The 113,699-nt window shown below is 67.1% G+C and carries 100 protein-coding genes (2 of these 100 running past the window's edge); 48 read left to right on the top strand and 52 right to left on the bottom strand.

Annotation, left to right across the window (positions count from 1 at the left end; all coding sequences use genetic code 11):
* Together KK141_RS03280 and KK141_RS03275 are read right to left on the bottom strand one after the other, a co-directional pair.
* Positions 1-1,855 carry the 5' portion of an ankyrin repeat domain-containing protein gene (locus KK141_RS03280; RefSeq protein WP_214570938.1) on the bottom strand. 1,610 nt of this gene lie to the left of the window's left edge, so the window shows 1,855 of its 3,465 coding nt (coding positions 1-1,855); it begins with the start codon at positions 1,853-1,855; its stop codon lies beyond the left edge, outside the window.
* 69 nt (positions 1,856-1,924) lie between these two features.
* Positions 1,925-2,215 carry a YcgL domain-containing protein gene (locus KK141_RS03275; protein ID WP_214570937.1) on the bottom strand — a complete coding sequence of 97 codons (291 nt, stop codon included), beginning with the start codon at positions 2,213-2,215 and terminating at the stop codon, positions 1,925-1,927.
* Positions 2,216-2,529: 314 nt separating this feature from the next.
* On the opposite strand from KK141_RS03275, the gene KK141_RS03270 reads away from it, so the two are divergent.
* On the top strand, positions 2,530-3,969 hold the full coding sequence (locus KK141_RS03270; protein WP_214570936.1) for an outer membrane protein transport protein: 1,440 nt from the start codon (positions 2,530-2,532) through the stop codon (positions 3,967-3,969).
* A 180-nt stretch (positions 3,970-4,149) separates the two neighbouring features.
* On the opposite strand, the gene KK141_RS03265 is transcribed toward KK141_RS03270, so the two are convergent.
* The 4 genes from KK141_RS03265 to KK141_RS03250 all read right to left on the bottom strand — a co-directional run bounded on the left by KK141_RS03265 (position 4,150) and on the right by KK141_RS03250 (position 10,467).
* Positions 4,150-5,562 carry a coniferyl aldehyde dehydrogenase gene (locus tag KK141_RS03265; protein WP_214570935.1) on the bottom strand — a complete coding sequence of 471 codons (1,413 nt, stop codon included), beginning with the start codon at positions 5,560-5,562 and terminating at the stop codon, positions 4,150-4,152.
* A gap of 4 nt (positions 5,563-5,566) precedes the next feature.
* Entirely contained in the window at positions 5,567-8,014 is a 2,448-nt protein-coding gene (locus KK141_RS03260; protein ID WP_214570934.1) for a TonB-dependent receptor, read from the bottom strand.
* 67 nt (positions 8,015-8,081) lie between these two features.
* On the bottom strand, positions 8,082-9,230 hold the full coding sequence (locus tag KK141_RS03255) for an SO2930 family diheme c-type cytochrome (protein WP_214570933.1): 1,149 nt from the start codon (positions 9,228-9,230) through the stop codon (positions 8,082-8,084).
* A gap of 10 nt (positions 9,231-9,240) precedes the next feature.
* Complete coding sequence (locus KK141_RS03250) at positions 9,241-10,467, bottom strand: parallel beta-helix domain-containing protein (RefSeq protein WP_214570932.1); 1,227 nt, start codon at positions 10,465-10,467, stop codon at positions 9,241-9,243.
* 318 nt (positions 10,468-10,785) lie between these two features.
* Here KK141_RS03250 and KK141_RS03245 point away from each other — a divergent pair, with 318 nt between their 5' ends.
* The 3 genes from KK141_RS03245 to KK141_RS03235 all read left to right on the top strand — a co-directional run bounded on the left by KK141_RS03245 (position 10,786) and on the right by KK141_RS03235 (position 16,452).
* A complete protein-coding gene (locus KK141_RS03245) occupies positions 10,786-15,612 on the top strand; it encodes an RHS repeat-associated core domain-containing protein (RefSeq protein WP_214570931.1) in 4,827 nt (1,608 codons plus the stop codon).
* 17 nt (positions 15,613-15,629) lie between these two features.
* The gene (locus KK141_RS03240) at positions 15,630-15,965 is read left to right on the top strand and encodes a hypothetical protein (RefSeq protein WP_214570930.1); all 336 of its coding nucleotides are present in this window, start codon (positions 15,630-15,632) and stop codon (positions 15,963-15,965) included.
* Between the two features lie 70 nt (positions 15,966-16,035).
* Positions 16,036-16,452, top strand: a complete 417-nt coding sequence (locus tag KK141_RS03235; protein ID WP_214570929.1) for a hypothetical protein — start codon at positions 16,036-16,038, stop codon at positions 16,450-16,452.
* 295 nt (positions 16,453-16,747) lie between these two features.
* Here the strand turns inward: KK141_RS03235 and KK141_RS03230 are convergent, their stop codons facing one another.
* On the bottom strand, positions 16,748-17,770 hold the full coding sequence (locus KK141_RS03230) for a hypothetical protein (RefSeq protein ID WP_214570928.1): 1,023 nt from the start codon (positions 17,768-17,770) through the stop codon (positions 16,748-16,750).
* 211 nt (positions 17,771-17,981) lie between these two features.
* Between KK141_RS03230 and KK141_RS03225 the strand changes: the two genes are divergently transcribed.
* Positions 17,982-18,356, top strand: coding sequence for a nuclear transport factor 2 family protein (locus KK141_RS03225; protein ID WP_214570927.1), 375 nt, complete (start codon positions 17,982-17,984; stop codon positions 18,354-18,356).
* Between the two features lie 75 nt (positions 18,357-18,431).
* Here KK141_RS03225 and KK141_RS03220 read toward each other — a convergent pair whose 3' ends face one another.
* From KK141_RS03220 to KK141_RS03205, 4 genes are all read right to left on the bottom strand, one after another.
* The gene (locus KK141_RS03220; protein ID WP_214570926.1) at positions 18,432-18,731 is read right to left on the bottom strand and encodes a hypothetical protein; all 300 of its coding nucleotides are present in this window, start codon (positions 18,729-18,731) and stop codon (positions 18,432-18,434) included.
* Between the two features lie 542 nt (positions 18,732-19,273).
* Positions 19,274-19,765, bottom strand: coding sequence for a hypothetical protein (locus tag KK141_RS03215; protein ID WP_214570925.1), 492 nt, complete (start codon positions 19,763-19,765; stop codon positions 19,274-19,276).
* Between the two features lie 118 nt (positions 19,766-19,883).
* Positions 19,884-21,338 (bottom strand): pectin acetylesterase-family hydrolase, encoded by a 1,455-nt coding sequence (locus KK141_RS03210; RefSeq protein WP_214570924.1) that lies wholly within the window; start codon positions 21,336-21,338, stop codon positions 19,884-19,886.
* 205 nt (positions 21,339-21,543) lie between these two features.
* Positions 21,544-22,629: an AraC family transcriptional regulator gene (locus KK141_RS03205; protein WP_214570923.1), complete on the bottom strand. Its 1,086-nt coding sequence runs from the start codon at positions 22,627-22,629 to the stop codon at positions 21,544-21,546.
* A 170-nt stretch (positions 22,630-22,799) separates the two neighbouring features.
* On the opposite strand from KK141_RS03205, the gene KK141_RS03200 reads away from it, so the two are divergent.
* Both KK141_RS03200 and KK141_RS03195 read left to right on the top strand, forming a co-directional pair.
* Positions 22,800-23,645, top strand: a complete 846-nt coding sequence (locus tag KK141_RS03200) for a phosphatase PAP2 family protein (RefSeq protein WP_214570922.1) — start codon at positions 22,800-22,802, stop codon at positions 23,643-23,645.
* A gap of 66 nt (positions 23,646-23,711) precedes the next feature.
* Entirely contained in the window at positions 23,712-25,088 is a 1,377-nt protein-coding gene (locus KK141_RS03195) for a hypothetical protein (protein ID WP_214570921.1), read from the top strand.
* A gap of 29 nt (positions 25,089-25,117) precedes the next feature.
* Here KK141_RS03195 and putA read toward each other — a convergent pair whose 3' ends face one another.
* Positions 25,118-28,273 carry a bifunctional proline dehydrogenase/L-glutamate gamma-semialdehyde dehydrogenase PutA gene (putA, locus tag KK141_RS03190; protein WP_214570920.1) on the bottom strand — a complete coding sequence of 1,052 codons (3,156 nt, stop codon included), beginning with the start codon at positions 28,271-28,273 and terminating at the stop codon, positions 25,118-25,120.
* A 354-nt stretch (positions 28,274-28,627) separates the two neighbouring features.
* Between putA and KK141_RS03185 the strand changes: the two genes are divergently transcribed.
* The 5 genes from KK141_RS03185 (at position 28,628) to KK141_RS03170 (ending at position 32,912) form a co-directional block, all read left to right on the top strand.
* Entirely contained in the window at positions 28,628-29,113 is a 486-nt protein-coding gene (locus tag KK141_RS03185; protein ID WP_250901499.1) for a DUF2244 domain-containing protein, read from the top strand.
* A gap of 20 nt (positions 29,114-29,133) precedes the next feature.
* Complete coding sequence (coxB, locus tag KK141_RS03180; RefSeq protein ID WP_214570919.1) at positions 29,134-30,078, top strand: cytochrome c oxidase subunit II; 945 nt, start codon at positions 29,134-29,136, stop codon at positions 30,076-30,078.
* Between the two features lie 54 nt (positions 30,079-30,132).
* Positions 30,133-31,749, top strand: coding sequence for a cytochrome c oxidase subunit I (gene ctaD, locus KK141_RS03175; RefSeq protein ID WP_214570918.1), 1,617 nt, complete (start codon positions 30,133-30,135; stop codon positions 31,747-31,749).
* A gap of 67 nt (positions 31,750-31,816) precedes the next feature.
* Positions 31,817-31,951 carry a hypothetical protein gene (locus KK141_RS23055; RefSeq protein ID WP_279589675.1) on the top strand — a complete coding sequence of 45 codons (135 nt, stop codon included), beginning with the start codon at positions 31,817-31,819 and terminating at the stop codon, positions 31,949-31,951.
* Positions 31,952-32,024: 73 nt separating this feature from the next.
* Positions 32,025-32,912, top strand: a complete 888-nt coding sequence (locus KK141_RS03170; protein ID WP_214570917.1) for a cytochrome c oxidase subunit 3 — start codon at positions 32,025-32,027, stop codon at positions 32,910-32,912.
* Positions 32,913-33,067: 155 nt separating this feature from the next.
* On the opposite strand, the gene KK141_RS03165 is transcribed toward KK141_RS03170, so the two are convergent.
* Complete coding sequence (locus KK141_RS03165; RefSeq protein ID WP_167253814.1) at positions 33,068-33,283, bottom strand: twin transmembrane helix small protein; 216 nt, start codon at positions 33,281-33,283, stop codon at positions 33,068-33,070.
* A gap of 59 nt (positions 33,284-33,342) precedes the next feature.
* Here KK141_RS03165 and KK141_RS03160 point away from each other — a divergent pair, with 59 nt between their 5' ends.
* The 11 genes from KK141_RS03160 (at position 33,343) to KK141_RS03110 (ending at position 50,968) form a co-directional block, all read left to right on the top strand.
* Positions 33,343-34,083, top strand: coding sequence for an SURF1 family protein (locus tag KK141_RS03160; RefSeq protein ID WP_214570916.1), 741 nt, complete (start codon positions 33,343-33,345; stop codon positions 34,081-34,083).
* The gene (locus KK141_RS03155; RefSeq protein WP_214570915.1) at positions 34,080-34,682 is read left to right on the top strand and encodes a hypothetical protein; all 603 of its coding nucleotides are present in this window, start codon (positions 34,080-34,082) and stop codon (positions 34,680-34,682) included. The genes KK141_RS03160 and KK141_RS03155 overlap by 4 nt, the downstream gene beginning before the upstream one ends.
* On the top strand, positions 34,682-35,842 hold the full coding sequence (locus KK141_RS03150) for a COX15/CtaA family protein (RefSeq protein WP_214570914.1): 1,161 nt from the start codon (positions 34,682-34,684) through the stop codon (positions 35,840-35,842). The genes KK141_RS03155 and KK141_RS03150 overlap by 1 nt, the downstream gene beginning before the upstream one ends.
* A 2-nt stretch (positions 35,843-35,844) precedes the next feature.
* On the top strand, positions 35,845-36,753 hold the full coding sequence (gene cyoE / locus KK141_RS03145) for a heme o synthase (protein ID WP_214570913.1): 909 nt from the start codon (positions 35,845-35,847) through the stop codon (positions 36,751-36,753).
* Positions 36,754-37,216: 463 nt separating this feature from the next.
* Positions 37,217-37,450: a hypothetical protein gene (locus KK141_RS03140; protein ID WP_214570912.1), complete on the top strand. Its 234-nt coding sequence runs from the start codon at positions 37,217-37,219 to the stop codon at positions 37,448-37,450.
* 168 nt (positions 37,451-37,618) lie between these two features.
* Positions 37,619-40,279 (top strand): magnesium-translocating P-type ATPase, encoded by a 2,661-nt coding sequence (gene mgtA, locus KK141_RS03135; RefSeq protein WP_214570911.1) that lies wholly within the window; start codon positions 37,619-37,621, stop codon positions 40,277-40,279.
* 101 nt (positions 40,280-40,380) lie between these two features.
* The gene (locus tag KK141_RS03130) at positions 40,381-42,039 is read left to right on the top strand and encodes a Na/Pi cotransporter family protein (RefSeq protein ID WP_214570910.1); all 1,659 of its coding nucleotides are present in this window, start codon (positions 40,381-40,383) and stop codon (positions 42,037-42,039) included.
* A gap of 343 nt (positions 42,040-42,382) precedes the next feature.
* Positions 42,383-43,477 carry an efflux RND transporter periplasmic adaptor subunit gene (locus KK141_RS03125; protein WP_214570909.1) on the top strand — a complete coding sequence of 365 codons (1,095 nt, stop codon included), beginning with the start codon at positions 42,383-42,385 and terminating at the stop codon, positions 43,475-43,477.
* The gene (locus KK141_RS03120) at positions 43,470-46,565 is read left to right on the top strand and encodes a CusA/CzcA family heavy metal efflux RND transporter (protein WP_214570908.1); all 3,096 of its coding nucleotides are present in this window, start codon (positions 43,470-43,472) and stop codon (positions 46,563-46,565) included. Before KK141_RS03125 ends, KK141_RS03120 begins: the two co-directional genes overlap by 8 nt.
* A gap of 2 nt (positions 46,566-46,567) precedes the next feature.
* Complete coding sequence (locus KK141_RS03115) at positions 46,568-48,022, top strand: efflux transporter outer membrane subunit (RefSeq protein WP_214570907.1); 1,455 nt, start codon at positions 46,568-46,570, stop codon at positions 48,020-48,022.
* Positions 48,023-48,217: 195 nt separating this feature from the next.
* Positions 48,218-50,968 carry an Ig-like domain-containing protein gene (locus KK141_RS03110; protein ID WP_214587335.1) on the top strand — a complete coding sequence of 917 codons (2,751 nt, stop codon included), beginning with the start codon at positions 48,218-48,220 and terminating at the stop codon, positions 50,966-50,968.
* 49 nt (positions 50,969-51,017) lie between these two features.
* Here the strand turns inward: KK141_RS03110 and KK141_RS03105 are convergent, their stop codons facing one another.
* The 9 genes from KK141_RS03105 to dnaG all read right to left on the bottom strand — a co-directional run bounded on the left by KK141_RS03105 (position 51,018) and on the right by dnaG (position 59,596).
* Positions 51,018-51,878, bottom strand: a complete 861-nt coding sequence (locus KK141_RS03105; RefSeq protein ID WP_214570905.1) for an alpha/beta fold hydrolase — start codon at positions 51,876-51,878, stop codon at positions 51,018-51,020.
* 169 nt (positions 51,879-52,047) lie between these two features.
* The gene (locus tag KK141_RS03100) at positions 52,048-52,713 is read right to left on the bottom strand and encodes a class I SAM-dependent methyltransferase (protein WP_214570904.1); all 666 of its coding nucleotides are present in this window, start codon (positions 52,711-52,713) and stop codon (positions 52,048-52,050) included.
* A gap of 120 nt (positions 52,714-52,833) precedes the next feature.
* Entirely contained in the window at positions 52,834-53,664 is an 831-nt protein-coding gene (locus tag KK141_RS03095) for an oxidoreductase (RefSeq protein ID WP_168648271.1), read from the bottom strand.
* Between the two features lie 109 nt (positions 53,665-53,773).
* Positions 53,774-54,529, bottom strand: coding sequence for an SGNH/GDSL hydrolase family protein (locus tag KK141_RS03090; RefSeq protein ID WP_345777574.1), 756 nt, complete (start codon positions 54,527-54,529; stop codon positions 53,774-53,776).
* 158 nt (positions 54,530-54,687) lie between these two features.
* Positions 54,688-55,917 (bottom strand): serine hydrolase domain-containing protein, encoded by a 1,230-nt coding sequence (locus KK141_RS03085; RefSeq protein ID WP_214570903.1) that lies wholly within the window; start codon positions 55,915-55,917, stop codon positions 54,688-54,690.
* A gap of 128 nt (positions 55,918-56,045) precedes the next feature.
* Positions 56,046-56,507: a GNAT family N-acetyltransferase gene (locus KK141_RS03080; protein ID WP_214570902.1), complete on the bottom strand. Its 462-nt coding sequence runs from the start codon at positions 56,505-56,507 to the stop codon at positions 56,046-56,048.
* Positions 56,508-56,516: 9 nt separating this feature from the next.
* On the bottom strand, positions 56,517-57,116 hold the full coding sequence (locus KK141_RS03075; protein WP_214570901.1) for a pentapeptide repeat-containing protein: 600 nt from the start codon (positions 57,114-57,116) through the stop codon (positions 56,517-56,519).
* Positions 57,117-57,120: 4 nt separating this feature from the next.
* On the bottom strand, positions 57,121-57,747 hold the full coding sequence (locus KK141_RS03070; RefSeq protein WP_214570900.1) for a DedA family protein: 627 nt from the start codon (positions 57,745-57,747) through the stop codon (positions 57,121-57,123).
* Positions 57,748-57,865: 118 nt separating this feature from the next.
* On the bottom strand, positions 57,866-59,596 hold the full coding sequence (gene dnaG / locus KK141_RS03065) for a DNA primase (RefSeq protein ID WP_214570899.1): 1,731 nt from the start codon (positions 59,594-59,596) through the stop codon (positions 57,866-57,868).
* A gap of 78 nt (positions 59,597-59,674) precedes the next feature.
* Between dnaG and KK141_RS03060 the strand changes: the two genes are divergently transcribed.
* The gene (locus KK141_RS03060) at positions 59,675-60,307 is read left to right on the top strand and encodes a GNAT family N-acetyltransferase (RefSeq protein WP_214570898.1); all 633 of its coding nucleotides are present in this window, start codon (positions 59,675-59,677) and stop codon (positions 60,305-60,307) included.
* A gap of 10 nt (positions 60,308-60,317) precedes the next feature.
* Here the strand turns inward: KK141_RS03060 and KK141_RS03055 are convergent, their stop codons facing one another.
* The gene (locus KK141_RS03055; RefSeq protein WP_214570897.1) at positions 60,318-60,488 is read right to left on the bottom strand and encodes a DUF1328 domain-containing protein; all 171 of its coding nucleotides are present in this window, start codon (positions 60,486-60,488) and stop codon (positions 60,318-60,320) included.
* 149 nt (positions 60,489-60,637) lie between these two features.
* On the opposite strand from KK141_RS03055, the gene KK141_RS03050 reads away from it, so the two are divergent.
* Positions 60,638-60,955: a hypothetical protein gene (locus KK141_RS03050; protein WP_214570896.1), complete on the top strand. Its 318-nt coding sequence runs from the start codon at positions 60,638-60,640 to the stop codon at positions 60,953-60,955.
* 77 nt (positions 60,956-61,032) lie between these two features.
* Here KK141_RS03050 and KK141_RS03045 read toward each other — a convergent pair whose 3' ends face one another.
* Together KK141_RS03045 and rpsU are read right to left on the bottom strand one after the other, a co-directional pair.
* Positions 61,033-61,476: a GatB/YqeY domain-containing protein gene (locus tag KK141_RS03045; protein ID WP_167253604.1), complete on the bottom strand. Its 444-nt coding sequence runs from the start codon at positions 61,474-61,476 to the stop codon at positions 61,033-61,035.
* A 198-nt stretch (positions 61,477-61,674) separates the two neighbouring features.
* Positions 61,675-61,890: a 30S ribosomal protein S21 gene (gene rpsU, locus KK141_RS03040; RefSeq protein WP_014404075.1), complete on the bottom strand. Its 216-nt coding sequence runs from the start codon at positions 61,888-61,890 to the stop codon at positions 61,675-61,677.
* 55 nt (positions 61,891-61,945) lie between these two features.
* Between rpsU and tsaD the strand changes: the two genes are divergently transcribed.
* The 4 genes from tsaD to KK141_RS03020 all read left to right on the top strand — a co-directional run bounded on the left by tsaD (position 61,946) and on the right by KK141_RS03020 (position 64,812).
* Entirely contained in the window at positions 61,946-62,995 is a 1,050-nt protein-coding gene (tsaD, locus tag KK141_RS03035) for a tRNA (adenosine(37)-N6)-threonylcarbamoyltransferase complex transferase subunit TsaD (RefSeq protein ID WP_214570895.1), read from the top strand.
* Between the two features lie 42 nt (positions 62,996-63,037).
* On the top strand, positions 63,038-63,397 hold the full coding sequence (folB, locus tag KK141_RS03030; RefSeq protein ID WP_214570894.1) for a dihydroneopterin aldolase: 360 nt from the start codon (positions 63,038-63,040) through the stop codon (positions 63,395-63,397).
* 8 nt (positions 63,398-63,405) lie between these two features.
* Positions 63,406-63,888 carry a 2-amino-4-hydroxy-6-hydroxymethyldihydropteridine diphosphokinase gene (folK, locus tag KK141_RS03025; RefSeq protein WP_214570893.1) on the top strand — a complete coding sequence of 161 codons (483 nt, stop codon included), beginning with the start codon at positions 63,406-63,408 and terminating at the stop codon, positions 63,886-63,888.
* A 75-nt stretch (positions 63,889-63,963) separates the two neighbouring features.
* Positions 63,964-64,812 (top strand): DUF6159 family protein, encoded by an 849-nt coding sequence (locus KK141_RS03020; RefSeq protein WP_214570892.1) that lies wholly within the window; start codon positions 63,964-63,966, stop codon positions 64,810-64,812.
* Positions 64,813-64,870: 58 nt separating this feature from the next.
* On the opposite strand, the gene KK141_RS03015 is transcribed toward KK141_RS03020, so the two are convergent.
* Both KK141_RS03015 and KK141_RS03010 read right to left on the bottom strand, forming a co-directional pair.
* Positions 64,871-65,617 (bottom strand): pteridine reductase, encoded by a 747-nt coding sequence (locus KK141_RS03015; RefSeq protein ID WP_214570891.1) that lies wholly within the window; start codon positions 65,615-65,617, stop codon positions 64,871-64,873.
* A 76-nt stretch (positions 65,618-65,693) separates the two neighbouring features.
* Positions 65,694-66,458: an EcsC family protein gene (locus tag KK141_RS03010; RefSeq protein WP_250901498.1), complete on the bottom strand. Its 765-nt coding sequence runs from the start codon at positions 66,456-66,458 to the stop codon at positions 65,694-65,696.
* A gap of 228 nt (positions 66,459-66,686) precedes the next feature.
* Between KK141_RS03010 and KK141_RS03005 the strand changes: the two genes are divergently transcribed.
* Both KK141_RS03005 and KK141_RS03000 read left to right on the top strand, forming a co-directional pair.
* Complete coding sequence (locus KK141_RS03005; RefSeq protein ID WP_214570890.1) at positions 66,687-68,843, top strand: TonB-dependent receptor; 2,157 nt, start codon at positions 66,687-66,689, stop codon at positions 68,841-68,843.
* A gap of 58 nt (positions 68,844-68,901) precedes the next feature.
* On the top strand, positions 68,902-70,104 hold the full coding sequence (locus KK141_RS03000; RefSeq protein ID WP_214570889.1) for an SAM-dependent methyltransferase: 1,203 nt from the start codon (positions 68,902-68,904) through the stop codon (positions 70,102-70,104).
* A 36-nt stretch (positions 70,105-70,140) separates the two neighbouring features.
* Here KK141_RS03000 and KK141_RS02995 read toward each other — a convergent pair whose 3' ends face one another.
* The 4 genes from KK141_RS02995 to KK141_RS02980 form a co-directional block, all read right to left on the bottom strand.
* Positions 70,141-72,144: an LTA synthase family protein gene (locus KK141_RS02995; protein ID WP_250901497.1), complete on the bottom strand. Its 2,004-nt coding sequence runs from the start codon at positions 72,142-72,144 to the stop codon at positions 70,141-70,143.
* An 80-nt stretch (positions 72,145-72,224) separates the two neighbouring features.
* Positions 72,225-73,454: a multifunctional CCA addition/repair protein gene (locus KK141_RS02990; protein WP_214570888.1), complete on the bottom strand. Its 1,230-nt coding sequence runs from the start codon at positions 73,452-73,454 to the stop codon at positions 72,225-72,227.
* A 32-nt stretch (positions 73,455-73,486) separates the two neighbouring features.
* Complete coding sequence (locus KK141_RS02985) at positions 73,487-74,422, bottom strand: complex I NDUFA9 subunit family protein (protein WP_214570887.1); 936 nt, start codon at positions 74,420-74,422, stop codon at positions 73,487-73,489.
* A gap of 10 nt (positions 74,423-74,432) precedes the next feature.
* Positions 74,433-76,541: a transglycosylase SLT domain-containing protein gene (locus tag KK141_RS02980; RefSeq protein ID WP_214570886.1), complete on the bottom strand. Its 2,109-nt coding sequence runs from the start codon at positions 76,539-76,541 to the stop codon at positions 74,433-74,435.
* Between the two features lie 223 nt (positions 76,542-76,764).
* Here KK141_RS02980 and KK141_RS02975 point away from each other — a divergent pair, with 223 nt between their 5' ends.
* Positions 76,765-78,381 carry a glycoside hydrolase family 17 gene (locus KK141_RS02975; protein ID WP_214570885.1) on the top strand — a complete coding sequence of 539 codons (1,617 nt, stop codon included), beginning with the start codon at positions 76,765-76,767 and terminating at the stop codon, positions 78,379-78,381.
* On the opposite strand, the gene KK141_RS02970 is transcribed toward KK141_RS02975, so the two are convergent.
* From KK141_RS02970 to KK141_RS02950, 5 genes are all read right to left on the bottom strand, one after another.
* Positions 78,283-78,708 (bottom strand): hypothetical protein, encoded by a 426-nt coding sequence (locus tag KK141_RS02970; protein WP_214570884.1) that lies wholly within the window; start codon positions 78,706-78,708, stop codon positions 78,283-78,285. The genes KK141_RS02975 and KK141_RS02970 overlap by 99 nt on opposite strands.
* Entirely contained in the window at positions 78,705-79,511 is an 807-nt protein-coding gene (locus KK141_RS02965) for an endonuclease/exonuclease/phosphatase family protein (RefSeq protein WP_214570883.1), read from the bottom strand. The genes KK141_RS02970 and KK141_RS02965 overlap by 4 nt, the downstream gene beginning before the upstream one ends.
* Positions 79,512-79,608: 97 nt before the next feature.
* The gene (locus KK141_RS02960; RefSeq protein WP_167253630.1) at positions 79,609-80,265 is read right to left on the bottom strand and encodes a thiol:disulfide interchange protein DsbA/DsbL; all 657 of its coding nucleotides are present in this window, start codon (positions 80,263-80,265) and stop codon (positions 79,609-79,611) included.
* Between the two features lie 112 nt (positions 80,266-80,377).
* Positions 80,378-81,283 carry a thiol:disulfide interchange protein DsbA/DsbL gene (locus KK141_RS02955; protein WP_214570882.1) on the bottom strand — a complete coding sequence of 302 codons (906 nt, stop codon included), beginning with the start codon at positions 81,281-81,283 and terminating at the stop codon, positions 80,378-80,380.
* Between the two features lie 70 nt (positions 81,284-81,353).
* Complete coding sequence (locus tag KK141_RS02950; RefSeq protein ID WP_214570881.1) at positions 81,354-82,145, bottom strand: c-type cytochrome; 792 nt, start codon at positions 82,143-82,145, stop codon at positions 81,354-81,356.
* Between the two features lie 126 nt (positions 82,146-82,271).
* On the opposite strand from KK141_RS02950, the gene yihA reads away from it, so the two are divergent.
* Positions 82,272-82,928, top strand: a complete 657-nt coding sequence (yihA, locus tag KK141_RS02945) for a ribosome biogenesis GTP-binding protein YihA/YsxC (protein ID WP_214570880.1) — start codon at positions 82,272-82,274, stop codon at positions 82,926-82,928.
* Positions 82,929-82,932: 4 nt separating this feature from the next.
* On the opposite strand, the gene KK141_RS02940 is transcribed toward yihA, so the two are convergent.
* On the bottom strand, positions 82,933-83,433 hold the full coding sequence (locus KK141_RS02940) for a GAF domain-containing protein (protein WP_214570879.1): 501 nt from the start codon (positions 83,431-83,433) through the stop codon (positions 82,933-82,935).
* A gap of 58 nt (positions 83,434-83,491) precedes the next feature.
* Here KK141_RS02940 and bioD point away from each other — a divergent pair, with 58 nt between their 5' ends.
* The 4 genes from bioD to KK141_RS02920 all read left to right on the top strand — a co-directional run bounded on the left by bioD (position 83,492) and on the right by KK141_RS02920 (position 87,386).
* Complete coding sequence (bioD, locus tag KK141_RS02935) at positions 83,492-84,172, top strand: dethiobiotin synthase (protein ID WP_214570878.1); 681 nt, start codon at positions 83,492-83,494, stop codon at positions 84,170-84,172.
* A gap of 48 nt (positions 84,173-84,220) precedes the next feature.
* Positions 84,221-84,571 (top strand): hypothetical protein, encoded by a 351-nt coding sequence (locus tag KK141_RS02930; protein WP_214570877.1) that lies wholly within the window; start codon positions 84,221-84,223, stop codon positions 84,569-84,571.
* A 102-nt stretch (positions 84,572-84,673) separates the two neighbouring features.
* Entirely contained in the window at positions 84,674-86,863 is a 2,190-nt protein-coding gene (dcp, locus tag KK141_RS02925) for a peptidyl-dipeptidase Dcp (RefSeq protein ID WP_214570876.1), read from the top strand.
* Positions 86,864-87,002: 139 nt separating this feature from the next.
* A complete protein-coding gene (locus KK141_RS02920) occupies positions 87,003-87,386 on the top strand; it encodes a hypothetical protein (protein ID WP_214570875.1) in 384 nt (127 codons plus the stop codon).
* A gap of 52 nt (positions 87,387-87,438) precedes the next feature.
* Here the strand turns inward: KK141_RS02920 and KK141_RS02915 are convergent, their stop codons facing one another.
* From KK141_RS02915 to KK141_RS02900, 4 genes are all read right to left on the bottom strand, one after another.
* Positions 87,439-88,359, bottom strand: a complete 921-nt coding sequence (locus tag KK141_RS02915) for an AraC family transcriptional regulator (protein WP_214570874.1) — start codon at positions 88,357-88,359, stop codon at positions 87,439-87,441.
* A 54-nt stretch (positions 88,360-88,413) separates the two neighbouring features.
* The gene (locus KK141_RS02910; protein WP_214570873.1) at positions 88,414-89,199 is read right to left on the bottom strand and encodes a DNA-binding domain-containing protein; all 786 of its coding nucleotides are present in this window, start codon (positions 89,197-89,199) and stop codon (positions 88,414-88,416) included.
* Positions 89,196-90,044, bottom strand: coding sequence for a DUF692 domain-containing protein (locus KK141_RS02905; protein WP_214570872.1), 849 nt, complete (start codon positions 90,042-90,044; stop codon positions 89,196-89,198). Before KK141_RS02905 ends, KK141_RS02910 begins: the two co-directional genes overlap by 4 nt.
* Positions 90,045-90,230: 186 nt before the next feature.
* Entirely contained in the window at positions 90,231-90,512 is a 282-nt protein-coding gene (locus KK141_RS02900) for a hypothetical protein (protein ID WP_214570871.1), read from the bottom strand.
* 276 nt (positions 90,513-90,788) lie between these two features.
* On the opposite strand from KK141_RS02900, the gene KK141_RS02895 reads away from it, so the two are divergent.
* On the top strand, positions 90,789-91,250 hold the full coding sequence (locus tag KK141_RS02895) for a DoxX family protein (protein ID WP_250901496.1): 462 nt from the start codon (positions 90,789-90,791) through the stop codon (positions 91,248-91,250).
* Between the two features lie 58 nt (positions 91,251-91,308).
* Here KK141_RS02895 and KK141_RS02890 read toward each other — a convergent pair whose 3' ends face one another.
* From KK141_RS02890 to KK141_RS02880, 3 genes are all read right to left on the bottom strand, one after another.
* On the bottom strand, positions 91,309-92,676 hold the full coding sequence (locus KK141_RS02890) for a glutamate--cysteine ligase (RefSeq protein ID WP_214570869.1): 1,368 nt from the start codon (positions 92,674-92,676) through the stop codon (positions 91,309-91,311).
* 218 nt (positions 92,677-92,894) lie between these two features.
* Positions 92,895-94,229: a sensor histidine kinase gene (locus KK141_RS02885; RefSeq protein WP_214587334.1), complete on the bottom strand. Its 1,335-nt coding sequence runs from the start codon at positions 94,227-94,229 to the stop codon at positions 92,895-92,897.
* A 67-nt stretch (positions 94,230-94,296) separates the two neighbouring features.
* The gene (locus tag KK141_RS02880; protein ID WP_214570867.1) at positions 94,297-94,962 is read right to left on the bottom strand and encodes a response regulator; all 666 of its coding nucleotides are present in this window, start codon (positions 94,960-94,962) and stop codon (positions 94,297-94,299) included.
* 385 nt (positions 94,963-95,347) lie between these two features.
* Between KK141_RS02880 and KK141_RS02875 the strand changes: the two genes are divergently transcribed.
* A complete protein-coding gene (locus tag KK141_RS02875; RefSeq protein ID WP_214570866.1) occupies positions 95,348-96,955 on the top strand; it encodes an FAD-binding protein in 1,608 nt (535 codons plus the stop codon).
* 71 nt (positions 96,956-97,026) lie between these two features.
* Here KK141_RS02875 and KK141_RS02870 read toward each other — a convergent pair whose 3' ends face one another.
* The 3 genes from KK141_RS02870 to KK141_RS02860 form a co-directional block, all read right to left on the bottom strand.
* Positions 97,027-98,400 carry a gluconate:H+ symporter gene (locus KK141_RS02870; RefSeq protein WP_250901495.1) on the bottom strand — a complete coding sequence of 458 codons (1,374 nt, stop codon included), beginning with the start codon at positions 98,398-98,400 and terminating at the stop codon, positions 97,027-97,029.
* Positions 98,401-98,590: 190 nt separating this feature from the next.
* A complete protein-coding gene (locus KK141_RS02865) occupies positions 98,591-98,992 on the bottom strand; it encodes a RidA family protein (protein WP_214570865.1) in 402 nt (133 codons plus the stop codon).
* A 33-nt stretch (positions 98,993-99,025) separates the two neighbouring features.
* Entirely contained in the window at positions 99,026-100,504 is a 1,479-nt protein-coding gene (locus KK141_RS02860; protein WP_214570864.1) for a D-aminoacylase, read from the bottom strand.
* A gap of 225 nt (positions 100,505-100,729) precedes the next feature.
* Between KK141_RS02860 and KK141_RS02855 the strand changes: the two genes are divergently transcribed.
* Positions 100,730-101,980, top strand: a complete 1,251-nt coding sequence (locus tag KK141_RS02855; RefSeq protein WP_214570863.1) for an amino acid deaminase — start codon at positions 100,730-100,732, stop codon at positions 101,978-101,980.
* 19 nt (positions 101,981-101,999) lie between these two features.
* Positions 102,000-102,929, top strand: coding sequence for a sugar kinase (locus KK141_RS02850; protein WP_214570862.1), 930 nt, complete (start codon positions 102,000-102,002; stop codon positions 102,927-102,929).
* 60 nt (positions 102,930-102,989) lie between these two features.
* Here the strand turns inward: KK141_RS02850 and motB are convergent, their stop codons facing one another.
* A complete protein-coding gene (gene motB, locus KK141_RS02845) occupies positions 102,990-103,982 on the bottom strand; it encodes a flagellar motor protein MotB (RefSeq protein WP_214570861.1) in 993 nt (330 codons plus the stop codon).
* On the bottom strand, positions 103,979-104,848 hold the full coding sequence (motA, locus tag KK141_RS02840) for a flagellar motor stator protein MotA (RefSeq protein ID WP_214570860.1): 870 nt from the start codon (positions 104,846-104,848) through the stop codon (positions 103,979-103,981). Before motA ends, motB begins: the two co-directional genes overlap by 4 nt.
* 715 nt (positions 104,849-105,563) lie before the next feature.
* Between motA and KK141_RS02835 the strand changes: the two genes are divergently transcribed.
* Positions 105,564-105,866, top strand: a complete 303-nt coding sequence (locus KK141_RS02835; protein WP_214570859.1) for a hypothetical protein — start codon at positions 105,564-105,566, stop codon at positions 105,864-105,866.
* A 103-nt stretch (positions 105,867-105,969) separates the two neighbouring features.
* On the opposite strand, the gene KK141_RS02830 is transcribed toward KK141_RS02835, so the two are convergent.
* On the bottom strand, positions 105,970-106,650 hold the full coding sequence (locus KK141_RS02830) for an outer membrane beta-barrel protein (protein WP_214570858.1): 681 nt from the start codon (positions 106,648-106,650) through the stop codon (positions 105,970-105,972).
* A gap of 232 nt (positions 106,651-106,882) precedes the next feature.
* Between KK141_RS02830 and KK141_RS02825 the strand changes: the two genes are divergently transcribed.
* On the top strand, positions 106,883-108,151 hold the full coding sequence (locus KK141_RS02825; protein WP_214570857.1) for an N-acetylmuramidase domain-containing protein: 1,269 nt from the start codon (positions 106,883-106,885) through the stop codon (positions 108,149-108,151).
* Positions 108,152-108,210: 59 nt separating this feature from the next.
* On the opposite strand, the gene KK141_RS02820 is transcribed toward KK141_RS02825, so the two are convergent.
* Positions 108,211-108,846 (bottom strand): YceI family protein, encoded by a 636-nt coding sequence (locus tag KK141_RS02820; RefSeq protein ID WP_214570856.1) that lies wholly within the window; start codon positions 108,844-108,846, stop codon positions 108,211-108,213.
* 218 nt (positions 108,847-109,064) lie between these two features.
* Between KK141_RS02820 and KK141_RS02815 the strand changes: the two genes are divergently transcribed.
* On the top strand, positions 109,065-110,003 hold the full coding sequence (locus tag KK141_RS02815) for a winged helix-turn-helix domain-containing protein (protein WP_345777573.1): 939 nt from the start codon (positions 109,065-109,067) through the stop codon (positions 110,001-110,003).
* Between the two features lie 12 nt (positions 110,004-110,015).
* Positions 110,016-110,192 (top strand): hypothetical protein, encoded by a 177-nt coding sequence (locus KK141_RS02810; RefSeq protein WP_214570855.1) that lies wholly within the window; start codon positions 110,016-110,018, stop codon positions 110,190-110,192.
* Positions 110,193-110,194: 2 nt separating this feature from the next.
* Here the strand turns inward: KK141_RS02810 and KK141_RS02805 are convergent, their stop codons facing one another.
* Positions 110,195-111,706 carry an MFS transporter gene (locus KK141_RS02805; protein ID WP_345777572.1) on the bottom strand — a complete coding sequence of 504 codons (1,512 nt, stop codon included), beginning with the start codon at positions 111,704-111,706 and terminating at the stop codon, positions 110,195-110,197.
* A 163-nt stretch (positions 111,707-111,869) separates the two neighbouring features.
* Here KK141_RS02805 and KK141_RS02800 point away from each other — a divergent pair, with 163 nt between their 5' ends.
* From KK141_RS02800 to KK141_RS02790, 3 genes are all read left to right on the top strand, one after another.
* Positions 111,870-112,739 (top strand): LysR family transcriptional regulator, encoded by an 870-nt coding sequence (locus KK141_RS02800; protein ID WP_214570854.1) that lies wholly within the window; start codon positions 111,870-111,872, stop codon positions 112,737-112,739.
* Positions 112,740-112,802: 63 nt separating this feature from the next.
* Positions 112,803-113,402 carry a hypothetical protein gene (locus tag KK141_RS02795; RefSeq protein ID WP_214570853.1) on the top strand — a complete coding sequence of 200 codons (600 nt, stop codon included), beginning with the start codon at positions 112,803-112,805 and terminating at the stop codon, positions 113,400-113,402.
* A 60-nt stretch (positions 113,403-113,462) separates the two neighbouring features.
* On the top strand, positions 113,463-113,699 hold the start of the coding sequence (locus KK141_RS02790) for a hypothetical protein (protein ID WP_214570852.1). Its footprint extends 246 nt past the window's final position; only the first 237 of its 483 coding nucleotides appear in the window; its start codon is at positions 113,463-113,465; its stop codon lies beyond the right edge, outside the window.

Genomic DNA, 113,699 nt, shown 5'->3' with positions numbered 1-113,699 from the left:
GCAGATGCGCCGGCGTGTCGGCGCCTTCGGCCAGCGCTTCGTCGAAACGCAGGTTGGTGGGCAGCGGCGTGTCGGGGTCGAGCAGGGCGACCAGGTCCCAGCGGCCGGCGGCGGCCGCGTGGTCCAGCGCGCTGCGGCCGTCGGCGCCCGGCGTCTTCGCTTCGGCGCCGAGTGCGAGCAGGGCGCGCACGGTTTCGGCATGCGCCTGCGGCGACTGGCAGGCGAGGGTGAGCGCGTCGCGGCCGTGCACGTCGCGCACGCGCGCATCCGGCTGCGCCTCGGCCAGCAGCTGCACGATGCCGACCTTGCCGGCGCGCGCCGCTTCCATCAGCGCGGTGCGGCCGTGGCGGTCGGCCAGGGTGACGTCGGCGCCAGCGCTGCGCAGCGCGCGGCTGATCTGTTCGTGGCCTTCGCCGGCCGCTTCCATCAGTGCGCTGCGATGGCGCGAATCCACCGCATTCACCGCGGCGCGATGCTTGAGCAGCAGGCGCACGCCTTCGGCGTCGTCCTCGGCAATGCCGGACGCCGCCACCAGGGCCGGCTCGCCATCCGGTGGCGTGGGCTTGGCGCCGTGCTCCAGCAGGAACTTCACCAGCGGCCAGTTCGCCGCGCGGCAGGCGGTGGCCAGCGCGCTGACGCGGGCGCGGTTGAGCGCGTTCACCGGCGCGCCGGCATCCAGCAGCATCGCGGCCACGATCGGCTCGCCGCTGTGCACCGCGCCGTGCAGCGCGGTGTTGCCTTCGGCGTCGGTGGCCAGCGGACTGGCGCCGTTGGCCAGCAGGGTCATCACGGCGTCAGGGCGGCCGTGCCAGCTGTCGCGCGTGGCGGCCAGCAAGGGCGTGAGGCCGCCGCTGGCGCGGTTGACGTCGGCGCCCTTGGCGATCAGCGCGCGCAGCAGGCGCGTGTCGGGCAGCAGCGCGGCGAGCATCAGCACGGGGCGCTGGTCGCGGTCGCCAGTGGGCGGCGCGGTGTTCGGATCGGCGCCGGCTTCGATCAGCGCCAGCGCGCGTTCGATATCGCCGTCGCGCGTGGCGGCCAGCAGCGCCTGCGCCTGTTCGGGCGTGCCGGCGGTGCGTTCCTGTTCGTTGAGCACCGGCGCGGGCTTCGGCGCGGGCGCCGGGGCCGGTTCGCTGCGAGCGGGTGCGGACGCGCGCGCCGGGCGGCGGCCTTCGCACAGCAGTGCGCGCAAGGTGCGGTTGGTAATGACCAGGCAGCCCAGCGGCAGCAGCACCACGCCATAGATGGCCAGCGCCGCGATGCGCAGCTCCGGCGGCAGCACGCCGTACAGGCCGGCCAGCGCGATCGCCGCGAAGGCCAGCGCCAGCAGCGCGATCACTGCCGGCAGGTAATGAGTGAAGAAGCGCTCTTCGCGCGACAGGTGCCGGCCGAACGCGATGCTGCGCGCGGTGGCGGTGAAGATCCACGAGCCATCACTCTGCGGCGGGTACGCGTCGTCCCACACATAGACCAGGCCGAACGCCGGCCACATCCGCCACAGCGCCGCCAGCGCCACCACCAGCGCGCCGGCCAGCAGCAGGGTCGCGCTCAGGCTGTGCGCCTGGTTCAGCCGCAGCATCGGCCACGCCACCAGCAGGAACACCAGCACCACATAGCCGGTGAACATCACCAGATGCGCCGCGCCGCGGCGCAGCACCGTGCGCAGGAACTGCGGCTCCGGATCGAAACCGATCGCATGGCAGACCGCGGCCATGGTCAGCGCGTTGGCGAGCAGCAGGGGGACCAGCGAGAGCGGGCTGGCGCTCAGCGCCGCGACGGCGACCGCGAGCAGGCCGGGCACGAACCAGAGCAGACCCTGCAGGAAAGGCGGCGGGCGGCGCGTTTTGGAATAGGACATGGGCGCGGAGTATAGGAATCGTCTGAATGAGAGAAGGTAATCAGGCGTTAACGCCCAAGGCGTGCGCACTCACTCGTCGTGTTCGTCCAGCGGCGTTTCCTTCAGCACCGGCTGCGGCGCCGTGACGCTGTTCGCCGGCGGCAGCTGCAGATGCCAGCCCTGGGCCTGCAGGTTCGCCAGCACCGCGGCGGCATCTTCCTTAGGCAGCTTGCGCTGGGCGTCGAGTTCGACCTCGAGCACGAAGCGCAGTTCGCCGAGCATCGGGGTGAGCGAAGCCGGCAGCACGCTGAAGTCGCCCTGGCGCGCGAGCCAGACATAGGTATCGGCCTTGCGCAGGCTGGCGTAGACGAAACAGTGCATAGGAGTGCCCCGAAAGCGGCGGCGCGTCGAGGCGACGGGCCGGTGATGACAATCCGCCATGGTCCGCGCCTTGGTCGCGATGGTCAACGCGCACGGCGACGATCTCCCGCAATACATGGCCGAACAGCCGTGATCGACACCGGAACGGCCCCCTCGGCTTACCTGAACCTTCCATTGCTGCGACCGCACTTGCAAGGCTTTCGTTAAGACGGCACAGTGCCGCCCGGGGATGTCAAACGCGCGTATGAATTTTCTTACCGGTCAGCCCCTTACTGTGTGCCCCGATCCGGACTAACGATAAGCAGGAGCTTCCGATGCCGAATTCTCTCTTCTTCAAGCGCGCGGCCCGCCCGCTCGCCTTCGCCGCCCTGAGCCTGGCCGTGGCTGGCGCCCTGGTCGCGCCGCAGCGCGCCGAAGCCAGCGCCTTCCAGCTCAAGGAAAACAGCGCCAAGTCGATGGGCCGCGCCTACGCCGGTTCGGCGACTGCCGGCGGCGACGTCTCGGTGGTGGTCAACAATCCCGCCGCGATGACCGACCTGAAGGGCACCTATTTCCAGGCCGACGTCACTGCGATCAATTTCGGCACCAAGTTCAGCGGCAGCGCCCATGACGCCCTGGGCCGCCCGATCGGCGGCGGCAACGGCGGCGACGCCGGTACCACCATGCCGGTGCCCGCGCTGTTCTTCGCCACCCAGGTGAGCGACCGCGTGCACATCGGCGCCGGCTTCTCGGTGCCGTTCGGCTTCCTCACCGAATACGACCGCAACTGGGTCGGCCGCTACAACGGCATCAAGTCGAAGTTCGAGTCGCTGGACGGCACGCTGTCCGCCTCCTTCGACGTGACGGACAACTTCGCCGTGGGCGCCAGCTTCATCGCCCAGCGCACCAGCGCCGAGCTGACCAGCGCGATCAACTTCAACGCCGTGGGCCTGGGCCTGGTGCAGCAGGCCGCGCAGGCCGGCGCCATCTCGCCGGCGCAGGCGGCGGCCCTGGGCCAGCAGGTCGGCCTGGTGGTGCCCCCGGGCAGCGACGGCCTGGCCCGCATCAAGGGTGACGACTGGGGCTACGGCTGGCAGCTGGGCGGCTACTGGAAGCTGACCCCGAACGACCGCATCGCCTTCAACTACCGCGCCAAGATCGACCACAAGCTGGAAGGCACGGGCAACTTCACCGTCCCGACCAACGTGCAGGCCCTGCTGGCCAACCCGACCGTGGCCGCGCTGCTGGCCGGCGCCGGCGGCGTGCCGTTCACCCACACCACCGGCACCGCCGACTTCACCACCCCGGCCACCGCCACCGCCAGCGTGTGGCACCAGGACGAGAAGTTCGGCATCGGCTTCGACCTGGCCTGGACCAAGTGGGACGTGTTCAAGCAGCTGCGCGTCAACTACGGCAACCCGGCGCAGCCGCCGAGCGTGGAAAATTACAGCTGGCGCAACACCTGGTACGCCGCCGTCGGTGGCGACTACTACGTCAACGACAAGCTGACCCTGCGCGCCGGCGTCTCGGTGGACACCACCCCGACCTACGCCGCCACCCGCAGCCCGCGCGTGCCGGACTCGACCCGCAAGTTCCTCTCGTTCGGCGTGGGCTACAAGGCCAGCGAGCACTTCGAGATCAATGCCGGCTACACGCACATCTTCGTCAACGAAGCGCACATGAACGGCGCCATCAGCGCGACCAACGACGTGCTGACCGGCAGCTCCGACGACTACGGCAACCTGCTGAGCCTGTCGGCGCAGTACAAGTTCTAAGTAGTGCGGTAAGCGGAAAGTAGTGCGGTAAGCGGAAAGATGAAAACCTCCCCGCGCGAGCGGGGAGGTTTTTTTATGGGCAGGAGCTTGGCGTAGGTTGGGGTGAGCCCCAGGCGAACCCCAACGTTGCGATAGCCCGCACCTCTGTTGGGGTTCGCCTTTGGCTCACCCCAACCTACGTCAGCCGCGCTTGAGCATCAGCGCCAGCATCTTCCTGAAGCGTTCGCCATACGGCGGATTGAGCAAGCCCGCACCATTGACTCGCGCCTGCCGGAACACCGACTTCATATGCGAGAACGTGCGGAAGCCCGCCTCGCCGTGATAGCCGCCGCTGCCGGAAGGGCCCACGCCGCCGAACGGCAGTTCGTGCTGGGCGATGTGGTAGAGCGTGTCGTTGATGGTCACGCCGCCGGCCGTGGTGCGCGCGAGCACGCGGTCGACCAGGGCGCCGTCTTCCTCGAACAGGTAGAGCGCCAGCGGGTGCGGATGGGCGGCGACGTAGGCGATGGCCTGGTCGATGTCGTCGTAAGGCACCAGGGGCAACAGCGGGCCGAAGATCTCCTCCTGCATCACCGTCATGCTTTCGCTGACGCCGGTGAGCAGGGCGGGCGTCATGCGCCGCCGCGATACGTCGTCGGTGTCGTCGCCCAATGATGTGATCGTGGCGCCATCGCGCTTCGCGTCATCGCGCAACGCGGCAAGGCGCTGGTACTGGCGTTCCGAAATGATGCTGGCGTACTGTTCGTTACGCACCGGCGTGGGATACAGCCGCGCCGCCACGGCACGCGCCGCAGTGACAAATTCGTCGACGCGCCCGCGCGGCAGCAACACATAATCCGGCGCAATGCAGGTCTGCCCCGCATTGAACAGCTTGCCTACCAGGATGCGTTCCACTGCATTTTCGAAGCGCGCACCCGGCCCGACGATCGCCGGCGACTTGCCACCCAGCTCCAACGTTACCGGCGTGAGATTGGCGGAAGCCGCGCGCATCACATGGCGTCCGACGGCCGTGGATCCGGTAAACAATAGATGATCGAACGGCAACGCGGAGAACGCCTGCGCGACATCCGCATCGCCCGTCACCACGCACACGTCCTCCGGCTTGAAATACCGCAGCGCCAATTGCGCGAACAGTGCCGAGAAATGCGGCGTGTACTCGCTCATCTTCACCATCACCCGGTTGCCGGCCGCCAGCGCATCCACCATCGGGCCGGCAGCGAGAAACAGCGGGTAATTCCACGGCACGATGATGCCCACCACACCCAAGGGCTGCGGCCGGATCTCGTTGCGCGCCGGCAGGAACAACAAGCCCGGCCAACTACGCTTCGGCTTCATCCAACGTTTGCCATGCGCCAGCGCGTGGCGGATCGCCGACAGGCTGGGAAACACCTCCAGCAGATCGGTCTCCTGCGCCGGCCGGCCGCCGAAATCCTGGTGGATGGCATCCGCGATATCGCCCCGGTGCTGCGTGATCAATTCGCTCAAGGCACGCAGGCGCGCGGCGCGCTCGGACCAGCCCGGCGCGGGCTCGCGTGCATGGGCTTCGCGCATGCGCTGGAGTTGAAGCTTCAGGTCGAGCGGTTCGGTGGTCATCGGTCTAGAACTTGGCGCGGAATTCCACGCCCCACATGCGCGGCGGCGTGATGCTGGCGTACGGGGTGCCGAATACGGTGGCCGTGATGTTATCCACACCGGTCACGTAGCGGTCGTTGAACAGGTTGCTCGCATACAGTGCGACGCCCCAGCGGTCGCCCGGCGCATGCCAGTCCAGGCGTGCGTCGGTGCGTTTCTGCGCTTCACCCACCTTGAAGTTGGGGCTGATCACGCATTCGCCCTGCAGGCGCGAGTCGTCGTTGCAGCGGGTCTTGCCGCGGTAAGCGTAGTTCAGATTGAACTCTAGCTGGCCGCTGGCGACGTTGTGCCACGTGTAGGCCAGGCCTGCCGTGTAGGAGAAGCGCGGCTCGCCGGTGGGCTGGCCTGTCAGCACCGCGCCGGAATCGGCCACCGCCTTGCGGTAGGTGGCATCGATATAGGCGCCGGTGAAATTCAGCCGCAGGTCGCGCACCGGTTGCCACAGCGCTTCGAACTCCAGGCCCTTGGCTTCCTGGTCGGTGCTGTTGACCAGGTAGCGCGGCACGCCGGAGCCGGCGCTGTTCGGGTCCAGGCTCAGCGACTGCTTGTTGTCGTAGCGGTAGTAGTACACCGAGCCGTTGAGCATCAGGTTGTGCTCGGGGAAGGTGGTCTTCAGGCCGGCTTCGTAGTTGATCACCTTCTCCGGCGCGAAGCGCGAACCCACCTGCACGCTGTTGTAGCCGCCGGCCTTGTAGCCCTTGGTCACCGAGGCGTAGCCCATCACGTCCGGCGCGAACTTGTAATCCAGCACCAGGCGCGGGCTGACGTTGTTCCAGGTGTTGTGGAAGCGCACCGGCACGCCCACGGCGTCGGTAAAGATCACGTTGTTGCCGAACGCCGCCAGCGCCATCTGCGCCTCCGGCGGCAGCATGGCCAGCACGCCGGCCTGGTCCAGCGCCTGCACGGTGCCGTCGAACTCCGGCGCGCTGCGCGGCATGTTGTACCAGGAGAAGGTTTTCTGGTCGCGCGTGTAGCGGATGCCGGTAGTGATGTTGAAGCGGTCGCTGACGTGCCAGATCACGTCGCCGAACGCCGCATACGCCTTGAACTTGCCGACGTTGCTGATCGCCTCGTGCCACGGATCGCCGAGCAAGGTGTAGGGCAAGCCAAAACCCGCCAGCGCATTGCTGATGTCGGTCAGCGGCGTGCCCACGCCCATGATGTTGCTGGCGAGCGTGTCGAGGCTGTCGGTAAAGATATTGGTCTGGCTGGTCTGCCGCGCCTGCTCCTGGTAGTAGCTCACGCCGCCGACCCAGTCGGCGATGCCGGTGGTGCCGGACAGCTTGAACTCCTGGTACCAGCTGTTGTTGTGCTCGATATTGGTGGTATCGAGATAGCTGACGATATGGTTGGTGCCGTCGTAGTCGCCGCGGTTGAACGTGTCGAAGCCGCGCCACGCGGTGGTGGACACCAGGCTGCCCCAGCTGAAGGAGTGGTCGAAGCTCAGCGTCACGCCGTCGAACGTGCGCGTTTCGCGGCCACCGACCGAGTCGTTGTACAGCGGTGCGTGCAGCGGATTGAGATAGGTGGTGGGGTCGGGCGGGAAGGGCGGGCGCTGGTTGGTGTCGTTGGACAGCGGCACCAGGCCGAAGGCCGGATGCGGCGGCTGGTTGAGCTTCTCGTGATCCCAGGACAGCAACATGCGCGTGTCGGGCGTGAGGTTCCAGCGGAACACTGCGCGCGTGCCCCAGTCGTTGTCCTCGCCGTAGCGCTTGCCGCTGGCGGCGTCCTTGACCCAGCCGTCGCTCTGGTTGTCGTACGCGCTGACGCGCAGCGCCATGTCCTTGTTGATCGGCAGGTTCAGCAGCGCATCGCCGTAGATCTTGCCGTAGTTGCCGACGCGCAGGCGCGCCTTGCCTTCGAAGCGGTCGGTCGGCTCGTTGGTGATGATCGAGATGGCGCCGGCCGCCGCGTTGCGGCCGAACAAGGTGCCCTGAGGGCCCTTCAACACTTCGACACGCGCGAGATCGTTGAACGCGAGCAGGGCGCCGCCGGAACGCGCGGCGTACACGCCATTGATGTACACGCCCACTGCCGGCTCCGTACCGATGCCGAAGTCGCTGGTGGCGATGCCGCGCAATTGGTAATTCGGCTGGGTCGGCTGGTTCTGCGAGATCACCAGGCCCGGCACGAACATGTCCATCTTGCTGAGATCCGTCGCCGCCAGCGTATCCACCTGCTTGGCGGTGACGATCTGCAGCGGGATCGGCACCGACTGCATTTCCTGGCTGCGGCTCTGCGCCGTCACCGTGATGTTGTCCAGCAGCTTGGCCTTGTTCGGATCGGCCTGGTCCTGCGCGGCGGGTGCGGCGTTCTGGTCGTCGGCGTGGACGATCTGCGCGCACAGCAGCAGGGCGGTGCCTCCCAGCAGTTGGCGCAGCGCGGCGGACAGCGGACGTGGACGGATGCTCATCGGCGGTTCTCCCCTCATGGACGGCGCCGCGTCCCCACGCGGTCGCCGTGCTGGTTCTTGTGTGTGTTCAGCGCACCGTGACGCAGCCCCCTTGCTGCGCCGCGATCCAGGCCTTGATCAGCGCCACGCCCTCCCGGTGCACGGTGCTGCGGCCCAGTTCCGGCATCATCTCGCCCGGGTCGGCCGAGGCCATGCGGTAGGCGATGATCGAGTCGTCCGGCTGGCCGGGCACGATGTCGAACAGGTGGTCGCCGGTGCCGCGTCCCGCGGCGACGGGCGGTTTGCAGATGCCGAGGTGGCGGTCTTCCGGCGCGCTGGCTTCCAGCGTCAGGCCGGTGGTGTTGGCCGCGCCCTTGGCGTTGTGGCAATGGCCGCAATTGATGTCGAGATAAGCGCGTGCGCGGGCATCGAGCGCGGCGTGCTCGTCCATCCAGTTGGCATTGCGCGGCGCCTGTGCGCTGGCGGGTGCACCGGTGAGATAGCCAAGCCTGGTCAAATGATCGAGCTGATTCTGCGTGCCATCCGCATAGTGGTAGTCGCGGTTGAGATGCCGTGCCTTCGGGCCGATCGGGTGGATCTTGCGCGACACCCAGTCCTGCGCATGGCAGCTTGAGCACTGGCTTTCGTCGGGCACCACGTAGTTGAAGTCTTCGCGCGACTTGTCATCCGCCACCAGGGTGAGCGGCAGCACCGCGCCGGTGCGGGCGAGGTTGGCTTCGGTCTGCGCGTCGTTCCATACATAGGGAATCGCCGCCCAGCCCTCCGCGCGGTGCACCAGGATGCGCGTTTCCACTAGGTGCACCTTGGCCAGGTCCAGCCCTTCGCCCGCGAAGTCGTGCGAGCTGTCGTAGGTGCGCGCCACGTCGCCGGCCTTGCCGTCCGCCGTCTTCGGGTAATAGAAGGTCTTGCTGATCACCGTGCCGACCGGGAAGTCGAAGGTGTCGGTGGCGTCGTACTTCGCCGCCGTGCCCTTGGGCATCCAGATCGTGCGCAGCTTGTGCGCATAGTCGGTGAACAGCGGCGTGTTGAGGTCGTACGGCGCCACGCCCTGGTTGAGCATCAGCTTGCCGCCGCGTGCTTCCACCACATGCCAGTCGCTCAGCTTCGGCGGACGGCCGTCCGCGTGAAACGCCACCGGCGCCATGCCCTGCTGGCAACCGGCAAGCACAACAGCTGCCAGCAGCGCGAAGGCGCCTTGCAGAAACCGCTTGCGCATCGCCACCGCCTCAGGACTTGGCCGCGTCGAGCACGACCGGCGGGAGCTTCGGCAAGGTGCACTCGTAGGGCTTGGTGTCGGTGCTGGGGTTCTTGTAGTCGTTCGGGCCGTCGGCATTGAGCACGCCGTTGGCGCCGGCGATGCAGATGCGGTCGTCCGCGCCGACCGGGCCATGCTTGGTGTCGGCATAGCCGTCCCACAGCACGTCCGGGAAGCGGCCGCTCATGCCGTACACGGCGCTCTTCAACACTTTCAGCTTCATGCCGTCGGGCGATTCGCCGCCGCCCTTGAAGCGGTTGCCGTAGACGAAGATGCCCTTCGGATACGGGTTGTAGTCGGCCGCCACGCCCTTGGTGTTGTAGTAGTTGGTGGAGAAGTAGCTGGAGATGATCACGTTCGCCGTGCGGTGGTCGGCGATGTCGTTGTCGAAGATCTCCACCTTGTCATTGGAGTTGACCACCACGCCGGAACCGGCCGGCACGCTCGCCACCGCCGCGCCCTTGGCGGCGAAGTTGTCGAGGTTGTTGGCATTGACCTGGTTCTTGAACACGCGCGTGGCCTTGCCGGCCTGCGACAGGTTGGGCATGTTGAAGACCAGGATGCCGCCGGTGTTGCCGGTGGCGACGTTGTCGTAGACGTCCGCATCGATCGAGTTTTCGATCTCGATGCCGGCCACGTTCTGCTCGGCGCGGTTGCGCCGCACCACGATGTTCTTCGACTGGCCCACGTAGATGCCGGCATCGGAGGCGCCGGTGACCGAGGAGTCCTCGATCAGCACGTTCTCGGTCTTCACCGGATACAGGCCGTAGGCGCCGTTGGTGGTCTTGGGGCCATCGGTCCATGCCACGCGCACGCCGCGGATGGTGATGTTCTTGCCCTGGTTGATCTTCAGCGCGTCGCCCTTGGTGTCTTCCAGCGACAGGTTCTCGATGGTGAAGTCGTTGGCATTCACCAGCAGGCCTTCGGGCCCCACCACCTGGCCCTTGAACGACAGGATCGTCTTGTCCTTGCCGGCGCCGCGGATGGTCACGCCGTCCGTGCGCAGGCTGAGGCCGCGATTGAGGTGGTAATGCCCCGCCGGAATCTCGATCACGCTGCCCGCCTTGGCATCCAGCAACTGCTGCTGGAGCTTGGCCTGGAAGGCATCGGCGCCTTCGCCCTGAGCGGTGGACTGATCGTGGCCGCTGCACGCGGCGAGGGCCGCGCCGAGCGCGACCGTGAGTAGCAACTTGCGCATGTCCGGTGAGCCTCCCCAGGAAACCGAATCGACGGGCTACTGTTGCGCAAGGCTTACGGCGGGGGGAGGGGGGAACGGCCAGGGGGTGGGGGGCAAAGCGGCCAACCTGGAGCTGCGGCCCCGGGTGATATCTGGCCTTGGCGCGATCGCCGAGGGCGAAGGCCGGAAGCTGGGATCACCACCGATCCTTCACGCGGTCTTTGCAAACCTTCGACATTCTTGAGTAGGCTTCGCGAGCGCCCTTCCCCGAGTTGCACAAGGGCGCCAGCAGCTCGACCACATGCGATTGGAACGCTTGACCGTCAAAGGAGTGATGGGGTGAATAGCCTTGCCCGCGCGCGTCTGCGCGCCATCTCGATACGCTCGGTTCGCGAGCGCCTGTACCGCCTCTTCAAGCAACCGGCCTTGGCGCTCGGTTGCATAGCCATGCTTGCCGTCTCCGCGGCGCACGCCCAGGACTACAGCGGAGGCCCCGCCGTGGCGCCGAGGCTGGCGCAGCGGCAGGCTGTTGCCAGCGCTGCCGCGACTGCGACAGTCAATGTGACCGGGTTGTGGCATGGCAACCTGCAAGCCCCCGGCGATGCAACCGCTGCGGCGTGGGAAGAGGAATTCGACCTGCGCCAGGACGACAGCGGCAATGTCACCGGCACCCGCAAGACGGTGCCGCAAAGCAATGGCGCGACCAACTGGTACATCTGGTCGGTGACGGGCACGGTCTCCGGCAACACCCTGACCTTGAACGACACGGCCGTGATCTCGCGGGGCAGCGGCACGAATACGCCTTGCCAGGACACCACCGTCGTCACTCTGACGCCCGATGGCGCGAGCTTCAGCGGTACGTGGACGGCGGCGACAGGTTGCAAGCCGGGTACCGTCAGCGCTACCCGCTTCGGTGGGGATGTGGCCAGGAATCTCGGCAGCGGCGCAGCTTGCGATGGCGGCCTGGGCTCGGCGAAGAGTGGCAGTGGAAGCGGCGGCGGAGCGAACGGCAATGCCGATGGCTCCTCCTGCGCCGAAACCATGGGGGCGGCCAAGGTTGGCGATCCGATCGATGCCGGCACGGGCAGCTACTACCTGCAGGAAGACGACTACACCGCCAGCTACTGGCTGACCTTCCGCCGCTTCTACAACAGCAGCGGCGCGGTAGCGCCAGCCAATCTCGGTTTCCGCTGGCGCCATAGCTTCGACCGCTCGCTGCGCCTGATCGGCACGCCGGTGGCGACCATCATCATGCTGCGGCCGGACGGCAAGCAGGAGACGTTCACCAAGTCGGGCAGCGCCTGGGCGACGGATCTTCCGGTCGACCAGCTGGCCGAAATCCGCGACGGCCAGGGCGTGCTTACCGGCTATTCGGTGTTTATCGGCGGCAGCCGCGAAACCGAAACCTATGACAGCACCGGCAAGCTGGTCCAGGTGCTCGGACAGGACGGCCAGGGCATCACGCTGGCGTACAGCACGACGACGTCGACGTACTACCCGCGCCTGGGCCTGTTGAAAACCGTCACGGATGCCAAGGGCAGAAAGCTGACGTTCTTCTACGACAGCTCCGCGCGCTTGAACTCCATCACTTTGCCGGACAGCAAGACGCTTAGTTACTACTACGTCGCGGCCACCAGCAATATCGCCCAGGTGACGTATCCCGATTCAAATTATCGTCTTTATGGCTTCAACGAAGCCGCCTACATCGGGCAGACCAGCCTGCCCAATGCGATGACCGGCATCCAGGACGAGAACGGCGCGCGCTACGAGACCATCACTTATGACAACGCGGGCCGGGCGACGTCGTCCACCTTCGTTGGCGGCGTGGGCCTGACCAAGATCGCTTACAACAGCGACGGCTCCTCTTCGATCACCTATCCGCTGGGCAATACGGTCAAGCTCGGTATTTCCTCGGTCGCCGGGCTGTCGCGCGTCAGCTCCATGGATGCCCCGTGCGGCCCCGATTGCGGGCAGCGCTGGAAGAGCCGCACTTACGACAGCCGTGGTTTTCCGGCGACGTATGTGGACTTCAAGGGCGTCACCACGCAGGTCACTTACGACCAGTACGGCTTGCTGCTGCAGACCGTCGAAGCGGTGGGCGCCAGCGACCAGCGCACCACGACCACGGTGTGGGACAACCAGCTCCGGCGCCCGTTGAGCCGGAGTGTTCTGGATAACCAGGGCCACGCTGTGGCGTCCACCGGCTGGGTATACAACGCGACAGGCCAGGTGCTGGCCTATTGCGAGATCGACCCGGGCGCCGCCTCTGCCGCGGGTTACACCTGCTCGAATACCGGCACGGCGCCCGAAGGCGTGCGACGTACCACCTACACCTATTGCACGGCCGTGGATGCGGTGCAGTGCCCGCTGGTCGGCCTGATGCTCAGCGCCACCGGCCCGCGTACCGATATCGCGCAGACCACGACCTATCAGTACTACCTCACCGACGGCACGCTGTGGCAGCACGGCGACCTCAAGTCGGTGACGAATGCGCTGGGCCAGGTCATTACCTTTGCCGCCTATGACAAGAACGGGCGGCCCACACGGACGGTCGATCCGAATGGGGTCATCACCGATCTGACCTACAAGCCGCGCGGGTGGTTGCTCAGCCGCACGGTGCGCGCCAATGCCAATGGCTCCGCGTCCGCGAAGGATGCCGTCACCCAGTACGGCTACAGCAATGCCGGAAACGTCACCACGGTGACCGATCCTGACAATGACACCATCACTTACGGCTATGACCCCGCGCACCGCCTGACGATGATCCGCAACGGCAATGGCGAGTATGTGAGCTTCACGCTGGATGCGGCGGGCAATCGCATCAAGGAGCAGGTGGCCAATGCCAACAACGGGGTCGTGACGCGGAGCCTCACCCGCTCGTACAACACGTTGGGGCAGCTCACGGGTGTGCAGGATGCGCTCAATCGCAGCGTCATGAGCGCGACGTATACGGACAGCTACGACGCCAACGGCAATCTGGTGCATGCGGCCGACGGCTTGAATGTCCAGCTCAAGCGCGACTATGACGCTTTGAATCGCGTGGTGGGTGCGACCGAGGATTTCAACGGCAGCGATCAGGCGACGCGCAATGCGCAGACCGTGTACCAATACGACGCACTCGGCCGGATGGCAGGCGTTGGCGATCCGGATGCGCTCAATACGCTGTACGACCATAACGCGTTTGGCGATCAGGTCGGATTGCATAGCCCGGATACGGGTAGTTCCAGCGCCATCGTCGATAAGGCGGGTAACGCCATTTCGATGACCGATGCGCGTGGCGTCCAGGTCAGCCAGACGTTCGATGCGTTGGACCGGCGCACTTCGGCGACGTACCCGCAAGCGGCTGACAATGTTGCCTGGTACTACGACGAGGCTGACAGCGTCACGGGCTGCACGGGTTCGTATCCCATTGGGCGCTTGACCCGGGTCGTGGAGGCCAACGTCACCACGATCTACTGCTACGACGTGCGCGGCAATGTGGTGCGCAAGAGTCAGACGCAGGGCACGCAGACGGACGTGGTGGCTTATACCTATACCCTCGCCGATCGGCTGGCGACGCTCACTTATCCCAGTGGCGTGGTGGTCACCTATACGCGGGATCTCGTCGGAAGGGTGCAGTCGGTGGCGCTGACGGCCGCTGGCACGACGAACACGATCGTCGACTCAGTCAGCTATATGCCGCTCGGTCCCATCACGAGTTACATGCTGGGGCAGATTGGCTTCAGCAAGCAGGTCACGCGCACCTACGATGCGAACTACGCATTGACCGATCTGGTGAGTGCGCCGCTCAACCTGCATTTCGCCAGGGACGTGATGGGTAATATCACGGCGCTTGGCGATGTGGCGGGAGCCAGTCCGGCTACGGAGACGTATCGCTATGACGCGCTGTATCGGCTGAACGCCATCAACGATGCCACCGGCACGGCGATCGAGGCCTACACCTATAACAAGACGGGTGACCGCCTGAGCAAGAGCGCCAGTGGTCTCGCTACCGGCACCTATGGGTACCAGAGCGGTACGCATTGGCTTACCAGCATCGGCAGCAGCGCACGCACCTATGACGCCAACGGCAATACCACCGGGAACTCCACCGGCGGCGATGCGTTTGGCTATGGCTATAACGGGCGCAACCGGATGACGGTGGTGCAGCGGAATGGCCAGACTGTCGCCAACTACAGTTACAACGCGATGGGGCAGCGTGTGGCCAAGGCGGCGACGGCGCCGCAGGTGGTGAGCGAGCGCTTTGCGTATGACGAAGGTAGCCAGCTGCTGAGCGAGTACGGTACGACGAATCGTGACTACATCACGATGGATGGTTTGCCGGTGGCGGTTGTCGATGGTGTTGGGGCGGCAGCCAAGACGAGTTATGTGATTTCGGATGGATTAGGCACGCCGCGGGTGGTAAGGGATGATTCTGGACTTGTGCAGTGGCAATGGCTTTATCAGGGCAATGTATTCGGTGAGAAACAGCCCACTTCGGTGAGCGGCTATGCACTCAATCTGCGCTTTCCGGGTCAATACTACGACGCAGAGTCCGGTGGCTTCTACAACATTCATCGTTTCTTCGACCCCGCGACTGCGCGCTACTTGCAAAGCGATCCTTTGGGATTGGATGCGAGCGTGAGCACGTATGCCTACGCAGAAAGTGATCCACTGAAGTTTGTGGATCCATACGGACTTTATGTTCGCGGAACCTATTCCCTTGCCACTGGATTGTTGACGTTCTTCGACACAAAGAATCCCAGGGATGTTTATTCCACTTTCGCCGGTACGGGTGGAAGATTCAGTGCGGACGGAGGCTTCAGTCCCGATGGCACTGCGATTACCGTAGGCATTTACGACATACTGGGTGCGAGAAATCCGGGGTGGTATCGGCTCGATCCGGTCGACGCGCATCGGTTCGACGATGTCGACGATGCAACCGGGCGCGGGGCTTTTCGTCTCCATCCGGGAACTCGTAGTCTCGGATGCATAACGATCAATAGGGATTCGAAGGCATACAACGATCTGTATCAGAACATTCGCGATCTGATCGATCACACGCAAACGATGACGGTAACTGATCAGTCGCAGCGGTCATTCAGAACGGGGCCGCACCCGTGGCGGTGGGGTCCCCCCGTAGGGACGCCGGTTACTTACTACGGGAAGTTGGAGGTTGTCCCATGAACTCGGAGGGTAAAGGCATGCGCTCATTCATCATTGGTGTGATGCTGTTGTCATTCGCCGTGGCGGCCGGCATTCAATCGTTATATGTGTCGGGCCAGATCTTTCACTTGGTTGCGGTGATTGATAAGGCGGGAGGAGGCATGCCGCATTTGATCAGTTTCGGGTGGGTCGGTGTGTGCCTCTACTTCATGCTGACTTTCATAATGATGGCGGTGCTCGCGTTCTTGATAAAGCGGAAGGGATGGGGTGCGGCAAAAATCCCAGCGCTGATTTTTTTTCTCTGCGTCGTCAATACCGTCGCTATGACCAGCTTACTGCTTCTGCCATATTCAGACGTCGTGTCGAGGTCATGAGTGCTGGGATTGTGAGCGCAATGGGGACGGGTGACGTCAAGTCTGCTCCATGCCCCCGAAGGACTGTCATATGAAGATGATCGCACTCCTGTTTGCTCTGTCCGTCGGGTTCTCTGCTTTCGCCCAATCGCAGAGTCCCAAGAGTTTGGACCAAATTATCTCGGGCGTAGGAGACTTGACTCTGCGCCCTGACGAAGTGATCCGACTCTCGGACGAGGGATGGAATGGTTCCGGAGAGGCGGCTCTCAGGCTTTCCTTGTACTACGGCAGTGTGAGGCTCGATTTTGACAGGGCGGAGTATTGGACGATCATCGCGGCCGAGAATGGCAATGCGGTGGCGCAGTACAACGCATGGGTTCAATTGAGTGATGATCGCAGCAGCAGCGCTGACGATAAGAAGAGGGCCGTCTTCTGGCTCCGAAAGTCAGCCGCGCAGAATGATCCTGATGCGATACGTGAGTTGAAGAAATTGAAGCCTGAAGGATGATGTCGGGCATGGGGCATCACAGGGCAGGTGACAGCGCTACGCATTGGGGAGCTCTCATTCCGCCTGGTAAAGCGAGGGCTTGGGACGTGCATCCTGACCAGCGCCATCGTATTCAGCCGAAGGCCGGTGGAGGAACGGACTGCTGGTTCCGCTTTGACTGCGAATCGGTGGGCGCGGTTGCCGATTCGGTGATATCGAAGCTGGGGGCCGCTGAAGAATGGTGGGCGGCTTGGGGCAAAGGCAGCGGGGATGGTGGCGCTAAATCTTCCGCGTCACCGCTACGCCATCAGTAACATCAGGCAGTCCCCGCGCCCGTTTCATGGGGCTGCTGCACGAGTGCTGGGTTGGTTCGAGCAGTGGCATTGCCCAGCAATAGCTGCTTGAACGCAAGATGGTTAAGCGGGAACTCAAGCACGACGTGGGCAAAGCTGAGAGTTAGCAGAAGCAAGAAGCCCGCCGCATAGTCGTAAAGATAGATTGCGATGGATGCGATCCACAGACTGATGATGGCGGCCCAGCGTGTGCTGGACATGCGATGCCAAGGAATGACCGTCGGCTTGGAGAACCAGTTGAGGTAGTGATAGGTGTATGCGAGCGCAAAGAAGCGCGTCAAACGCATGCTCCAGGGGGATGAGAATACGGCTTCGGGAGTCAGCGCGTATCCATTTATGGAGAAGGCCGTCTGATTGAGCTTTGAAAACGCTAGCTGGTAGCTCGTCATGGTCCACGAGGCTGGGGAGGTGCTCCAGGACGCTGGTGCTCCGAAGCAAATGAGAGGGCACATGATGAATAGAGCAAGGAACAGCGCACCCTCCCGGTTCGGTTGGCGACGAATGCCATTCCACACGAATACCGCAGTGAATACGAATACGTGAATGACGGTCACGAGGTATACGCCGACCAGGGCATCGAGCAGACGGCCACGAAGTAAGGCCCATGTTGCAGCAAGGACGAGGACGCCCAATAGCCGATGTACCCAGGTGCGAGCCAGCGCAAGTACGGCGGCTCCGCCAAAGACCAGAAAAAGCAGCAGTACTCGATAGGGTTCGAGCAGCGCGACGCCAGGGAGCTTGCCCAGGCCAATCGCGAACGGCAGCAGAAGGATCAAGCCACCGATCAAGAGCCAACGCGACAGCTGCTGCTGAAGGAAATACTTCCTGTCATGCAGCCAGGACATTTCCGTCAGGTAGTGAAGTGGTCCCAGTACAGCATAAGAGACCAGCAGGGTCTCAAATGGGGCAATGATGGAAAGGGCAAGCGTAACCAGTAGCAAGGCGCTATTGAGATTATGCAGTTGCGCGCCGGTGATCGCCTTCATATCCCTCTTCCTTCAGTGAATCCAGGCTCCTCGCGTGATGGTAGGAGGGGGTGAAAGGGGGCGTCAATAAAGTGCTTGCGAAGGGTGAGTTCGCCGGCACGTGCTCCTCATCGATCGCGATCTAGCCCGCGCTAGTTCGCTAGCGCCCAGTCCCATAAGCTGCGCCCTTCAGTAGTACACCAGGGCTAACATCACACAGGGGAATGCACTCATGAGCGGTGATACAGGAGCGATAGCTAAGGATTATTGCCTGCACTACTACTACCTTCTCCAATCGAACCCGCAAGCGTTGTCGACGCTCTACAGCGACAGCTCCCTGCTTAGCTTTGAGGGAGATGCATTCGAAGGAGTTGCCGGGATCGTCCAGAAACTTCAGTCCCTTCCCGCGGCGACTTATGATCTGGCCAATATCGAATCGCAGCCGAGCGTGAATGGCGGGGTCTGCATCTTTGTGGAGGGGTACATGCTGGTGAATCAGCAGCTGCTGCACTTCTTCTCCAGCTTTCTGATCATGCCGGATGCGAGTGGCGGGAATTTCCGGGTGCTCAATCAGTTCTTCAGGATTTCGTATCAATCCGGCAGGTAGGTAAGGCTGAGGGAACCCCAACATGGCGGCGGTCTGACCGGTCGCATTGTTGGGGTTCGCTTTGCTCACCCCAACCTACGCTGGCGGTTGTGTGGTTTCGTGCTGCAACTGCAACCACTGCACCCGGCCATGCGCCAGCATCGCGCAACGCGTGCCCATGTCGATAAACGTGGCGATGCCTTCCAGCATCACCGGCAAATGCTCCGTATCGACTTCGCCGCCTTCGCGCACCATCCCGGCCAGCACCCGGATGGCGTTGTATGCGTACTGCAGCCACTCCGTGGCGTCGTTCAACAAAGCGTCCGGCCCGGCGTCGGGGTCGGAGTAATAAGCGGTATGGCGGACCATCCACGGTTCGCCGAAAACGTCGTTCATAAGCAACTCCTTGCCATGCGCCGCTCCCGTTCCGAGAACGGCACGTCGCCAGAACAGCACGGCGTGCCGCGACCATACGGACTCGGGATTGACCGACAGCCCAAAGCATGGGCGCCGGGCGGCTTGATTGATGAAGTGGGTTGCGGCTTCAGTCGCTATCGCCGTTGCACGAGGCAACGCGCCGGGTTTCGCGGCTAGGATTTATTACCTGCGATAACTCTTAGGTCGCGGTTCTTCAACCGTGCCCGCGGTAGAAGCGGACGGCCCGATGAGTCGGAGGGTGTGTCGCCCTGGGGATCGGCGAGCGCGCGAATCCCGTATGATCTGAGTTAGCCATGATCAATTCCGTAGCCAATTGGTTGTGGTTAGCGGGCCATGGGTGGTGAGACACCCTTGGCCCGCGCTCTCACGACATTGCTGCCATGGTTGCCCGCGACGCGCATCGAAACCACAGCGCGGGCAACGCAAACACGCTAGCAGAGCAATTTAGGGTTGTCTGTAGGGAGAATCCGATAATTGCGCCGAGTGCGGCACATCACGCTTCACTGGCGATACGCCGCCTCACGCGCCTGCTGCAACTGCTCACGCAGATACACATCGCGGCTCATGCCCCCGGGGATCACCGGCATCGCCATCACCGCCTCCACGATGCGCCGCTCATCCTGCTTGTAGCGCTGAAACTGCGGATCGGCCGCCAGCTGCTGCAACCACGCCTGGTTCGCCTGATCCGCCTGCGCGCGGAACTGCTCGCCCAGCGCGTTGAGCGCACCGGCTTGTTCCTGCGGATCGTCCACCGTCGCCCGCACCAGGGCGATCTGCAGATTCATCGACTCGCCCGCGCTGATCGAACGATCCGCCTCGCGCTGGCGTAACTCCTCGCGCAAGGCATCCGCCTGGCGCTGGCGTGCCACCGGATCCAGCGAACGTGCGCGAGCGAAGAAGTCGTGCACGTCAGCGCCAAAACGCTCGCGCTCCCGATACTCACGCACCGCCGCACTGTCCGCCGTTGCTGCCACCGGTGGCGGCGCAGCCATCGTCGCAGCGGCACGCACCGGCGCCGCCGGATGCGGCCCCGGCCAGGCAAGCCAAAGCCCGCCCAAGCCGAGGCCACAGACAACCGCAATGGCAACCACAGGTTTCATCCGTCGCGCCTCACAACCCGTTACTGAGCAACTGATTCACCAGCACATACAGCGGATTCACCGGCTTCGCCCGATCGGCCGCATCGCTGGCCTCCGAGGCATGCAGAACGCGCCCCTGTCCATCCAGCACGTTGTTGATAAAGTCGATCAGCTCCAGATGCTGATCCTGGATATCGCCATTGCGCAGATCGACGATGGTGGTGCAGTGGCTCTCGTTGAGCGAACGGTACTGCGGGAAATAACCGCCGAAATTATTCAAGCCATCGGTGGTCTGGCGCAGGCGGTTGGTGTCGATTGCCCACAGCTGGTGAATCAGCCGCTCCTTGGTGGCCTCGTCCGGTGCATTGGCGATCTCCGGATAGAAGCGCTCATACGAATAGCTGGAGTAATTGAGGTCCTGCCAGAAATGCGTATGGCCCAGGCGGTCGTTCGGAAACTCCGCCGACAGCGCTGGATAGATGCTGCCCATATCGCTGCGATCGAACGTGGGCAGGTAATGCTGCAGCGTATTCAACGGCCCGTTCGCTGCATCCAGGCCCCAGGCCTGGCGGATCTGCGCGAACAGCGGTGCGGATGGATAATCCGCCGAGCTGCCGCCCGTCGGCGCGGAGAAGATCGGTCCTGAATCATCGAGCAGGAACGAACGCGGCGAACCCATATCCTTGCGCCGCGCCGCATAGTTCGTAAGGCTGCCGGTGCCGCCTGCGCTGCAGCCGGTGGAAAGCATCTGCCCAGGCCGCGGCAGGTTGTCCTTCAACCAGGCAAGCATCGCGCGCTCATTGCGCAGGCCGTTGTGATGCCAGATCAACGGCTCATGCTGCCCGCTCGGATCCGGATACACCGCCACGCGATCGCCCGAATAGATATCGCCGGTGCAATACGGCGCGTAGACGATATTCCACTGCTGTGTCTTCAGCGGCTGCAATTGCGGCAGCTCGCCATTGAGCAGGTTCACCAGGTCCAGCAGATTGAGCCGCCCCACGAACGGGCTGACCAGCAGCGCGCCGGGGTTGCTGATGGTCATGTAGTTATCGGGAATGCCATTGGGATTGCGCGCACCGCGAATACCCGACTGGCCGGTGCAACTGCCGTAATCCCAGCACGCGCCGCCGCCTTCCATATAGACCACGGTATTGGTGGTCTGCGCACTGCGCAGCAGGAAGAATTTATAGGGCGAACCATTGCCGCAGATCGCCCCGGTTTCCGGCGCCAGTTGAATGGTCTGCCATTGATCGTAAGCACCGGGTTTGAAGCCATCGGCAAAACCCGCGGGGTTGCTCAATAACGGGTAAGGCCCCAATCGTTGATCCGGCGTCACCGGATGATCGGCCTTCGGCGGGCTGATCAGATTGAGCAGCACCTGCAGCGGCGTGTAATCGCCCTCTTCGGCGTGCAGTACAGGCGCGGCATTGCAAAGCAGAAAGCCGCCCAGCAGGGCAGCCAAGGATGTGCGGCGTAGGGACATGTCGGCTCCTCCGAATCCAATCGGCACGAGATACGTGGGTCACGATCGCGTAATGCCCGGTGGTTCACCGGTACGGGCCATGCTCCCCTGGCCCGATCGACGGAGCAGACGCCTTGCGGCTGCACGCCACAAGCAAGATTGCGTGAAAATCGAGCAGGTCGGCTGGATTGCCCCCCGCACTTGTCCGACTTGCCCCCCGCGCAGCTCAGTCGCCGGCGTGGCGTGCGTTCTGCGGCGGCATGCCGGTCCAGCGTTTAAACGCACGCCTGAATTCGCGCGGGTCGCTGAAGCCGATTTCCGAACCGATCTCCGCCACGCTCAACTGGCCGGCGCGCAGCAGTTCCAGTGCGCGTTCGGCGCGCACGCGGTCGTGGATCTCGCGGAAGATGCGCCCGCTCTCGGCCAGCTTGCGGCGTAGCGACCGTTCGCTGAGGTTGAGCGTGCGCGCTACGTCCAGCAAACGCGGCTGCTGACGCAGGCGGCTGCGCAGCAGGCGTTCCACCGCGGCGACGATCTCCTGGTGCGGCTCGCCGCCATCGGGCGTCATCTGCTGCGCGCACAACGCGAGCGCCTGCTTCGCGGTCAGCGGATTGTGGCCGGGCAGGGTGCGCGCCAACCACGGCGTGCCGATCAGCAGGCGGCATTGCGGCGTGCCGAAGCGCACTTCGCATTCGAACAGTTCTTCGTAGGCGCGCGCATAAGCGGGGCGCGGATAGCCGAACTCCACGCGCACCGGGCGCAGTTCGGGGCCAACCAGTTCGCGCGCAATCATCAAACAGCTGGCGAACAGTTCTTCGCAGAAGAACGGCAGCAGTTCGGTGTCGCCGAAGCGCGGCCACGCCACCAGCGCCACTTCGCGCTCGCTCAGCGGCTCCAGGTTGAGTTCGAGCAGGCAGCCGCAGATCTTGTGGTGGGCGATGCCGGCGAGCATGGCGTCGCCCAGCGTGTGCGAGGTCATCATGGCCAGGCCGAGCAGGCCGAAGCCGCCGATGGTGCCTTCGCGGCCGATGCGCAGACCGGCGTCGGGCACGTCCAGCGCTTGCAGCGCGCGCCGGGCGAACAGGCTGGCCTGGCGGTAGGAGACGCGCAGTGCGGGGTCGGCGATCTGGGTGCGGCTGAGCGCCAGGCCGGCGAACCAGGGGCGGCTGTCCACGCCCAGGGCGTCGGCCATCTGCGCCAGGTAAAGCAGCTTGTTCGGCGGGAACTCGGCGGCCGTGTAGCGCGGATCGTCCGCCAGCAGCGGATGCGCCGCGGACGGCGCCAGGCCGGCCAGGGTGGCGGGACGTGCCATCGTGCCTCGTGCTCCCCACGGTTGCCGGCGTTGGCCGGCGCGAAAGGCGTTTCTATAGCACGCACGGCAGGTGTGTGTTTGCGCGATGCACAAACGGCAAGTGCGGCCCGCCTATTGAGCTGAGGCGCCAACGGCGGTGTGATGGGCGCTTGCCGCTACCGGAGCCGAGCATGCACCTGCCTCATTCTTATGCCCGCCACGCCGTCTGGCTGTTCGCCGCCGCACTCGCCGGTTGCGCCGCGCCCGCCGCGAAAACCTCGATGCCAACCGCTGCCGGCGGTTCCTCCAACACCGCGGCGGCGAAGCCTGCGAAGGGCTATCTGGCCGATCCCACCGCGCTGCATATGGCCGAGGTATTGCCGGCCGCACCGAAAGCCGGCTCCGCACGCTACGAGGCGGACCGCCAGGTATTCCGCGAGACACGCAAGCTCGAAGGCACGCCGCGCTGGGCGCTGGCCACCAGCGACGTCAACCTCGAAGTGCCCGACATGCTGCGCGACTTCAGCTGCGCGATGGGCGTGACGATGGACCCCGCGCGTCTGCCGCGCCTGGCGGCCCTGCTCAAGCGGGTCGACGAGGATGGCGTGCGCATCACCGACCCGGCCAAGAAAGCCAACCAGCGCCAGCGCCCGTTCCTGATCGACGAAGGCGCCGTCTGCCAATCCAAGGACCGCCTGCGCCGCAGCTTCGACTATCCGTCCGGCCATTCCACCTGGGGCTGGACGGTGGGCCTGATCCTCACCGAACTGGCACCGGACCGCGCCAACGACGTGCTGCTGCGCGCCCGCTCCTTCGCCGACAGCCGCGTGGTGTGCGGCGCGCATAACCTCAGTGCGATCCAGGCGGGGCAGATCAATGGCTCGGCCATCGTGGCGCGGCTGCATGCGGAGCCGGCGTTTCAGGCGGATATGGCGGCGGCGCGGGAAGAGCTGGCGGCGTTGCGTGCGGCGGGCACGCCGGTGGATGGCGGGCAGTGTGCGGCGGAACATGCTTTGATTGAGCAGGCGCCTTATTGACGAGCGCGCGCGATCCGCGTTTGAAGACACGCTGACAACCGCATCGCGCATCAGGGAGGAGGCGTCTTGGGCAAGCGCGTAGATCGCCAGGGCAAGGCGCTTTCGTCCATGCAGAAGGGCGGCCTGCGCGCGGCTCCGGACTGGGCTAGAAAGTCCGAGTTGGTCAAGCTCGGCCCTTTGAAGAGCGGGGTGAGGAAGCCGGCGGTGCTGGCGCCGCCGGTCGGCGTGAAGCCGATGGCCAAGGTATCCGCGTCACCGGCGGCAACGCGGGCAGCGGCGGCGCAAACGATCACGAAGCTGCACAGCCCGCCGGCGGCAAAGCCAACCCTCGCACCGGTAACGGCAACGGCAGCCGCAACGCCGCCGGGCGCAGTTGCAGCCGCAAAGCCGATGTTCACCCGCAAGATTCCGCGCAAGCCGACCGCCGCGCAGCCGGCGTCCTCGTCCAGTTCATCGAAGCCGGCGGCGTCGGTGGTCAAGCGCAAGCCGGACGAGCTGTCCGTGATGCTCCCGACGACCAAGAAGGCATCGACCATGGTGCCGACGGTCAATTCGAGCATGGCGGCGGCGAGCAAGAAGGCCACCAAGAAGGTTGCCAGGAAGCTGTCCCCTTGGCGGGCTGGGTCGAGGAGGCCGGCGGCCGCCGCTGACGGCGGCATCCCACCGGCGGCAAAGCTGCCGGCTACGCGGCGCAAGCTGCCCAAGCGTCCGCTCGATCCGGTGGTGGCCACCTTCGCGCCGCGCAGCACCGGTGGGCGTTATCGGGACGCCGCGGAACGCGATGAGGCCCGCGCTGGCGCCGGGACGATCGGCAAATCCGTGCACGCGTTCGAACGCCAGGCGCGCAACATGCGCAGGGCGTGGCGCAACAGTGAGAACAAGGCGTCCGTTTCCGTGGACACGCCCTATGGCCCGGTCACCCTTTCCAAGTTTCCGACGCGCGACCGCGGGCCGAAGATCAGCACGACCAAGGGGGACTATGGCAACGCCTCAGTGGGCCATAAATATTCTGAGCTGGTCGACGCCTTCGTCGGCGATACGGCCGCGGGCGGGCGCAAGGCGCGCGAGCAGGCGGTGGCGCGCGAACTGCTGGGTGCGATCAAGACCGGCAAGCGGCCGGCTGACGGAGCGATCGCCGATGGACGTCAGTCGAATGCCGCCGCCAAGTTCATGGCGATCATGACGATCTCGGAGCCGGAGCGCGTGGGCGGTTCGAGCAAGCACGGGCGTTCCGTGCTGCGCGCGGTGGAAGCCGGCGACTTGTCGTTCCACGAAGGCTTCGTGGGCGACGAGCGGCAACCGCCGCGTTTTCTGATGGCCGAAACTCCGAATACCGCGCGGCGCGCCCTGGGCAAGGGGAGCTTTACCCGAGCCCGTCCGCCGGCGGGCTTCTATCCTCGCAAGGACCCGCATTTCTCCGACAGCAGCGACGACGACACCTGACGCATCCCTGCGTCAGGCCATCGCATGTGTTACTCGCCGATCGTCAGCAGCGACGCATTGCCGCCTGCCGCCGTGGTGTTGATGGTGAGCGTGCGCTCTCCCGCAAAGCGGAACAGGTAGTGCGGGCCGCCGGCCTTGGGGCCGGTGCCGGACAGGCCTTCGCCGCCGAAGGGCTGTACGCCGACCACCGCGCCGATCTGGTTGCGGTTGACGTAGCAGTTGCCGACGCGGGCGCGGGTCTGGATGAACTCCACGGTGTCGTCGATGCGGCTGTGGATGCCGAGCGTGAGGCCGTAGCCGGTGGCGTTGATCTGGTCGACCACCTTGTCCAGCTCGCTGCCCTTCCAGCGGATCACGTGCAGCACGGGGCCGAAGATTTCGCGGGTGAGCGTGGCCAGGCCCGGGATCTCGTAGGCGCGCGGGGCGAAGAAGGTGCCGTTGGCGGTGGTGGCGGGGTCGAGTGCGACTTCGCCGATCTTCTTCGCTTCCTTGTCCATGCGTGCGGCGTGGTCGACCAGAATCTTCTTGGCGTCCTCGTCGATCACCGGGCCCACGTCGGTGGACAGCTGCGAGGGGTCGCCCACCTTCAGCTCGGCCATGGCGCCGGCCAGCATGGCGCAGACCTTGTCGGCGATGTCTTCCTGCACGTACAGCACGCGCGCGGCGGAGCAGCGCTGGCCGGCGGACTGGAAGGCGGAGGAGATGGCGTCCTTGACGATCTGCTCGGGCAGGGCGGAGGAGTCGGCGATCATCGCGTTCTGGCCGCCGGTCTCGGCGATCAGCGCGGCGATCGGCGCGTTGCGCGCGGCCAGGGCGCGGTTGATCGCCCAGGCGGTTTCGGTGGAGCCGGTGAAGGCCACGCCGGCCACGCGCGGGTCGCGGGTGAGCGCGGCGCCGACGGTGGCGCCGTCGCCCGGCAGGTACTGCAGCACGTCGGCCGGCACGCCGGCTTCGTGCAGCAGCTGCACGGCGGCATGGCCGATCAGGCTGGTCTGCTCGGCGGGCTTGGCGATCACGCTGTTGCCGGCGGCGAGCGCGGCGGCGACCTGGCCCAGGAAGATGGCCAACGGAAAGTTCCACGGGCTGATGCAGACGAACACGCCGCGGCCGTTCAAGAACAGCTGGTTGCTCTCGCCGGTGGGGCCGGGCAGCTGCTCGGGCTGGCCGAAGTAGCGGCGCGCCATGGTGGCGTAGTAGCGCAGGAAGTCGGCGGCCTCGCGGATTTCGGCGATGGCGTCGGGCAGGCCCTTGCCGGCTTCGCGCACGCACAGGGCGATGAACTCGCCGCGGCGCGCTTCGAGCTGCTCGGCGGCGTGCTCCAGGATGGCGGCGCGGCTGGCGGCCGGCAGGCGGTCCCAGCCGTGCTGCGCGGCGACGGCGTTGGCCAGGGCCTTCTCCACCGTGGCGCTGTCGGCGCTGACGTAGCTGCCCACCACCTGGCGGCGGTCGGCCGGGTTGGTCACCTGCACGGTGGCGCCGGCGCTGGTGGCGCCCGGCACGAGCGGGGTGGCGGTCCAGGGGCCGGACTTCGCGTTGACGGTCTCGGCGAGGGCCTTCAGTTCGTTGTCGTTGGAGAAATTGACGCCCATGGAATTCTTCCGAAGTTCACCGTAGAGATTCACCGGCAGCGGGATGCGCGGGTGGGGAATGGATGCGAACGAGCGCACCGTTTCGCAGGGATCGGCGACCAGCTCGCGCACCGGCAGGCTTTCGTCCACCACGCGGTTGACGAAGCTGGTGTTGGCGCCGTTCTCCAGCAGGCGGCGCACCAGGTAGGGCAGCAGGTCCTCGTGGGTGCCGACCGGCGCGTAGACGCGGCAGGGCACGTTGAGGTTCTGCGCGCCGATCACTTCGGCGTACAGGTCGGTGCCCATGCCGTGCAGGCGCTGGTACTCGTACGGGCGGCCCTTGGCCAGGTGATGGATGGCGGCGATGCTGTGCGCGTTGTGCGTGGCGAACTGCGGATAGATCAGTTCCGCGCCGGCATCGAACAGCTTGCGCGCGCAGGCCAGGTAGGAGACGTCGGTATTGGGCTTGCGCGTATACACCGGGTAGCCCGGCAGGCCGTTCTCCTGCGCGCGCTTCACTTCGGCGTCCCAGTAGGCGCCCTTGACCAGGCGCACGTACCAGCGGCGGCCGGAGCCGCGGGCGGTCTCGATCAGCCAGTCGATCACGAACGGGGTGCGCTTGGAGTAGGCCTGCACCACGATGCCGAGGCCGTTCCAGCCGGCCAGCGAGGGATGCGCGAAGACGTCGCCCAGGATGTCCAGCGACAGTTCCAGGCGGTCGGCTTCTTCCGCGTCCACCGACAGCGCGATGCCGTGCTTCATGGCCAGCTGGGAGAGTTCCAGCAGCTTGGCGGTGAGGTCGCGGCGGGCCAGCTCGCGCTTGGCCACTTCGTAGCGCGGATGCAGGGCCGAGAGCTTGACCGAGATCGACGGCGCGTCGGTGTGGTTCGCAAAGGGCCCGCGCGCGCCGATGGCGGCGATGGCGTTGCGGTAGTCCTGCTGATAGCGCTCGGCGGTCTCGCCGGTGAGGGCCGATTCGCCGAGCATGTCGTAGGAATAGCGGTAGACCGCGTATTCCTTCTGCGCGCAGCGGTCCAGCGCCTCGTTGATGGTGCGGCCCATCACGAACTGGTGGCCCATGATGCGCATGGCCTGGCGCACGGCCAGGCGGATCGCCGGCTCGCCCGCGCGGCCGACCAGGCGGCGCAGGGCGCCGGTGAAGTCGTGGCGGGTGTCCTCGGCCAGGTTGACCAGCTTGCCGGTGAGCATCAGGCCCCAGGTGGAGGCGTTGACGAACAGCGACTCGCTCTGGCCCAGGTGCTTCTTCCAGTTGGCGTCGCCGAGCTTGTCGCGGATCAGCTTGTCGGCGGTGGCCTTGTCGGGGATGCGCAGCAGGGCCTCGGCCACGCACATCAGCAGCACGCCTTCCTCGCTGGAGAGGTCGTACTGGCGCATGAAGGATTCGACCGCGCTCTGGTCCTTGGCGCGCGCACGCACGCGGGTGACCAGGTCGGCGGCGAGGTCGATGACCTTTTCGCGCTCGGTGGGCGGCAGGCTGGCCTGCACGAGCAGGTCGTTGACCGCTTCGGTCTCGTCGCGCAGCCAGGCGGCGGTAATGCGCGCGCGGGCCGGTTCCGCGCCGGTCGGGAGTTCGGGGCTGAGGATGGGCTGGGTCACGGGATGTCGATGGGCCGGGGAAGCGCAGGGAATTCCGCAATTGTACGTGGTGTGGGAGAACGGACGCATCCGTATGCCCCCTCAGGCTTCAAGAGCGAGTCCTTCTCCCGCCGGCGACCCGAAGGTAGTCCCTGTGGGAGAGAAGGTGGCGGCAGCCGGATGAGGGTACGGCCGGAGCGGTGCACATCATTCTTGCGCTCCGCCCGTACCCTCACCCCAACCCCTCTCCCAGTGGGAGAGGGGCTTCATTTCGGCGCACCGCATCGCGAAGCCCGCGTCAAGCCCCTGCGTCATTCTTGCCCGTGCGGACGCCGCGGCCTATGATTCGCGGGTTCCAGGCACGCCGGTTATTCCATGATCGTGCTTCGACCAGCTGCCGCCGGCCTGCCGTGCGCGACGATTTGGCTCAAGCCTAATCGCGCCCTCAGCCGGCGTGATCTGCGTCGATGGATTGGGGTACTGGCGGCTTTGGCGCTGACGACGGCCGGACTCGGCGCATGGCAGGGCAATGTATTCGCTCCGCTGTTCGCGCTGGTCGAATCCTCCGCGGTGGCTCTCGCCCTGGGCGTAGCCTGGCGGGCCGGCGACCGCAGCGAGCGCATCACCCTCGACACCACGTCGCTGGAGGTGCAATCCCTGCCGGGCCGGCGCAGTGCGCGCTTCCAGTCCTACTGGGTGCGCGTGCGGCTGGGGGAGGGGGCGGGACGCCATCGTCTGCTGCTGACGTCGCACGGGCGCGAGCTGGAGATCGGGGCATTCCTCACCGACGAGGAGCGCGCCGAGCTGTCGAGGAAACTCATGGTGCTGCTGGCGGACCTTCATCCCCAGCCGCGCAGGTAGGTTCAACAAGGGTGCAAGACATGACATCTGGCGGCATCAGGATCAAGGCATGGGTGGCAACGATCTGCGCGCTGTTTGCTGGCGCGGCGTGGTCCAACCCGGAACCCGGTCAGCTGAACATGACGCGCGGCGTGACCGAATGGTCCTCCGAGCCTTACTTCCTCAATAACGTCGCCCTGGGTGTCTGCGTCGTCATCGGCATCGTGGTGTTCGGCGCGATGTTCGTGGCGATGTTCCGCTTCCGCAAATCGCGCGGCGCGGTGGCCGAGAAGTGGTCGCACAACACCACGCTGGAAATCGTCTGGACCACCATCCCGGTGCTGATCCTGATCGTGCTGGCCTACCTGGCCACCGGCGGCCTGAAGACCTTCGCCGACACCACCGGCTCGCAGATGACCGTGAAGATCACCGGTTACCAGTGGAAGTGGCGCTACGACTACGTCGACTACCAGGGCAAGCCGCTCGAGAAGGTCGGCTTCATGTCCAAGCTGGACCGCGAGAGCGACGAGACCCGCCAGCTGAAGTCCGGCCTGGACCCGAACGCGGTCAAGGTGGACGGCTACAACACCTATCTCATCAATGTGGACGAGCCGCTGGTCGTTCCGGTCGGCACCAAGATCCGCTTCGTGATCACCGCCGGCGACGTGATCCACTCCTGGTGGGTGCCGGCGCTGGGCTGGAAGATCGACGCCATCCCCGGCATCGTCAACGCGGCCTGGACCAACATCAAGGAACCGGGCGTGTACCGCGGCCAGTGCGCCGAGCTGTGCGGCCAGGACCACGGCTTCATGCCGATCGTGGTGAAGGCCGTGCCCAAGGCCGAGTTCGAGCAGTGGCTGGCGCAGAAGCAGCAGGCGGCGCAGCCGCAGCCTGCCGCGCCGCCGGCCGCTCCGGCTCCGGCCGCCAGCGCCGCCGCGCCGAGCACCGCGCAGGCGGCCGCTCCGGCGAACAGCCACCAGGGTTGATCCTTCGGCCACACGCCGTCCCACAGCATTCTGTTTAGGTAGAGGTGCAAGGCCATGGCCCACGCAGCCACCCACGATCACCACGACGACCATCACGGCGCGCCGAAGAACTTCTTCGTGCGCTGGTGCATGTCCACCAACCACAAGGACATCGGCACGCTGTACCTCGTGTTCTCGCTGCTGATGTTCTTCATCGGCGGCAGCTTCGCGATGGTGATCCGCGCCGAGCTGTTCAAGCCCGGCATGCAGCTGGTGCAGCCGTACTTCTTCAATGAAATGACCACGATGCATGCGCTGGTCATGATCTTCGGCGCGGTGATGCCGGCCTTCGTGGGCCTGGGCAACTGGATGATCCCGCTGATGATCGGTGCGCCGGACATGGCGCTGCCGCGCATGAACAACCTGTCGTTCTGGATCCTGCCGTTCGCCTTCGCGCTGCTGCTGTCCACCCTGTTCATGGCGGGCGGCGGCCCGGCCGGCGGCTGGACCCTGTACCCGCCGCTGTCGCTGCAGACCGACTCGCTGGCCTACGTGGTGTTCGCCGTCCACCTGATGGGCATCAGCTCGATCATGGGCGCGATCAACATCATCGCGACCATCCTCAACATGCGCGCCCCGGGCATGGACCTGCTGAAGATGCCGGTGTTCGTGTGGAGCTGGCTGATCACGGCGTTCCTGCTGATCGCAGTGATGCCGGTGCTGGCCGGCGCGGTGACCATGCTGCTCACCGACAAGTACTTCGGCACCAGCTTCTTCAATGCCGGCGGCGGTGGCGACCCGGTGCTGTTCCAGCACATCTTCTGGTTCTTCGGGCACCCCGAGGTCTACATCATGATCCTGCCGGCGTTCGGGATCATCTCGGAAATCATCCCGACCTTCTCGCGCAAGCCGATCTTCGGCTACAAGGCGATGGTGTTCGCGATCGCCTCGATCGCCTTCCTGTCGTTCATCGTGTGGGCGCACCACATGTTCGCGGTCGGCCTGCCGCTGGGCGCCGAGATATTCTTCATGTACGCCACGATGCTGATCGCGGTGCCCACCGGCGTGAAGGTGTTCAACTGGGTCAGCACCATGTGGGGCGGCTCGATGACCTTCGAGACCCCGATGCTGTTCGCGATCGCCTTCGTGATCCTGTTCACCATCGGCGGCTTCTCCGGCCTGATGCTGGCCCTGGTGCCGGCCGACTTCCAGTACCACGACTCCTACTTCGTGGTGGCGCACTTCCACTACGTGCTGGTGACCGGCGCGATCTTCGCCATCATCGCGGCGACGTACTACTGGCTGCCGAAGTGGACCGGCCACATGTACAGCGAGTTCTGGGGCAAGGTGCACTTCTGGAACAGCGTGATCTGGGTGAACGTGCTGTTCTTCCCGCAGCACTTCCTGGGGCTGGCCGGCATGCCGCGCCGCATCCCGGACTACAACGTCGCGTTCGCCAACTTCAACATGATCAGCTCGATCGGCGGTTTCCTGTTCGGCGCCTCGCAGCTGATCTTCCTGGGCGTGATCGTGCATGCCGTGTGGTTCTCCAAGAAGAAGGCCACCGACCGCGTGTGGGAAGGCGCCAAGGGCCTGGAGTGGACCGTGCCGTCGCCGGCGCCGTACCACACCTTCGAGCTGCCGCCGGTGATCCACGACGAAGAGCTCGCCCACGGCCACGTGGAAGACTGACGATGAAAGGCGCCTGCCGCGGCAGCGTGGCGGGCGCCGGCAATATCCGATGAAAGACGGCGTTCCGATGAACCAGCAACTGACGGAAACCGAACAGGCGGCGCGGCTCAAGCGCGCCAGGCGCACCGCTTACGCGGTCGCGGCGATCGCGGTGGCGGTCTTCCTGTTCTCGATCCTGCAGATGCTGTGGATCTCGAAGTAACGCGGTACCGGTTTCGCAACCCCGTGCAGTCCGGCGGGTGGAAGTAAACGAAGAAATCCACGGGAACCTCACCATGGGTCAGCAGCAAGGCGCTTATTTCGTACCGTCCAAGAGCTCGTGGCCGATCGTGGCCGCGGTCGTCATGTTCGTCACCGTGCTCGGTGCCGCGCACTGGCTGAACGCGCAGCCCGGCGAGGCCAGCTTCGGCAAGACGCTGCTGACGGTTGGCTTCGTCGGCATCCTGGCCATGTTCTTCGGCTGGTTCCGCTCGGTGATCCGCGAATCGCTGGCCGGCAGCTACAACGCCCAGGTGGACACCTCGTTCCGCATGGGCATGATGTGGTTCATCTTCTCCGAAGTGATGTTCTTCGGCGCCTTCTTCGGCGCGCTGTTCTATGCCCGCATGTTCTCGGTGCCGTGGCTGGGCGGCGATGGCCACGGTGTGCTGACCCACCAGTTCCTGTGGGGCGACTACGCGGCTGCGTGGGGCGCCAATGGCGGCGGCGGTCCGGCGCGCATCGGCGGCGACTTCCAGACGGTGGCGCCGTGGGGCCTGCCGCTGCTGAACACGCTGATCCTGCTCACCTCCAGCATCACCGTCACCATCGCGCACCACGCGCTGAAGGCCGGCCACCGCGGCAAGCTGCTGGTGTTCCTGGGCCTGACCGTGCTGCTCGGCGCGACCTTCCTGTACTTCCAGGCGCACGAGTACATGGAAGCCTACCAGGAGCTCAACCTGACGCTGCAGAGCGGCGTGTACGGTTCGACCTTCTTCATGCTCACCGGCTTCCACGGCATGCACGTGACCCTGGGCACGATCATGCTGGCGATCATCTTCTTCCGCTGCGCCAAGGGCCATTTCAGCAAGGACCACCACTTCGGCTTCGAAGCCGTGGCCTGGTACTGGCACTTCGTGGACGTGGTGTGGCTCGGCCTGTTCATGTTCGTCTACATTCTTTGATAGATCGGTCTCCGAGGCCTCCGCGCCCGGAAACGAAAAAGCCCGCCAGAAGGCGGGCTTTTTCTTTGGGCCGGGTTTCGTCCGGGAAGGGGCCTGGCCGGAATGTCGCGGGAGCGGCGCGGTCCCCGGCGGGCCGCTACAATTGCTTCTTTAATTCAGCGACCTACGCCGTGCGGATGCAGCCAGCCCATCCAGATGCCCAGCACCACCATCAGGATGAGCAGCACCGAGAGTCCGATACGGCGCGTCAACGCCCACACCGTGCGCTTGCTGCCGTCCTTGTCGGTCATCATGAAGAACAGCGCCTGGCCGAGGTTGAACAGCACCACCAGCAGCAGGATCACCAGCGCATATTTGTAGATGGTTTCCACGTGATTGGCCCGAAGCACGATGACATCCGCAGTATAGCCTTGCCCCGTGGCGGCTCCGTATGAGCTTCCTGCGGCGTCCGCGCTGGTGGGCGGTGGTGCTGACCGTGGCCGGAGTGCTGCTTTTCGTACACCTGGGCCAATGGCAGCTGCATCGCGCCGACGAGAAGGAAGCACTTCTGCGTCGCTATGCCGCAGCGGCGCAGGAGCCCGTGCGCGAATTTGCCGCGGTGGGCGAAGCGCCGCCGGCGGACGCGTTTCCGCGCGTGCGGGTGAGCGGCCGATACCTCGCCGATCGCGTCTATCTGCTGGATAACCCCAAGCACGACCAGCGCGGCGGCGTGGAAGTGTTCGTGCCGCTGCAGCCGCAGGGCAAGGAGCGCCTGCTGCTGGTCGACCTGGGCTTCCTGCCCGGCAACGGCACCGACCAGCCGCCGCAGCTGCCGCCGCTGCCGCAGGGCACGGTCGAACTCAGCGGCTTCTATCAGCCGCCGCCCGGCGTGGGCTTCGAGATGGGCGGCGATGCACTGGCCGGCCAGGCGCATTGGCCGAAGACCACGATCTATTTCGATCTGGCGCAGGTCGCCAAGGATCTCGGCGCCACCGTCTATCCGCGCGTGCTCGCGCTGGAAGCGGAACCGGCCTCGATCTACATGCGCGAGCATACGCCCGACTTCAGTTCGATGCCGCCGGCGCGCCATCGCGCCTATGCCTTCCAGTGGTTCACCTTCGCCGTGGTGGCGGTGGTGATGTTCCTGTTCCTGCACCGCAAGCGCAAAGTCAGACAAGGGGACTTGCGATGAGCCAAACCCAACATGCCGTGCCGCCCGCACAGCGCGCCGGCCGCCTGAAACTGCTGCTGATCATGGCGATCTTCGCCGCACCGATCGTTGCCGCTGGCCTGCTCACCGTCGGCGGCTACCAGCCCAGCGGCAAGGGCAACGGCCTGCCGATCACGCCGCAGCGCAACTTCGCGCAGGAGGCCGTGCGCGTACAGCTGCCGGACGGCAAGGACTGGGCCTGGCGCGCGGACGAGCCGAAGCTCACCCTGGTCGCGCTGCCTGCTGCTGACTGCGCCGCGACCTGCGTGGAAACGCTCAACAAGATCGCCGCCGCGCGCGTCACCTTGAACCGCAATGCGCCGCGCCTGCGCCTGTTGCTGCTGTCGGCGGCGCCGGCGGTGGGCAAGGTGGAGAACGGCGTGTGGCAGCCCGATACCAATGCCGATTTCCGCTGGCAGCTCGGCAGCGACGCCGACGGCAAGCTGGCGCCGTGGCGCGCCGCCACGCCGGGCAGAGTGGCCGCGCTGCTGGTCGAATCCAATGGCACCGCGCTGGCGCACTATCCGGAAGGCTTCGACCCGACCGGCCTGCGCAAGGACCTGCAGAAGGTGATCCGCTGATGTCCTCGCGTTCCGTGAAAATCCTGCGCGGCCTGGCCCTGCTCGCCGCCGTGTTCGCCTTTGGCGTGGTGATGTTCGGCGCCTTCGTGCGGCTGTCCAATGCCGGCCTGTCTTGTCCGGACTGGCCGACCTGCTACGGCAAGGCCACCTGGCCGGAACACCAGCACGAGATCGCGCAGGCCAACCAGGCCTTCCCCGACCGCCCCTACGAAACGCACAAGGCCTGGCGCGAGCAGGTGCACCGCTTCCTGGCCGGCACGCTGGGCATGCTGGTGTTCGCGCTGGCCTTGATCGCGAGCTGGCGGCGGCCGTGGGCGCGCTATGCGGTGATCGTGTCGGCGATCCTCGCTGCGGTCGGCGTCACCATGTACATGCGCGGCGAGCACAGCATTTCTTCGATCGTCTCGGCCTTCGCCATCGGCCTGCCGCTGCTGGCGGCGCTGGCGCTGGACCGCCCCGGCGCGTGGCGCATCAGCGTGCTGGCCTTCGGCGTAATCATCTTCCAGGCCATGCTGGGCATGTGGACGGTGACCCTGCTGCTGAAGCCCATCGTGGTGATGGGTCATCTGCTCGGCGGCATTACCACCTTCGCCTTGCTGGCTTATGCGGCGCTGCGCTTTGCCGGCGTCGGCGCGCGCGACGGCAGCTATGCGCCGCTGCGCCGGCTGGTGGTGATCGGCATCGTGCTGCTGCTGGCGCAGATCGCGCTGGGCGGCTGGACGTCCGCCAACTACGCGGCGCTCGCCTGCGGCACGGATTTCCCCAAGTGCCTGGGCCAGTGGGTGCCGCCGACCGATTTCCCGCAGGGCTTCGTGCTGTGGCGCGGCGTCGGCGTGAACTACGAAGGCGGCGTGCTGGACATGGCCGCGCGCAGCGCGATCCAGATCGCCCATCGCATCGGCGCCCTGGTGGTGTTCTGCTACCTGGCGTGGCTGGCGCTGCGCGCCACCCGCCGCGGCCTGCGCGGCCACGGCCTGGCCATCGCGGTGGTGCTGGTAGCGCAGGTGCTGCTGGGCATCAGCAACGTGCATTTCGGCCTGCCGCTGCCGGTGGCCACCTTGCACAACGGCGTGGCGGCGCTGCTGCTGTTCGTGCTGCTGGCGACACTGGCGCGCACGCAGCGGCGGCAGGACGATGGCATCTTTCAGGGGCTGGGTTGAGCATGAGCCGCGTCAACGAATACATGGAACTGACCAAGCCGCGCGTCGTCGCGCTGCTGGTGTTCTGCGCCGTGATCGGCATGTTCCTGGCGGTGCCCGGCATCCCGCCGTGGCGCGCGCTGGTGTTTGGCACGCTGGGCATCTGGCTGGCCTCGGCCTCGGCCGCCGCGTTCAATCACCTGATCGACCAGCGCATCGACAAGCTGATGGCGCGCACCGCGCATCGCCCGCTGGCCACCGGCCATCTCACGCCGCGCCAGGTGGCGGTGTTCGCGCTGTCGCTGGGCGTGCTGTCGATGCTGGTGCTGGTGCTGCTGGTCAATCCGCTCACCGCGCTGCTCACCTTCGGCGGGCTGATCGGCTACGCGGTGGTGTACACGGCGTATCTGAAGCGCGCCACGCCGCAGAACATCGTGATCGGCGGCCTGGCCGGCGCGATTCCGCCGGTGCTGGGCTGGACCGCGGTCACCGGCGAGCTGCATGCGTTCGCGCTGCAGCTGTGCCTGATCATCTTCGTGTGGACGCCGCCGCATTTCTGGGCGCTGGCGATCTTCCGCCGCGACGACTATTCGCGGGCCCAGGTGCCGATGCTGCCGGTGACCCACGGCGTGGTGTACACGCGCTGGCACGTGCTGTTCTACACGGTGCTGCTGTTCCTGGTGACCCTGCTGCCCTCGCTGACCGGCTACAGCGGGCTGGTCTATCTCGGCGGCGCGGTGGTGCTGGGCGCGGGCTTCCTCTATTACGCGGTAAGGCTGCTCAATCCGCCGGATGAGTTCTTCGCGATGAAGGTGTTCAACTACTCCATCGTGTACCTGATGGCCCTGTTCGCCTTCCTGCTGGCCGACCACTGGCTGGTGGAGCCGCTGCTGCAGCAGGGGCAGGGTTTCGTACTTCAACGTGCGGCGTAGGTTGGGGTGAGCCGCAAGGCGACTGCGAAGGCAGGATGCCGTAGCGAACATCCGCGTAGCGGATGGCCCAAAGGGCTGGCTGCTGACGCAGCCAGTAACCCCAACGTTGCGATGCGCTGAGGCCTGTTGGGGTTCGCTGCGCTCACCCCAACCTACCCCGAGCGTATCGCGTAAAAACTTTCGTTCGCGATTCAGCCATTTGTGGTTGACACTCCCGCACCGCAGCAAGACAATTCGCGCGCCCTCCGGCGCGCTGCGCCCGACGGCATCCCTGTCCGACCAACCAAGGCATATGGACGTTTACCCTAGTCGCAACGTCGACATCCGCGAGCATCGGGTGCCGGCGTCGCATAACAAGCTGATGATCTGCGGCGACCGCCTGCGGTCGGCCGGCGCTTTCCTCGACTAGGGAAGACCGGCCCACTCCTGACGGCCGCCCCAGGCCGTAACGAGGAGATGGGCTATGAAGCTCCTTCGCGATTTTTTCCGTCTGCCCGCCGCGGGCCGTTCCTTGCTGGGCCGCCGCGCCGTTCGCCGTACCTGGACCGTCACCGTGCCCGCGCCGCAGGCCGTGGCCGTGCGTGAACCGGTCACCGTCGCCATGCACAGCAAGCCCGAGTCCGCCCGCACCCGTCCGGCCATGCGCCGCACCGCGCCGAAAGCACTCGGTCATCTTCAGCTGGTATCTCAGCGCTAAGGGCTTTGACGCTATGAAGCGCACCGTGCTCCGCAAAGGCTGGCCCCCGCCAGGCCGCGGGCGCTGGCCGCTGCAGCGGCCCTAGCGCGGGCATTCAGTGCACGCGGACTTCAAGGTCCGCCGACTCGCTGGTTTGCCCTGTTACCACGCATTCCCCGGAAGCGAGTCATGATCAAGCATTCCACCCAAACCGTCGCCGGCAAGGCGTCCGGCAAGGGCGCCGGTGCGCCCGTGCGCGTCGCGGTCGCGCTCGAGGCGTTCCGCCACAACGAGGCGCTGTTCGCCGCGCTCGATACCAGCGCGGCCGGCCTGGACGCCGAGCAGATCGCCGAGCGGCTGGACCGCGATGGCGTCAACGAGGTCTCGCACGAGAAGCCGCCGCACTGGTCGCACCAGCTGCTGCGCGCGTTCAAGAACCCCTTCATCATCGTGCTGCTGGTGCTGGCGGTGGTGCAGCTGGCGACCGACGGCGACGACCTGGCCGGCCCGATCATCATCGCGGTGATGGTGGGCATCAGCGTGCTGCTGAGCTTCACCCAGGAATTCCGCTCGTCCAAGGCGGCCGAGAAGCTCAAGGCGATGGTGCGCAACACCGCCACCGTCACGCGGCGCGCCGAGGACGGCCACAGCGAGCGCATCGAAGTGCCGGTAGGCGAGCTGGTGGCGGGCGACATCGTGCATCTGGCCGCGGGCGACATGGTGCCGGCGGACCTGCGCCTGTTCAGCGCCAAGGATCTGTTCATCAGCCAGGCCATCCTCACTGGCGAATCGCTGCCGGTGGAGAAATCCGCGCCGACGCCGGCGCAGGTGTCCGAAGCCTCCACGCAGGGCGACAACCCGCTGGACCTGCCCACCGTCTGCTACATGGGCACCAACGTGGTCAGCGGCAGCGCCAGCGCGGTGGTGGTGGCGACCGGTTCGCGCACCTACCTGGGTTCGCTCGCGCACACCATCGTGGGCCAGCGCGTGCGCACCAGCTTCGACCGCGGCGTGAACAGCGTCAGCTGGCTGCTGATCCGCTTCATGGCGGTGATGGTGCCGATCGTTTTCCTGATCAACGGCCTGGACAAGCACGACTGGCTGCAGGCCTTCCTGTTCGCGCTGTCGGTCGCGGTGGGCCTGACTCCGGAAATGCTGCCGCTGATCGTCACCGCGAACCTGGGCAAGGGCGCCTTGGCCATGTCCAAGCGCAAGGTGGTGGTGAAGCGCCTGAACGCGATCCAGAACTTCGGCGCGATGGACGTGCTGTGCACCGACAAGACCGGCACGCTGACCCTGGACAAGATCGTGCTGGAACGCCACCTCGACCTTTACGGCGAGGAGTCGGACGAGGCGCTGGAATACGGCTATCTCAACAGCCGCTTCCAGACGGGCCTGAAGAACCTGATGGACAAGGCGGTGCTGGAGCACCGCGACCTGGAGACGGTGGCGCAGCAGTACCGCATCGTCGACGAGATTCCGTTCGACTTCCAGCGCCGCCGCATGTCGGTGGTGGTGCGCCACGGCGAGGGCGACGAGCTGCTGGTGTGCAAGGGCGCGGTGGAGGAGATGCTGTCGATCTGCGCCTACGCCAAGGCGGGCGATGAGATCCTGCCGGTGACCGACGAGATGCGCGCGGACATCAAGGCGATGACCCGCGGCCTCAACGAGGACGGCCTGCGCGTACTGGTGGTGGCGGTGAAGCACCAGCCGCCGGCGGGGCGCGCCTATGGCGTGGCCGACGAAGCCGGCCTCACCGCGGTGGGCTGCCTGGCCTTCCTCGATCCACCGAAGGATTCGGCCGCCACCGCCATCGCCGCGCTGCACACCCACGGCGTGGAAGTGAAGGTCATCACCGGCGACAACGAGGCGGTGACGCGCAAGATCTGCCGCGAGGTGGGCCTGGACGTGCAGCACTCCGCGCAGGGCAAGCACATCGAGCCGCTCAACGACGAAGAGCTCGACGCGCTGGTCAAGCGCACCACCGTGTTCGCCAAGATGTCGCCGCTGCAGAAGGCGCGCGTGGTGAAGTCGCTGCAGCGCCAGGGCCATACCGTGGGCTTCCTCGGCGACGGCATCAACGATGCGCCGGCGCTGCGCGAGGCGGACGTGGGCATCTCGGTGGATACCGCCACCGACATCGCCAAGGAATCGGCCGACATCATCCTGCTGGAAAAGAACCTGATGGTGCTGGAGGAGGGTGTGATCGAAGGGCGCATCACCTTCGGTAACATCATCAAGTACATCAAGATGACCGCCAGCTCCAACTTCGGCAACATGTTCTCGGTGCTGGTGGCGAGCGCGTTCCTGCCGTTCCTGCCGATGCTGCCCCTGCAGATCCTGGTGCTGAACCTGCTGTACGACATCTCGCAGCTGTCGATCCCGTTCGACCGCATGGACGACGACTACCTGCGCAAGCCGCGCAAGTGGGACGCCAGCGACATCGGCCGCTTCATGGTGTGGATCGGGCCGGTCAGCTCGATCTTCGACATCACCACCTTCTTGCTGCTGTGGTACGTGTTCGGCGCCAACAGCAACGCGCACCAGTCGTTCTTCCAGTCCGGCTGGTTCGTGGAAAGCCTGCTGACGCAGACCCTGATCGTGCACATGATCCGCACCAAGCGCATTCCGTTCCTGCAGAGCGTGGCCGCGGCGCCGGTACTGGGCCTGACCACGGCGATCATCGCGATCGGCCTGCTGGTGCCGTATACGGGCCTGGGCGCCAAGATCGGCATGGTGCCGCTGCCGCCGGTGTACTTCGGCTGGATCGCGCTGACGGTGCTGACCTATTGCGTGCTGACGCAGCTGGTGAAGCTGCTTTACATCCGGCGCTACGGCCGCTGGCTCTGATGTGAGGGGAACAGGGAACGGGAAACGGGGAACCGCGGTTCTCCGCTTTGCCCGTTCCCCGATCCCCATTCCCTGATCCCTCGACGAAGGAGGACCAAGCCATGAAAGGCACCTTCGCTCTGCTCGATATCGCCGGCTACGTCGCCCTGCTGCTGTGGGGCACGCACATGGTCACCAGCGGCGTGCTGCGCGGCTACGGCAGCGCGCTGCGCCGCTGGCTGGGCCGTTATCTCGGCCACCGGCCCACCGCGTTCGCGTTCGGCATCTGCATCACCGCGCTGCTGCAGAGCAGTACCGCGGCCGGCCTGATGGCCACCTCGTTCGCCGCCAGCGGCTTCCTCGGCCTGGCGCCGGGGCTGGCGGTGATGCTCGGCGCCAACGTGGGCACCACGCTGATCGTGCAGGTGATGTCGTTCGACATCTCGGTGATCGCGCCGGTGCTGGTGCTGGCCGGCTTCACCATCCACCGCCGCAGCGACGACGCGCGCTACGAAAACCTCGGCCGCGTATGCATCGGCTTAGGCCTCATGCTGCTGTCGCTGCACCTGCTGGTGCTGTCGCTGGCGCCGGTGGAGAACGCGCAGGCGCTGCGCGCTGTGCTGCAGAGCCTGGCCAGCGAGCCGGTGCTGGCGGTGCTGGTGGCGGCGCTGATGACCTGGCTGTTTCATTCCAGCGTGGCGATGGTGCTGCTGGTGGCCTCGCTGGCCAACGCCGGCGTGGTGGATGGACCGGGCGCGCTGGCCCTGGTGCTGGGCGCGAACCTGGGCGGCACCTTGCCGGCCCTGCTCGAAGCGCACACGCCGGTGGCGCGCCGGCTGCCGCTGGGCAATCTGCTGGTGCGCGCGTTCGGCTGCGTGCTGTGCCTGCCGCTGCTGCATCCGCTGGCCGCGTGGCTGGCGCCGCTGGGCGAGTCGCCGGCGCGCATCGCGGTGAACTTCCATACCGCGTTCAATCTCGGCCTGGCCGTGCTGTTCATCCTGCCGGTGGAGCGCATGGCGCAGCTGCTGGTGCGGATGCTGCCGGATCCGCCGCGGCCGGACGATCCGGGCGTGCCGCAGTACCTGGACGAGGGCGCGCTGGATTCCGCCAACGTGGCGCTGGCCAATGCCGCACGCGAATCGATGCGCATGGCCGACATGGTCGAGGGCATGCTCAAGGGCCTGGTCGAAGTGTTCGGCAAGGACGACAGCGTGCGCGCCGCCGCGATCAGCCGCATGGACCCGTGGCTGGACCGCCTGGGCGTGGCGATCCGCGAATACCTGGCGGACCTGGGCGGCGAAGCGCTGAACGAGGAAGACGGCGAGCGCAGCCAGGAGATCCTCGCCTTCGTGATCAATATCGAGCATATCGGCGACATCACCGCCAACAACCTGATGGAGTTCGCCGCCAAGAAAGCCCAGCGCGGACAGGACTTCAGCGCCGACGACATCCAGGACCTGGCCGCCATGCACGGCCAGGTGATGGAAAGCCTGCGCCTGGGGCTGGCCGTGTTCATGCGCGGCGACCTGCGCGCGGCGCAGCAGCTGGTGTCGCGCAAGGAAGCGATCTGGCGCCTGGAGAACGAAGCCTCCGAGCGGCATATCCGCGCGCTGCGCGAACGCCGCGACGGCGGTGGGGGCGGGGATGTGTACCTGCGCATCCTGCGCGATCTCAAGCGCATTCATTCGCATCTGGCGGCGCTGGCTTATCTGCCGCTGGAGCGTGCGGGATTGCTGCAGGGCAGGCTGGTGAACGAGCCCTTGTCGAAAGCGCAGGCGTAGCAGGCGTAGGTTGGGGTGAGCCGCAGGCGAACCCCAACGTTGCGATGCGCCTGGAGGTGGCGGTGTTGGGGTTCGCCTCTGGCTCACCCCAACCTACGCCGATCTCTTTTGAAGTTTTGAATATCGGAGAACCCCGCACTTGGACCCAGACCCGTCTAGTCACCTAGCGCTGCACTGACGCCGTCTCCCGTCCACGCCTGAGCGCGTGGCCCGGACGCGGCGGACGGTGCTCCGACCGCGTCCGGGCTACCGGCAGCGCCACGCGCTGCCCGTTTCCCGCCGCCAGCCTGTCGTCATGGTCGCTTTGGCCAGGACGGCGCACGCCCATGCCTCGGGAAAACTCATGTCGTTCCGCATCAAGCACTCTTCCGTCGTTCTGCTGTTCGCGCTCGCCGCCTGTTCGCGCACGGAGCAGGCGCCAGCTCCCGCGCCGGTCGTCGTCAACGACGCCGGCGTCCTGCGCATCCCCGCCAACTCGCCGCTGCGCGAGCGCCTGAAAGTGCGCGCCGTGGAACAGCGCGCGCTGCCGCATGCCCTGGTGGCGCCGGCCATGATCGAAGCCGATCCCAGCCACACGGTGAACGTGCTCGCTCCGGTCACCGGCCGCGTGGCCGAGCTGCGCGTGAAGCTGGGCGACCGTGTCACGCGCGGCCAGATGCTGGCGCTGATCGCGTCCGGCGACTACGCGCAGGCCGTGGCCGACCAGCGCAAGGCGGCGGACGCACAGGCGCTGGCGAAGCAGACGCTGGACCGCGCGCAAGCCGTGCAGCAGGCTGGCGGCGCGGCGCAGAAGGATCTGGAAGCCGCGCGCAGCGGCTATGCGCAGGCGCAGGCCGAACTGGCGCGCACGCAGGCTCGGCTTGCCGCGCTGGGCGAGGGCGATGCGCGCGGCATGGCGGTGCGTTCGCCTACCGACGGCAGCGTGACCTCGCTGACCGCGGCCGTGGGCGCGTTCGCCAACGACGCCAATGCCGCGCTGATGACCATCACGGACCTGGGCCATGTCTGGGTGACCGCCAACGTCGCCGAGGACGAGGCCGCGCAGGTGGCGCCGGGCCAGTCCGCCGAAGTGGTGTTGCCGGCCTGGCCGGGCCGGCATTTCGACGGCGTGGTGCAGTCGGTGAGCGACGTGCTCGATGCCGATTCGCGCCGGGTCAAGGCGCGCATCGTGGTCGCCAACGCGGACGGCGCGCTGAAGGCCAACATGTTCGCCACCGCCACGTTCCGCGTGCCGCAGCCGCGCACGCTGCTGGTGCCGCAGTCGGCGCTGCTGATGAACAACGATAGCGTCACCGTCTTCGTCGAAGTGTCGCCGTGGGCCTTCGTGCGCCGCACGGTGGAGCTGGGCCAGGACGAAGGCGGCGACGCGCGCGTGCTCAAGGGCCTGGCGCCCGGCGAGCGCGTGGTGGTGGCGGGCGGAGTGCTGATCAATGATTGACAAGATCATCGCCTGGTGCCTGCACAAGCGCGGGCTCGTCTTCGGCATCGCGGTGCTGCTGGCGATCTACGGCCACTACGCGTGGACGCGGCTGTCGGTGGAGGCGTATCCGGAACTGAGCGACGTCACCGTGCAGGTGACCACCCAGGTGCCCGGCCTCGCCGCCGAGGAAATCGAACAGCAGATCACCACGCCGCTGGAGCGCGCGCTGGCCGGCACACCGGGGCTGGCTTCGATGCGTTCGAGCAGCACCTTCGGCCTGTCGCTGATCACCCTGGTGTTCCGCGACGGCGCGGAAATCTACTGGTCGCGTCAGCGCGTCACTGAGCGCATCGCCGGCGTCACCCTGCCGCAAGGCGTCACGCCCGGGCTCGATCCGGTCTCCGGCCCAGCCGGCGAGATCTACCGCTACACGCTGGCATCGGACACGCGCAACCTGATGGAGTTGTCGGAGCTGCAGCGCTGGAAGGTGATCCCCGCGCTGCAGCAGGTGCCCGGCGTGGCCAACGTGGACAACTTCGGCGGCTTCACCAAGGAGTTCCAGCTCGAAGTCGATCCGCAGAAGCTGCTGCAGTTCGGCGTGGGCATGAACGATGTGATCGCCGCGCTCAGCGCCAACAACACCAATGCCGGCGGCGGCCGGGTCACGCGCGGCGAGCAGTCGTACGTGATCCGCGGCGAAGGGCTGATGCGTTCGCTCAAGGACATGGGCGATATCGTGGTAGTGCAGCACGGCGGCAACCCGGTGCGCATCCGCGACCTGGGCAAGCTGCAGTACGGGCACCAGATCCGCGAGGGCATTCTCGGCAAGGACGGCAACCCCGACACCATCGAAGGCATTGTCGATCTGCTGCTGGGCGAGAATCCGTCGAAGGTGCTGCAGGGCATCCACGCCAAAGTCGACGAGCTCAATCGCCAGCTCGCGCCGATGGACGTGCGCATCGTGCCCTTCCTCGACCGCGACGAGCTGGTGCAGGCCACGGTGAGCAAGGTCGGGCATACCGTGCTGGAGGGCGTGGCCCTGGTCTGCGTGGTGCTGATCCTGTTCCTGGGCAGCCCGCGCAGCGCGCTGGTGGCGGCGGTGGCGATTCCGTTCGCGCTGGTGACCACGTTTATCGTGATGCACTTCACCGGCATGCCGGCGAATCTGTTCTCGCTGGGCGCGATCGACTTCGGCGTGATCGTGGACGGGGCGATCGTGGTGACCGAGGCGATCCTGCGCAAGCGCGAGGCGCGGCCCGACGCCTATCTGCACGAAGCGGACGTGCTGAGCGCGACCAAGCAGGTGGCGCGGCCGATCTTCTTCGCCACCCTGATCATCATCACCGCCTACGCACCGCTGCTGGCCTTCGAGCGTGCCGAGGGCAAGCTGTTCGCGCCGATGGCGCATACCGTCGGCTATGCGCTGCTGGGTGCGTTGCTGTGCGCGATCACCCTGGTGCCGGCGCTGGCCTGGCTGGCGCTGCGCAAGCCGCGCAAGATGTTCCACAACAAGCCGCTGGAGCGTCTGCAGAGCGGCTATCGCAGCCTGCTGGAGCGGCTGCTGCGCCGTCCGCGCATCGCCTATGCGATCGCCGGCGCCGCGTTGGCCGCGGTGCTGGCGCTGGGTGCGAGCATCGGCCGCGAGTTCCTGCCCGACCTCGACGAAGGCTCGCTGTGGGTGCAGGTGCAGCTGCCCAGCGGCTTGTCGCTGGAGAAGGCCAGCGAGATGGCCAGCGAATACCGCCGCGTGGTGGGCGAGTTTCCCGAGGTGAGCTACGTGGTCACCCAGCTCGGCCGCAACGACACCGGCAGCGATCCGTGGACGCCTTCGCATATCGAATCCGGCGTGGGGCTGAAGCCGTATGCGCAGTGGCCGAGTGGCGAGACCAAGGCGCAGTTCGTCAACCGGCTCAATGCGCGGCTGCAGCAGTTGCCGGGCATCAGCGTCGGCATCAGCCAGCCGATCATCGACGGCGAGAACGATATGGTCGGCGGCGCGCACAGCCCGCTGGTGCTGCGCATCTACGGCGAGGACTTCAAGGAGCTGCGCCGCATCGGCGGCGAGATCGTGGGCGTGCTCAAGGACGTGCGCGGCACCGCGGATGCGTCGATCTTCCAGGAGCCGCCGATTCCGCAGCTGACCGTGACGGTGGACCGCGATGCGGCGGCGCGCTACGGCATCAACGTGGCCGATATCAATACGCTGATCCAGACCGGCGTGGGCGGCGCGGCGATCACCCAGGCCTATGTGGAGGACCGCGTCTACAACGTCACCGCGCGGGTGCCGCACCAGGTCGCGGCCAGCCCCGCCGCGCTCGGCGGCCTGGTGCTGACCGCGCCCTCCGGCGCGCGCGTGCCGCTGGCGATGGTGACGCGCATCGTGCAGCAGACCGGCGAAAGCACCATTGCCCACGAGGGCACCGAGCGCCAGCTCACCGTGCGCATCGACAACCGCGACCGCGCGCTGTCGGACTATCTGGCCGAGGCGCAGGCGCGCATCGGCGACAAGGTGAAGTTCGACGCGCACAAATACCGCCTGGAATGGGCTGGCCAGTTCGAGAACCAGCAGCGCGCGCAGGCGCGCCTGGTGGTGGTGATGCTGCTGGTGCTGGCGGTGATGGCGGTGCTGCTGTTCGCCGAGTTCGGCAATCTGCGCCAGGCGCTGCTGGTGCTGGCGGTGGTGCCGCTGGCGACGCTGGGCGGGCTGATCTCGCTGCATGTGAAGGGCGAGACGCTGAATATCGCCACGGCAGTGGGCTTTATCGCGCTGTTCGGCGTGGCCGTGCAGAACGGCATCATCATGGTGGCCAACTTCAACCGCATGCGCCGCGAAGGCCACGGCGTGCGCGACGCGGTGCTGCTGGGCGCCACCGAGCGCTTCCGCCCCGTGCTGATGACCGCCACGGTGGCCAGCGTCGGCATGCTGCCGGCCGCACTGGCCACCGGCATCGGCACCGACGTGCAGCGCGGCCTGGCCACGGTGGTAGTCGGCGGACTGGTGATCGCCACCCTGCTTACCTTGTTCATCCTGCCGGCGTTCTACGACGCGCTCGAACGTTTTGTCGAGCGCCGTGCGCGCCGCGTGCATCCGGCGAAGGAGATCTGATCATGCGCCAGCTCATTACCAGGTACGCGGGCTGCGCGCTCGCCCTAGGCCTCGCCGGTTGCGCCGTCGGGCCGGACTTCCAGCGTCCTGAAGCGCCCAAGGCGCCGATCGAGGCGCCGTCGCTGCCCGGCGGCGACACGCAGCGTATCGTCGCCTCGATGGATATCCCCGGCCAATGGTGGACGCTGTTCCACTGCGCGCCGCTGGATACGCTGATCGCCGACGCGCTACGCCGCAACGCCGACGCGGAAGCCGCGCATGCGGCGCTGCAGGCGGCGTGGGAGAACGTCTATGCGCAGCGCGGTGCGTACTTCCCGCAGGCGAACGCAGGCTACAACCCGACGCGGCAGGACATCGCCAAGGATCTGGCCAGCCCCGCGCAGTCGGGCGCCAGCCTGTACAGCCTGACCACGGCGCAGGTCAGCGTTTCCTACGCGCCGGATCTGTGGGGCGGCACGCGGCGCCAGGTGGAATCGCTGGTGGCGACCGCGCATGCGCAGCGCTTCCAGCTGGAGGCGACCTATCTCACCCTCACCAGCAACCTGGTGAACGCGGCGATCACAGAAGCCTCGCTGCGCGCGCAGATCGACGCCACGCGGGAGATCGTCGATGCGCAGTCGACGATCCTCGCCACCCTGCAGCGCCAGCAGGCGCTGGGCGACGTCGCCGAAGCTGCCGTGGCGGCGCAGCAGGCCGCGCTGGAGCAGAGCCGCGCCGGCCTGCCGCCGCTGGAGAAGCAGCTGGCGCAGCAGCGCGATCTGCTGGCGGCGTTGAGCGGGCGGACGCCGGATGAAGATCTCGGCGCGCAGTTCACCCTGGACAGCCTGCAGCTGCCAGTCGAACTGCCGCTGAGCCTGCCGGCGCAATTGGTGGAGCAACGCCCCGACGTGCGTGCCGCGGAAGAACAGCTGCACGCCGCCAGCGCGGCGGTCGGCGTCGCCATCGCCGCGCGCCTGCCCAATGTGCAGATCAATGCCAGCTTCGGCCGCGCGGCCGGCAAGGCGAGCGCGCTGTTCGACGCGGGCGGCGGCTTCTGGAACCTCGGTGCCAGCATCACCCAGCCGCTGTTCGACGGCGGCTCGCTCAAGCACAAGCAGCGTGCGGCCGAGGCCGGCTATCGGCAGGCGGTGGCGGAGTATCGCGGGACGGTGATCGCGGCCCTGCAGAACGTGGCCGATGCGCTGCATGCCGTGGAAGCGGACGCGAGGGCGTTGCAGGCGGCGCAACGTGCGGAGCAGGCCGCCGCGCGCAGCCTGGACATTGCACGGAAGCAGTTGGCGCTGGGGGATATCAGCGAAAGCGCGCTGCTCAATGCGCAGCTGGCGTGGCAGCAGGCGCGGATCGCCCTGGTGCAGGCCCAGGCCGGGCGCTACGCCGATACGGTGGCGCTGTTCCAGGCGGCGGGCGGCGGCTGGTGGCATCGCGACGATGCCGGTGAGGTGGTCGGCTCGCGTTGATGACTTTGATCGTATGGACGTTTAGACGTCCATACGATTCATGCTTGCGCGTGGCTTACGCAATAACTTTCGACTGTGCAGGGCCTTTTATGTGCGCTGTGTCACTCGCGACCATGCCATCAGTCATACCCTTGTCGTCTGGGACTGGATGATGTCCCGGCAGGGGAATCTCACAACCAAAGAGGGTGGGTAGACATGGAGTGGAAGAAGTTGCTCACTGGCAGTCTGATGACTGCCGGCATGGTGTTCGCGTTGCCTGTACTGGCCGGCACCCTGCCTGATCACGAGGAATTCGAAACCGGCTTGTACGTGCCCTTCCAGGGGACGGGTGCGCGTACGGCCCTGCTGCATTTCTCTTATCCGGGTGCCGTGCAGGGCACGCCGGTGGCGTGGTCGGTGGACCTGCTCGATGCGCAGGGCCGCGTGCTGCGCAACTGGCAGGGCCAGAGCGCGCTGCGTGCCGGCGGCACGCAGGCCAAGGTGAGCTGGGACGGCCTGGGCGCCGCGGGCGCCACGTTGAGCCCGGGTTTCTACACGGTGCGCCTGCGCGCGATCGCGCTGGACAACGACGCCGTGCAGCGCATCGGCACCGGCCTGCCGTCCAGCGCGCTGGCGGCGGCGAGCGCCAAGGCGCCGCAGCTGGTGGAAGAGCAGCGCTACGACGTGCTGGTCGGCAGCCTGGCCAAGCCGCAGATGCCGGCCTTCACCGCGCTGCGCCACACCAGTCGCAGCAGCGCGCCGGCGACGATGTCTTCCGCGATCGTGCAGCCGCAGTCGGTGGGCGCGACGGGCAGCCTGCCGTACACCATTTACTACGGCGATCTGCATAGCCAGACCAACCACAGCGATGGCGGCGGCGACGTCTCCACCTGCGTGGACGCGCAGAATCCGCAGAGCGCGCCCTACGGCCCGGCCGACGCCTACCAGTACGCGCTGAACGACGGCCTGGACATCCTGATGACGTCCGAGCACAACCACATGTACGACGGCTCGACCGGCACCAACGCCTCGGCCAGCCCGACCACCGCGCACAATCTGTATCAGTCCGGCCTGCAGGCGGCGAACACGTTCAACGCCGCGCACGCCAACTTCCTGGCCATCTACGGCCTGGAGTGGGGCGTGATCAGCAACGGCGGCCATCTGAACATCTTCAACTCGCCCAGCCTGCTGGAGTGGGAATACAACAGCTCCAACCAGCTGATCGGCGACGTGTTCACCGCCAAGAGCGACTACGCCTCGCTGTACACGCTGATGAAGACCAACGGCTGGGTCGGCCAGTTCAACCATCCGTCCACCAGCGGCCAGTTCAATGCCGGCGGCCAGGACCTGGGCTATACCGCCGACGGCGACCAGGTGATGGTGCTGGCCGAAGTGCTCAACAGCTCGGCTTTCTCACACAACACCACCGAGACCGAGACCAGCCGCACCAGCTACGAAAGCGCGTTCAATATCTTCCTGGAGCGCGGCTACCACGTGGCGCCCAGCTCGGATCAGGACAACCACTGCGCCAACTGGGGCGCCAGCTACACCAACCGCACCGGCGTGCTGATTCCCAATGGCACGACGCTGAGCCTCAACGCCTTCCTCGACGCGATCCGTGCCCGCCACGTGTTCGCCACCGAAGACAAGACCGGCCAGATCGTGCTCACCGCGAACGGCCATCTGATGGGCGAGCGCTTCAGCAACAGCGGCGCGCTGACGCTCACGGTGAACTACGCCAGCACCGCCGGCCACACCGTGCAGCGCGTGCAAGTGTTCGAAGGCGTGCCGGGCAGCAACGGCACCGTGGCGACCACTTCCAGCACCGCCACCACCACCATCACGCCGGCCAATGGCGATCACTTCTACTACGCCAAGATCACCCAGGACGACGGCAAGCAGCTGTGGTCGGCGCCGGTATGGGTGACCCAGGGCGCGGGCGGCGGCGACACCACGCCGCCGACGGTGAGCGCTTCGGAAAGCGGCAGCTCCGGCACCATCACGCTGTCGGCTACGGCTAGCGACAACGTGGGCGTGAGCAAGGTGGAGTTCTATGTCGACGGCGCACTGAAGGCCACCGACACCGCCACGCCGTACACGGCCACGGTCGATTCGACCACGCTGGCCAACGGCTCGCACAGCCTGGTGGCGAAGGCGTATGACGCGGCCGGCAATGTCGGCACCAGCTCGACGGTGAGCTTCAGCGTGTCCAACAGCAGCGGTGGTGACACCACGCCGCCGACGGTAAGCGCTTCGGAAAGCGGCAGCTCCGGCACCATCACCTTGTCGGCCACGGCCAGCGACAACGTGGGCGTGAGCAAGGTGGAGTTCTATGTCGACGGCACGCTCAAGGCCACCGACACCGCCTCGCCGTATACCGCGACGCTCGATTCCACCACGCTAGCCAACGGCAGCCACAGCCTGGTGGCCAAGGCCTACGACGCAGCCAACAACGTCGGCACCAGTTCGACGGTGAGCTTCAGCGTGTCCAACGGCGGCGGCACCGCCACCGAGCTGGTGAAGAACGGCGGCTTCGAGAGCGGCGCCACCTCGTGGACGCAGACCAGCGGCGTGATCAACAACGACAGCGGCGAAGCGGCGCATGCCGGAAGCTACAAGGCATGGCTCAATGGCTATGGTTCCGCGCATACCGACTACGTGCGCCAGTCCATCTCCATCCCGGCCACGGCAAGCAAGGCCACGCTGGATTTCTTCATGCATATCGACACGGCCGAGCCCACCACCACGTCGTACGACACGCTGAGCGTGCAGGTGATCACCTCGGCCGGCAAGTACGTGACGCTGGCGAGCTGGTCGAACATGAATGCCGCGTCGGGCTACCAGGAGCACACGGTGGATTTGTCGGCGTATATCGGCCAGACCATCCAGATTAACTTCTACGGCGTCGAGGCCAGCACCACGCAGACCTCGTTGGTTATCGACGATGTGAGTGTGAAGGCGCAGTAAGTAAAGCGCGGGCGGCGGAAGGCCTCGTGGCCTTCCGCCGCCATGCTTGTCAGAGGTGCTGGCCGTACCAGGCCAGCTGGCGCTGCACCACCTGTTCGAAGTGCGGGCCTTCGTAGGCGTCGTAGTGCTTGGCGCCTTCCTGCACGTGCAGCTGCTTGGTCGGTGCGCCGACGGCTTCGAACAGCGCCGTGCCCTGCGCGGGCGGATTCACGCCGTCGTCGCCGGCCACCACCACCAGGGTGGGGCAGGTAACCTGGGCCGCATTGGCGGCCGGCTTGTAGTGGAACATCTCCTTCACCGTCAGCATCGGGATCTTGATGCTGAGGTCCGGGAAATGATCCTTGTGCTTCTCGAAGAAGGCCTTGGATTCCGGGTCGCCCAGCACGCGCGTCACCGGCACGAACATCTCCTTGCCGGCCTGCTTGCGCTCTTCCATCTTGGCCAGCGTGGCGAGAAAGGCCTGCTTTTCTTCGGCCGACATATGGCCGGCGATCACTTCCTCGCCGTCGGCGAAGGCCAGCTGGCTGACCACGCAGCGCACGCCGGCGTCGCGCGCGGCCGCGCCCATCACATGGCCGCCGCCCAGCGAGGTGCCCCACAGGCCGATGCGCTGCGCGTCCACCTGGTCGTGCGCCTTGAGCCAGCCGAGCACGGCGAGGATGTCGTCGATCTGCATCGACGGCACCAGCCGCCCACGCTCGCCGCCGCTTTCGCCGAAGCCGCGGTAGTCGAAGGTGACGGCGACATAGCCGGCCTGCGCGAAGGCTGCGGCGAAAGCCGGCAGCAGCAGCGGCTGGGTGCCGCAGAAGCCGTGGCAGAGCAGCACGGCGGCGTGCGGGCCGGGCTGCTCGGGGAGGTGCAGGGTGGCGGCGAGCGGGGATTCGCCGATGCGGACGGTCTGTTTTTGCATTAGAAATTCCGGGAGTGGGGAATGCACATTCCTTTCAAGGTGAAACCCTTCTCCCTCCGGGAGAAGGTGGCGGCAGCCGGATGAGGGTACGGGCGGGGCGGGGCGTTTCGCTCCGGCCGAACCCTCACCCCAACCCTCACCCCAACCCCTCTCCCGGAGGGAGAGGGGCTCAAGCTCTCGCGCTGAACAGCGCTACGACACCATGCTGGCGCACGTTCACCTGCGCGAAGTGCTGCCGCAGCGAGGCCTGCAGTTGCTCCAGCGTATCGCCCGCATTGCCGAAGATGCCGCGGCGGTTGTAGACCTCCATCAGCTTGCGGCCCAGCGGATTGTGGCCGGCGCCGTCCCCGAGGATGGTGGCGCCGTACAGCACGCCATCAGGTGCCAGATACGGTTTCAGATGCGCGAACACGCGCGCCTTCTCCGCCATGCTGCCGGGCAGGCAATGCAGCAGATAGAACAGCGCGATGGAATCGAACACGGGCGCGCCGGGCAGATCGAGCGGCTGCATCGCGTCGGTGGCGTACAGGGCCTGATGCGGGCGGCCCATGCGCTGCGCGGCGGTGCGCAGGCTGGTTTCGTTGAGATCGAGCAGGGAGACCTGCTGGTCCGCGCCGAAGCCCGCATGCGCGAGGTAATAGCCGGTGCCCACGCCGACATCCAGGTGCCGCTTGCCCAGGTGCTCGCGATAGAACGGCAGCAGCACGCTGCCGGTGGGGCAGCGCCAGGCGCAGCGGTTGGAGAAGCCGAGCACGTAGGCGTCGTAGAGCCTGAGCACGAACGGCGAATAGACGGCGGCGCCGGCGCGGGTGTCGAGCGGGTCGGTGGCGGACATGCGGGGAAGTTCTCGCGTTGGCGATCGGGGTAGGTTGGGGTGAGCATAGCGAACCCCAACGTGGCGATCGTGCTGTCCGTCTCGTTGGGGGTCACCCCAACCGACGCGATGGCCGTGCGCTCAATCGATGCGCGTATCGACCGACACCGCTTCCCACGTATCGATATCCACCAGCATCTTCTGCGCATGCCCGCGGATCGCATCGACCGCATCGCGGCCCAGCGCCAGGCGCAGCGGGGTGTCGTCGGCTTCCAGCGCCTTGGCGATGGCGGCGGCGGCCTTGAGCGGGTCGCCTTCCTGGGTCTGGTGCATGCCGTGTGCGAACTGGCGCGTGGCACCCACGGTGTCGGCATAGGCCGGCAGTTCCGGCATGTAGCGCATGCCGCCGCCGGCCAGGTTGGTGCGGAATTGCCCGGGTTCCACGATCAGCACCTTGATGCCGAACGGCGCCACTTCGCCGGCCAGCGCTTCGGACAGGCCTTCCAGCGCGAACTTGCTGGCGGAGTAGGCGCTGAAGCCGGCGAACGAGAGCTGCCCGCCCAGGCTGGTGATATTGACGATGGCGCCGCTGCGCTGCGCGCGCAGCAGCGGCAGCGCGGCGCGGATCACGCCGGCGGCGCCGAAGAAATTGGTGTCCATCAGCGCGCGCAGTTCGGCGTCGGGGGTTTCTTCCACCGCGCCGACCACGCTGTAGCCGGCGTTGTTGATCACGATATCCAGGCGGCCGAAGCGCTCGACGCCGGCCATGATCGCGGGGTCGGCCTCGTCCGGCTGGGCCACGTCCAGGCGCTGCGCCAGCACGCGGTCCGGCGCCAGCTTCACCAGCGGAGCCAGGCGCGCGGTGTCGCGCGCGGTGGCGACGACGCTGTCGCCGCGGCCCAGCGCGTAGCGCGCGAAGGCATCGCCGAAACCGCTCGATGCGCCGGTGATGAACCAGACCTTGCCTGCCATGGAAGCCCCCGCAATCACGGTAAAGGAACGCACTCCGCGCTCCGGAGCGGCGATGCTAGCGGATCGCCGCGCGGCTTGTCGGGATGCCTTGTGGCACGTGAAGCGCGCGTCAGTGCGACAGCGCGCGCTCGATCGCTTGCTGCGCCAGCGGCGCCATGCGCGCATAGCCGGCGGGCGTGGGATGCACGCCGTCGCCGGCCAGTTCCGCGTCGAGGCCGCCGTCCTGGTTGGCCATGGCGCCGTAGTAGTCCAGATAGACGGCGCCGTTGGCGGCGGCGTACTGCTTGATCCATGCATTCAGCGCACGCACCTTGTCCGCCGGCTGCAGGCCGCGGCGCCAGGGGTAGTCGCTGACCGGAAGAATGGAGGCGAGGATCACGCGGATATGGTGGGCGCGCGCCAGCTCCGCCATCGAGCGCAGGTTGTCCTCGATCATCTCCGGCGTGCTCACGCCGCTGTTGCCGGCGATGTCGTTGGTGCCGGCCAGGATCAGCACGGCCGCGGGCTTGAGGTCGATCACGTCCTGGCGGAAGCGCACCAGCATCTGCGGCGTGGTCTGGCCGGCGATGCCGCGGTTCACGTAGGGCTTGCCGGGAAAGAACGTGGTGTCCGGCTGGCGGCCCCAGTTGTCGGTGATGGAGTCGCCGTAGAACACCACGCGCCGCTCGCCGGGCTTGAGGGCTTCGAGATGGGCATTGGCTTCGCGGTAGCGCGAGAGCTGCGGCCAGTCGGCCAGGCGCTGCTGCAGCGAGGCGACGTCGTCCGGTGTAAGCGAGGAGGGCGCGGCGGTGAAAAGCGGGTCGATCGCTTCGGGGGCGATGGGGTGATTAGGCACCGCGTGATCAGGCACCGCGTGGTCAGGCACGGCATGGTCCTGTGCCGAAACGGCGGGTGCGATCAGGACAAGAGCGAGCAGCAGGGTACGGAAGGCTGGCACGGCGTGGTTCCGTTTGGACGTCCGAACGACGGGAACGTCCCTTGTAACCGGTTCACCACGCCGATGCGAGCGGCGCGCGCACGCTTTCAGGGGTCGGGGTTCTGCTCGAACTTGCCCAGCACCTGCCACAGGTTGGCCAGCTCGCGCGCCACGTCGGCGCGATCGCCGTCGCTGATGTTGGTGATCAGCACCCGGCCGGTGCCGGTGGTGGGGTTGAACGACATCTGCACGGTGACGCCGGCATCGCCGCCGTTATGGCCCAGCTCGCCGCTGACGGTGCGCTGCCAGAACAGGCCCTGATCCAGGCCATCGCCCGCGCGCACGCCCTTGGGCTGCTCGCCCTTGGGCCAGGCGGGGCCGAACATGGTCTTGTACGACGCCGCCGACAGCAGGCCGGCGCGGCCGCCGTAGCCGCTGATCATCTCGGCCAGGAACTTGCCCACGTCGTTGCAGGAGGAATACAGGCCGCTGGCCGCGTAGGACGGGAAGCTGTACGGCGCCAGCGGCTTCTTGTTCTTGTCGTACAGCGTGGCCTGCGGGCCCTGCGTGTCGGACGGCGTCCAGCCGGTGGCGTTCATGCCGAGCTTCTGGAAGATGCGTTCGCGCGTGAGCATGCGGTACGGGCTGCCGGCCTTGTATTCCACCGCCAGCGCGACCAGGGCCGAGCCGAGGTTGCTGTAGCGGTAGGTGCTGCCGGGCGCGGTCTTGGCGAAGTTGGCCTCGTTGTAGCTGGCGCCCATCGGTTCGAGATAGGCCTTGAGCAGGCCGCGCGTGTCGAACGAGGAGGGCGCGCCCTTGCCGTAGCTCTGCGTGTAGAACGGCTCGCGGTCGACGATGCCGGAGCTGTGCGTGGCGAGCTGGCGCAGGGTGATGGCGTTGGAGGCGTAGTGCGGGTTGTGCACGTCGAACGGCAGCTGGCGGCTGATGTCGGTATCCAGCGACAGCGCGCCGATCTGTACCTGCTGCATCAGCGCCACCGCCAGCACCGGCTTGGCGATCGAGGCCACGGGCTGCACGGTGTCCGGCGTATACGGGCGCTTGCTGGCAAGGTCCGCATAGCCGAAGCCCTTGGCGTAGCGCACGCCGGCGCGGTCGACGACGGCGACGCAATAGCCCGGCAGCGTGGACTTCGCCTGCAGTTCGTCCAGCGCCTTCTGCAGGGTGGACGGCGTGACGGCGGCCGCGCGCGGCAGCGCCTGCGCGGGCAGGCCGGCGGCCAGGCTCAGCGCGGCGGCGAGCGCGCAGGCGGAGAGGCGGGCCAAGGCATGGCCCGCGCTGCGACCCGGCGGGGTCGGCGGCGTGGTGTCGAGGTGCATGGGTTCCCTGTTCGTCCTGAAGCAATGGGGCTCCTGGGTCCGGCATTTTAGCCGGGGCGGGGACCCGGATGGGGCAATTTTCGTGCGGCGCAGCACGAAAGCCGAGGCGGGTGCCTGGCTGGGCCCGCTCAGAACAGCTTGCGGTAGACCACGAAGCCGGAATGCTCGGCCACCTGGTCGTACAGCCGCATGGCGGTGGCATTGGTGTGGTGGGTCTGCCAGTACACCCGCGGCGAGCCGGCCTGGCGGGCCTGCGCGTAGACGGCCTCGATCAGCGCCTTGCCCACGCCGCGGCCGCGGGCGGCCTCGACGGTGAACAGATCCTGCAGATAGCAGTTCAGGCCGATCGCGGTGGTGCTGCGGTGGAACAGGTAGTGCACCAGCCCCAGCAGCGCGCCGCCGCTTTCGGCCACCAGCGCATGCACCGGTTCGCCTTCGTCGAAGAAGCGCTCCCAGGTGGTGCGGGTGATCTCATCCGGCAGCGCGGTGGGGCCGGAGCGGCCGTAGAAGGCGTTGTAGCCGTCCCACAGCGGGGTCCAGGCGGCAAGGTCGCTGCGGCGGATGGGGCGGACGATGACGGGTTCGGGCACGGCGGGGCCTCAGTCGTTCAGTTCGATATCGAGGCTGTCCAGCAGGGCGGCCGCCTCGGGCAGGGAGAACTTCGCGCGCTTGATGTCGTTGAGGAACACATCGATGCGGTAGTTGCGCGCTTCGCGGAAATCCGCGCGGGCCAGCCGGGTGCGGCGGAAGATGGCGCCGTCGAGGTCGCTGTGGCGGAAGTCGGCGTCTTCCAGGTCGGCTTCGGTGAAATCCGTCTCGCCCGTGCGGCATTCGAGCAGCTGCAGCTCGCGCAGCGACAGGCCGAAGAAGCTGCTGTCGTGCAGCGCGCAGCGCTCGAACGCCAGCATCGCGCCCAGGCGCACGGTGGGCCAGTGGGCGTGGGTCCAGTCGATGCCGACCAGCTTGCTGTCGAGGAAGCGCGCCTCGACCTGGCTGCCGGTGAGGCGGACCAGGGCCAGGTTGCAGTCGGTGAATTCGCAGTCGCGCAGGCGGCAGTTGCGCACGGTGGCCGCGGTGAAATCGCAGTGCTCGAAGCGGCAGTCTTCGAAGCGCAGGTCCTCCAGCATGGCGCCCCCGAGCTGCAGGCCGCGGAAGTGCTGTCCGCTGTACTCGCGCTGCTCGAACGGGCTGCCGGCCACGGCGCTAGGACTCCGCCTTCTCGCGCGCCACGCGGCGGCGGTGCCGCCACCACAGCACCAGCACCACCGCCAGGATGATGCCGCCCAGCGCCCACAGGCTGCTCTGGCCGCGGCGGATCCACATCACCAGCCACTCGTGATTGTTGGCGCCGAAATAGCCCAGGTACACCCAGATCGGCACGCTGATCAGCGCGGCCAGGCCGTCCAGCAGAAAGAAGCGCATGAACGACACGCGGTGTGTGGTGCCGGCGGTGATGTACACCGCGGTGCGCATGCCGGGCAGGAAGCGCGCGATGAACATCAGGCGGTTGCCGTAGCGCTCGAACTTCTCCTGCACCTTGGCATAGCGCTCTGGCGTGAGCACGCGCGCGACCACGCGCCATTGCAGGATGCGCGCGCCGTAGTGGTGCCCCAGCAGGAACATGCCCGCGTCGCCCAGCAGCACGCCGACCATCGACACCGCGAACATGATGTGCACGTTGCCGTAGCCCAGGCCCGTGATGACGCCGCCGGCGACCAGGGTGATGTCCTCCGGCAACGGCGCGCCGGCACCGCACAGCAGCAGTGCGATGAAGACGGCGGCGTAGCCGTTCTCGGCGAACAGCGTGACGAGTCGTTCAAGCAGATCCATCGACGTCCTTGCCTGGTCGAGCCCCGGCGGAAAGCGAGGGGCGATGATCCCACAGGCGGGCCAATCCATGGGCGCCGGCCAGCGGGTGCGAAGCGGAGGAGGATAACCGCATGTACCGTCAACCCGAGAAGGAGGGGGGTTTGGTCGCGAGCAGTTCGCGCAGCTCGGCCTTCTCCGCGTCGTCGAGCGGACCCTGCTGCTGCTTGGCCGAGAGGAAGGCGCGGCGTTGCGCCGTGGCCTCCTGCTCCAGGCGGCGCAGCGCGTTGAGAAACGCGATCAGCAGATCCTCCGGCTCGCCCGGCACGGTGGCGGCCATCAATTTTTGCAGTGCGGAATACTCGGGCCGCTCGGCGAAGTGTTCCACCAGCACCATGGGATTGATGCCGGGCCGGGCGCGCGCCAGATCGATCAATTCGGCGAGCAGCTCGATGCCGGGTTTGTCCAGGCGCAGGAAGCCGTACGGACGCTCGACCTGATCGGCCATGCCAGGCTGGACCAGCAACAGTGCGATGGCGCTGCGCACCAGGCTGCGCTGCACCGCCACCGGCTGCTGCGCGGGACGGCGCGCGGCGGTATCGGGCTGCAGCACGGCGCGGGCGCCGGTGCGGCGTTCCAGGTCTTGCGCCATCAGGTCGCGGAAGGCGCCGTCGGGCAGGCGGGCGATCAGCGGGCGGGCACGTTCGGCCAGGCGGGCGCGGCCGTCGAGGCTGCCGATGTCCACTTCGTGGGCGAGTTCGCCGAAGAAATATTCCGACAGCGGCGTGGCGTTCTTCAGGCGCTGCTCGAAGCCCTGCTTGCCTTCCTTGCGGATCAAGGTGTCCGGGTCTTCGCCGTCGGGCAGGAACAGGAAATACGCCTGGCGGCCATCGCGCAGGCGCGGCAGCGCGGCTTCCAGCGCCTTCCATGCGGCGGCGCGGCCGGCGCGGTCGCCGTCGAAGCAGAACACCACGTCGGGCGCGGCGCGGAACAGCACTTCGGTATGGTCCGGCGTAGTCGCCGTGCCCAGGGTGGCCACTGCGATCGGCAGGCCAGCCTGGTGCATGGCGATCACGTCCATATAGCCCTCGACCACCACGATGCGCGCCAGGTTGCTGTTGGCCTGCTTCACCTGCCACAGCGCGAACAGCTCGCGGCCTTTGTGGAACAGCGCGGTCTCGGGCGAGTTGAGGTATTTGGGCCCCTGCTCGGACTGCAGCACGCGGCCGCCGAAGGCAATCACGCGGCCGCGGCGGTCCAGGATGGGGAACATCAGGCGTTCGCGGAAGCGGTCGTATTTGTTGCCGCGCTCGTTGCTGGCGACCATGCCGGCGTCGTTGAGCAACTGCATGCGCTTGGGATCGGTGCCCAGCGCCTTCAGCACGCCGTCGAAGCCGGCCGGCGCCCAGCCGATGCGGAAGCGCGCGATGGTGTCGGCGTCGAGGCCGCGCTTCTTGCAGTAGGCCTGCGCGTCGGGGTTGTGCGGCAGCTGGCCTTCGTACCAGCGCGCGGCGCTGTCGAGCAGGCTGTAGAGATCGGTCTTGTCTTCGCGCGGGGCGTTGTCGCGGCCGCCCTCGAAAGGCACCTTCAGGCCGACCGACTGCGCCAGTTCCTCCACCGCGTCGGGGAATTCCAGGCGGTCGTAGTCCATCAGGAACTTGATCGCGCTGCCGTGCGCGCCGCAGCCGAAGCAGTGGAAGAACTGCTTGGCCGGGCTGACGTAGAACGAGGGCGAGCGCTCGTTGTGGAACGGGCAGCAGGCGGTCCATTCGCGCCCGGCCTTCTTCAACGGCACGCGCCGCTCGATCACGTCGACGATGTCGACGCGGGAGAGCAGTTCGTCGATGAAGGTGTCGGGGATACGGCCGCGCATAAGCTCTCTAGTGTACGGGGGCGGTCAAGGGCTGGGGCCGGGGCTTATGCTGGCGGCTCATGGTCGGGGGAGGCGGGCATGGCGGCAAGTGCACAGGTGCGTTTCAGGCCCGCCGCGGCGGGAGATGTGGCCGCGGCGGTGCCGCTGATCCACAGCTCCGGGCCGGGGGCGTTCGAATACGTGTTCGCGGTGCCGGGACGCAGCGATGCGCAGGCCTTCCTGCGCCACGCTTTTGCCGACGGCGCCGGCGAATTCGGCTGGCGCAACCACTGCGTGGGGGAATTGCACGGGCGGGTGGTGGCGGTCGGCGCCGGCTATGGGGCGTCGACGCAGTGGGCGTTCACGCTGGCGGCGGCGCGGCAGATCCTGGGTTTCTTCGGCTGGCGGCATGCGGGCGGCGTGATTGCGCGTGGCCTGCGGGTGGAGGGGGTGATCAGGCCGCCGTCGGGGCAGATGCATTATCTGGCCCATCTGGGCGTGGAGCCGGCCCTGCGCGGGCGCGGCATCGGCGCGGCGCTGGTCGAGCATCTGGCCGGGCAAGCTGCTGCTTTGGGGCGCGTGCCGCTGGCGCTGGATGTGGCGGCGACCAATCCGCGCGCGCAGGCGCTGTATGAGCGCTGCGGCTTTGCGGTGACGGGGGAGCGGGCTTCGAGCCTGGCCGATGCGCGGGGACAGGTGCCCCCGCATCGGCGCATGGAGCGGTGGTCCTAGACGACTGCGCTTAGACGATATGAAAGATGCCGACCACGGCCAGCACCGCGATCAGGAACAGGATCACGAAGATCGCGAACAGGACCTTGGCGATGGTGCCGGTAACGCCGGAGACCGAGTAGAAACCCAGCCAGCCGGTGACCAGCGAAACGATGGCGAAGATGATGGCCCACTTGAGCATGCGTCTCTCCTTCCGTAGGCCGCGGCAGCGGCTTCCGCGAGGGTGGGCGTGCCGGTGTGAAGGGCTTGGCTGGATAATGCGTGGGCGGCGTCATGCCGCGACGCGGCTTTAACGCCGCGTTGGACACGGTTTAGTTCGGAGATAACGCCATGTTGACGGCGATGATGTTGCGCGCACAGCGCGCGATCGTGCAGCGCTTCGAGGAAGCGGGCGCGACGAGTAGGGAATCGGCGCGCGGCGTCGAGGAGCTGAAACTGACGCCGGGCATCGCCTGGTACCAGCTGGTGGAGCGCGGCGTGCTGCGCTGCCCGGGCGAGGGGCGCTATTTCCTGGACCGCGAGCGCTGGGAGCAGGTGAGCGGCCAGCGCCGCCACCACGCATGGGTGATGGTGGTGGCTGTTATTGCGCTGGTGCTGCTGCTGTTCTGGCTGCGGACGGCGGGCGGCCTGGGCCACCACCTGCCTTAGCCTTGGGCGAGCCGGCCTTAGGCGAGCAGGCCTTAGGCGAGCAGGCCTTAGGCGAGCAGGCCTTAGGCGAGCAGGCCTTAGGCGAGGCGCGCCTTCACGCGGGCCGAGACCACGGCCATGTCGGCGCGGCCGGCGGACTGCTGCTTCACCGCGGTGACCACCTTGCCCATGTCGCGGGCGGAGCTGGCGCCGGTGCTGGCGATGGCGGCGGTGATCAGCTCGTCGATCTCCGCCTCGCTGAGCTTGGCCGGCAGGTAGGTCTCGATCACGGCGACTTCGGCGCGCTCGGCATCGGCCAGGTCCTGGCGCTGGGCGGCGTCGAACTGGGTGATCGAATCGCGGCGCTGCTTGAGCATCTTTTCCAGCACGGCCAGGGTCTGCACGTCGTCCAGCTCGATGCGCTCATCCACTTCGCGCTGCTTGATCGAGGCGAGGATCAGGCGGATCACGGCGAGGCGGGCCTTGTCGCCGCCGCGCATGGCGTTCTTCATGTCTTCTTGGAGCTGTTGCCTGAGGGACATGTCACTCTCCGGAGAGGGGCTGTTGGCGTGAAGGAAACGCATAAAGCCGGCGTTGCCTGAGGCAACGCCGGCCGATGCTGGAGCGATAAGGCAGCGGCTGCGGATGCACGCGCCGGCTACCGTGGCATGAAAGGTGGCAGGCGGCGCCGTGGGCGCCAGGCCGTGACCTTTGCGTCCGCCGAAGGGCGGACGGCAGCCTCAGTACAGGCGCGTACGACGCGAGGTGTCGCGCGAGAGGCGGCGCAGGTGACGCTTCACCGCGGCGGCGCGCTTGCGCTTACGCTCCTGGGTCGGCTTTTCGTAGAACTCGCGCTTGCGGGTCTCGGCCAGGACGCCGGCCTTTTCACAAGTACGCTTGAAGCGACGCAGGGCAAGCTCGAACGGCTCGTTCTCGCGGACTTTTACGCTGGGCATGGAAACTCCGAGTGGTAAACTTGCCCGTCTGATCGGGCGAGCCGCGAAGTATAGCGTGGACACGAAGCAATTTTCAAAGCCTGTGCTGGGCATCGAAACCTCCTGCGACGAGACCGGGGTGGCCCTGCTGCGCTGGGAGCCCGCCGCGCCGGGCCGCGGCCTGCTGTCCCACGCCCTGTACAGCCAGATCAAGCTGCATGCCGACTACGGCGGCGTGGTGCCGGAACTGGCCAGCCGCGACCACGTGCGCAAGCTGCTGCCGCTGGTGCGCGAGGCCCTGGCCGAGGCCGGCCTGACCCCGCAGGACCTGGGCGGGGTGGCCTATACCGCCGGCCCCGGCCTGGTCGGCGCCCTGCTGGTGGGCGCCTCCGCCGCCCGGGCCATGGCCTGGGCGCTGGGCGTGCCGGCCATCGGCGTGCACCACATGGAAGGCCACCTGCTGGCCCCGCTGCTGGAGGAAGACCCGCCAGAGCCGCCGTTCGTGGCCCTGCTGGTCTCGGGCGGGCATTCCATGCTGGTGGAGGTGCAGGGCATCGGCCGCTACAAGATTCTGGGCGACACCCTGGACGACGCCGCCGGCGAAGCCTTCGACAAGACCGCCAAGCTGATGGGCCTGCCGTATCCCGGCGGCCCGGCGCTGGCCGCGCTGGCCCAGCAGGGGCGGGCGGGCGTGTTCCGCTTCTCGCGGCCGATGACCGACCGGCCCGGCCTGGATTTCAGCTTCTCGGGCCTGAAGACCCAGGTGCTGCTGGCGTGGCAGCAGTCGGACCAGTCCGAGCAGACCCGCGCCGACGTCGCCCGCGCCTTCGAGGAAGCCATTGTCGACACCCTGGCGATCAAATGCCGCCGCGCCCTGCAGGCCGCCGGCGCCAAACGGCTGGTGATCGCCGGCGGCGTGGGCGCCAACAAGCGCCTGCGCGCGGAGCTGGCCGAGGCCGGCGCCAAGGAAGGGTTCCGCGTGTATTTCCCGCGCCTGGCCTTCTGCACCGACAACGGCGCGATGATCGCCCTGGCCGGCGCGATCCGCCTCGCCGCCGGGCAGCAGCAGGACGAAAGCGTGCAGGTCTTTCCGCGCTGGGACCTGGAAACCCTGCCGGCGGTGTGACGACGCGTTAGGCTTGTCGTCTTTCTACCGTTCGGCACGGCCATGGACATCGTTTTTATCGAAGATCTGCGCATCGACACCGTCATCGGCATCTACGACTGGGAGCGCCGCGTGCGGCAGACGCTGTCGTTCGACCTGGAAATGGCCTTCGACAACACCCGGCCCGCGGCCAGCGACGACATCGCCGACACGCTCAACTACAAGGACGTGTCCAAGCGCCTGATCGAATACGTGGAAGCCTCCAGCTTCGGCCTGGTCGAGACGCTGGCCGAGCGCTGCGCGGCGATCGTGCGCGAGGAATTCGGCGTGGCCTGGGTGCGGCTGAAGCTGTCCAAGCCCGGCGCGGTGCGCGGCGCCCGTTCGGTGGGCGTGCGCATCGAACGCGGCGTGCGTCCGGGCTGAGCGGCGGCATGGCACGCGTTTACCTGAGCCTGGGCTCCAATCAGCAGCCGCAGCAGTATCTGCGCGCCGCGCTGGACGAACTGCGCGCGCGCTTCGGCGCCATCGAAGTGTCGCCGGCCTACCGCAGCAAGGCGGTGGGTTTCGACGGGCCGGACTTCGTCAACTTGGCGGTGGGCCTGGATACCGAGCTGGCGCCGGAAGCGCTCAACGACTGGCTGCACGCGCTGGAAGACCGCCACGGGCGCCGCCGCGACGTGCCGCGCTATTCCGACCGCACGCTGGATGTGGACATCGTGCTGTACGGCGACCTGGTGCGGCAGGGCGAAGGGCACCTGGACATTCCGCGTAAAGAACTCAAGCACGCCTTCGTGCTGCGGCCGGTCGCCGACATCGCGCCAGGCTTGCGCCACCCTGTCGACGGCCGAAGCATGGCCGAGCTGTGGGCGGCTTTTCCCGTGGCGAGCGAGCCGCTGACGGTCGAGCCGCTGTAAGGACGCACTGTCGCGTTTCCGGCGCAGATGCTAGAAATCGCGGCGCAACTTTCACCAAGGGACGAGGTAGGGGATATGGCAGGCAAGTTTGCGCGCAGTTGGAATCTGATGAAGGCGAGCGCGGCGGTGTTGCGTTCGGACAAGGCATTGATGATGTTCCCGCTGCTGTCGGGACTGTGCTGCCTGCTGGTGGCGGCAAGCTTCATCATCCCCATTGCCGTCGCGGCGGCGGGCATGGAGCACGTGAGCCGCGACAAGCTGCCGATCGGCTGGTACGTGGCGACGTTCGCGTTCTACCTGGTGCAGTACTTCGTGATCATCTTCTTCAACACCGCGCTGGCCGGCGCGGCGCTGCAGCGCCTGCGCGGCGAAGAGACCAGCCTGTCGGCCGGTTTCGCCATCGCCAAGTCGCGCGTCGGCGCGATCTTCGGCTATGCGCTGATCGCCGCCACGGTGGGCCTGTTCCTGCGCGCGCTGCAGGAGCGGCTGGGTTTCGTCGGCCGCATCGTGGCCGGCCTGCTCGGCCTGGCCTGGACGGTGGCCACTTTCCTGGTGGTGCCGGTGCTGGCCAGCGAGGAGATCGGCCCGATGGAAGCGGTGAAGCGCAGCGTGGAACTGCTCAAGCGCACCTGGGGCGAGAACCTGATCGGCAACGCCGGGATCGGCGTGGTGTTCGGGCTGCTGAGCTTCGTGTTGATCGTAGTCATGGGCGCCCTGGTGGTCGGTGCGCTTACGACGGAGTCGCTGCCGCTGATCGTGGCCGCCATCGCGGTGGCGGTGGTGAGCCTGATCGTGCTGGCGCTGGTGCAGGCTTCGCTGCAGGGCATCTATTCGGCGGCGCTGTACCAGTACGCCGAAGAGGGCAAGGTCGGCGGAGGTTTCGACCAAGCGCTGCTGGAGCAGGCGTTCCGCACCAAGAACTGATGCGCGCGGTAGTGCGTATCCGGAAGGGCGGCAGCGATGCCGCCCTTTTTTTATGGCATCAGATCGACAGCGAGCGGCCGCCGTCGATGCGGATGATCTGGCCGGTGACGAAAGGCGCGTCGCGCAGCAGCCACAGCACGGCGCCGGCCACGTCCTGCGGCGAACCGGCGCGCTGCAGCGGCGTGCGCGCGAGCATGGCCTGCTGATCGTCGTAGGGCTTGCCGTCGCTGGGCCACATCACCGCGCCGGGGGCGATGCCGTTGACGCGGATGTCGGGGCCGAGATCGAGCGCCAGCGAGCGCGTCATCGCGGCGAGCGCGGCTTTGGCCATGCAGTAGATGGGGTGGTTGGCGAGCGGGCGTTCGGCGTAGACGTCGACCAGGTTGACGATGGCGCCGTGTGTTTCGCGCAGCGCCGGGGTGGCGGCTTGGGCGAGGAAGAACGGGGCCTGCGCGTTCGAAGCGAACAGCTCGTTCCATTGCGCGGTGGTGGCGCTGCCGACCGCCGTGGGAAAGAAGGCGGAGGCGTTGTTGACGAGGGCGTCGAGGCGGCCGTAATGCTGCAGCGCCTGTTCGATCATCGCGGGCAAGCGGTCGAGATCCGCCAGTTCGCCCTGGATGGCCAGCGTGCTGCCCGCGCGCTGCTTTTCCAGTTCGGCCACCAGCGCAGCGGCTTCATTGGCCGAGCTGCGGAAATGCAGGACGAGGTCGTAGCCGGCCGCATGCAGCGTGCGCGCAATCTGCGCACCGACGCGCTTGACGCCGCCGGTGATCAAGGCGACGGGACGATCCTGGCGTGGCGGCATGCGCGGCTCCTGCGGGCGAAACAGCCGGCAGCTTGCCGGAAAGCGTGCGGGAGGTCATCCCGCGCCGCGCGGTTTTCTATTTCGGCGGATGGTGCTTGTCGTTGCGCGAACGCGTCACGCGCGCCATCACGCGTGCGGCGCCGGTGGCGGTTTTTTCCACCACGGCATTGCGCGCGCGGCGCACGGCGCCGGGTTGGCGTTCGGCGGCAGCAGCGAGGCGTGCGTCTTCGCCGCCGCCTTCGAAGTCGAAATCTCCGCCGAACATCGAGATGGCGGTGCTCGCTACTTGTCCGGTGTCGTAATACGCGTAAGCGCCGACGCCGAGCGCACCCACCACCGGCAGCCAGCGCGACAGGCCTTTGCCTACCGTGCGCTGGGTGATCTTCACGCCGACGCGCTTGGCCACGCGCTCGGCCACCGCGTACGACATGCGGCGGAACAGCAGGCGGTCGCCCATGCGCACCACCAGGTCGCGGAACGCCTGCGCGGCGGTGTGGCGGAACAGGCACCACAGCATCTGTTCGCGGCCCAGTTCCGCGTGGCGGCCGTAGGCGGCGGCGATGTCGCTGACCATCTGCGCCTGGATCTTCCAGATCGCGATCAGCTCCGGCAGCACGGTAAGCCAGCCCAGCGGCCCCGGCGGCAGCGCCAGCGAACCGGCGGTGAGCGCGGCGCGCTGTGCGGCGCGGTTGGCGATGCGGCGCGCCTCGGTCTCCGGCTCGCCGCTGGGGCCGACCTTGCTGCCCGGGATATCGCTGACAAAGTCCAGGATCGCCCGGGTCACGCGGCTGTGGTCTTCCGCGGTGATCACGGCGGGGAGTTGCTTGCGGTCGTCGCTCATGCGGGCCTCGGGGGCTGGGGTTCCTGGTCGCGGGTGGAGTCTAGGCTTTGTGGATGAAGCCGTTGCGAACGCTGCGCCGCCAGCTGCCGGCGCGGCTGCAACCGCTTGTTCCCGCAAAATATTGCGGTCGAAGGCATGACTTTCGGGGCAGGTAAATGAAAGGTAGGACTGGCAACGTTATAACGTATCGAAACACAGCCGCCCTCCACCTACTCCCCGAGTGACCCGATGAAGCACACCCTGCTCGCCATCAGCCTTGCCGCCGCCTTGTTCGCCGCCTCCGCCCAGGCCGCCGACACCGACACCACCGGCACGGACACCAACAGCAACGGCGCCACACGCAACAAGCCGCCGGCCAAGGTGCAGCAGCTGGGGGCGATCGATGTGAGCGCCGCGCTGGATATCTCGCGCAACGCGCTGTCGCCGGATACCGGCAGCAGCCAGTACGTGATCGACCAGAAAGCCATCGCGCAGCTGCCGCTCGGCGACAGCACGCCGGTGAACCAGGTGCTGCTGCAGGCGCCGGGCGTGGTGCAGGACTCCTACGGCGGCCTGCACGTACGCGGCGACCACGCCAACCTGCAATACCGCATCGACGGCGTGATCATTCCCGAATCGATCTCCGGCTTCGGCCAGACCCTCGACACCCGCACCATCAAGAGCGTGAAGCTGCTCGACGGCGCGCTGCCCGCGCAGTACGGCCTGCGCACCGCCGCGGTGGTCGACATCAGCACCAAGAGCGGCCACGACCTGGGCAACGGCGGCAGCGTCGGCATCACCGGCGGCTCGTTCGGCACGCTCAATCCGAATGCGTCGCTGTGGGGCACCACCGACCGCTGGAGCTACTTCCTCACCGCCAACTACCTGGAAAGCGACGTCGGCATCGAAAACCCCACGCCGAGCCGCAAGCCGATCCACGACCACACCAACCAGGTGAAGGCGTTCGGCGATATCTCGTACCTGATCGACAACCAGACCCGCCTGAGCTTCCTGTTCGGCATGGCCAACAGCCGCTTCCAGATCCCGAACAACCCCGGCCAGACACCCACCTTCGGCTATCTGGACGTGACCGATTTCGACTCGGCCAGGCTCAACGAACAGCAGCGCGAAAACACCCGCTTCGGCGTGCTCGCCCTGCAGGGCAAGCTCGGCGCCACCGACTACCAGGTGTCGATCGGCCAGCGCTATTCCAGCCTTGCGTTCACGCCGGACATGATCGGCGACCTGATGTTCAACGGCGTCGCTTCCAGCATCAACCGCAGCAACCGCGCCAGCACCCTGCAGGCCGATTTCGCCACGCCGCTGGGCGACACCCACACGCTGCGCTACGGCGTCTACGGCAGCTTCGAGCGTGCGCCCAGCAGCACCAGCGCCTGGGTGTTCCCGGTCGACGCCGGCGGCAACCAGTCCAGCACCACGCCGGTCAATATCCTCGACGGCAACCGCCTCACCGCCAAGACCTGGTCCGGCTACGTGCAGGACGAGTGGAGCATCGGCGAAAAGCTCACCGTGAACTACGGCCTGCGCGGCGACGTGTACAAGGCCTTCCGCACCGAAAGCCAGCTCAGCCCGCGCCTGGGCGCGGTCTACCAGGCCAGCGACGACACCACCCTGCATGCGGGTTATTCGCGCTACTTCACGCCGCCGGCGACCGAAGCGATCACCACCACCAATATCCAGAAGTTCGACGGCACCACCAATGCGCTGCCGGATAACGGCAGCAACACGCCGCTGGCCGAGCGCAGCGATTATTTCGACGTCGGCATCCAGCAGCGCATCGGTTCCTCGCTGACCCTGGGCCTGGACGCGTACTACCGCAAGGTGCGCCGCCTGCAGGACGAAGGCCAGTTCGGCGCCGCGCTGGTGTATTCCACCTTCAACTACGCCAAGGGCCGCATCCGCGGCGTGGAATTCACCGCCGACTACGACAACGGTCCGTGGTCGGCCTACTTCAACGTCGCGCTGTCGCAGGCGATGGGCGAGCGGGTGATCACCAGCCAGTACAACTTCGCGCCGGACGACCTGGCCTACGTGGCCAATCACTACATCCACCTGGACCACGACCAGAAGATCGCCTCCTCCGGCGGCGTGAGCTACGCCATCGACCCGGCCACCCGCGTCGGCGCCAACTACCTGTTCGGCAGCGGCCTGCGCCGCGACGGCACGGTGCCGAACGGCGCCTCGATGCCGGCCTACTTCCAGCTCAACCTCAGCCTGTCGCACGACTTCGAGTTCCAGAGCACCGGCAAGCTGCACACCCAGCTGGCCGTGATCAACGCGCTGGACCGCACCTACGAGCTGCGCGACGGCACCGGTATCGGCGTGGGCGCGCCGCAGTTCGGTCCGCGCCGCGGGCTGTATGCCACGGTGCAGAAGGACTTCTAAGCGGCACGATGCACCAACGCCGCGCCCGCAAGGGCGCGGCGAGCGCTATCCTTGCGCGATGAATCCCAGCTTTTCCCGCCTTCCCGAGCCCGGCGCCGACGAGCGCGCCCATTCCGACCATCTGCTGGCGCGCCTGCGCGAACACATCGCCGCGCACGGCCCCATGCCCTTCGCCGAATACATGGGTCGCTGCCTGTACGAACCGGGCCTGGGCTACTACAGCGCCGGCGCCACCAAGTTCGGCGCGGCCGGCGACTTCATCACCGCGCCGGAACTGGGCGATCTGTTCGCGCGCTGCGTGGCGAAGGTGATTGGGCCGGTGCTCGAACTGCTTGGCGACGAAGCCGACGTGCTCGAACTCGGCGGCGGCAGCGGCTCTTTCGCCGAATCCGCGCTGCTGGCCTTCCACGCCAACGCGCAAATGCCGCGCCGCTATCTGATCCTGGAACCCAGCGCCGACCTGCGCGAACGCCAGCGCGACCGCCTCGCCGCGGCGCTGCCGCCGGCTCTGTTCGCGCGCGTGCAATGGCTGGATCGTCCGCCGGAAGAGGAATGGCGCGGTGCGCTGTTCGCCAACGAAGTGATCGACGCCCTGCCCACCACGCGCTTCACCCTGCGCGCCGGCGAGGTCTACGAGGAATACGTCGCGCTCGACGGCGAAGGCCGGCTGATGCGCGTCGATCGTCCCGCGGATGCGCTGGTCTCCGGCGCCGTGCGCCATCTGGAGCGCGATACCGAAAGCAGCTTCGCCGACGGCTACCGCTCCGAAGTGCTGCCGCAGCTGCCGTACTGGATGCAGGCCATCGCCGGCTCGCTCGTCGCTGGCGTGATGCTGTTCGTCGACTACGGCTACGTGCGCCGCGAGTACTACCAGCCCGGCCGCAGCGACGGCACGCTGATGGCGCATTACCGCCACCACGCGCACGCCGATCCGCTGTTCCTGCCCGGCCTCAACGACCTCACCGCCTCGGTGGATTTCACCGCGCTGGCCGAAGCCGGCAACCAGGCCGGTTTCGGCGTGGCGGCGTATCTGCCGCAGGCGCAGTTCCTGATCGCTGCCGGCCTGCAGCAGGCCTTCGAAGACGCCTATGCCGAAGCGCCGGACGAAGCGGCGCGCTACCGCCTCGCCCAGCAGGTGAAGAAGCTCACCTTGCCGGACCAGATGGGCGAACGCTTCCAGGCGATGGTGCTGGCGCGCGGCATGGACGTGGTGCCGCTGCCGGCCGATCTGCTCGAAGCCGATCAGGGCGACCGGCTGTAAGGGCGCGCCGTCGCCGCTGCGGGCGACGGCAGTACGTCAATGCAGGACGGGCGCCGCGCCCGCCGATCCCTGTTCCGCCTGCAAGGGCTTCACCGGCGTGTTGTCGTCGGGCCGCTTGCCGAGCTGGCGTGCCTTGTACAGCTCCGCCGCCACCTGGTAGTACGCCGTCGCCTCGTCCACCTTGGTGCGGTCCACCGGCTGCACCGGCACGCCGTCGCCGGTGTCGTAGTCCGGGCGCATCTGTTCGAGCTTGCGCTGCGGCTCCAGCACGGTCAGCACGTCGTCGCGCAGATAGCCCAGCTTCTCGTAGGTGGCGGGGAAGGCGCGCTCGCGGCCGGGTTCCAGCTGGAACAGGTCGTAGCCGAAGAAGCGGCTGCGGTAGCTGAAATTCAGCATGCCCAGCACCGTGGGCATGATGTCGATCTGCGCCATCAGCCGGTGCACGCGCTGCGGCGGGATGTGCTTGGGCGCATAGATCCACAGCGGGATGTGATAGCGGTTGATCGGCACGCTGGTGCGGCCCGCGCTGGAGGCGCAGTGGTCCGCGGTGATCACGAAGATGGTGTCGTCGAAGTACGGCTTGCTGGCGGCGCGCTTGAGGAAGTCGGCGATCGACCAGTCGGTGTAGGCCACCGCCGCCTCGCGCGTGCCGTTCTTCTCCTTCACGCGGCCGGCCGGCACGGTGAAGGGGCGGTGGTTCGAGGTGGTCATGATGTGCAGGAAGAACGGCTTGCCTTCGGCGTGGATGCTGTCCATCTGGCGCATCGCCAGGGTGTACAGGTCTTCGTCCGCCACGCCCCACACGTTCTCGTGATGGATCGGGTCGTCCTTGTTGATGTCGTTGCGGTCGACCGCCCGGTACCCGTTGTGGTTGAAGAAGTAATTCATGTTGTCGAAGTAGCCGTAGCCGCCGTAGACGAAGTCCGACTGGTAGCCGCGCGCATTGAACACGTTGGCCACCGAGAACAGGTCTTCGTTGTTGTGCGCCTTGATCAGCGAATCGCCCGGCGTCGGCGGAATGGCCAGCGACAGCGCCTCCAGGCCGCGCACGGTGCGCGTGCCGTTGGCGTAGAGGTTGTCGAAGAACAGGCTCTGGTCGACCAGCTTGTCGAGGTTCGGCGTGATGCCGCGGTCGTCGCCGAAGGTCTGCATGAAGTCGGCCGAGAAGCTCTCGATGCTGATCAGCACCACGTTCAGGCGCTTCTCCGGCCCTTCGTGGCGGATCTCGCGGGTGAGGTCGCGCGGGTCGTTGCTGACATACGTGGCCTCGGGCGTCTTCAGCATGGTGCGCACGTCGCGGAAGGCGCGCTCGTCCGGCAGGGTGGTGTAGAAGCGCGAGTATTCCAGGTGGCTGCTGCGGAACGCGGCGAAGAACTCGTAGATGCCGTTGCCCGAGAGTTCGTTGACGAAGTTGTTGTCGGTGCGGTCCTTCAAGGTGCCCTTGAACGCGGCCACGGTCACCACGGTCAGCACCAGCCACACCAGCGCCACCTTGGCGCGCTGCCAGAAGCGCGTGCCGGCGTCGCGCGTGCGCAGCCCGCGGCGGCTCACCAGCAGGGCGATCAGCACGGCCAGCGCCAGCAGGCTCAGCCAGCGGCCCAGCGGGTACGACTCACGGATATTGCCGATCACCTCGGTGGTGTAGACCAGGTAATCCACCGCGATGAAGTTGAAGCGCGTGCCGAACTCGTTCCAGAACACCAGCTCCGACGCGCCCACGAACATCAGCCAGTACAGCATCAGCGCCGCCAGCAGATACAGCGCCCACTGGCCCGTGCGCGACACGTAGGCGCGCCGCGGCATCAGCCACAGGAACAGCACCATCGGCCAGGCGATGTAGATGTAGGTGATCAGGTCGTACAGCAGGCCCACGCCGAAGGCGTAAGCCCAGTACAGCGGGCTGTGCGGCACGCCCTTGCCCGACATCACGAGCAGGGCCACGCGCGTGATCGCGCCGATCGCCACGTAGGCGAAGGCCAGCCACCACAGGGGGCGGAAACGCTGGCGCAGGGGCGAAGCGGAGGAATCGGCGGCTGACAAGGGGCGGCTCCAGAAATCGTGTGGGTGCCCGTCGTCGCAGGACGGAGACAGGCATCCCGGGCGTTATACAACGGAATGGCTTAGCCGTAGCTTCCGCGCAGGGCCGCAATAGCCTCGATACGGGCCTTTTCCATCGCCGCGCCCACCGCCGGCCCCTGCAGCCCCTGCGCCACGAAGGCACCGGCGCCGATCGCCGCGGCGGCGGCGCGCGCGGCGCGCAGATAGGCGGCTTGCGGGTAATCGCTGTGCTCCAGGCCCAGGCGGCCGCGCTTGTCGGCTTCGCAGGCGGCCAGGAACACCTCCAGCCGTTCCGGGCGGCGCAGCGCGTCCAGCGCGCCGAGCACGCGCAGCACGGTGGAGGGCTTGAGCTCGAAGGCGCGATGCGCGTTCAGGTGTTCGCGGCAGACCTGCTCGGCCAGCGCGGCGTATTCGGTGGGCACGCGCAGGCGCGCGCACAGCTGGCGCAGCGGTTCGACGCCGGCCTCCTCGTGGCCGATATGGCGCGGCAGCACGTCGGCCGGCGTCAGCGCCTTGCCGAGGTCGTGCGTGAGCGCGCAGAAGCCGACCAGCTCGTTGCCCGGCGCGATGCGCGCAGCCATGTCCAGCACCATCTCGATATGGATGCCGGTGTCGATCTCCGGATGGTATTCGGCGCGCTGCGGCACGCCGTACAGCGCATCGATTTCCGGAAACAGCACGGCCAGCGCACCGCTGGCGCGCAGCACGCGCAGAAAGGCCGACGGGCGCGGCTCGCCCAGCGCGCGGCGCGTTTCCTGCCACACGCGCTCGGGCACCAGATGGTCCACTTCGCCTTCGCGCACCATGCGGCGCATCAGCTCCATGGTTTCCTCGGCCACGGTAAAGCCCAGCGGCGCGAAGCGCGCGGCGAAGCGCGCCACGCGCAGCAGGCGCACCGGGTCTTCGACGAAGGCGGGCGAGACGTGGCGCAGCACGCGCTGCTCGATATCGCGCGCGCCGCCGAACGGATCGACCAGGCCGCCGGCCTCGTCCATGGCGATGGCATTGATGGTGAGGTCGCGCCGCTCCAGGTCCTGCTCCAGCGTCACCGCCGGGTCCGCGTGCACGGCGAAGCCGTGGTAGCCGCGGCCGGTCTTGCGCTCGGTGCGCGCCAGCGCGTACTCCTCGCCGGTGTCCGGATGCAGGAATACCGGGAAATCCTTGCCCACCGGCTTGTAGCCGAGCGCAAGCAGCTGCTCCGGCGTGGCGCCGACCACCACGTGGTCGTGGTCGCTGACGGGACGCTGCAGCAAGCGATCGCGGACGGCGCCGCCGACTAGATAGATACGCATGGCCGCGATTCTGCCATGCGCGGCGCCGCGGCTCAGCGCATGGCGCGGTAGCGGTCCAGCCGCCGCTGGCGCGGCGAGCCCTGCAGCAGCGTCGGCAGCCATGGCGTCAGCGGCTCGGCGCGGATGCCCAGCGCGGCATAGCCGTCCTGCTTGCCCACCGAGTCGGTGCGCAGGGTCAGGAAGTTGTCGTAGGAGAACGGCTTGCCCGGCAGCAGTTCGGCCAGGCGCGCCTGGATGCGGCCCAGCGCATCGGGTAGGGGCAGGATGTGCGTGCGCAGGCCCAGTGTGTCGCGGATGCGGTGCACGATCTCGCCCAGGGTCAGCACTTCGGGGCCGTACAGCTCGAACGTGCGGTCGATGCTGAGCCGGTCGTCCGCGATGCAGCGCGCGAAGGCTTCCGCCACGTCGCCCGCATAGGTCGGCGCCAGCCGCGAGCCGGCGCGCGCCAGCGGCAGCACCGGCATGAGGCGCAGCAGCGCGGCGAAACGCGAGACCAGGCCGTCGCCGGCGCCGAACATCACGCTGGACTGATAGATGGTCCAGTCCAGGCCGGACTGGCGCACCACCGCCTCGGCTTCGCCGCGCGTCTTCAGATAGCGCGACAGGCCCTGGCCGGCTTTCAAGGCGCTCATCAGATGCAGCCTGCCGACGCCGGCGGCCTGGCAGGCGCCGGTGACCCGGCGCGTGAGTTCCACATGGATTTCCTGCAGCGAACGCCCGCCGGCCGGATGCAGCGAGCCGATCATATGGATCACCGCATCGGCGCCTTCGAACTGCCGGCGCAGCGCATTGCCGTCGTAGACGTCGGTGCTGTGGATCTCCACGCCCGGCACCACCGCCAGCGCGCGGCGCCGCTCGCGATTGCGCGACAGCAGCACGATGCGGTGCCCGTCCATGGCCAGCCGCGGCACCAGATAGCTGCCGACGAAACCGGTGCCGCCGAGAATGACCAGACGCTTGGCGCTCATGACGGAAACCTCACTGCGAAGGACTGTTCGTGGCATCGCCGGCCGGCGGCGCGGGCACCGTGGCCGCCTCCGCCGGCGCGATGGCCGCGGCGGGCGCCGGGCAGCTCACCGGGCGGCGCGGCGTGTTGCGGTCGGGCAGCGCATAGGCCTGGCCGATCGCGGTCAGGCGCGACGCCAGCGGCGTGGCGTTGCCGTTGAGGCGCCAGTCGTAGATCACCGCGAAGGACATCACGCGCGCCACGTATTCGCGGGTTTCCTTGAACGGCATACTGGCCACGAACAGGTCCGGCGGCAGCGTGCCGCGCGCGGCCAGCCACTGGTCCAGGCGGGCGGGGCCGGCGTTGTAGGCGGCGCTGGCCAGCCATGGCGCGCCGTTGAAGCGTTCGGCCATCTGCGCGAGATAACGCGTGCCCAGCACGATATTGGTCACCGGGTCGTACAGCGAATCGGCGCCGGCCCAGTTCAGCCCGTTGCGCCGCGCGACCATCGCCGCGGTATCCGGCAGCAGCTGCATCAGCCCGCGTGCATTCGCGCCGGAGCGCGCATCGGCGGCCCAGGCGCTTTCCGCGCGCAGGATCGCGTAGGCCCAGGTCGGATCGATGCCGGCTTGTTCGGCCTGCGGCACCAGCCCGTCCTGGCTGGCCAGCGGGAAGCGCTGCTCGTAGTAGCGCAGCACCTCGCCCTTGTTGAAGGTGAACACGGCACGGTCGTACCAGCCGCGGCGATAGGCCAGGTCCACGGCGAGTTTCAGCGTGGCCATGTCGGCGCCGTCCAGCGCCTTGCCCCATTCGCGCCGCGCCTGCCGCGGCAGGCCCACCGCGTACAGCTCGAATGCGCGCTGCAGGCCGGCATTGGCGAGCACGGCCTGTTCGCGCGGCGGATCCGGCGGCAAGGTCAGCGGGCAGATCGAATACGGCACGTCGAGTTTGTCGGCGGCCATGAAGCCGAAGAAGGTCGGTTCTTCCGACAGCGGCGCCAGCAGCTTGCGCGCTTCGCCGTCGCGGCCCAGCGCGGTGAGCGCGCGCGCGCGGAACCAGCGCCATTCGCCGTCCTGCTTCTGCTCCGGCGTCAGCGCGTCGATCGCGCTCAGCGCGGCCTGCCAGTTCTGCTGTTCCAGCGCCACGCGCACGCGCCACTCGCGGGTGGCGTCGGTCTGCGCCTGCGGCGGCAGCGAGGCGAGGCGCTGCAGGGCGTCGTCGTTGAAGTCGGTGGCGTGGAACAGCGCGAGCGCGGAAAGAATGCGGCGCTGCTGTTCCTGGGTGAACTTGAAATGGCCGCGCAGCTGTTCCCAATAGTTGTCGGCGACGCTGGACTGCCGCCGCGCCAGCCGTTCCAGCGCCAGCATCGCGGCCTGCCGGCTGCGCGGCGTGTCGGGCCAGGTGCTGGCTTTCGCCGCAGCGCCGCCCGGATCGCGCAGCGCCATGGCGATGCGCTGGCCGGCCTGTGCGTCGTCGCCCGGCAGCCACGCCGCAAGCGCGGCCACGGTGCCGGCCTGGTTGGCGTCGGCGGCGCGGTCGATGCGGTCCCACAGGCGCTGCGCGGTGAGCAGGCCCTGCTCGCGCGCGGCGGCGATCACCGGGTCGCAGGCATTGGGCAGGTTGGGCTTGTTCCACAGCGTGGCGAGGTCGCGCTGGAAATCCAGCGCGGCGCCCTGCGCGGCCTGGCCCGACTGCGCCGATGCGGGCTGCGTCTGCGCCAGCCGCGCCTGCAGCGCGTCGCAGCTCAGCGCATCGCCCAGGCCCGGCTGGTACAGCGACTGGAAGGTGGTCCAGTCCTTGCGGCGCGCCAGTTCCAGCAGATAGTCGCGGCGCAGGTCGCTGGCGGGGATCAGGTCGGGATAGCGCTTGAGATACGCATCCACCGGCGCGCGGTCGAGCTGGCGCAGGTCGTGCGTGAGCGCGGCGGCTTCCAGGTACGGATACAGCGGATAGTCCGCGAGGTTCTGCGCCTGCGCGCGCCAGGCATCGCCGCCTTGCTGCGCGGTGGCATAAGCCTGCTTGAAGGCGGCGCGCTGCGCGTCGGTAGGTTCGGCGGCGTGCGCGAAGCCGGCCAGCAACAGGCCGGCGGCAAGAGCGAGCAGGGAATGGGCGAGACGCCGCGGCGCTGCGTGAACAGGCATGAAAACTCCTTGTGCGATGGCTTATCTAGACGAAGCAGCCGATCGATTGCGCAGTGTAGGCCGGACGATTCCTAGTCGCGGCCTCGGACCAGCCCGGCAGAATGTCAAAACTCGGCTGAGTCCTACGTTAAAGCGCGTCTTCACACCGTCGGGCAGCGCCATGCCCCTGCTAGACTTGCCCGCTTCCAAGGCGCCACGGCCGGCGCGATTCCACAGGTAGCGCATGTCGTCCACGCCGTCGCTTTCGTCCCGCGCGCGTCTTCTGCTCTGGCTGGTGCTGGCGTTCTGCGCCTTCGCTGGTGCGTTGTGGTGGTGGCTGCTGGGGCGGCCGGTGGCGCTGCCGGACGCACCGTCCGCGCGCATCGCCTGCGTGTCCTACGCGCCGTTCCGCGAACCGGGCGAGACACCGTACGACCTCAAGGCCTTCATCAGCCCCGAACGCATCGACGCGGATCTGCGCGCGCTGTCGCAGCGCTTCGACTGCGTGCGCACCTACTCGCAGGGCCAGGGCCTGAGCGCGGTGCCGGAGATTGCCGGGCGCTACGGCATGAAGGTGATCATGGGCATCTGGCTGGGCCGCGATCCGGTCGCCAATGCCAGGCAGGTGGAGCTGGGCATCGCCGAGGCGAAGGCGCATCCGGACGTGCTGCGCGGCGTGGTGGTCGGCAACGAGGTGCTGCTGCGCGGCGAGCAGTCGCCGAAGGCGCTGGCCGAGTATGCGCGGCAGGTGCGCGCGGCGATTCCCACGTCGGTGCCGGTCACCTATGCGGATGTGTGGGAGTTCTGGCTGCGCTATCCGGAGATGGCCAAGTCGGTGGACTACCTCACCATCCACATCCTGCCGTACTGGGAAGACGAACCCGTGCCGCCGGAACACGCCGTGCGCCACGTGGCCGAGGTCTACCAGCAGGTGAAGCGGGCCTTCCCCGGCCGCGAGGTGATGATCGGCGAAACAGGCTGGCCCAGCGCCGGCAAGCCGCGCCGCGCGGCGCGCGCCAGCGTGGTGAACGAGGCGCGCTATCTGCGCGAATTCCTCGACTACGCCGGCAGCGTGGCCATGCCGTACAACGTGATCGAAGCCTTCGACCAGCCGTGGAAGCGCGCGCAGGAAGGCACCACCGGCGGCTACTGGGGCATCTACGACGTGCATGCGCGGCCGAAGTTCGCCATGCAGGGTCCGGTGGTTGAAGAGCCGCGCTGGTGGCTGGGTTGGCTGGCTGGCGGCGCGGGTGCGCTGCTGTTCGTCGTCGCTGGAGCGTTGCGTCGCGAATGGCGCGGCATGGCGGGCTGGGGCGTGCTGCTGCTCGCGGGTTTCGCCACCGGCACTGCGCTGGCGTGGCAGTACCGGCAGATGCTTTACGCCTGTCGCGATCAGCTCGAATGGGCGCTGTCCTGGGCTGGTTGCGCCGGCGGGCTGGTCACCGCGATCGTATTGGCGCGCTGGCTTGCCGCGCGTATCGGCGGCGTGGCGTCGGCTGTGTTGCCCGGCAGCTGGCTGCGTTTCGCCTGGCTGTTCCTGCTTGCGCTGGAAGGTCTGCTGCTGGTGTTCGACGGCCGCTATCGCGACTTCCCGCTCGGCCTGGCGCTGCTGCCCTGCGTGGGCTACGGCCTGGCCGGCTGGCTCAGCGGCTGGACGCAGACCGCCGGCCTGCGCGTGGAAGAACGCTGCCTCGCCATCCTGGTGCCGCTGCTCGCGGCCGCGGTGGTGGCGCAGGACATCGGCCTCAATCCGGTGACCTGGCTATGGCTGGGCCTGAACCTGGCGATCGCGGTTCCCGTTCTGATCGGCTGGCGCCGCATCCGCCTGCAAGCGGCCGGCCTGGAATCGAACCAGGCGTAAGCAACCTACCAGCAGCGCGAACGCGCCCGCTTCGAAGCAATACAGCTGCAGCGCCAGCACGCCGCCGGCCGCGGCCAGCCAGGCGCTGGCCGGGTGTTTCCACACCAGGGCCAGGGCGGCGAAGGCCAGCGCGGCCCAGCCGTAGCCATAACTGAGAAAGCCCAGCACCAGCATCTGCCGCCCCTGGCACCAGGCCGGCGCGGTGGCAGCGGCTTCGCACAGGTGGCCGATGGCGGCTGGTTCGATCAGGCCGTAGCGGATCCACGCCGCGAGCGCGGCGATCAGGGCCAGCAGCAGCCAGGGCAGGGACAGGCGCAGGAAGTTCATCGGCGGAGTTTGTGAGGTCGCGGCGCGACATGCTGGGGGAGGCGGATTTCCGCCGCAACCGGCAAATGATCCGAAAACGCCTGCGGCAGCGCCCACAGCTTCTCCAGCCGCAGCGCCTCGGAGGTGAGGATATGGTCCAGCGCCTTGCGCGGCCGCCAGCTGGGGAAGGTGGGCGTGGCCTGCGCCGGCGGCACCAGGCTGCACTTGGCGAACAGGTGGCGCATCTCGGTGCTGTTGGCGTCGGTGTTGAGGTCGCCCATCAGCACCGCGTGCGGGAATTCCTGCAGCACCTCGGCGATAAAGCCCAGCTGTTTCGCGCGCGCCGTGGCGCTCAGCGAGAGGTGGGCGATCATCACCGCCAGCGCATCCTGGCCCTCGCCGAAGCGCGCCAGCAGGGCGCCGCGGCCGGGGATGCGGCTGGGCAGCTGGTAATCGAGCACGCTGTGCGGTTCCAGCCGGCTGATCAGGCCGTTGGCGGTATGCGCCAGCCGCGCCATCGGGCGGTTCGGCTGGTGGCTCCAGAACGGCATGCCGGAGGTTTCGGCCAGGTAGCGCGTCTGGTTGAGGAAGCCCGAGCGGAGGCTGCCGGCATCGGCTTCCTGCAGGCCGATCACGTCGAACTGCGGCAGTACTTCGGCCAGGCGGTCGAGGTTGTCCAGCTTGCTGCGGCCGGGCAGCACGGCGTTGAAGCTGCGCGTGATGTATTCGCTGTAGCGCTGCACGCTGGCGCCCGCCAGGATGTTGCAGCTCAGCAGCCGGAGGCGGCGTTCGGCGGCGGCAGGGGCGGGCGCGGCGGCAGTCATCGTGACGACATGGGGGCGGTGGATCGGAAAAACCCGGCAAGCATGACCGCCCGGACGTGAACGCGGAGCCGCCGGGCGGCTCCGCGCGGCAGGCGCATCACTTGGCGCCGGACAGCTCGCGCTGGGCCAGCCACTGGGCCAGGGCCGAGAGCTGGTCGAGCGTCTTCACTTCGTTGCTGCGGTACTTGCCGTCGACCACGATGGTCGGCGTGCCGTCCACGCCCCACTTCTGGATCAGCTCCAGGTCCTTCTTGATCTGCTGGGTCACCTCGGGCGAGGTGGCGATGGCCAGGAACTTGGCGCGGTCCACGCCCTGGGTGGCGTAGTAGTCGGCCAGCTCGTCCAGGGTGGAGATCGGGTAGTGCTGGTCGAACTTCTTGGCGAACAGGTCCAGGTGGGTCTTGTCGGCCACGCCCAGCTTCTCGGCCGCGTAGTAGGCGCGGGCGTAGGGCAGCCAGGCGTCGCTGAAGGCGGCCGGCAGCAGCTTGAACTTCACGCCCGGCGGCAGCTGCTTGCGCAGTTCCTCGGCCTTCGGCGCGAAATGCGCGCAGTGGACGCAGCCGTAGGAGAACACCTCGACCACTTCCACCTTGCCGTCGGCGCTGTAGCGCTGGGCGGGGGCGGCCAGGGCGACGTATTCCTTGCCTTCCGTATACGGCGCGGCGGCATTGGAATTGGACGCCGTGCAGGCGCTGGTCAGGACCAGGCCGGCCAGCAGGGCGGCGACGCGCAGACGGGCAATACGCTTGAACATGGGGTCTCTCCGCGAAACCGGCGGCCGTGGCCGCCGTGACGAATCGTGATGGCCGGCTTTTGTACCCGACCTTTGTAGCGCGCTTCTGTGACGGGTCTTACCTGGTCGGCGCTTACTTTCCGGCCGCTTCCTTCGCCACCAGCCACTTGGCCAGGTCGATCGACTGGTCGTAGCCGCCGGCGCTCTGCGCGGTGAAGCGGTACTTGCCGTCGATCACCATGGTCGGCGTGGATTCGACGCCGTAGGTGCGCACGAGTTCGTCGGCACGCTTGATCTTGGTGTTGATGCTGAAGGAGTTGGCCACCGCGACGAATTCCTTCGGGTCGGCGCCGAACTTGGCGTAGACCTTGGCGGCGTCGTCGATGGTCGGCAGGTCGCTGCTCGGACGCAGGCCGGTGCCGGCGGCGTTGTAGGAGGTGAGCTCGCGGGTGTCCCACACGGCGTTGAAGATCGCCTCGTGCGACTTCTCGGCCACGCCCAGCGCCTCGGCGGCGTAGTAGGCGCGCTGGAACATCGGGAAGTTCTCGGCCGAATTGAACGACACCGGCAGGTAGGCCACCTGGGTGCCGGCCGGCAGCTGCTCGACCAGCTTCTTCATGGTCGGGCGGAACTGGTTGCAGGCGGGGCAGCCGTAGGAGAACACCTCGGTCACTTCGATCTTGTCGGTGTTGCTGACCTTCGGCTGCGCCGGCTCGATGCGGAAGTAGTTCTTGCCTTCCACCCACTTGCCGTCGTCGACGAAGGCCTGAGCCGCGCCCGCGGGCACCGGCGCCGCGGCCGGGGCGGGCGTCTCGGTCTTGGCGCTGTCGCCGGCGGTGCTGGCGGTGCTGGCGGCGGCCGGAGCGGCGGCGGTGGCCGCCGGTGCCGGCTGCTGCGCGGGGGCGCTGGCGGCCGCAGCGGGCGCGGCCGCGGAAGCCGGCGCGGCGGGCTGCTGGGCGGCGGTGCCGTTGTCGTTGCCCTGGCTGCAGGCGGCGATCGCCAGCATCGAAACGAACAGGAACGGCAGGCGCTTGCGCATGGGAAACCTCAGATAACGGGGAGGGGAGACAAGAACGCCGGCCAGTGGCCGGCGTCGTCGATCGGATCGATCAGGGCGTGGCGGGCTTGGCCGCCGCGCTTTCCGTGGCATGCAGGCCTTCGACATAGCTGGCCACCGCGGCGATGTCCTTCTCGTCGAGCTTCTGCGCGATGCTCGGCATGATCTTGGCGTGCGCGTCGTCGCCCCAGCTGGTGCCGTCGTGCATGGCCTTCAGCGTGGCCTGGATGTACTGCGCATGCTGGCTGGTGAGCTGCGGATACATGGCGCCCGGATTGCCGCGGCCGTCGATGCTGTGGCAGGCCATGCAGGCCGGCACGCCCTTGGCGGCGTCGCCCTGGCGGTACAGCTGCTCGCCGCGCTGGACCAGGGCCTGGTCGGCCACGCCCGGCAAGGCGCTCTTGCCGGCGAAGTAGGCGCCGATGTCGTGCATGTCCTGCTCGGACAGAGGCGCGGCCATGCCCATCATGATCGGGTTCTGGCGCTTGCCGGACTTGAAGTTGGTCAGCTGCTGGACGATGTACTGCTCGCTCTGGCCGGCCAGCTTGGGGTACTGCGCGTCGCTGGAGTTGCCGTCCATGCCGTGGCAGGCGCCGCAGGCGGCGGCCTTGCCCTGGCCGGCGGTGGCGTCGCCGAGCTTCACGCCGCTATGGGCGGCTTCGGCGGCGGCGGGCTTCTCGGCGGCGGCAGGCGCGGCGGCGGAGGCCGCGGCCGCCGGCTTGGCCGACGAGGCGGCGGCGGGCTTGGCGTCCTGTGCCGCCGCGAGGCTGGCGGACAGCGCAAAGACCAGGGCTACGGCACAACCGAGTACAGCGGGCCGGGAACCAGCGGGCCGAAAACTCATACACTTGTCTCCAGAAGAACTGCTATGGCTGCACGGCGCGCATGGAATCGCACCCGTAACTGGCAGAAACCTTGGAATTATCCCTGCCCCACCGGGGTCGGTCAAACCATCAGAATCATCAAGTACATGGCCCCCAATCCGCTCCAGGGCGCCCGCTTCGTGCTGGCTGCTCACCGTATCGACCAACTTCCCATGGACAACGGCGCCGAGGTCGCGTTCGCCGGCCGCTCCAACGCCGGCAAGTCCAGCGCGCTCAACAAGCTCACCGGCCATCACGGCCTGGCGCGTACCTCCAAGACGCCGGGCCGCACCCAGCAGATGGTGGCGTTCGCGCTGCCGCCGCTGGCGCAGGGCGAAGGCGCCGCGCCGCTGGACGCGCGCCTGATCGACCTGCCCGGCTACGGCTACGCCAAGGTGCCTGAGCCGCTGCGCGAGCACTGGAAGCGCGAGATCGACGCCTATCTGCACCGCCGCCAGAGCCTGCGCGGGGTGGTGCTGATCGTGGACATCCGCCATCCGCTGAAGGAATTCGACCGGATGATGCTGGCCTTCTGCCAGGACACCGCGCTGCCCTGCCACGTGCTGCTGACCAAGGCCGACAAGCTTTCGCGCAACCAGGCCGCGCAGGCGCTGGCGGCGATGCGCAAGCAGTTCGAGGCCGAGGGGCTGCAGGCGGCCACGGCGCAGGTGTTTTCTTCCTCGGAAGGCACCGGCGTGGACGAGGGACGGGCCGCGGTGATGGAGCTGCTGCACCGCGAGCGCAACAACCCGCTCAGCGCGTAGGCGCTCAGCGCGCGGCGCTGTCCACCGCTTCCATGAAGACCGCGCACAGCGCCTCCATGCCGGCGCGGTCTTCGTCGTCGAAGCGCGCGACCAGGGGGCTGTCCACGTCCCATACGCCGAGCAGGCTGCCGTCTTTGCGCACCAGCGGCACCACGATCTCCGAGTTGGACGCCGCATCGCAGGCGATATGCCCGGCGAAGGCGTGCACGTCGCGCACCAGCTGGGTCTCGCGCGTCTGCGCCGCGGTGCCGCAGACGCCACGGCCGATGGCGATGCGGATGCACGCCGGCTTGCCCTGGAACGGACCGACCACCAGCTCGTTGCCGTCGTACAGATAGAAGCCGGCCCAGTTGAAGTCCGGCAGGCTGTGGAACACCAGGGCCGAGAAATTCGCCGCGTTGGCGATCAGATCCGGCTCTCCGGCGAGCATGCCGCGCATCTGTTCGCACAGGTCCGCATAGTGTTCCTGCTTGCTGGCGTACGTAGCGGTGGCGACTTCGAACATGGCGGCGGATCCGGCGGCAAAGTCCGTATTATGCGCCCACTTCCCACAGGAACGCCGCATGAGCCTGCCCGCCGTATTCGTCGCCGGCACCGATACCGGCATCGGCAAGACCCACGCCGCCTGCGCGCTGCTGCACGCGTTGCGCGAAGCGGGCGAATCGGCCTGCGGCATGAAGCCGGTGGCGAGCGGCTGCATGGATACGCCGGACGGGCGCCGCAACGAAGACGCACTCGCCCTGCTCGCCGCGGGCAGCGTGCCGCTGCCGTACGAGCTGGTGAATCCCATCGCACTGCGCGAGCCGCTGTCGCCGCACCTGGCCGCCGCGCACGAAGGCGTCACCATCGCGCTGCCGCCGCTGCGCGAAGCCTTCGATGCCTTGCAGGCCAGCCACGACCGCGTGGTGGTGGAAGGCGTCGGCGGCTGGCTGGTGCCGCTGGCGCCGGGCCTGTTCGCCTCGGATATCGCCAAGGCCTGGCAGCTGCCGGTGATCCTGGTGGTCGGCCTGCGCCTGGGTTGTCTCAGCCACGCGCTGCTGACCGCGCGCGCCATCGTGGCCGACGGCTGCCGGCTGGCCGGCTGGATCGCCAACCGCATCGACCCGGCCATGGATGCGACTGAGGAAAACCTCGCCACGCTGCGCACCCTGCTGCATGCGCCTTGCCTGGGTGTGCTGCCGCATGGCGAAGTGGAACCCGCGCTCGCCGCGCGCCACTTGAACGTGAAGTCGATCATTGCTTGACGCACGCTGGGGCATGCTTGCCCGCAGGTACCGCACAAGGAGTTCCGCATGGCCAGCCGCAGCCACTTCTATCTCTCCATCGACGATCTCGGCCACGCCCGCGGGCCCGAGCCCAGCCTGAGCTACGAAGGCGCCGGCCCCAACGACTTCGCTGCGGCGCTGCAACAGGCGCTGCGCGAGCCGGGCCTGTTCGAGCGCTGGCGCGCGATGCAGGAGGAGCCTGACGAAGTCGATCCCGCGCTGGGCAAGACCGACCCGTCGGCGCAAGTACATGCGCAGGTCGCCGACCTGCACACGGAGGTGGATCTGATCACCGACCTGCCGATGAGCATCGTGCGGCATCGTCTGAATCTGCTGATCGGTCCGAGCTGGAAGCTGCGCGACATGCGCGCGGCGTAACGCCCTGGCGCGCCGCGGCGCCGCGGCGCGCTGACTTCCGGCCCTTGGACGCGTGCGCCGGCTGTGGTTACAGTCGGTTTTTTCATGCACCAAGGAAATTCCATGCCGCCTCTCCGCGCCCTGGCGATCGCCACCTCGCTCGCCCTCGCCGCCTGCTCGCAGCCGTCCAACGATGCGGCCAAGACCGCCGATCACCCGGCTGCCGCCGCCTCTGCGCCGGCCACCGCCGAGGCGCCGTCGGCCAATCCGTTCTTCGCCGCCAGCACGCTGCCGTTCGGCGCGCCGCCGTTCGACAAGATCAAGGAGAGCGACTACCAGCCGGCGATCGAAGAGGGCATGAAGCAGCACCTCGCCGAGATCGAGCAGATCGCCAACAATCCCGAAGCGCCGAGCTTCGACAACACCTACGTGGCGATGGAAAAGGCCGGCGCGCTGCTCACCCGCGTCAACCACGCCTTCGACGCCGTCACCGGCGCCAACACCAGCGACGCGCTGCAGAAGGTGCAGGAAGACGAAGCGCCCAAGCTCGCCGCGCACCAGGACGCGATCTACCTCAACGACAAGCTGTTCAAGCGTGTCGAAGCGGTGTACCAGCAGCGCGCGACGCTGAAGCTCGATGATGAATCGCAGCGCCTGGTCGAGGTGGTCTACAAGAACTTCGTGCACCACGGCGCCAAGCTGTCCGAGGCGGACAAGGCCAAGCTGAAGGAGCTCAATAAAGAAGAGTCCACCCTCAGCACGCAGTTCACCAACAAGTTGCTCGCCGCCACCAAGGCCGGCGCGCTGGTGGTGGACGACAAGGCCAAGCTGGCCGGCCTTTCCGACGGCGATATCGCCGCCGCCGCGCAGGACGCCAAGGAGCGCAAGCTCGACGGCAAGTGGGTGCTGCCGCTGCAGAACACCACGCAGCAGCCGCAGCTGCAGAGCCTGAGCGACCGCGCCACGCGCGAGGCGCTGTTCAAGGCCTCGTGGGACCGCGCCGAGCACGGCGACGACAACGACACCCGCGGCCAGATCGAGCGCATCGCTCAATTGCGCGCCGAGCAGGCCAAGCTGCTGGGCTTCCCGAATTACGCGGCGTGGCAGCTGGAAGACCAGATGGCCAAGACGCCCGATGCGGCGCTGAGCTTCATGCACAACCTGGTGCAGCCGGCCACCGCGCGCGCGCAGTCCGAAGCCAAGGACATCCAGGCGGTGATCGACCAGCAGAAGGGCGGCTTCAAGCTCGAAGCCTGGGACTGGAGCCGCTACGCCGAGCAGGTGCGCAAGGCCAAGTACGACCTGGACGAGACCCAGATCAAGCCGTACTTCGAGCTGGACAACGTGCTGCAGAACGGCGTGTTCTACGCCGCCAACCAGCTCTACGGCCTGACCTTCAAGGAGCGCAAGGACATCCCGGTCTACCAGCCGGACGTGCGCGTGTTCGAAGTGTTCGACAAGGACGGCACCTCGATGGCGCTGTTCTATTGCGACTACTTCAAGCGCGACAACAAGGGCGGCGGCGCCTGGATGAGCAACTTCGTCGACCAGTCCAAGCTGCTGGGCGCCAAGCCGGTGGTCTACAACGTCGCCAACTTCACCAAGCCCGCGCCGGGCCAGCCGGCCCTGCTGTCGTTCGACGACGTCACCACCATGTTCCACGAGTTCGGCCACGCGCTGCACGGCATGTTCGCCGACTCGCAGTACCCCACGCTGTCCGGCGCCAACACCGCGCGCGACTTCGTCGAATTCCCCTCGCAGTTCAACGAGCACTGGGGCACCGATCCGAAGATCTTCGCCCACTACGCCAAGCACTATCAGACCGGCGAGCCGATGCCGCAGGCGCTGGTGGACAAGATCAAGAAGGCCGGCACCTTCAACAAGGGCTACGACATGACCGAGCTGGTCGCCGCCGCGCTGCTCGACATGAACTGGCACAGCCTGGGCGCCGACGCACCCAAGCAGGACGCCGACAAGTTCGAGGCCGAGGCGCTGAAGAAGGACAAGATCGACCTCAGCTACGTGCCGCCGCGCTACCGCTCCAGCTATTTCCAGCACATCTGGGGCAATGGCTACGCCGCCGGCTACTACGCCTACCTGTGGACGCAGATGCTGGCCGACGACGGCTTCGAATGGTTCAAGGAGCACGGCGGCCTGACCCGCGAGAACGGCGACCGCTTCCGCGCCATGATCCTGTCGCGCGGCAATACGGTGGAGCTGGGCAAGCTGTATCGCGACTGGCGCGGCAAGGACCCCAGCGTGGAGCCGATGCTGATCGACCGCGGCCTGAAGGCGGAGGCGGCCAAGAAGTAATCCCGGTGTCGCGGCGCGGCGGTGCATCGGACGATGCGCCGCCACGCCGCACGGCGTCCTGCCGGAAAGACGGGACGCGTTCTGCAGCAATGGTTGTACGGAAAGGAAACGTTTTTCGCATTCACTTACGGAGAAGGTCATGCAAAAACTGCCGTCCATGCTTGCATCTGTCGTTCTGTCGGCCGCGTTCGGCCTGTTCGCCGCCGCACCCGCGGCGCACGCGCAATCCGCCGGCGTGGCCTTGTCGTGCGGCGTCAATGTCTGCGACGCCACCGCGACCAGCCCGGGTTCGCCCACGCCGTTCGTCTACAACTGGTCGTTCACCGGCACCGCGCATCTGTCCGCGCCGTTCCACTGCAACAACAGCGGCCTGCTGGGCCACAAGGCGCAGTGCACCTTCCAGTGCCTGCAGCCGTACAACGACCACATCATCATGAAGGTCACGGTGCAGGACGCGACCGGCGCCTATATCGGCGATGCTTCGGCCGGTGCGGTCTGCAACGGTACGGCCGGCGACATCTGAGCCGGCGCAGGTTTTCGATCGGAAAGGGCCGGCCTGTGCCGGCCCTTCTTTTTCATGCCGCCAGCGCGTCCGCGCGCACCGCACCGGGGCTGGTGCCGCTCACCCGCTTGAACAGCCGGCGGAACGCGGCTTCGCTGGCATAGCCCAGGCGTTCGGCGATCGCCGCCACCGACAGCTGGCGTTCGCGCAGCAACTGCTCCGCCACGCTCACCCGCCACTGCGTGACGTATTGCATCGGCGGCATGTGCATCAGCTGGGTGAAGCGTTCGGCGAAAGCCGAGCGCGACATGCAGGCCAGTGAAGCCATCGAGGGCATGGTCCAGGGTTCGCCGGGTTTCTCGTGCACGGCATGCAGCACCTTGCAGATGCGCGCGTCGGCCAGCGCGGCGAACAGGCCCTGGCGTTCCGCGCTGCGGCTGGCGTAGTCGCATACGGCCAGCGCGAACAGCGTGTCGGCCAGCTTGTTGAGCAGCACCTGGCGGCCGGCCTGCCGCGACTGCGAGACCTGCACCATCATCTCGGCGAGCTGGCGGAACATGCTGCCGGCCTCGCTGGAACGCACCGCGAAGCAGGGTGGCAAGGCGTGGCTCAAGGGGTGCCGCGCATGCGCGGGGAAATGCAGCTCGCCGCAGATCAGGCTGGTCGCGTCATCGTCGTGGCCGGCGCCGCGCAGGCGGTGCGGATCGCCATGCGGCAGCACCACCAGGTCGCCCGCGGCCAGCTCCATGCGCAGGCCGATCGCCTTGCTTTCCACGCGGCAGTGGCCGGCGCCGACCAGGTGGAACAGGCCGCAGTGGTAGCGCGGTTCCTCCAGGAACCAGGAGCCGCAGTACTGCAGCTCGGCCACGATATCGACGCGCAGGTTCGACTGGAGCAGCAGGGCTTCCAGCGCGGGCGACACGGCGCAGGGCTGGGCTGGGCCGGTTTGACCTGGCACGGGCTGGCCCGGGATGGAGCTGGGCAGGGCGGACATGGGCGTTCCTTTCGCAGCGGTTCGCCCAAAGCTTCGGTGCGGAGGGGCCGGCGGTTACATGCCGCCGGCCTGCAGCTCGCGGATCAGGCCCGCGTCGACCCACTGGCGCAGCAGGGTGGCGAGGCGGGCCAGCGCCTGCTCCGGCGGCGCATCGGCCGCGGCCAGCTCGCACAGCACGGCGAACGGTTCGCCCCGCGCCGCCGCGGCCAGCAGGGCGGCTTCGGCCGGCTCCACCGCGCGGTAGCGCACGCTCAGTTCCTGGCGCCACACCAGCAGGCGCCGCGGCCGCGCGCGCCGGCGCAGATGCGGGCGCGCCGCGCCAGCGTCCACGGCGGTGCGGAAGGCGTCGACATTGGTGGACAGCGCCAGCCACTGCAGGTGCTGCTGCGGCAGCAGGCGCAGCGCGGCCCAGTCCTGCGGCGCGACGGCGGCCAGCGCCTCGGCGCCGATGACCGGTTCGTCCGCGGCGTCGAAACAGGTGGAGATCGCCCAGTCCAGCTCGGCCGCTTCGGCGAACGCCGGCCGGTCGCGCCAGGGCAGCGCGTAGCGCAGGAAGGCGGCCAGTCCCGCGCCGTGCCAGCGCAGGTTGTAGTGCTCGGAGGGGCAGGCGTCGATATAGCGGTCGAGCAGCGCGTTGAAACGGCGCCCGGCCAGGCTGGCGAGGGTGGGGAATTCGTTGCCGAGCGCTTCGCGCAGGCGCGCGCGGTAGCCGTGGCGGTAGATGGCGAGCCGGCTTTTCGCATCGGCGATGCCGTCGCCGACCAGCTCGGACATGGGCGTCGCGGCCGAGGCCATCACGGCCCGCTGCAGGCGCAGCTGCAAGGCCTGCAGCTCGCTCATGCGGCCGCCTTCGCCAAGGGGGCGGCCAGCCGGCGCGCGTGTTCCAGCTCGGCCAATAGCTCGCTCAGGGGCGGCATGTGGTCGTCGCGTTCGATCATGGTCGATACGGCGCCGAAGCGGCGCACCGCCGCCTCGTACAGCGTCCACACCGGCGTGGGCACCGGCGCGTCGTGCGTATCCACCAGCAGCGCCTCGCCGTGTTCGTGGCCGGCGAGATGGAACTGCTGCACGCGTTCGACCGGGATGCCGTCGAGATAGCGCAGCGCATCGAAGCCGTGATTGCGCGCGCTGACGTAGACGTTGTTGATGTCCAGCAGGATCAGGCAGTCCGCGCGCCGCGCCACTTCGGCGAGGAATTCCCATTCCTCCAGCTGCGCATCGGCGAAACGGATATAGCTGGAGACGTTCTCCAGCAGGATGCGCCGCCGCAGCCGCTCCTGCACCTGGCGCACGCGCGCGACCACGTGGTCCAGCGCTTCCTCGGTATACGGCAGCGGCATCAGGTCGTGCAGGTTCACGCCCTGCACGCCGGTCCAGCACAGATGGTCGGACACCCAGGCCGGCTCGATGCGCCGGGCCAGCGCGTCCAGGCGCGCGAGATAACCCTCGTCCAGCGGATCGGTGCCGCCGATCGACAGCGACACGCCGTGCATCGCCAGCGGAAAGCGCGCGCGGAAACGTTCAAGCCACACGAGCGGCAGGCCGCCGGGGACCATGTAGTTCTCGGAGACGATCTCCAGCCAGTCGACACTTTGCGGGTGGTCGAGCAGTTCCTGGTAGTACTCCACGCGCAGGCCGAGGCCGTAGCCGAGGTAGGGCGGGCGCTCGTTATCGACATGGCTCATCGCGCGTTACCTCCTCAATCTTCAAGAGTGAATCCTTCTCCCGGCGGCGACCCGAAGGTAGTCCCCGTGGGAGAGAAGGTGGCGGCAGCCGGATGAGGGTACGGCCGGAGCGGTGCACATCACTCTTGTGCTCCGGCCGAACCCTCACCCCAACCCCTCTCCCGATGGGAGAGGGGCTTTAAAGCATCAGGCCTTGTTCTCGGCCTGCGCCTTCTCGCAGTCCGCCTGGCTCTTCTGCATGGTGAAGCCCTGGCCCTTGCACGCATTCTGGCCCTTACAGGCATTGCTCGCCTGCTTGCATGCGCCGTGGCCCTTGCAGGCCGAGGAGTTCATGCACTTGACCGACGCCGTCGCGCCCTGGGCCTTGTCGCCCTTGGCGTTGTCGGCCATGGCGGCGGAGGCCGCGGTCATGGCGAACAGGCCGGCGACCATCGCGGCCATCGCGCCGCTCTGCAGAGTCTTCTTCATGGTTCAACTCCCTCTCGAGGTGTGGGTGCCGCCCGGGGCGGCGGTGATGTCCAGTCCGTGCGCCGGTGGCGCGGGTCGGTCTCGACGCCGGGCATTCTGCGCGCCCCGGGGCGGGGGCGAATGTGTCCTGGTATCCGTGGTTCATGCCCGATCGTCCGGTCGCGCCGAACGTCGGCGATGCCGGACCCCGGGCAAGAAAGCGTGGACGCCCGGGCATGGCGGGGCCGCCGGGCGCGGCCGAAGATGCCGCCCACTTTCCTCGACCGGACCACTGCGATGCGTACTTTCCTTGCTGCCCAGGCCTCGCGCCTGCTCGATCTGCTGCATGCCGGGCGCTGGCTGGGGCCCTTGGTCATGCGCCTGGGCTTCGGCTACTTCTGGCTGGAGACGGGCATCGCCAAGGTGCAGCACGTGGACGGCTTCGCCGAGCGCTTCGCCAGCTGGAACATTCCGTTTCCGCTGCTGAGCGCCACGGTATCGGCCTGGACCGACCTGATCGGCGGCGCCCTGCTGATGCTGGGCCTGTGCACGCGCCTGATCAGCGTGCCGATGCTGATCAATATGATCGTCGCGTTGACGCTGGTGGTGTCGCGCGATATCTCGGGCCTGGACGAATACGTCGAGAGCTCCGAGTTCACCTACATCCTGATTCTGTTCTGGCTGCTGATGGCCGGCCCGGGCAAGGCGAGCCTGGATACCTTGCTGGCGCGCTGGCTGGGCATCCGCGCGCGGGACTGAAACGCACGAGGCGCGGTGGATGCCGCGCCTCGCCGATGTCGCCGCCGTGCAGGGCAGCTCAGTAGGCGAATTCGCGGAACACCGGATCCACGCTGCCGTTCCACGCCCCGTTGAACAGCTCGAGCTTGCGCTCGGCCGGCGTCTGGTTCGCTTCGACGATCTCCAGCAGCGGCTCCAGGAAGATGCTCTCGTCGGCGCCGTTGCGGTTGAGGCGGGCGCGGCGCTTGAGGCCGTGCGCGGCGATCTTCAGTGTCTCGGCCGCCAGCTCGCGCACCGAATGGCCGCGGAACGGCAGCTTCAGCGCCTGCTTCGGCACGCCGTCGCGCAGGGCGTGGCGTTCCTCGCGGCTGAAATCCTTGACCAGATCCCAGGCCGCGCTCAGCGCCTCGTCGTCGTACAGCAGGCCTACCCACAGCGCCGGCAGCGCGCACAGGCGGTTCCACGGGCCACCGTCGGCGCCGCGCATTTCCAGGTACTGCTTCAGGCGCACTTCCGGGAAGGCGGTGGTGAGATGGTCGGCCCAGTCCTTCATGGTGGCGTGCGTGCCGGGCAGGGCCGGCAGTTCGCCGCGCAGGAAGCGCTTGAAGTCCTGGCCGGCCAGGTCGATGTAGCGGCCGTCCTGGTAGCTGAAGTACATCGGCACGTCGAGGATGTAGTCGACGTAGCGTTCGTAGCCGAAGCCGTCCTCGAACACGAAATCCAGCATGCCGGTGCGGTGCGGGTCGGTATCCGTCCACACGTGCGAGCGGTACGAGAGATACCCGTTCGGACGGCCGTCGGTGAACGGCGAATCGGCGAACAGCGCGGTGGCGATCGGCTGCAGCGCGAGGCTGGTGCGGAACTTGCGCACCATGTCGGCTTCGGTTTCGAAGTCGAGATTGACCTGCACGGTGCAGGTGCGCGTCATCATGTCCAGGCCGAGCGAGCCGACCTTGGGCATGTATTCGCGCATGATCTTGTAGCGGCCCTTGGGCATCCACGGCATCTCATCGCGGCGCCACTTCGGCTGGAAGCCCATGCCGAGGAAGCCGATGCCGAGGTCGTCGGCGATCGAGCGCACTTCGTTCAAGTGCGTATTCACTTCGCAACAGGTCTGGTGGATGTTCTCCAGCGGCGCACCGGAGAGCTCCAGCTGGCCGGCCGGCTCCAGGGTCACCGAGGCCTTGTCGCGCGACAGCGCCACCGGCGTGTCGCCTTCGCGCGCGATGTCCCAGCCGTAGCGTTCGGCCAGGCGCTCCAGCAGCACGCGGATGCCGCGCTCGCCTTCGAAGGTGGGCGGGCGCAGGTCGTCGGTGAGGAAGCCGAATTTCTCGTGCTCGGTGCCGATGCGCCAGGCTTCGCGCGGCTTCTCGCCGGCGGCGAGGTAGTCGACCAGCTGCTGGCGGTCGCCAATGGGCGTGCTCTTGACGGCACTGGGTATGGACACGATCGGCTCCTTCGCGGGAATCGCAGCACTGTGGGGGTGATCGGGCGATTTTCAAAGTGCCGCATTACATAAAGCCCCTCTCCCCTTGGGAGAGGGGTTGGGGTGAGGGTGCGGGCGGAGCGCAAGAGTGATGTGCACCGCTCCGGCCGGACCCTCATCCGGCTGCCGCCACCTTCTCCCGGAGGGAGAAGGATCCAAGCATGAGTACTGAGTCGTGCTCAGCCGCCCGGCGACGGCCGCCCGGCATCCGGTGCGCGAACCGGGAAATCGATGCGCATGCGGGCGCCGCGCCCGCAGCGGCCGTCGAGGATGCTGAAGCTGGCGCCATGGGCGCGGGCCGATTCCTCGACGATGGCCAGGCCCAGGCCGCAGCTGTCGCCGTCGCTGCTGGGGCCGCGGTAGAAGCGTTCCTTCACCTTTTCGCGGTCGGCCGGCGGGATGCCGCTGCCGGTGTCGTCCACTTCCAGGAACGGCCGCCCGCCCTCCACGCCGCAGCGCAGGGTGACGTGGCCGCCGGCCGGTGTGTGGCGGATGGCGTTGTCGACCAGGTTGATCAGCAGCTCGTGCAGCACCCAGTACACGCCGGCCACGCGCGCCGGCTGGCAGTCGGCGCCCAGGTCGATGTCGTGCGCCAGGGCGCGGTCCAGCGAGGCGCTGACCACCTGGGTGATCAGCTTGCTCAGGTCCACCGGCAGAAAGCGGCTGGAGCCGTGCGCCGAGGGTTCGGCGCGGGCCAGCGCCAGCAGCTGGTTGGCGGTATGCGCCAGCCGGTCAACGCCGCCGTGCAGCAGGGCGATGCGTTCGTGCAGCGGCGTGCCGGCGGTGTCGCGCGCCAGCACTTCGAGCTGGGCCTTCACTCCGGTGAGCGGCGTGCGCAGCTGGTGCGCGGCATTGGCGAGGAAATGCTGCTGCGACAGCGCGGAGTCGCGCACCGTGCCCAGCAGCGCATTGAGCGATTCGACCAGCGGCAGCACTTCGCTGGGCACGTTGTCGGTGGGCAGGGCGGTGAAGTTGTGCGAGGGGCGGTTGGCGATCTGGTCGCGCAGCCGCTGCAGCGGGCGCAGCGCCACGCTGATGCCGAACAGGGCGATGCCGAACACCAGCAGCATCTGGATGCTGTCGTTGACGCCGAAGGACAGATCCATCCGCTGCACCGCCATGTCGCGGCGCAGCGGCGTCTCGCCGACGGTAATGACCAGCGGCTCGCCGCCTTCGATCACGCGATAGCTCACCAGCCGCAACTGCAGGCCCTGGTAGCGCGTGTCGGCGTAGGCGAATTCGTCGTCCTTCTCGGCCGGCACGATCGGCAGGTCTTCGGAGCCGGCGTAGGTCGAGCCCTGCGCATTGCTGACGCGATAGAAGAAACGTTCTTCCGGCAGCGCGCGCAGCGGCGGCGGCGGATGGTCCGGCAGCATGATGTCGAACTGGCCGCCGGGCTGGCGGTGGATCTGCGCGGCGATCGCCAGCACGGCGCGCGCCAGCGAGCGGTCGAACGAGGCGTAGATCGGCGACACGATCGAGTGATGGTCGATCGCCACGCCGACCACCAGCATCACCGTCAGCGGGGCCAGCAGATAGCCCAGCAGACGGCGGCGGACGCTGGGGCGCCGCGGTTTGATGTCAGCCGTCCTCGAGCCGGTAGCCGAGGCCGCGGATGCCGCGGATCGAGGCCGAGTCGCCCAGCTTGCTGCGCAGGCGCGACACGTGCACTTCGATGGCGTTGCCGGAGATGTCCTCGCTCCAGCCGGCGATGGCCTGGGTCAGGCGCTCCTTGCTCACCACCTTGCCGCTGTGGTGCGCCAGGCATTCGAGGATGGACCATTCGCGGCGGGTCAGTTCCAGCGCCTCGCCGGCGGCATTGATGGCGCGGCGGCCGGCCAGGTCGATGCGCAGGCCGCCGACGGTAAGCTCGTTGGCGCTGGCGGCGCTGGCCCGGCGGATCAGGGCGCGGCAGCGCGCGGCCAGTTCCGGCAGGGCGAAGGGCTTCACCAGGTAGTCGTCGGCGCCCAGGTCCAGCGTGCTGACGCGGTCGTCCAGGCCGTCGCGCGCGGTGACGATCAGCAGCGGCAGGCCCTGGCCGGAGCGGCGCAGGCGGCGCACCAGGCTCAGGCCGTCCTCGCCGGGCAGCCCTAAGTCGATGATGGCCATGTCGTAGTGGGCGCTGTCCATCATCCCGGAGACCGGTTCGGCGGTGCCCACGTGGTCGACCACATAGCCCTCGCCGGTGAGGCCACGGACGATGCCATCGGCCACCAGCGGATCGTCTTCGACTAGCAATATGCGCATAAGAGGCACGGTGAACGGAGTGCCCGGCATGCTAGCAGGCCCATGCCCGCGGGAAACAGCCGGTACCGGCTAAGAAAAAACTAAGGTCGCCGGGGGCTGGCGCTTCGAATACGCCGCCATCACGCCTAAGGGTTTTCCGCGGCGCAGGTTTCGATCGATCAAGCCGCCAATTTCGTACAAATACTGGATGCGCGGGATGCGCTCCGAATCTCCCGCCCAAACCACGCCGTTCCCACGGGGCCTCGGCAAAGATGATCGCCACGGAGACGCCCGCAGCGCGGCCCGGGACGGGCGATCGACCTTTCCGGCACAACGGCTGCCACTCCGTGTTCCCCCAGCTTCGACACCGAAGCGCCATGGATCATCAATCAGGCGAGGGTTTGCCATGTCATACATTTCGATTGGAAAAGAAGATTCCCGCTACGAAACCCTGAAGAAGGGCTTCAACCAGCGCTGGCCGTCCCCCGGCCAGGACGCCGGCGCGATCTACGTCTGCCGCACCGTGGAAGATGCCGAACGCGCCCTGCAGAACGCCGTGAACCAGGGGCTGCGCCCCACCGTCCGCAGCGGCGGGCATTGCTACGAAGGATTCGTATCCAACAATTCCGGCGGCGTCATCATCGACATCGGCCAGCTGACCGAGCTGAGCGTCGACGACAGTACCTACCGCGTCGGCGCCGGCACGCAGAACTGGGACGGCTACGTCAACCTGTTCAAGCTCACCGGCAGCCTGCCGCCGGGCGGCTCGTGCTATTCGGTCGGCGTGGGCGGCCATGTGGTGGCCGGCGGCTACGGGCTGATGTCGCGCATGCACGGCCTGACCGTGGACTGGCTCAAGGCGGTGGAGCTGCTGACCGTGGGCAAGAACGGGGCGGTCGAGCGCCGCCTGGTCGACGCCACCAACGATCCGGATCTGTTCAAGCTCTGCCGCGGCGGTGGCGGCGGCAACGCCGGCATCATCACCAGCTATCACTTCGACCCGCTGCCCAAGGCGCCCGCCAAGGTGGCGCTGCTGGTGAAGCAGTATCCGTGGTCGCAGTTCGCGAACGACAAGCCCAGGTTCAAGGCCTTCCTGCAGGCCTATGCCAACTACATGAAGCGGGCCGACGGCGATCCCCGCACCTATGGCCTGTTCACCTTGTTCAAGCTGACGCATATCAGCGCAGGAAACATCGGCCTGGTGGTGCAGTACACGGACCAGAACGGACAGCTGGAAGATACCCAGCCGCTGCTCGATCTGATCAAGGCGATGGATTCGGTGGCCGAAGGCGCGCCGCACACCGCTTACATGCCGGGCACGGGGCCGCTTCCTTTTGCGCGGCATCCTGTCTCGCGGCAGGCAGCGGGCGAACTACCGGAAGGCTCCATCGTGTACGACTGGCTGTATGCGACGCAGACAGTCAACGGTTCGGGCAACAACCAGCGCGGCAAGTACAAGTCCTCGTACATGAAGGACGTCTTTACCGACCACGAGATCGACGCGCTCTTCAAGTACCTGGTGCAGGAGGGCGACGGCGACTTCTCGCAGTCGCTGGTGCAGGTCGATTCCTACGGCGGCGCCATCAATCGCAAGTCCTCGGGGAACAACGGCTTCGATCCGGCCGCGAATCGGACCGCGGTGTTCCAGCGCAACTCGATCATGAAGCTGCAGTACCAGACCTACTGGACGGACAGCGCCAACGACGAGAAGCACATCCAGTGGCTGCGCGACTTTTACTACGAAGTGCATCGCTTCGACGGCTATAACGGCACGCCGTATCCGAAGTCGCTGGCCTTGCCGGCATCGCGCTACGAGGGCTGCTATATCGGTTATCCGGACATCGACATGCTGGCCGGCGAAGACCCGTCCAAGCCTTACTACAACTGGGGCGAACTCTATTACGGGGCGCTGTACAAGGAGCTGGTCGCCACCAAGAACAAATACGACCCAGGCCGGATCTTTCGCTTCTCGATGTCGCTGGGGGCCACGCCGCCGCCGGTCCACCGCAGCTGACGATCGAGGCCGCGTCGGCATGCCATGAGGTCGATCCGGGAGCATTCGCGCTCCCGGATCGTTCAAGCCCATCAGCCGACGATCGTGGCCAGGCCCAGGGTAAGCAGCAGCGCGATGATCGAGATCAGCGTTTCCAGCACGGTCCAGGTCTTGAGCGTCTGCGTCACCGTCATGTTGAAGTACTGCTTCACGATCCAGAAGCCGCCATCGTTGACGTGCGACAGGATCAGCGAGCCGGCGCCCGTGGCCAGCACCATCAGTTCCGGATGCACCGCCTTGCTCGCCGCCGCGGCGATCGGCGCGACGATGCCGCAGGCCGTGCCCATGGCGACCGTCGCCGAGCCGGTGGCGATGCGCAGCAGGGCGGCGATCAGCCAGCCCAGCAGCAGCGGGGAGATCTGCGAGGACTGCGTCGCGGCGATGATGGCGTGGGAAACGCCGGAATCCAGCAGGATGCGGCCGAAGCCGCCGCCCGCGCCCACCACCAGGATGACGGTGGCCGTCGGCGCCAGGCAGTCGTTGGTGAAGCCGAGGATGGTTTCGCGGCTGAAGCCCCGGCGTTTGCCGAAGGTGTAGAAGCTCAGCAGCACCGCGACCAGCAAGGCCACCACCGGATTGCCGAGAAAGGCGAGCAGCTGGTTGGCGCCGCTGCCCGGCGTGGTCAGCAGGTCCGCCCAGGTGCCGACCAGCATCAGCAGCACCGGCAGCAGCAGCGTGGTCAGCGCGATGCCGAAGCTGGGCAGTTGGCGCGCGCCGTCCATCTCGACGAATTCCTTCTCCAGCGGATTGTCGCCTTCGACGACGACGTAGCGCGTGATCCAGCGGGCATACAGAGGCCCGGCGATAATCGCCGCGGGCAGACCTACCAGTACCGCATAGAGGATGGTCTTGCCGATGTCCGCCTTGTACGCGGTGACCGCCAGCAAGGCCGCGGGATGCGGCGGCACCAGCCCATGCACCACCGAAAGGCCGGCCGCCATCGACAGGCCGATCAGCAGCAGCGGCAGGCCGGCGCGCCGGGCGATATGGAAGGCCACCGGGATCAGCAGCACGAAGCCGACGTCGAAGAACACCGGCAGGCCGACGATAAAGGCCACGAACATCATGGCCCAGTGCGCGCGCCGCTCGCCGAACGCGGCGATCAGCGTATGCGCGATGCGTTCGGTACCGCCGGACTCGGCCATCATCTTGCCGAGCATGGTGCCCAGCGCAATCAGCAGCGCGATATGGCCCAGCGTATTGCCGGCGCCGGTCTCGAATGCCTTGACGATGCCCTTCATCGGCATGCCGACCGCTACGCCCAGGCCGAGCGACACGGCCAGCAGGGCGACGAAGGGATTGAGCTTGAGCGCCGCGATCAGATAGATCAGGACGGCCACGGCCAGCGTTGCCGCCAGCAGCAAGGCGTCGCCTTGCAACAGAAAGTTGGTTTGTATGGGATTCATTGCCTCACCGGTGCGCGATGGATACGGGACACCGGCTCAACATGCCTTACAAAACGCTCCAATCGGTTGGCAATCGGCGTTGCGCGCGTTGTTTTCAGCAGACTCCTATGGATGTGGATTGCGATGTTGCGAAAGCTCCTACCTGCAGGTCTGAAACCTCAGGTGCGAACGCTTAGATTCCGCATGTCGATCACACCGCCTGCGGTTTCTTGTAGGCCACGCAGTCGACCTCGACCTTGCAGTCCACCACCATGCTCGACACCACGCAGGCGCGCGCCGGCGGGTGCGCGCCGAAGTACTGCTTGAACACGCGGTTGAACGAAGGAAAGTCGCGCGGGTCGTCCAGCCACACGCCGCAGCGCACGACGTGTTCGGTGCCGTAGCCGGCTTCTTCGAGAATGGCGATCAGGTTGCGGATGGTCTGGTGCGACTGCTCGATGATGCCGCCGTGGATCACCTCGCCATCCACCATCGGTGTCTGCCCCGATACGAACAGCCAGCCGTCGGCCCCCGCGGCGCGCGCAAAGGGCAGATGCTGGCCGCCGGTGCCGGAGCCGCCTTCGACGCCGAATCGAACGATGGGATCGGTCATGCTTGAGTCCTCAGGTGTTGGAGTTGACGAAAATCAGACAGCCGCGGCTGCGGTATGCGCAGCCGCCTGCCGGGGAAGGTAGCGCCCCGCGCGCTGCGGCAAGGCACGGCCCTGGCGATAGGACAGCACGCCATTCACCCATACCGCCTCGATCCCTGCCGCCTGCTGCCGCGGCTGGTCGAAGGTGGCGGTATCGCGCACCGTGGCGGGATCGAACAGCACCAGGTCGGCCCAGTAACCCGGGCGGACGAAACCGCGTCCGGCCAGGCCGAAGCGTTCCGCGGACTGCCCGGTCATCTTGCGCACGGCGGTGGCCAGGTCGAACAGGCCGCGTTCGCGGCTGTAGTAGCCCAGCACGCGCGGAAAGGCGCCCCACAGGCGCGGATGCGGATGCACGTCGTGCGGCAGGCCGTCGGAGCCGATGGTGGTGGCGGGGTGCGCCAGGATGTTCGAGACGTCCGCATCGGACATGTTGTGATAGACGGCATTCGCCGGTTGCAGGCGCCGCGCGGTCTCCAGCAGATCCATGCCCCAGAGCTCGGCGACCTGCCTGAGCGTATGCCCGGCCATCTCCGGATGCGGTACGGAAGCGGTGATGTCGATCTCGAACTCGTCGGTGACCTGTTTCAGGTCGAGCGTGGACGAGCTGGCGATATACGGATAAGCATCGCAGCCGACCGCATGATCGCGCTGCGCCGCGTCGATGGCGCCCAGCACCTCACCAGCGCGCCCCCAGTTGGCGGCGCCGGCGCATTTCAGATGCGAAATCACCACCGGCGCCTGCGCATACCGGCCGATGCGGCAGGCTTCGTCGATGGCGCCGAGGATGCCGGCGAACTCGGTGCGCAGATGCGTCGCGTAGATCGCGCCGGCTGCCGCCAGCGGCTCGGCCAGCGCCATCACTTCGTCGGTGGTGGCGGCAAACGCATTGCCGTAGGCCAGTCCGGTGGACAGGCCCAGCGCGCCATGGCGCAGCGCCTCGCGCAGCTGGCGCTGCATGGCGTCGATTTCCGGCGGCGTGGCGCAGCGGTCCAGCCGGTCCATATGGTTCTGGCGCAGCGAGGTATGGCCGACCAGGGCCGCGACATTCACCGCCGGCTGCGCGCGTTCGATGGCTTCGACGTAGGCGGCGAAGGTCGGATAGGTAAACGCCTCCGCCGGACCGAGCAGGTTCATCGGATCCGGCGGATCGCCATCCAGGCTGACCGGCGCCGCGCTGATGCCGCAGTTGCCGACCACCACCGTGGTCACGCCCTGCGACAGCTTGGGCAGCATCTGCGGTTCGCGGATCAGCTGCAGGTCGTCGTGCGTGTGCACGTCGATAAAGCCGGGGGCGAGCGTCAGGCCCGCACCGTCGATTTCATCGATGCCGCGCCAGCGGCTGACCAGCGCGTGGCCGATCTCGGCGATGCGGCCGTCTTCGATGGCGACGTCGAACAAAGTGTCGTCCATGTCGGCGCCGCTGCCATCGACGATGCGGACGCGGCGGATAAGAGTGTGAAAGTGCTGCATGGCGATCCTCGGTCGGTAGGAAGTGTCTGGGCCGGCGGGCCAGTGATAGCTAGTCGCGATGGAAATATCTGACGGTTAATTCTGAAAATTGGATCGGTGCGATGGCGCCGGCGTTCGCATGCGTTCAAGATCAATGACCGTTCGCCTATGATCAATTTTTTCCGTGACATCCCCCGGTATTTAGGACAATTCCCTATGCCCGATCGAAAGTCGCAGAGCGGCCTGATGGCTGCGACCGTCCATCCGCTCGACAAAGGCATCGGCGCGCTCGACGCGCCCTGTGCGCCGGAAGACATCGCCGCGCGCGGCTGGAATCTGTTCAAGGAAGACCTGAGCCTGCCCGCTGCGGTGCTGTCGCAGCCGCGGCTCGAACACAATCTCGCGTGGATGCAGCGCTTCGCCGCCGAATACGGCGCGCAGCTCGCGCCGCACGGCAAGACCACCATGGCGCCACGCCTGTTCGCGCGCCAGCTCGACGCCGGCGCCTGGGGCATCACGCTGGCGACGGCGCAGCAGGTGCGCGCCGCGTATGCGCATGGCGTGCGCCGCGTGCTGATGGCCAACCAGCTGGTGGGGCGGCGCAATATGGCGATCGTTGGCGAGCTGCTGGCCGATCCGTCGTTCGAATTCTTCTGCCTGGTCGACAGCGCCGAGCAGGTGCGGCAGCTCGCTGCGTTCTTCGGCGCGGCCGGACAGAGCATCCAGGTGCTGATCGAGCTCGGCGTGCAGGGCGGACGCACCGGTGTGCGCGACGAGGCGCAATGGCAGGCGGTGCTGGAGGCGCTGGCGCAGGCACAGGGCGCATTGAAGCTCGCCGGCGTCGAAGTCTACGAGGGTGTGCTGAAGGACGAGGCGGTGATCCGTGCCTTCCTGCAGCGCGGGGTCGAGGCAGTGCACGCACTGGCGCGGGCCGGACGCTTGCAGCGCATGCCGGCCGTGCTGAGCGGTGCCGGATCGGCCTGGTACGACGTGGTGGCCGAAGAGTTCGCCAAGGCCGAGATCGGCATGCCGCTGGACGTGGTGCTGCGCCCGGGTTGCTATCTCACCCACGATGTCGGTGCCTACCGCACCGCGCAGACACGCATCCAGGCCAGCAATCCCATTGCGCAGCGCATGCAGTCCAGCCTGCTGCCCGCCCTGCAGGTATGGGCGTATGTGCAATCCGTGCCGGAGCCGGAGCTGGCCATCGTCGCGCTGGGCAAGCGCGATGCCGCGTTCGACGCGGGCTTCCCGCTGCCGGCCGCGCACTACAGGCCCGGCGCCTCCGCACCTGCTGCCGCGCCGGAGCACTGGGCGATCACCGGCATGATGGATCAGCACGCCTATCTGAAGATCGAAGCCGGCGACGACCTTCGTGTCGGCGACATGCTCGCCTTCGATATCTCCCACCCCTGCCTGACCTTCGACAAGTGGCGGCAGATTCCCGTGATCGACGATGCCGGCCGGGTGGTCGACATCGTGCAGACCTATTTCTAAGACGGCAGGACGAACAGCAATGACGCAGATCCTGGCCTTCGGCGAGCCACTCGCCGAATTCAACCAGACCCGGCCGGACAGCGCCGAATGGCAGCTCGGCTACGGCGGCGACACCTCCAACTTCTGCATCGCCGCCGCGCGGCAAGGCGCCGAAGCAGGCTATATCGGTGCCGTCGGCGAGGACCGTTTCGGCGATGGCCTGCGCCAGCTATGGGAAGCGGAGCAGGTCGAGCACACCCATGTGCTGACCGACGAGCAGGCGCCGACCGGCGTGTACTTCGTGTCGCACGATGCATCGGGGCACCATTTCGATTACCTGCGCGCGGGTTCCGCCGCCAGCCGCTATACGCCGGACCGGCTGCCACGCCGCGCCATCGCCTCGGCGCGCGCCCTGCACCTGTCGGGCATCAGCCTGGCGATCAGCCAGAGCGCCTGCGATGCCGGCCTGGCGGCGATGGAAGAAGCGCGCGCGGCTGGCGTCATGGTCTCGTTCGACACCAACCTGCGCTTGCGCCTGTGGCCGCTGGCGCGGGCCCGCGCCGTCATGCGCGAAGCCCTGCGGATGTGCGAGGTCTGCCTGCCGAGCTGGGACGACATCACCGCCTTGCTGGACTGCGACGACCGCGACTTCATCGTCGACACGCTGCTGGGCTACGGCGTCGAGCTGATTGCTCTGAAGATGGGCGCGCAAGGCTGCTATGTCGCCTCCTTGCATCAGCGCACCCTGGTGCCGGCGCACGTCGTCGATGCGGTCGACGCCACCGGCGCGGGCGATTGCTTCGGCGGCGCCTTCGTCGCGCGGCTGGTGGCGGGCGACGATGCCGTGGCCGCGGCGCGCTATGCCAACGTCGCCGCGGCGCTGTCGACCACCGGCTATGGCGCCATCGCTTCCATTCCGCACGCGGCGGCGGTGTACGGCGCGCTGGAGAAGTACGCCTGCGCCTCATGAGCGCAGGCCAGGCTCGGCAAGCATCGCGCCGCGGGCGTCATCCAGTGCAACCGGCGCGGCTCACCGCGCCGGTTGCACATGGGGTATCGCGATCGCCACCGTCGGTGCCGGCACGATAGGCGCGACATCCGGCAAGGTTGCGCCGGCCGTGGCGGCCACCGCCGGCCCGGCCTCCTGCGACAGCGAGGACGCCTCCGCCTGCTTGTTCATCACGATGATGCTGATGCGCCGGTTGACCGGATCGGCCGGATTGCTGCGGTCGAACGGCACCGAGGCGGCCAGGCCTACCACGCGGGCGATCTTGTCTTCGGTCAGGCCGCCGGCGAGCAGGGCGCGGCGTGCGGCATTGGCGCGGTCGGCCGACAGTTCCCAATTGCTGTAGCGGTGATCGCTGTTGTACGGCGCGTCGTCGGTATGCCCGGACAGGCTGATCCGGTTCGGCACGCGATCGATAAAGCCCGCCAGTTCCTCAAGAATCGTCGTGGTGTAAGGCCGCAGCTGCGCGCTGCCCATGTCGAACATGGGGCGGTTCTGCTTGTCGACGATCTGGATGCGCAAGCCTTCGGGCGTGATGTCCAGCAGCAGCTGGTCCTTGAACGGCGCCAGGGCCTGGCTGTTCTGGATCGCCGCCTGCAATTGCTGCATCAGGTCTTCCAGCCGCGCACGCTCCTGCCGCCGCGCTTCTCTCTCGATCTCCTTCGGATCGATGCTGGCCGCCGCGCCGCCCTGGGCTTTGCCGCCTGGAGCGCGCGCCAGATCCTTCGCACCGCCGAGCTTGATCATGCTGGTGCTGGCGCCACCCGGCCCCGTTTGACCGGGCGGCGCCATGGTGGCGGTGCCCTGCGTCATGCTGGGATTCTTGAAGTACTCGGAAATCGCCGCGCGCTGCTCGCGCGTACCCGCACCGATCAGCCACATCACCAGGAAGAACGCCATCATCGCCGTGACAAAGTCGGCGTAGGCCACCTTCCAGGCGCCGCCATGATGGCCGCCATGGCCGCGCCGCTTCACCCGCCGCACCACGATGGGCGGCAGCTGGCCCTGCTCGCTCATGCCGTGGCCTTGGCGCGCGGCGCCTTGAGGTGATCTTCCAGGTCCTGGAAGCCCGGGCGGGTGTTGGTGGAAAGCGACTTGCGCGCGAACTCCACCGCCACCTTCGGGTTGTAGCCGCGCAGATTGGCCAGCAGCGCGATCTTCACGCACTCGAACGCCTTGCCGTCTTCCTGCACCCGGTTCTCCATCGCGGCACCGAGCGGACCGACAAAGCCGTAGCACAGCAGGATGCCGAGAAAGGTGCCGACCAGCGCGCCGGCGATATGCATGCCGATGCGCGAGGTATCGCCGTCGAGCTGGGACATGGTAGTGACGATGCCGAGCACGGCCGCCACGATGCCGAAGCCCGGCAGGGCGTCGGCCAGCTTGGTCACCGCCAGCGCGGGCGCCACCGCCTCGTGGTGATGGGCTTCGAGCTCCACCTCCAGCAACTGCTCCAGCTCGTGCGGATTCATGCTGCCACCCACCATCAGGCGCAGGCAGTCGGTGGTGAACTCGATCAGGTGATGCTCGCGCAGCAGGCGCGGGTGGGCCGAGAACAGCGGGCTGGACTGCGGATCCTCCACGTGCTGCTCCAGGCTGAGCAGCCCTTCCTTGCGCATCAGGCTGAACAGGTCGTAGAGCATCGCCAGCAGGTCCACATAATCCTGCTTGTGATACTTCGGCCCTTTCAGCAGCCCCAGCGCATCGCGCGCCGCCGCCTTCACCACCTTGGACGGATTCGCCGACAGAAACGCACCCAGCGCGCCGCCACCGATGATCAGCAACTCATACGGCTGCCACAGCGCAAGCATCTGCCCATGCGACAACACAAAACCGCCAAGCACGCATCCAAGCACCACGACGGCGCCGATCAGGACCAGCATATTCACTCCGGGGAACGGAGCCTCTTGCTCCGTGTCCGGGTCTTATCGGCGTGGGGGTGGGAAAGTTGAGTCGATAGTGCCGTGGTGTGTGCGGCCAGCTCCGCGACGTGTGCCTTCTGCGCTAGAGTCGCGCCCGACCCGCCGCTTTCACTTTGGTGAAGCCATGGCTGGCTTGTCCGCAGGGAGCAGGGAGCGCGATGGATAACAAGGCACGGACTTTGGAATCGAAGCTGCGGCGGATTCGGATGTGGCGGCGTATTTCGTTCCTCCTTCTCATCGGGTGGATGCCATGGGGGATTTCCGTGATGAGTCTGGTGGACTCATCGTCAATCCAGACTCAGGCTATCTTTGGCTACATGCTTGTCTGTGGACTCTTCACGGGTATCGCCGTACTCAGTTCATGCCCTCGATGCGGGAATCTGTTCTTCCTCAAGGTCTTTTCGAACGCATTCTTTTCCAGCGAATGCATCCATTGCGGGCAGGCGTTCCCTGACGATTAGGCTGGTATGTCGACGCAACCAGGCGAGAACGCGCTGAGGGATCGAGCGGGCAAGGAGTAGGCATTACTTTCCCGCTCGGCCTGATTCGACAAGCTCGCCGATGTGCGCGGCGCTGATGGCCATTGTTCCACCGAAGAAGATTGAGACGGACGGTCAATCGTCTCCGTCTACAGCCCCCTAGACTCCGCCCATTCCAATCGCACAGGGGGAGATCCATGGCCGACAAGCTGAGTTACGACCAGGCGCTGTATCAGACCAGCGCTCTTTTGGGGTGGAACGACCAGGTGGGCCGCGGACCCCAGATCGTGCGGCAGGGCGGCATGACTATTGCCGACGTGGCGTTCCCAGTGATGGTAAAGCTGCACACGAGGGACAGCGATATCGGCGCCTCGTGGGACCCGATGGACGGAGACAGGCAATTGCGTGCGCGCGATCGCCTGGTGGACACGCTGAAGATGATGCGGCTGCAGCCCGGGATGTCCTGCATGATCGATCCCTCGATGTGGAAAACCGATTGACCGGACAAAGCCAGGGGGAAGGACGGGGAAGCGAGGGAGGCATGGATGCCTCCATTTCCCTGCCCGCATGGCGGTGGAGGCATCCCTGCCTCGCGCGCAAGGATCAAAGCATCTTGCGGAAACCCAGATAGACGTTGTGTTCGCGCAGATGCCCCTTCAGCTGTTCGTCGCGGGCATGGGCGCGGTTGTCGAACAGATTGGGGTTCGTCGAAATGCGCCCCAGGTCGACATGGCGATAGCCCAGTTCCAGATGCATGCCCTCCGCGATGCGCAGATCCGCGCCGATGCCCGCGGCATAGGCGGCGCGTAGGTTCCGGTGGCTTTCGAATGCGCGCTCGGGGCGCGTCTGCCAGCCGGACGCCGTCGTCACCGCCACGCCCGCACCGAGCATGCCGTAGAGCGACAGGTTCCGCGTCAGGGGCCAGCTCGCGTAGCCATTGAGCATGAGCCGCTGCGTACGGGTGTACAGCACGTTGTCGTTGGCGGTGAACGGCGCCCAGCGTCCGACGTAGCGCGCGTCCGAAGGCAAGGTGTATTCCAGCTCGATGCGCAACGGCGACTGGTATTGATAGCCCAGGCCGAGCGAGCCATTGAGCGAACGAGTCGACTTCGGATCCTGCGTGCGATGGGTGACGCGGGGGCTGGTGAGGGTCATGTCCGAGAGTTGCCGATCGACATCGAACAGCTTGATGGTTCCGTAAAGCCCCTGCGCGCGGGGAGCGGCCGTAGCGGTCGCTGTAACGGCTGCTGTCAGCAGCAGACTGGAGATGATGCGTTTCCTCATGCGTTACCTCACTGTTAAAGGTGAGGACAACGTAGAGAACGGCCCGTCATGGCCCCTACTCGAATAATCCAGCGATCGGCGCCGTTCCGGCCTGTGGCATGGGAAGCCATCCGAAAAGTCGGCGGCTGCCTTTTCGACGACGCAGAACTAGGGAACACCCTAGTAATACTGCCCGGGGAGTAGTCCTACATTCGGCCTTATCGCGCATGGCCTCCGGCAGGGAGCGACTCCGATGACTTCGACCAGCGGCGTAGGCGGCAGCGACTCGCAGAACAATGCGCAATCGCTCGGCAATCAGGCAGCGAATCCCAATGGCAGCACGCCGCAGGCGGATGCCGTCGCGGGCACCACGCTGAGCATTCCCGCGGCGACGGTGGGCCTGGATTTCAGCCATACCGTGGCACCCGGCGAAACGGTGGACGCGCTGGCCGCGCGCTACAACGTCGACGCCAATGCCATTCGCGCGGCCAACCCGGATCTGCTGCAGCCGGCGGGCGGGAGTTTCGATTTCACCTCGGCGGTGCCCGAACTCCAGGATGCGGTCAAGGACGTGCAGCCATGGGCCGGCGTCAGCCTCACCGTTCCCGCAGCCAACCCTCGCATGGTGATGGAACACACGGTGATGCCGGGCGAGATGATCGAATCGATCGCCAAGGATTACGACGTCAAAGCCACCGACCTGCGCCAGGCCAATCTCACGGCGCTGGCCTTGCAGAGCATGCTCACGGCGCCGCCGTCGATCGAATCCGGACCGGGCAAGCTCGGCCTGATCGATACCTCCAAGCTCACCGGCGTGCAGCTCACCGTGGCGCAGACCTATAACAAATACGGCGCCGCCATCGAAGGGCTGGCGGACGAAGCCGGGATCAAGGTCAAGGACGTGCTCGGCATCATCACGCAGGAAACGGGCGGCGCGATCGATCCGAATGCGCGCATGACGATCCGTTTCGAGGCGCACAAATTCGACCAGGCGATCGATCCTTCCTTGCAGCCGGAATTCGATCTGCACTTCCAGTACAACCAGGCGCAGGGGCTGGGCTACAAAGGGCAGAAGTTCAATGCCACGGGCGATCCGGACGATTGGCACGCACTGCATCCGACCGGCACCGCCAAGGACCAGGACATCAACTGGTCGGCGTTCCATTACGCCTATGGCATGAACCCCGAGGCCGCCGCTTCTTCGATCTCGATGGGGCCTGGCCAGGTGATGGGCTTCAATCATTCCACCGTGGGCTATGCCACCGCGGATGCGATGTACCAGTCGCTGAAGGACAGCGCCTATAACCAGTTCGCCTCGATGACCGATTTTATCGGCGCCCATGCGTCGATGAAGAAAGACCTCAACGACGGCGATTACGATGCCTTCGCCAAGGCCTATAACGGCGGCATTGTCGGCTACGGCGACCACGTAAAGAGCTATGCGGACGCGTTCGACACCATTACCGCCGGCATGCAGCCGACGGGTGCGCCGGCCACTACGGGGCCCGTTGCCGCGCCGTAAATAGAACGGCCAACGCCGCTGGAGGCAGCCAGCCGCGCCGGCTGCCTCCAGTGCGCTGATTACTTCTTCGCCGCCTTGGCCGCCGCTTCCTCTTCCGCATCCGCCTTCAGATACGCCGCATACCCCTTCGCTTCATCCGCCTGCGTGGTGATATGCAGCGTCACCTCGTCGCTGACCTGCGGCACGAACTTGCCCAGGCCGAAGTCGGAGCGCTTGAGCGTCGCCATCGCCTCGAAGCCCACCGCCGGCAGTTTCAGCCGCGCGTTCTCGCCCACCTTGTTGATGGTGACATCCAGCGTTACCGGCTTGGTGATGCCGTGCACGGTGAGGTTGCCCGTCACCTTGAGCTGGTTGGCCATGGCGGTGGTCTCGACCTTGGTGCTCTTGAAGGTGGCGGTGGGGAAGCGGGCCAGGTCGAAGAAAGCGGGGGAGCGCAGGTTCTCGTCCAGGTCGGGGATGCCGCTGCTCAGGTTGGCCAGGGGAATGGTGACCATCACCGAGGCCATGCGCGGCTTGGCGGGGTTGAACTCCAGCGTGCCCTCGACCCGGGTGAACTGCGCCGTAGGGTTGGCGAAGTCCAGGTGGCTCCAGCGGATGGTACCCATGGAATGGTTCGGTTCCAGCGTATAAGTGGCCGCCCACAGCGGGCAGGCGGCGAGGGCGAGCGCAAGGGCGAAGGCGGTACGGCGGATCATGGGCAGGGCTCCAGGGCTGAGGTCGGCGCGGGGCCGATCGTGGGTCTCCAGCACGCATCGGCGTGCCTCGGCACCATCGCCGGCGGCCGTGCGGGAAGTCCTGAAAAGGCGTCTGAATTGGCCTGAAGACTTCTGAAGCAGGGCCGGGCCGCTTTCGGTTGTGGCCCGCAAACGTTGATGCGACTATCCGGCGGCTTTCCCCAAGGTGGCGATAAACAGTGAGTTACGTGCCCTCCGACCCCGAGCGCTCGACGCGCGGAACCCTGCGCATCGGCGACTGGATCGTCGACCCGATGGCCGACCAGTTGTCGCGCGACGGCAACGTGCTGCGCGTCGAAGCCCGCACCATGCGCCTGCTGCTGTGCCTGGCGGACCGCGCCGGCCAGGTGGTCAGCATCGACGAACTGCTCAACGAGGTATGGGCGGGGGTGATCGTCACGCCGGACTCGGTCTACCAGGCGGTGACTTCCTTGCGGCGCTTGCTGGGGGACGATCCCAAGCAGCCGGCGTATATCGCCACTGTGCCGCGGCGGGGGTATCGGCTGATTGCGGCGGTGCAGGCCTCGCCGGACAAGGCGGCCGCGTCCGTTGAAACGCCCGCGGCGAGCGCGGCTAAGCCAGAGCCGCTCAGGGTTCCGAGGCAGGGGCGAGGCGCGCTGGTCGGCTCAGCCCTGGCGCTCGCCGTGATCCTGTTGTCCTGCGGTGCCATCTCCGCCTACTGGCTGCTGCGCGACCATCCCGCCGCGCAGGCCGTACAGGCCGTCCGGGGCGCCCGCTCCATCGCCGTGCTGCCCTTCCTCGACCTCACCGACAAGATGAACGAGGAGCCGTTCGCCGACGGCATGACCGAGGAGCTGATCGACAAGCTCAGCAAGTTCCCCGGCATGCAGGTGTCCGCGCCGACCTCGTCGTTCTATTACAAGGACAAGCAGGTGCCGGTGTCCGATATCGCCAAGTCGCTCGGCGTCGCCTACGTGCTCGACGGCAGCGTGCGGAAGTCGGGCGATACCATGCGCGTGGCGGCGCGGCTGGTTCGCGCGGCGGACGGTTTCGTGGTGTGGTCGGCGACGTACGACCGGCCCTTGGGCGACAAGCTCAAGGTGCAGGATGAGATTGCCGGCGAAGCGGCGAAGGCGCTGACGCCGGCGATTCGATGAGGAGGGCGTTCCATGTCGGACAAGAGCACGGGCAGCCAGCGTAAGACCGTCGGCATCGGCCTCGCCGTGGGCATCGCCGTCGGCACCAGCCTGGGCGTGGCCCTGGGCAATCTGGCCGTTGGGATCGCCTTGGGCATCATCCTGGGCACGGCCATCGGCGTGTTCGGCGCCAAGCGCGGCTCGCGATAACGTCAGCTGCGATGGCCGGTGTCCGTCGCGCAACAGCCGATGGCGGCGGCTTTCTGCGGCTTCGAACCGAACGTCACGAAGCTCGCCGCCGCCAGCACCCACGCGCCGATGCCGCCATAGAGCATCACCCAATGGAAGCCCTGGACCAGCGCGTCATGCGCCGGCGCGCCGTAGGAGGACAGATTCCCGGCGGCGATCTGATTGGCGATATCGCGTAATGCCGATGCATCCATCGCATCCAGGCCCGCACGTTTCAGGTGCGCAAGTATCCCTTCGATCAGCAGGAACCCCATCAGCGCGATATTGATCGCCAGGGTGATCAGGCGCGCGCTCATATCGATGCCCGATGCCATGCCGGCCCGCGCCGTCGGCACCGAACCCGTCGTGGTATTGGACACCGGCGTATTGGTCATCCCCAAGCCGATGCCCGCCAGCACGCAGCCGATCAGCAAGGCCGGCAGCCCATGCAGCGGCATGACGAAGAAGCCCAGGCCGATGGTGAACAGGCCGGCGGGAATGACGGCGCGCGGCTGATAGCGCACGGTCAGTTTTTCGGCGAGCGGCGGAACCACCAAAGTCGGCAGCGTGTAGGCGAGCAAGGCCAGGCCCGAGGTGACGACGCCATAGCCCAGCACCGACTGGAAATAGATCGGCAGATAGATCATGAAAGGCCAGAAACTGAAATTCATGCCCATCGAGCCGTACAGCGCGCCGGAAAACGGGCGGATCCGGAAGACCGAGAAATCGAACATCGGATGCGCGTGGTTTTTCTCCACGTACAGGAACACGGCGAAGCTGGCGACCGCGCCGAACAGGGCGATCAGCACCAGCGGGTGATGCAGGCCAAGCGACGGCCCCTGCGTAATGAAATACGTCAGCCCGAATACCGCCAGCGACATCGACACGATGCCCGCCAGATCCAGATGCTTGGCTTCCGGATCGCGCGATTCGTCGACGCTCCATGCAATCAACGCCAGCGTGAGCACTGCCAGCGGCACCTGGATGAGAAACACCCAGGTCCAGTCCAGCCATACGGCAATCGCGCTGCCGATCATCGGCCCGAAGCCCAGCCCCACGCCGAAGATGATCCCCCACGCCGCAAACGCCCGGCTGCGCGCCGGCCCCTCCTGGAACTGGTGCGACAGCGCGGCGATCTGGCAGATCACCATGGCACCGCCGCTCATGCCCTGCAGGAAGCGGCCGGCGATCAGCACCGACGCATCGCGCGCCAGTCCGCAGGCCAGCGACGTGATGCCGAACGCCACCACGCTCAGCAGCAGCATGCGCTTGCGCCCGTAGCGGTCGGCCAGCGTGCCGGAGGCCATCAGCACGGTGGTGCAGGCGATGGTGTAGGCATTCATGATCCACTGCGCGCCGCTGAAGCCGGTGTGCAGCAGTTTTTCCACGGTCGGCAGTACGGCCGGCACGCTGGAGATTTCCAAGCCGAACATCAGGGCCGCGAGGCAGATCGCCACGGCGGCGACGGCGTTTCGATGGGTGGGAGAGGGCGCCACGGTGGACTCCGGTTCGAAAGGCAAACGCCGGCCGCACGCGGCTGGCCGCGCGGCTTATGCATCGCCGGGGGAAGAGGGGAAGGCCTTTATTTTCGGCACGCGCCATCCATGATGGAAATGATTTATTTTTGTCGCCCCCATTAAGGCTGTTCATCAATCGCCCATGGACTTCGACCCCGCCCTGCTGCGCGCCTTCGTCGCCGTGAAAGAGGCCGGCGGCTTCACCCGCGCCGCCCAGCGCCTGAACCTGACCCAGTCCGCGATCAGCCACCAGATCCGGCGCCTGGAAGAACAGGTGGGCCGGCAGCTGCTCTACCGCACCACGCGCGCGCTGACCCTGACGGAAGACGGCGAGGAGTTTCTGCAGTACGCGCAGAAGATCCTCGACACGCTGGACAGCATGGCGCGCCGCTTCCGGCCCTCGCCGATTTCCGGCGTGGTGCGCTTCGGCGTGCTGGAGAACTTCCTCGGCGACCGCCTGCCCACCTTGCTGTGCCAGTTCGGCCGCGCGTTTCCGTCGGTGCGGCTGGATGTGAGCGTCGGCATGAATCTCGACCTGATGCCGATGATCAAGGCCGGCGAACTCGATCTGGCGGTGGTGATGACTGCGCCGGACGACAAGGAAGGCACGCCGCTGCGCCGCACGCAGTTCGTGTGGGTGGCCGCGGAGACCTTCGACGTGCCCGCGGGCGCATCGCTGCCGTTCGCGTTCTTTCCTTCGCCGTGCATCAACCGCCAGGTCGGCATCGCGTCGCTGGAGGGGCGGGATGTGCCATGGCATGTCGTGTTCACTTCGCAGAGCCAGCAGGGCATCCGCGCGGCGATACTCGCGGGGCTGGCGGTGACGGTGCTGGCGCGCGACGACGTGGAGCCGGGCATGAAGATCGTCGATGGGCAGTACGGGCTGCCGTCGCTGTCCAAGGTGGACTTCACCCTGGTCTGGAGCAGCGGCGGCAAGACGCCGGCGGCGGTGGAGTTCGGGCGGATGATCGAGCAGATGACGCGGGTTCCGCTCGCGGCCAGCCACGGCTGAGCGCAGGCCGGGCGGCCGGCGCTTGCGCTATGCTTTTAGAAGAACAGGGGGAATGCATTATCCATGCGTAAATGGGGCTTGCTGCTGGTCCTCGTGCTGCTTGGGCTGATCGCCCTGCACTGGTCGCGGCAGCGTCCGTCCGTGCCGGCTGCCGGCGAGCTCGCTCCCGCCGCGCCCATTCAGGACGACATCGCCAACGGCACGGTCATGCAGCGTGGCGACGTCAGTCTGCTCACGCGCGCTCATTTCGAGCTCACCGCACGCGTGCTTTCCCGCGAGGATTACCGCTTCGATGCCGGCGCTTCGCTGGCGCCGGTGGATCTGGCGCTCGGCTGGGGCCCGATGTCCGACAGCGCCGTGCTGGCGAAGATCTCGATCAGCCAGTCCAACCGTTTCTACTACTGGCGCGTCGAGGAGTTCCCCATCCCGCAACGCGATATCGAAATCTCCAGCGCCAATATGCACATGATCCCCGCCGACGACGCGGTGCGCCGCGCGCTGGAGCGGGTGCAGCCGGGGCAGGTGATCCATCTGCAAGGTTTTCTCGTCGACGCCAGCCGGCCGGATGGCTGGCGCTGGCATACCTCCATGATGCGGGAAGATACCGGCAATGGCGCGTGCGAGCTGGTGTTCGTGGAAGACATCGGCACGGTGAGCCGCTGATCCCGCGGTAACGGCTTTTTACCGTACCCTGCCGTCACCCCACCCCACGGAGTACCCCCCATGAAAGCGTTCTGCGCTGTTGTGCTGCTTTGTGGCCTGATCCAGGGAACCCCCGCGCTCGCCGCACCACCCGCCGCTTCGCCCTTGCTCGGCACCTGGGCGGTGGACACCACGCGCCTGCCCATGGCCGCCGCGGCGCGCCCGAAGAGCGTCACCTTCACGTTCGCCGATGTCGGCGGCAACAAGCTCAAGACCGAGGTCGATATCGTCGATGCCGGCGACGTGCGAATCCATTCG

Origin of the sequence: Dyella sp. LX-66 (genome assembly GCF_018599165.1) — a bacterium.
GTDB lineage: Bacteria > Pseudomonadota > Gammaproteobacteria > Xanthomonadales > Rhodanobacteraceae > Dyella_D > Dyella_D marensis.
Note: the sequence above shows the minus strand (reverse complement) of the source record. Positions and strands in the feature narration are given on the sequence as shown.

What these genes read in the sequence shown, in the direction of transcription:
- dnaG (WP_214570899.1), bottom strand. Translation starts at nt 59,596, where the DNA reads ATGCGCGGCCGTATCCCCGACACCTTCATCGACGAACTGCTCTCCCGC.
- KK141_RS02875 (WP_214570866.1), top strand. Translation starts at nt 95,348, where the DNA reads ATGTCATACATTTCGATTGGAAAAGAAGATTCCCGCTACGAAACCCTG.
- KK141_RS03130 (WP_214570910.1), top strand. Translation starts at nt 40,381, where the DNA reads ATGAAAGGCACCTTCGCTCTGCTCGATATCGCCGGCTACGTCGCCCTG.
- KK141_RS03015 (WP_214570891.1), bottom strand. Translation starts at nt 65,617, where the DNA reads ATGCCGCCACGCCAGGATCGTCCCGTCGCCTTGATCACCGGCGGCGTC.
- KK141_RS03110 (WP_214587335.1), top strand. Translation starts at nt 48,218, where the DNA reads ATGGAGTGGAAGAAGTTGCTCACTGGCAGTCTGATGACTGCCGGCATG.
- KK141_RS02950 (WP_214570881.1), bottom strand. Translation starts at nt 82,145, where the DNA reads ATGAGTTTTCGGCCCGCTGGTTCCCGGCCCGCTGTACTCGGTTGTGCC.
- KK141_RS03270 (WP_214570936.1), top strand. Translation starts at nt 2,530, where the DNA reads ATGCCGAATTCTCTCTTCTTCAAGCGCGCGGCCCGCCCGCTCGCCTTC.
- KK141_RS02900 (WP_214570871.1), bottom strand. Translation starts at nt 90,512, where the DNA reads ATGAAGAAGACTCTGCAGAGCGGCGCGATGGCCGCGATGGTCGCCGGC.
- KK141_RS02915 (WP_214570874.1), bottom strand. Translation starts at nt 88,359, where the DNA reads ATGTCCGCCCTGCCCAGCTCCATCCCGGGCCAGCCCGTGCCAGGTCAA.
- KK141_RS02905 (WP_214570872.1), bottom strand. Translation starts at nt 90,044, where the DNA reads ATGAGCCATGTCGATAACGAGCGCCCGCCCTACCTCGGCTACGGCCTC.
- KK141_RS03105 (WP_214570905.1), bottom strand. Translation starts at nt 51,878, where the DNA reads ATGCAAAAACAGACCGTCCGCATCGGCGAATCCCCGCTCGCCGCCACC.
- KK141_RS02830 (WP_214570858.1), bottom strand. Translation starts at nt 106,650, where the DNA reads ATGAGGAAACGCATCATCTCCAGTCTGCTGCTGACAGCAGCCGTTACA.
- KK141_RS03140 (WP_214570912.1), top strand. Translation starts at nt 37,217, where the DNA reads ATGAAGCTCCTTCGCGATTTTTTCCGTCTGCCCGCCGCGGGCCGTTCC.
- KK141_RS03160 (WP_214570916.1), top strand. Translation starts at nt 33,343, where the DNA reads ATGAGCTTCCTGCGGCGTCCGCGCTGGTGGGCGGTGGTGCTGACCGTG.
- KK141_RS02965 (WP_214570883.1), bottom strand. Translation starts at nt 79,511, where the DNA reads ATGACTGCCGCCGCGCCCGCCCCTGCCGCCGCCGAACGCCGCCTCCGG.
- folK (WP_214570893.1), top strand. Translation starts at nt 63,406, where the DNA reads ATGGCACGCGTTTACCTGAGCCTGGGCTCCAATCAGCAGCCGCAGCAG.
- KK141_RS02860 (WP_214570864.1), bottom strand. Translation starts at nt 100,504, where the DNA reads ATGCAGCACTTTCACACTCTTATCCGCCGCGTCCGCATCGTCGATGGC.
- KK141_RS02980 (WP_214570886.1), bottom strand. Translation starts at nt 76,541, where the DNA reads ATGCCTGTTCACGCAGCGCCGCGGCGTCTCGCCCATTCCCTGCTCGCT.
- KK141_RS02835 (WP_214570859.1), top strand. Translation starts at nt 105,564, where the DNA reads ATGGCCGACAAGCTGAGTTACGACCAGGCGCTGTATCAGACCAGCGCT.
- KK141_RS03055 (WP_214570897.1), bottom strand. Translation starts at nt 60,488, where the DNA reads ATGCTCAAGTGGGCCATCATCTTCGCCATCGTTTCGCTGGTCACCGGC.
- KK141_RS03215 (WP_214570925.1), bottom strand. Translation starts at nt 19,765, where the DNA reads ATGGCTGCGCCGCCACCGGTGGCAGCAACGGCGGACAGTGCGGCGGTG.
- KK141_RS03230 (WP_214570928.1), bottom strand. Translation starts at nt 17,770, where the DNA reads ATGAAGGCGATCACCGGCGCGCAACTGCATAATCTCAATAGCGCCTTG.
- folB (WP_214570894.1), top strand. Translation starts at nt 63,038, where the DNA reads ATGGACATCGTTTTTATCGAAGATCTGCGCATCGACACCGTCATCGGC.
- KK141_RS03045 (WP_167253604.1), bottom strand. Translation starts at nt 61,476, where the DNA reads ATGTCCCTCAGGCAACAGCTCCAAGAAGACATGAAGAACGCCATGCGC.
- KK141_RS02850 (WP_214570862.1), top strand. Translation starts at nt 102,000, where the DNA reads ATGACGCAGATCCTGGCCTTCGGCGAGCCACTCGCCGAATTCAACCAG.
- KK141_RS02855 (WP_214570863.1), top strand. Translation starts at nt 100,730, where the DNA reads ATGGCTGCGACCGTCCATCCGCTCGACAAAGGCATCGGCGCGCTCGAC.
- KK141_RS03275 (WP_214570937.1), bottom strand. Translation starts at nt 2,215, where the DNA reads ATGCACTGTTTCGTCTACGCCAGCCTGCGCAAGGCCGATACCTATGTC.
- KK141_RS02960 (WP_167253630.1), bottom strand. Translation starts at nt 80,265, where the DNA reads ATGTTCAAGCGTATTGCCCGTCTGCGCGTCGCCGCCCTGCTGGCCGGC.
- KK141_RS03200 (WP_214570922.1), top strand. Translation starts at nt 22,800, where the DNA reads ATGCACCTGCCTCATTCTTATGCCCGCCACGCCGTCTGGCTGTTCGCC.
- KK141_RS03210 (WP_214570924.1), bottom strand. Translation starts at nt 21,338, where the DNA reads ATGTCCCTACGCCGCACATCCTTGGCTGCCCTGCTGGGCGGCTTTCTG.
- KK141_RS02865 (WP_214570865.1), bottom strand. Translation starts at nt 98,992, where the DNA reads ATGACCGATCCCATCGTTCGATTCGGCGTCGAAGGCGGCTCCGGCACC.
- KK141_RS03095 (WP_168648271.1), bottom strand. Translation starts at nt 53,664, where the DNA reads ATGGCAGGCAAGGTCTGGTTCATCACCGGCGCATCGAGCGGTTTCGGC.
- KK141_RS02985 (WP_214570887.1), bottom strand. Translation starts at nt 74,422, where the DNA reads ATGAGCGCCAAGCGTCTGGTCATTCTCGGCGGCACCGGTTTCGTCGGC.
- KK141_RS02910 (WP_214570873.1), bottom strand. Translation starts at nt 89,199, where the DNA reads ATGAGCGAGCTGCAGGCCTTGCAGCTGCGCCTGCAGCGGGCCGTGATG.
- yihA (WP_214570880.1), top strand. Translation starts at nt 82,272, where the DNA reads ATGGCCCCCAATCCGCTCCAGGGCGCCCGCTTCGTGCTGGCTGCTCAC.
- KK141_RS03225 (WP_214570927.1), top strand. Translation starts at nt 17,982, where the DNA reads ATGAGCGGTGATACAGGAGCGATAGCTAAGGATTATTGCCTGCACTAC.
- KK141_RS02920 (WP_214570875.1), top strand. Translation starts at nt 87,003, where the DNA reads ATGCAAAAACTGCCGTCCATGCTTGCATCTGTCGTTCTGTCGGCCGCG.
- KK141_RS03185 (WP_250901499.1), top strand. Translation starts at nt 28,628, where the DNA reads ATGATCGTGCTTCGACCAGCTGCCGCCGGCCTGCCGTGCGCGACGATT.
- KK141_RS03220 (WP_214570926.1), bottom strand. Translation starts at nt 18,731, where the DNA reads ATGAACGACGTTTTCGGCGAACCGTGGATGGTCCGCCATACCGCTTAT.
- KK141_RS02825 (WP_214570857.1), top strand. Translation starts at nt 106,883, where the DNA reads ATGACTTCGACCAGCGGCGTAGGCGGCAGCGACTCGCAGAACAATGCG.
- bioD (WP_214570878.1), top strand. Translation starts at nt 83,492, where the DNA reads ATGAGCCTGCCCGCCGTATTCGTCGCCGGCACCGATACCGGCATCGGC.
- KK141_RS03000 (WP_214570889.1), top strand. Translation starts at nt 68,902, where the DNA reads ATGAATCCCAGCTTTTCCCGCCTTCCCGAGCCCGGCGCCGACGAGCGC.
- KK141_RS02795 (WP_214570853.1), top strand. Translation starts at nt 112,803, where the DNA reads ATGCGTAAATGGGGCTTGCTGCTGGTCCTCGTGCTGCTTGGGCTGATC.
- coxB (WP_214570919.1), top strand. Translation starts at nt 29,134, where the DNA reads ATGACATCTGGCGGCATCAGGATCAAGGCATGGGTGGCAACGATCTGC.
- motA (WP_214570860.1), bottom strand. Translation starts at nt 104,848, where the DNA reads ATGCTGGTCCTGATCGGCGCCGTCGTGGTGCTTGGATGCGTGCTTGGC.
- mgtA (WP_214570911.1), top strand. Translation starts at nt 37,619, where the DNA reads ATGATCAAGCATTCCACCCAAACCGTCGCCGGCAAGGCGTCCGGCAAG.
- KK141_RS03170 (WP_214570917.1), top strand. Translation starts at nt 32,025, where the DNA reads ATGGGTCAGCAGCAAGGCGCTTATTTCGTACCGTCCAAGAGCTCGTGG.
- KK141_RS03155 (WP_214570915.1), top strand. Translation starts at nt 34,080, where the DNA reads ATGAGCCAAACCCAACATGCCGTGCCGCCCGCACAGCGCGCCGGCCGC.
- KK141_RS02870 (WP_250901495.1), bottom strand. Translation starts at nt 98,400, where the DNA reads ATGAATCCCATACAAACCAACTTTCTGTTGCAAGGCGACGCCTTGCTG.
- KK141_RS02810 (WP_214570855.1), top strand. Translation starts at nt 110,016, where the DNA reads ATGTCGGACAAGAGCACGGGCAGCCAGCGTAAGACCGTCGGCATCGGC.
- KK141_RS02955 (WP_214570882.1), bottom strand. Translation starts at nt 81,283, where the DNA reads ATGCGCAAGCGCCTGCCGTTCCTGTTCGTTTCGATGCTGGCGATCGCC.
- KK141_RS03020 (WP_214570892.1), top strand. Translation starts at nt 63,964, where the DNA reads ATGGCAGGCAAGTTTGCGCGCAGTTGGAATCTGATGAAGGCGAGCGCG.
- KK141_RS03125 (WP_214570909.1), top strand. Translation starts at nt 42,383, where the DNA reads ATGTCGTTCCGCATCAAGCACTCTTCCGTCGTTCTGCTGTTCGCGCTC.
- KK141_RS03260 (WP_214570934.1), bottom strand. Translation starts at nt 8,014, where the DNA reads ATGAGCATCCGTCCACGTCCGCTGTCCGCCGCGCTGCGCCAACTGCTG.
- KK141_RS03240 (WP_214570930.1), top strand. Translation starts at nt 15,630, where the DNA reads ATGCGCTCATTCATCATTGGTGTGATGCTGTTGTCATTCGCCGTGGCG.
- KK141_RS03265 (WP_214570935.1), bottom strand. Translation starts at nt 5,562, where the DNA reads ATGACCACCGAACCGCTCGACCTGAAGCTTCAACTCCAGCGCATGCGC.
- KK141_RS03120 (WP_214570908.1), top strand. Translation starts at nt 43,470, where the DNA reads ATGATTGACAAGATCATCGCCTGGTGCCTGCACAAGCGCGGGCTCGTC.
- KK141_RS23055 (WP_279589675.1), top strand. Translation starts at nt 31,817, where the DNA reads ATGAACCAGCAACTGACGGAAACCGAACAGGCGGCGCGGCTCAAGCGC.
- KK141_RS02885 (WP_214587334.1), bottom strand. Translation starts at nt 94,229, where the DNA reads ATGCTGGTGGTCGGCGTGGCGATCGACCATCACTCGATCGTGTCGCCG.
- KK141_RS03150 (WP_214570914.1), top strand. Translation starts at nt 34,682, where the DNA reads ATGTCCTCGCGTTCCGTGAAAATCCTGCGCGGCCTGGCCCTGCTCGCC.
- KK141_RS02930 (WP_214570877.1), top strand. Translation starts at nt 84,221, where the DNA reads ATGGCCAGCCGCAGCCACTTCTATCTCTCCATCGACGATCTCGGCCAC.
- KK141_RS03205 (WP_214570923.1), bottom strand. Translation starts at nt 22,629, where the DNA reads ATGGCACGTCCCGCCACCCTGGCCGGCCTGGCGCCGTCCGCGGCGCAT.
- KK141_RS02940 (WP_214570879.1), bottom strand. Translation starts at nt 83,433, where the DNA reads ATGTTCGAAGTCGCCACCGCTACGTACGCCAGCAAGCAGGAACACTAT.
- KK141_RS02820 (WP_214570856.1), bottom strand. Translation starts at nt 108,846, where the DNA reads ATGATCCGCCGTACCGCCTTCGCCCTTGCGCTCGCCCTCGCCGCCTGC.
- KK141_RS02880 (WP_214570867.1), bottom strand. Translation starts at nt 94,962, where the DNA reads ATGCGCATATTGCTAGTCGAAGACGATCCGCTGGTGGCCGATGGCATC.
- KK141_RS03005 (WP_214570890.1), top strand. Translation starts at nt 66,687, where the DNA reads ATGAAGCACACCCTGCTCGCCATCAGCCTTGCCGCCGCCTTGTTCGCC.
- KK141_RS03050 (WP_214570896.1), top strand. Translation starts at nt 60,638, where the DNA reads ATGTTGACGGCGATGATGTTGCGCGCACAGCGCGCGATCGTGCAGCGC.
- dcp (WP_214570876.1), top strand. Translation starts at nt 84,674, where the DNA reads ATGCCGCCTCTCCGCGCCCTGGCGATCGCCACCTCGCTCGCCCTCGCC.
- ctaD (WP_214570918.1), top strand. Translation starts at nt 30,133, where the DNA reads ATGGCCCACGCAGCCACCCACGATCACCACGACGACCATCACGGCGCG.
- cyoE (WP_214570913.1), top strand. Translation starts at nt 35,845, where the DNA reads ATGAGCCGCGTCAACGAATACATGGAACTGACCAAGCCGCGCGTCGTC.
- KK141_RS03070 (WP_214570900.1), bottom strand. Translation starts at nt 57,747, where the DNA reads ATGGATCTGCTTGAACGACTCGTCACGCTGTTCGCCGAGAACGGCTAC.
- motB (WP_214570861.1), bottom strand. Translation starts at nt 103,982, where the DNA reads ATGAGCGAGCAGGGCCAGCTGCCGCCCATCGTGGTGCGGCGGGTGAAG.
- KK141_RS03100 (WP_214570904.1), bottom strand. Translation starts at nt 52,713, where the DNA reads ATGTCCGCCACCGACCCGCTCGACACCCGCGCCGGCGCCGCCGTCTAT.
- KK141_RS02970 (WP_214570884.1), bottom strand. Translation starts at nt 78,708, where the DNA reads ATGAACTTCCTGCGCCTGTCCCTGCCCTGGCTGCTGCTGGCCCTGATC.
- KK141_RS03060 (WP_214570898.1), top strand. Translation starts at nt 59,675, where the DNA reads ATGGCGGCAAGTGCACAGGTGCGTTTCAGGCCCGCCGCGGCGGGAGAT.
- KK141_RS03010 (WP_250901498.1), bottom strand. Translation starts at nt 66,458, where the DNA reads ATGAGCGACGACCGCAAGCAACTCCCCGCCGTGATCACCGCGGAAGAC.
- KK141_RS03250 (WP_214570932.1), bottom strand. Translation starts at nt 10,467, where the DNA reads ATGCGCAAGTTGCTACTCACGGTCGCGCTCGGCGCGGCCCTCGCCGCG.
- KK141_RS02800 (WP_214570854.1), top strand. Translation starts at nt 111,870, where the DNA reads ATGGACTTCGACCCCGCCCTGCTGCGCGCCTTCGTCGCCGTGAAAGAG.
- KK141_RS02975 (WP_214570885.1), top strand. Translation starts at nt 76,765, where the DNA reads ATGTCGTCCACGCCGTCGCTTTCGTCCCGCGCGCGTCTTCTGCTCTGG.
- KK141_RS02895 (WP_250901496.1), top strand. Translation starts at nt 90,789, where the DNA reads ATGCGTACTTTCCTTGCTGCCCAGGCCTCGCGCCTGCTCGATCTGCTG.
- KK141_RS03085 (WP_214570903.1), bottom strand. Translation starts at nt 55,917, where the DNA reads ATGCACCTCGACACCACGCCGCCGACCCCGCCGGGTCGCAGCGCGGGC.
- KK141_RS03235 (WP_214570929.1), top strand. Translation starts at nt 16,036, where the DNA reads ATGAAGATGATCGCACTCCTGTTTGCTCTGTCCGTCGGGTTCTCTGCT.
- KK141_RS03255 (WP_214570933.1), bottom strand. Translation starts at nt 9,230, where the DNA reads ATGCGCAAGCGGTTTCTGCAAGGCGCCTTCGCGCTGCTGGCAGCTGTT.
- KK141_RS03115 (WP_214570907.1), top strand. Translation starts at nt 46,568, where the DNA reads ATGCGCCAGCTCATTACCAGGTACGCGGGCTGCGCGCTCGCCCTAGGC.
- KK141_RS02990 (WP_214570888.1), bottom strand. Translation starts at nt 73,454, where the DNA reads ATGCGTATCTATCTAGTCGGCGGCGCCGTCCGCGATCGCTTGCTGCAG.
- rpsU (WP_014404075.1), bottom strand. Translation starts at nt 61,890, where the DNA reads ATGCCCAGCGTAAAAGTCCGCGAGAACGAGCCGTTCGAGCTTGCCCTG.